The organism is Bradyrhizobium sp. SZCCHNR1015, from assembly GCF_032489875.1.
Lineage (GTDB): Bacteria > Pseudomonadota > Alphaproteobacteria > Rhizobiales > Xanthobacteraceae > Bradyrhizobium.
This window is the reverse complement of the sequence record NZ_JAUEYW010000016.1, coordinates 1-115,343: the sequence shown is the minus strand read 5'-3', so window position 1 is coordinate 115,343 and position 115,343 is coordinate 1. Positions and strand designations below refer to the sequence as shown.

Here is a 115,343-nt window from a genome sequence, read left to right as displayed (position 1 = left end):
GACCGGCCTGGAGGAGACGATCTATCTCGGCAATCTCGAGGCCAAGCGCGACTGGGGCCATGCGCGCGATTATGTCGAGGGCATGCACCGTATCCTGCAGGCCGATACGCCTGACGATTTCGTGCTGGCGACCGGCGAGACCCATTCGGTGCGCGAGCTGGTCGAGCTCGCCTTCGCCGAGGTCGATCGCCGCATCGAATGGCGCGGCGAGGGGGTCGAGGAGACCGGGATCGACGCGAGATCCGGCAAGGCGGTGGTGCGGATCGACCCGACCTATTTCCGCCCGACCGAGGTCGACCTCCTGATCGGCGATTGCAGCAAGGCGCGCGACAAGCTCGGATGGAAACCAAGGACGAGCTTCGCCCAACTGGTCAAGGAGATGGTCGCCAGCGATCTGTGCGCCGCACGGCGGGAGGCGAGCAGTGGCCACGCCATTTGATCTCCGCGGCAAGCGTGCCTTCGTCGCCGGCCATCGCGGCATGGTCGGCAGCGCGCTGGTGCGGCGGTTGGCGAGCGAAGGCGTCGAACTGCTGACGGTGCCGCGCAGCGAGGTCGATCTGCGCGACCAGGCGGCGGTGTTCTCATGGTTTGCGCGCGCCCGGCCGCAGGCCGTTTTCCTCGCCGCGGCGAAGGTCGGCGGCATCGTCGCCAACAACACGCTGCGTGCCGAGTTCATCTACGAGAACATCGCCATCGCCACCAACGTCATCCACGCCGCGCATGTGAACGGTGCCGAGAAGCTGATGTTTCTCGGGTCCTCCTGCATCTATCCCAAGCTCGCCCCCCAGCCGTTGCGCGAGGATTCGATGCTGACCGGGCCGCTGGAGCCGACCAACGAGCCCTACGCGATCGCCAAGATCGCCGGCATCAAGATGGTCGAGGCCTATCGCAGCCAGTATGGCGCCGATTTCATCAACGTGATGCCGACCAATCTCTATGGCCCCGGCGACAACTACCATCCCGAGTACAGCCACGTCGTTGCGGCGCTGATCCGCCGCTTCCATGAGGCGAGGCTCGCCGATGCGCCGGAGGTGGTGGTCTGGGGCACGGGAACGCCGCGGCGCGAATTCCTCTATGTCGACGACATGGCGGATGCCTGCGTGTACCTGATGAAGACCTATTCGGAGGCGGGGCTGGTCAACATCGGCACCGGCGAGGACATCACGATTGCCGATTTCGCCCGTGTGGTCGCGGCGACGGCCGGCTATCGGGGACGGATCAGCTTCGACACCTCGCGCCCCGACGGCACGCCGCGCAAGCTGCTCGACATCTCGCGGCTGGCAAAGCTCGGCTGGCGCGCGACGACGTCGCTGAAGGAAGGCATCGCGCGCGCGTATCAAGCGTTTCTGCAGGAGACGGGGCAGGCCGCCCCCTAACCCTCCGCTGTCGTCCCGGCGAACGCCGGGACCCATACCGCGGACGCTATCTGGGAACGGGGCTGGTAGTTGCCTGCCTCATCGCGATCGGTGGCTATAGGTCCGGGGTCAAGCCCGGGACGACACTGTTAGTAACGCGCCGCTGGCGGCACTTTCACACCCAGCGCCTTGGCCATCGCCGAGATCAGCGGCTTCATGAAATAGGCCTCGCCCGCCGGTGTGATCGACGGCGTCAGCCCATGCGCAGCCAGCTCCTCCGTCACCACAGGCCCGACGGAGGCGATCTGCGTGCGTGCCAGTCCCTCACGCAGGCGTGCCTCGACGCCGTGCGCCCTGGCGACGTCGAACAGCCGCCGCGGCTGGCCCGAACTCGTCAGCGCGATCGCGTCAACCTTGCCGGCGATCATCTCGTCGATCGCGGTGAGGATGTTCGCGTCCGCCGCCTTGGCATCATAGACATAGGGCAGCACCGGATCGACCTCGGCGCCGCCAGCCTTGATCGCGCCGATCAGCGCCGAATGATCCTTGTCGGGATAGAGCTGCAGGCCGAGCCGATGGCCCGTGAGGTCGTAGCCTGCCAGCAGTTCGGCCACGCCTTCCGAGGTCGGCTTCTCCGTGGTGACCTGCGCTTCCAGGCCCAGCTCGCGCAAGGCGCGCCCCGGCTTGGGACCGCGGGTGAACTTCCGGGCCTTGCCAATCGCGGCGATGAACTCGGCCTCGACGCCGATCCGGCGCGCCACCGTCATCAACCGCCTGAGGCCCTCGCCGGTCATCAGCACGAGATCGTCGAACGGCCGTTCGTTACAGCGGCGAATCCAGGCCTCGATCGGCGCCGGGTCCGGCGCATCCTCGATCGTGAACATCGGACATTGCAGCACGTCGGCGCCCTGCTCGGCGAGCAGCCGGGAGAACTGCGCCTCCTCGCGGGTTTCGAGGATCAGGATGCGGTTGCCGGTCAGCCTGTCAGCCATGACGATGCTCGAAGTTTGAGAGTTGATATTTTGTTCATCCTGCCCATGGGCCGAGCGTTGGCGCAAGCGCGCGGAGGGTGATAGAGCAGGGCCCGAACGGGCGCCAAGCCTGCCGCATCATTCACCCTTCGTCCTCCGCCCGGTAACGTCACGCCATGTCCGACCACCAATATGTCCTGACCCTGTCCTGCCCGGATCGTCCCGGGATCGTCTCGGCCGTCTCCACCTTCCTCGCCCATAACGGCCAGAACATTCTCGACGCCCAGCAGTTCGGCGACTTCGAGACGGGTCATTTCTTCATGCGCGTGGTGTTCACGGCGGCCGACCTCGCGGTCAACCTGCCGGCGCTGCAGACCGGATTCGCCGCGATTGCCGAACGCTTTGCGATGGACTGGCAGATGCGCGACCGCGCCGGGCAGCGCCGGGTGATGCTGCTGGTGTCGAAGTTCGACCATTGCCTCGTCGACATCCTCTATCGCTGGCGCACCCGCGACCTCGCGATGATTCCGACCGCGATCGTCTCCAACCATCCGCGCGAGACCTATGCCGGGCTCGATTTCGGCGACATTCCGTTCCACCACATGCCCGTCACCAAGGACACCAAGCGCGACCAGGAGCAGGCCATCCTGAAGCTGGTCGATGAGACCAGGACCGATCTCGTCGTGCTGGCGCGCTACATGCAGATCCTGTCGGACGAGATGTCAGCGAGCCTGTCGGGCCGCTGCATCAACATCCACCATTCGTTCCTGCCGGGCTTCAAGGGCGCGAAACCCTACCACCAGGCCTATGAGCGCGGCGTCAAGCTGATCGGCGCTACCGCCCATTACGTCACCCGCGATCTCGACGAGGGCCCGATCATCGACCAGGACGTCGAGCGAATCAGCCATCGCGACACCCCCGACGATCTCGTGCGCAAGGGCCGCGACATCGAGCGGCGCGTGCTGGCGCGGGCGATCCGCTATCACCTCGAGGACCGCGTCATCCTCAACGGCCGCAAGACCGTCGTCTTCATGGATTGATGTCGCCGCCGTCAGCGGCCGGGGGCGGTCGCCTGCGCGTTGGCGTTGGACTGCGTCTGCTTGTCGCGTTCGGCGGCCGGCAACTGCCGCTGCCGCTCGCGCTCCTGCATGAACCGGTCGTATTCGGGGGTGCCCGGCCGGGGTGGCGCGTCGGCCGGCAGGCCGCCGGCCCATTGCGGCATCAGATCGCCCATCCCCGCGCCGACCTTCTCATTGATCGACGAGCAGCCGGCGAGGATCGGCCCGGCCGCGGCCAGAAGCATCATCGCGGCCGGAAAGAGCCTGGTCCGGTGGGGGCGTCTGGCCGGCATTGACGGGGGACCTTTCGTGCTGCGGGCGACCCGCGGCCCGGACCCTAACGACTTGCCATCAATTGGTAAAATTTGGCCGTTCGATGGTTTGGGTATTAATATACCGATCACGGATCGGTGGTCCGTTGCGGAAACCTACCGTTCACGAAGCCTCCCATGATCGCCATTGACAACGGGGTCCCAAGTCCGCAGCGATGCGCCCGCGATATCGTGAACGAGATCGCACGGTTAAGACAACAATGGCCGGGGGCTGCGGTCCTGATCCGACCAGGGAGGTAGTTTCAATGTTCGTGCGAAACAAGACACTGACGCTCGCCGCCAGTGCGGCGCTCGCCGCGGCTGCGCTCGCGTCCGGTGCGGCGCGGGCCGAAGACGTGTTCAAGATCGGCCTGATCGTGCCGATGACCGGCGGCCAGGCGTCGACCGGCAAGCAGATCGACAATGCCATCAAGCTCTACATGCAGCAGAACGGCGACACCGTCGCCGGCAAGAAGATCCAGGTCATCCTCAAGGACGACGCGGCGCTGCCGGACAACACCAAGCGTCTGGCGCAGGAGCTGATCGTCAACGACAAGGTCAACGTCATCGCCGGTTTCGGCGTGACACCGGCGGCCTTCGCCGCCGCGCCGCTTGCCACCCAGGGCAAGATCCCGGAAGTCGTAATGGCGGCCGGCACCTCCATCATCACCGAGAAGTCGCCCTACATCGTCCGCACCAGCTTCACGCTGCCGCAGTCCTCGACGATCATCGGCGACTGGGCGGTCAAGAACGGCATCAAGAAGGTCGCCACGCTGACCTCGGACTACGCGCCGGGCAACGACGCGCTGGCCTCGTTCAAGGAGCATTTCACCGCCGGCGGCGGCGAGATCGTCGAGGAAATCAAGGTTCCGCTGGCAAACCCCGACTTCGCTCCGTTCCTGCAGCGCATGAAGGACGCCAAGCCGGATGCCATGTTCGTGTTCGTGCCGGCCGGCCAGGGCGGCAACTTCATGAAACAATATGCCGAGCGCGGCCTCGACAAGAGCGGCATCAAGGTGATCGGACCGGGTGACGTCACCGACGACGACCTGCTCAACGACATGGGCGACGCCGTGCTCGGCGCCGTCACCGCGCACATCTATTCGGCGGCGCATCCGTCGGCGAAGAACAAGGAGTTCGTCGCGGCCTACAAGAAGGCGTTCAACAGCCGTCCGGGCTTCATGGCGGTCGGCGGTTACGACGGCATCCATCTGATCTACGAGGCGCTGAAGAAGACCGGTGGCAAGACCGACGGCGATTCCCTGCTTGCTGCGATGAAGGGCATGGCCTGGGAGAGCCCACGCGGTCCCATCTCGATCGATCCGGAGACGCGCGACATCGTTCAGAACGTCTACATCCGCAAGGTCGAGAAGGTCGACGGCGAGCTCTACAACGTCGAGTTCCAGACCTTCGAGGCCGTCAAGGATCCGGGCAAGGCCAAGAAGTGACGCGATAGGCGTCATCTCGAGCGCGCACGAACGGTGCGCTCCCTCCCCCGCGTGCGGGGGAGGGCTGGGGTGGGGGTACCCCACGGCACACGCGTCGTGTGGAGAGATGTCCCCCACCGGGATCACATCGTTCAGATGCGATCCGACCTCCCCCCGGAGGCGGGGGAGGCGCAGACCGAGCAAGCATTGAATGCATGCCCTTCGGATGAAGGGATGACTGGGGACTGAAACTAGACTCCATGACCGCCATCCTCACCAACCTCTTCGACGGCGTCGCCTACGGCATGCTGCTGTTCGTGCTGGCCTGCGGGCTCGCCGTGACGCTCGGCCTGATGAACTTCGTCAACCTCGCCCATGGCGCCTTCGCCATGGCCGGCGGCTACGTCTGCGCCGTGCTCGTCAACCGGATGGGGTGGCCGTTCTTCGCGGCGCTGCCGCTGGCCTTCGTCGCGAGCGCCATGATCGGCGCGCTGCTGGAGCGGACGCTCTATCAGCATCTCTATGCGCGCAGCCATCTCGACCAGGTGCTGTTCTCGATCGGGCTCGTCTTCATGACGGTGGCCGCGGTCGACTACATCATGGGCTCCTCGCGAATCTTCATCAATCTGCCCGACGTGCTGCAGGGCCAGTTCGACGTCTTCGGCGTTGGCATCGGCCGCTATCGGCTGATGATCATCGTCATCTGCGGGCTGCTCACGGTGGGGCTGCAGCTGGTGCTCTCCAAGACGCGGTTCGGCAGCCGGCTGCGTGCCGCCGTCGATGATCCGCGCGCGGCGAGCGGCCTCGGCATCAACGTGCCGCAGGTGTTCGCCTTCACCTTCGCGTTCGGCTGCGGGCTCGCCGGCCTGGGCGGCGCGCTCAGCGCCGAGATTCTCGGCCTCGATCCGTACTTCCCGCTGAAATTCATGATCTACTTCCTGATCGTGGTCACCGTGGGCGGCTCGTCCTCGATCACCGGCCCGTTCCTCGCCTCGCTGCTGCTCGGCATCGGCGACGTCGCCGGCAAATACTACGTGCCGAAGCTCGGCCCCTTCGTCATCTACACCATCATGATCGTGATCCTGATCTGGCGTCCGAACGGCCTGTTCGGCCGCACGGCGACGCGGTGAGGATCGCATGACCACGAACGCACAAACCGAGGTCGGATTTCACGCCAGGCAGCACGGCCGCTGGCACTGGAGCGAGTTCGCCTTCTGGATCGTCGTGCTGGCGGTCGGACTGGCGTTTCCCTCGCGCTACCTGATCATGACCGAGATCCTGCGGCTGGCGCTGTTCGCGCTGTCGCTCGACCTGATCCTCGGCTATGCCGGCATCGTCTCGCTCGGCCACGCCGCCTTCTTCGGCGTCGGCGCCTATTGCGCGGGCCTGCTCTCGGTGCACGGCATCATCAACGAGCCGGTGCTGGCGCTGATCGTGGCCGGCCTCACCGCCACCGTGCTTGGCTTCGCCACCAGCTTCCTGGTCATCCGCGGCGTCGACCTGACGCGGCTGATGGTGACGCTCGGCATCGCGCTGTTGATGGAGGCGCTGGCGGAGCGCTTCTCCAACATCACCGGCGGCACCGACGGTCTCCAGGGCATCGACATCCAGCCGATCTTCGGCGTGTTCGCCTTCGACATGTTCGGCAAGACCGGGTTCTTCTATGCGCTCGCGGTGCTGTTCGTGCTGTTCCTGCTGGCGCGGACGATCGTGCATTCCCCCTTCGGTCTGTCGCTGCGCGCGATCAAGAACAATCCGTTGCGCGCCGCCGCCGTCGGCATTCCCGTCAACAAGCGCCTGATCGCGATCTACACCGTCGGCGCGTTCTACGCCGGCATTGCCGGGGCGCTGTTCACCCAGACCACGGCGCTGGCCTCGCTCGACGTGTTCTCGTTCGAGCGCTCCGCCGACCTCGTGCTGATGCTGGTCATCGGCGGATCCGGCTATCTCTATGGCGGGCTGATCGGCGCCGCCGTGTTCCGGATGCTGCAGGAGCTGTTCCAGTGGATCACGCCGCAATACTGGATGTTCTGGATCGGCCTCGTGCTCGTTGTCATCGTTCTGGTCGGCCGCCATCGCATCCACGCCTATGCGCTGTGGCTGCCCAATCTCATCCTTCGGCAGATCGCCGGCCGCAAGGCCGCGGTGGCCCTCACCGATAACGAGGCGCCATGACCTACGCATTGGAAACCCGCGGCCTCGACAAGCATTTCGGCGGCCTCCATGTCACCCGCAATCTGTCGCTGCAGATCGCGCCGGGCGCGCGCCATGCGCTGATCGGTCCGAACGGCGCCGGCAAGACCACGGTCATCAATCAGCTCACTGGCGTGCTGGAGCCGAGCGCGGGGCGCATCCTGCTCGAAGGCCAGGACATCACCGACCTGCCCGTGCACAAGCGCGTGCTGCGCGGCCTGTCGCGCACCTTCCAGATCAACCAGCTCTATCCGGACCTCACGCCGCTGGAGACGATCGGGCTCGCGGTCTCCGAGCGACTCGGCGGCGGCGGCAACTGGTGGCGGCGCATGGGCACGCGCGACGACATCAATGCCGAGATCGCCGAGACCTTGGAACGCTTCCGGCTACTCGACGTGATGAACGATCGCACCTCGACCTTGCCCTATGGCAAGCAGCGCCTGCTGGAGATCGCGGTCGCGATCGCCGCGCGCCCGCGCGTTCTGCTCCTCGACGAGCCCGCCGCCGGCGTGCCCGAGGGCGAGCGCAAGGATATTCTCGCCGCCGTCGCGGCGCTGCCGCGCGACGTGACGGTGCTCTTGATCGAGCACGACATGGATCTCGTCTTCTCCTTCGCCGACCGCATCTCGGTTCTCGTCTCCGGCGCGCTGCTGGTCGAGGGCGCGCCCGACGAGGTCGCGCGCGATCCGCAGGTCAAGGCCGTCTATCTCGGCGAGGCCGCGTGATGACCGATCTGCTGACAATCGAGAACCTGCGCGCCGGCTACGGCCAGGCGGTCGTGCTGCCGGACATGTCGCTGAAGCTGCCCGAGGGGCAGGTGCTGGCGCTGCTTGGCCGCAACGGCACCGGCAAGACCACGCTGATCAACTCCATCGTCGGAGTCACCCGCCGCTTCTCCGGCAAGCTCGCGTTGGCCGGCACCGACATCACGGCTCTTCGCGCCGACCAGCGCGCCCGCGCCGGCATCGGCTGGGTGCCGCAGGAGCGCAACATCTTCCGCTCGCTCACGGTGGAGGAGAACATGACCGCGGTGGCGCAGCCCGGACCCTGGACGGTCGAGCGCGTCTACCAGATGTTTCCGCGGCTCAAGGAGCGGCGCAACAATTTCGGCAACCAGCTTTCCGGCGGCGAGCAGCAGATGCTGGCGATCGGCCGCGCGCTGACGCTCAATCCCAAGGTGCTGCTGCTGGATGAGCCGACCGAAGGCCTCGCGCCGATCATCGTCGAGGAGCTGCTGGCTGCGATCGGCACCATCAGCCGCGCCGGCGGGCTGTGCTCCATCATCGTCGAGCAGCACGCGCAGAAGCTGCTGGCGCTGGCCGACCGTGTCGTGATCCTGGAGCGCGGCACCATCGTGCACGATGCGCCGTCGAGCGCCTTGAAGGCCGATCCGGCGCCCCTGGAGCGGCATCTCGGCGTCGCGAGCGCCGCCGCGCACTGACCTGATCGATAGGCTTGAACGCGACGAGCCGAAGCGTCATCATTGGTTGCGGGGACAGCGTGGCTCGCGCAATCGACCGAGGGCGCTTTGCCTGGAGACGGATTTGATGGGGTCACCTCAAGATTGCCCATCGAACGCGGTCGGAATTGGCCAGACCACCGCACCTGGCATGGATCGCGCCATGCCTCTCCACGATCTCTCTTCGACAGAATTGTATACCGACCGGATACGGGGTAGGGGATGGACCCAGTCCATCACGCTTTGCCCAGGTGACCAGCCAGGACAGATCGCGGCCGGTCCAACAACCCTATCCAACGAATCGACGCCTTCCAAGGAGTGAGCACATGCAACGCACCAAGCCCCCATTCCGCGCCGACGAAGTCGGCAGCCTCTTGCGGCCGCAGAAGATCAAGGAAGCCCGCGCCAAGCTCGAGAAGGGCGAGATCTCCGCTGACGATCTGCGCAAGATCGAGGACATGGAGATCGAGAAGGTCGTGCACCGCCAGGCTTCGACCGGCCTGAAGCTTGCGACCGACGGCGAGTTTCGCCGCTCCTGGTGGCATTTCGACTTCCTGGCGAAGCTGACCGGCTGCGAGCTGTTTCATCCGGACGCCGGCATCCAGTTCACCGGGGTGCAGACCCGTCATGACGCCGTGCGCGTTATCGGCAAGCTGGACTTCCCTGCCGACCATCCGATGCTCGATCATTTCCGTTTCCTCAAGAAGCACGCCGACACCGCGCATGTGACGGCGAAGATGACGATCCCGTCGCCGGCCGTGCTGCACTTCCGAGGCGGCCGCAAATCGATCTCCAAGGACGTCTATCCCGATCTCGACGCCTTCTACGAGGATCTTGGCAAGACCTACCGCAAGGCCGTGAAGGCGTTCTACGACGCCGGCTGCCGCTATCTGCAGTTCGACGACACCGTGTGGGCCTATCTGTGCTCGCAGGACGAGCTGAAGAAGGCGCGCGAGCGCGGCGACAATCCCGACGGCCTGCAGCAGATCTATTCGCGCATCATCAACTACGCGATCGCCGAGCGTCCCGCCGACATGACCATCACCACCCATGTCTGCCGCGGCAATTTCCGCTCGACCTGGATCTCCTCGGGCGGCTACGAGCCGGTTGCGGAGACCATGCTCGCCAACACCAACTACGACGGCTATTTCCTGGAATATGACAGCGAGCGTGCCGGCGGCTTCGAGCCCCTGCGCTTCCTGCCCAAGGGCAACAAGGTCGTCGTCGTCGGTCTCGTCACCTCGAAGGTCGGCGAGCTCGAGAAGAAGGACGACATCAAGCGCCGCCTGGAAGAGGCCTCGAAGTTCGCCCCGCTCGACCAGCTCGCGCTGTCGCCTCAATGCGGCTTCGCCTCCACCGAGGAAGGCAACATCCTGAGCGAGGAAGAGCAGTGGGCCAAGCTGCGCCTTTGCGTCGAGCTCGCCGAGGAGATCTGGGGCAAGTAATCAGCTGCCTGAGGCAGCGCGCCTGGCGATCAGGCGATGATCAATGACGTGGAAGCGGGGCCGGAGCAATCCGCCCCGCTTCGTTTTTGCGCAGCAGCGCGCGGCGGATCAGTCGCTGGGCGGGGGCCTCGAAGCCGGCATAAGTGAGATATGCCGCCGTCAGGGTCAGTCCCATGAAGCCGATCCAGAACAGCTGGCTGCCGTACGGGATCGGTTGGCCCCAGGACGCGAATGCCAGCGCGATCATGAGCTGGATCGGGAAGTGCAGCAGGTAGCACGAATAGGTCATGTTGCCCGCGGCCTGCAGCAGATCTTCGACACGCTTGGGCAGTGTCAGCGGGGTTGTGCAGACGAACAACAGGAGCGGTGTGTAGACGAGCAGGAGCGCTGCCGCGCGCTCGGCGAGCGCGATGCCTGACACCCGCAGCGCCAAGGGAATGCCGACGACGGCGCAGGCGGCGAGCGCCTCCAGTTTTGGCCGGTACGGGGCATCGGCAACGCTCTGCCGTGCCATCGCGGCGAGGCCACCAGCATAGAAGAACACGAAACACTTGCCGACCAGCGTCCCGCTCGCGATCCCGGCCAGGATCATCGCCAGGTTCAACAGCGGCGATGCGGTGACGAAACGCAGCGCCAGGAAGAACGCGGCATAGACCAGCACCTCGATCGAGACCGACCAGATCGGGCCGTTGAAGCTGACCCCGGTCGGCGGCAGCCAGTCGCTCGCCATGAAAAGCTGGGCGACGAAATGAGCGAGATCGTTGCTCTGGTAGACGAAGAAGAAGCCGTGCTGCGCGACATAGAGGGCCTGCAGCCCCGCGACCAGCAGCAGCGTTGCGAGATGCAGCGGATAGAGCCGCGACAGCCGGTTGACGAAGAAGGTCCAGCCGTCGACCGCGCCATCCGGGATGAGCGCGCTGTACTTCCAGAAGAAGATGAACCCGGAGATGCACCAGAAGATCACCACGCCGTATTCGCCGAGCTCGTAGAACGGGAACAGCACGCGGTAGAATGGCAATTCGCTTCGGACGAGATCGACCGGCGCGTCGGCGACGTAGGCGAAGTGCGGATAGTGCCACAACAGCACCGAGATCGTGGCGATGAAACGCAGCAGCTCGAGCCCGAGCAGCTTGTGAGTCCCAGACGATGTCGATGTGTGAGGCAGGGCCATGCGGTGATCGTTAACCGTCTCGACGGGATGTGCGCCCAATCCTAGCCGGCGCGAAGTGAAGGAATGTTTTCGCAGCCTGCGGATCAGCGGCAGGCGAGCTCGGTTCCTTGCAGGATCGCCTGGTCCCAGGACCGATAGCCCGTGGCATTCAGATGGATGCCTTCGAGCGTGAACGGCGATTCCATCGGCGGCAGGGGCAGGAAGGTCGCGCCGGTGCGCCTTGCGAGGTCCGGCAGCACGGCGCGATAGCCGGTGATGCTCGCCGTGGCGGCCTTCTCCATGGCCGGCGTGAATGGCCCGCGCGCCTCGACGGAGGGAAACTCGGCGATGAAGATGCGCGTGGTGAGCTTTGACAGCTCGCGCAGCAGGGCCTCGTAGCGCGCAGCGAAGACCTCGCTGGAGTCGGGCTTGGCGGCCAGCGCGTCGTTCACGCCGAGCGAGACGATGATCGCGAACGGCCGTTTCGGCCCGAGTGCGGGCTTCAGCCAGCCGGCGAGATCGCTGCGCGTCCCGGCGCCGGCGAGACCGGCGTTGACGACCGGATGCCCGCAGGCGTTGGCCGGCAGCGTCGCCGCCTCGACGATGCTGTCACCGAGCACGATGATCGGGTCATCGGGGCGAGCCAGCAGATTGTAGTGGACGACGAGCTGGCGGACCATGCGGTGGTCGCTGCCGGACGGTGTCGCCGAGCGGCGTGCCAGCACGAACGTCGCGGCTGCCGCGGTGATCACCGCAAACAGCACGAATCCCAGCCGCGCCTGCGTTTTCGCTGCCATATGGACGATCGATGCCCTGATGTGACCCGACCGTAGGATGAATTCGCAAACGGAGCTCTAATTCGTCCGCGTCCAGGTCGAGGAACGGCAGATGACGCCGCCGAAGGCGCAGCCGGCCGTGGTCAGCGTGCCGCCGGACAGGGTCATCTTGGCATCGTAGGTCTTGCCGTCGTCGGGATTGCTGTAGCTGCCGGCCCAGGCGTTGGGTCCGGTCGGCTTCATGCCGGAGAACAGCCGCTGGCCGACCTTGGCGGGGGTAACCGTGCCTTCCTTGATCCAGACCAGCGTGCCGCAGATGGCGCCGCCGCAGGGCGCGAATCTGACCTTGGAGGCGCCGCTTTCGCGCAGCCAGACGCCGCTGACATCGTCGGCGAGCGCCGGGCCTGCCGCCAGCACGAGCGACACACCTAGTCCGACAACGAAACGACCGATCATGCGAGCCTCCCTCATCCTTCGAGACGAACTTGTTGCTAGCGGATCGTGTCGGCGATGCGGCGGGCCGACGGCGACACGCTTGGTCTCCATTGTTCAGAAAGGATATCAGGATTCGGGCGTGCCGCACCTGTCTCGCGGGCTGTGATGGTCGGGCTGTGGCAGTGCCTGCCCAGCCGCAGGTTTATCTCGCCGCCAGATAGACTTCGCCAAGCAGCGAGGAATTCGACCACGGCACCTGCCGGTTCTTGGTGCCGGCCACGACCTCGGCGCGTACGCGCGTCAGCATCTGCTGCACCTCGAGCCCGGGCGTGCCGATGTGGCGCGACAGCGCCGCCGAGAACGGGCTGTTGTCGCCGTCGCCGTCGAGCGCGACCTTGCCCGGCGCGGTCGCGAACGCGATCAGCGTGCCGGCCTCGGACGTCGCGCCAGCACCGAGCGACGATGGTGCGGCCAGCCCGGTGGCGCTGAGACCCCGGCCGGGTCCGGCGCTTGCCGTCTCCGGCGGCGCGAACGGATTGTTGCGGCAGGCATCGAGGATCAGGATGTTGGTGCGGACCTGGTCGTCGAGCCCGGCCAGGATCTGGTCCATGTCGACCATTGCCGTGACCACATCGCTGCCCGCGGACGGTGCGATGTCGGTGGGCAGGAGATAGTTGCGGCCGTCGATCTGCACGCCGTGGCCGGCATAGAACACGACGGCCACCTGCGCCCGCGTCGCCTCGCGCAGGAAGTCGCGCGTCTTGGCCTGCATCGCCGCGCGGTCGAGATCGATGCCCTCAGTCACCGTGAAGCCGATGTCGCGCAGGCTCCTGGCGATTGCTCGCGCATCGCGCGGCGGATTGGGCAGTGGCTGCACGTGAGCGTAGGCCCCGTTACCGATGACCAGCGCCATGCGCTGCCCCGTCGGCGCCGCTGCGGCCGAGGAGGGGGCCGTGGATTCCGGCCGCGGCTGGGGGCGCACCACCGCCTCCGACAGCAGCGACAGACGCACCCTGGCGGTGGCCTGGTTGGCCTTGCTGCCGGCATCGGATGCGGTCGGCGTCAGCGCCGCGGCGTAATCCGCCTTGGCCGCGTCGAACTCGCCCTTGGCCTCATAGGCCAGCGCACGATGCACATGGGCAGCGATGACGACGCTGCCCGGCGGCGTCATCACGTTGGCCGGCGGATTCTGCGCGAGCCGGACCGCCTCCGAAGCGTCGGCGACGGCGCGGTCGAGATGGCCCTTGGCGCGCCAGATCACACTGCGGTTGATCAGCGGCGAGGCCAGCGCCGGATCGAGCCGGATCGCCTCGTTGATGTCGCCAAGCGCGCCGTCGAGGTCGCCGGTCGCTTCCTTGGAGATGCCGCGATTCTGCCAGGACAGCGCGGATTTCGGCATCAGCCTGATCGCCTGGTCGTAGTCGGCGATCGCCTTGGCGTAGTCGCCGGTGCCGCGATAGGCGTTGCCGCGGTTGTGGAAGAGCGTGCCGCTCGGCGCGCCGCTCTTGATGGCGTCGTTGAAGTCGGCGATCGCGATCTCGTACTCGCCTTTGTCGTAGTAGGCCGAGCCGCGCAGATTGTAGATCGCCTGCGCCGGTGCCAGCCGCAGCGCCTCGGTGGCATCGGCGATCACGTGGGTGTAGTCGCCCTTCTTGTTCCAGCCGACCGCGCGCCAGAAATAGATCGTCGCCAGCTGGCTGCCGGAAAACACCTTCAGCGCGATGATCTTGTTGCAGGCGGCGATCATCTGGTCCGCAGGCGTCGTCTCGGTGGTGCAGATCAGGCCGAGCTGGGACTTCGACTGGGCGAGGCCGGGAGACGTCCAGAGGGCAGCCAGCAGCGGTATCAGCAGCAGGAGGGAGCGGCGCATCGGCACGGACCGTGGGGACGAGAGGCAGGAACCTATCCGGTTTGTTGCGTCCGGAAGGGTCCGGGTTCAGGCTCTTTCCAATGGTGGGCAGATGGTGCTAGGACGTTGGGCCAAGGGCGCGCTGCCCACTTACATTTCCCACCCGTCGGACCGAATGAAGAACGACCAGCTGCTCGCCCAGATCACGGAGTTCTGCCGCCAGTCGGACATGGCGGAATCGACGTTCGGCCGCCGGGCCGTGAACGACGGCAAGCTCGTGCAGCGGCTGCGCGAGGGCAAGCGCATCACCATCGATACGCTGGACCGCATCCAGGCCTATATCGCGGCTTCCACCGGCACGCTGCCGCCGCCGCGGCTCGACGTCGTGCCGGAGAAGCGCGATCCCAAGAGCAATTTCCGCTTCTTCGAGAACCGCCAGAAATACCTGCTGTTCGTGCACACCTGCAGCGAGAAGCGGGTGGTGGCCGAGCGTGTCGGCCTCGAGCTCGCCAGCATCCATCCGCGGCCGCCGGCGCTGCGGCTGTTCGACGCCGGCGTCGGCGACGGCACCGTGCTGTCGAAGGTGCTGCGCACCATGCACGGCCGTTTTCCGCACATTCCGTTCTACGTCGCCGGCAAGGAGCTGAGCCTCGAGGACGTCCGGCTGACACTGGAGAAGGTGCCGGACCGGCTGTTCGAGCATCCGGCCAGCGTGTTCGTGTTCACCAACATGAATTATGCCGAGGCGCCCTGGCTGACGCCGGCGTCGCCTTCGGTCGCGGCGTCGATGGTCTGGCACGAGGTCGTGCTGCAGGGCGATTCGTCCGGGGATTTCGAGGCCCAGATCACCGCGCTGAAGCCGTTTCTGGAGCAGAACTGGCGCGCCAACGTCTCGCAGCGCACCGGCATGCCGGTCTATGAACGGCCGATCGCGCTGGTGCTGTACCGCGAGGACCACCGCTTCCTGCTCGACGGCATCATCCCGCGGGCCGGACGGGTCGAGGCCAATTTCGACCTGATCATCGCCTCCCAGCCCTACCGTGCCCGGTCCTCGGTCAATTTTCGCGCCAAGCGCATCATCGCACCGCTGGCGCGTGCCTTAAAGCCGGGCGGTCGGCTGATCGGAATCCACTCCCACGGCCAGGATCCCGGCCTGGACATCATCCAGGCGGTCTGGCCCGGAGAAAATCCTTTCTCGGTCAGCCGCCATGAGCTATTGCGCGCCGTGAAATACGAGCTGGGCTCCAGTGGGCGAGACTTAAATTTTAACGCCTATGCGGACAATCGCTCGATTTTCAGGTATGAGATGGAGGCTCTGCCCAACGAGGTCACCGGTGCGATCGGAACCTCGACGGCCTTTGCAGCCTGGAACGCGGCGGTGTATGTCGCGCAGATCGAGGAAGACCGCCTGACCGAGGTGGCCCACTCGTCTCGTGCGCTCGACGCCGCCAGAGAGGTTCTGCGAAAGCACAACGGGCTGTGGTTCTACGACGAGTCCTACGTCATCTCGCGGCGTCGCGACTGACATCCTGGGATCAGGACAGTTGGGATCAAGAGACTTGGGATCGAGAGACTTGGGATCAATACAAATGACCGCCGTGGGCGGCAAAGAAGGGGTTGCTTGATGCGCGCGTCTTATCTGTTCACCTCGGAGTCGGTGTCCGAGGGCCATCCGGACAAGGTCTGCGACCGTATTTCCGACGAGATCGTCGACCTGTTCTACCGTGAAGGGCCGAAGGCCGGCATCGACCCCTGGCAGATCCGCGCCGCCTGCGAGACGCTCGCCACCACCAACAAGGTCGTGATCGCCGGCGAGACCCGCGGCCCGGCCTCGGTCACCAACGAGCACATCGAGCACGTCGTGCGCGAAGCCATCAAGGACATCGGCTACGAGCAGGAAGGTTTTCACTGGAAGACCTGCGATATCGAGATCCTGCTGCATCCGCAGTCGGCCGACATCGCCCAGGGCGTCGACGCGCTGCAGCCCGGCGAAGTCAAGGAAGAGGGCGCCGGCGACCAGGGCATCATGTTCGGCTACGCCTGCAACGAAACGCCCGATCTGATGCCGGCGCCGATCTTCTACGCCCACAAGATCCTGCGCCTGATCTCCGAAGCCCGCCACTCCGGCGTCGAGAAGGTGCTCGGCCCGGACTCCAAGAGCCAGGTCACCGTGCGCTATGAGAACGGCAAGCCGGTCGGCGTGCGCGAGATCGTCGTCTCGCATCAGCATCTGGTCGAGGACATGACCTCGGCGCAGGTGCGCGAGCGCGTCGAGCCCTACGTCCGCGAGGCGCTGCCGAAGGACTGGATCACCAAGGACACGATCTGGCACATCAACCCGACCGGCAAGTTCTTCATCGGCGGCCCCGATGGCGACACCGGCCTGACCGGCCGCAAGATCATCGTCGACACCTATGGCGGCGCGGCTCCGCATGGCGGCGGCGCGTTCTCCGGCAAGGATCCGACCAAGGTCGACCGCTCGGCGGCCTATGCTGCGCGCTATCTCGCCAAGAACATCGTCGCCGCTGGTCTGGCTGATCGCTGCACCTTGCAGCTCGCCTACGCGATCGGCGTGGCGCGGCCGCTGTCGATCTACATCGACACCCACGGCACGGGTAAGGTTTCCGAGGACAAGCTGGAGAAGGCGGCGGCCGAGGTCATGAACCTCACCCCGCGCGGCATCCGCTCGCATCTCGACCTCAACCGCCCGATCTACGCGCGCACCGCGGCCTACGGTCATTTCGGCCGCACGCCGGACAACGAGGGCGGCTTCTCCTGGGAGAAGACCGACCTCGCCGAGGCGTTCAAGCGCGCGGTGTAAGCATTGCCGGCGCTTGCCGCCTGAATGTTCGAGGCGTCATGGCCGGGCTTGTCCCGCCTGCGCGGCCGAAGCCGCTTCGGCGAGGCGGAGGCCCGGCCATCCACGTCTTGAGTTGAGGTGACTGATACGACTGACGACGTGGATGCCCGGCACGAGGCCGGGCATGACGAACCATTGCTGTTCGATTTGCTGAATGTCGCGTTCGCGCGAAGACAGAGGATGATCTCATGACCGCCTTCAACGACTACATCGTCAAGGACATTTCGCTCGCCGAGTTCGGCCGCAAGGAGATCTCGCTCGCTGAGACCGAGATGCCCGGCCTGATGGCGACGCGCGAGGAGTATGGCCCGAAGCAGCCGCTGAAGGGCGCGCGCATCGCAGGCTCGCTGCACATGACCATCCAGACCGCGGTCCTGATCGAGACGCTGAAGGCGCTCGGCGCCGACATCCGCTGGGTCTCCTGCAACATCTATTCGACCCAGGACCACGCGGCCGCCGCGATCGCCGCCGCCGGCATTCCGGTGTTCGCCGTCAAGGGCGAGACGCTGGTCGACTACTGGGACTACACCGCAAAACTGTTCGACTGGCATGGCGGCGGCCATCCCAACATGATCCTCGATGACGGCGGCGACGCCACCATGTACGTCCATCTCGGCCTGCGCGCCGAGAACGGCGATGCGGCGTTCCTCGACAAGCCGGCCTCCGAGGAAGAGGAGGTGTTCTTCGCGCTTCTGAAGAAGCAGCTCAAGGAGAAGCCGAAGGGCTACTTCGCCGAGATCGCCAAGTCGATCAAGGGCGTCTCGGAGGAGACCACCACGGGCGTGCACCGCCTGTACGACATGCAGAAGGCCGGCACGCTGCTGTGGCCCGCGATCAACGTCAACGACAGCGTCACCAAGTCGAAGTTCGACAACCTCTATGGCTGCCGCGAGTCGCTGGTCGACGGCATCCGCCGCGGCACCGACGTGATGATGTCGGGCAAGGTCGCGATGGTCGCGGGCTTCGGCGACGTCGGCAAGGGCTCGGCCGCCTCGCTGCGCCAGGCCGGCTGCCGCGTCATGGTCTCCGAGATCGACCCGATCTGCGCTCTGCAGGCGGCGATGGAGGGCTATGAGGTCGTCACGATGGAGGACGCCGCGCCGCGCGCCGACATCTTCGTGACCGCCACCGGCAACAAGGACATCATCACCATCGAGCACATGCGCGCGATGAAGGATCGCGCCATCGTCTGCAACATCGGCCATTTCGACAACGAGATCCAGGTCGCCTCGCTGAAGAACCTGAAGTGGACCAACATCAAGCCGCAGGTCGACGAGATCACCTTCCCCGACGGCAAGCGCATGATCCTGCTGTCCGAAGGCCGCCTCGTGAACCTCGGCAATGCGATGGGCCACCCGTCCTTCGTGATGTCGGCGTCCTTCACCAACCAGACCCTGGCGCAGATCGAGCTTTACGCCAACAACAAGGACGGCAAGTACAAGAAGGAAGTCTACGTGCTGCCGAAGTCGCTGGACGAGAAGGTGGCGATGCTGCATCTCGCCAAGATCGGCGTGACCCTTACCAAGCTGCGTCCCGACCAAGCTTCCTATATCGGCGTCAAGCCGGAAGGCCCGTTCAAGTCGGACCACTACCGCTACTGAGTTCCGGCGCGACGCGCGGCGAGACGACGAAGGCCGGGGCATTGCCCCGGCCTTTTGCCTGAGTCATTGACGGTGCGGCAGTGGGGCGCCGTCATTGCGAGCGAAGCGAAGCAATCCAGAGTCGTGGGCGGGACTCTGGATTGTTTCGCTCCTCGCAATGACGGAGGTAGTGGCGCGCTCTACGACGTCGATGACAGGCTACCACCTGCAGCGAACGAAACGATCACCCCGTCCGCCGCGACGACAGCGCCGACGCCCGCACCGCCTTCGCCCGCTTGGCCGCATGATGCTCCGGTCGCGCGGCGATCCGCTTGCGCTTCTTCGTCTCCGTCGCCGCCACCTTCACGGCCGGACCGCGATGCTTGGCGTATTCCTCGCCGTCGACCGGGCCGACATGCGGCGGGTCGCGGTCGAGATAGGGCCGGCCGATGCCGAACGTCTTGCCGTTGGCGTCGACCCATTTCCACAGAGCCTCGGTCGCGACCCAGCGCTGCGCGCGCGTCGCGCCGTTGACGCTGACGATGTCAGCCGCGAGGCCATGGCCGTAGCCGCCGCGCAGGCTGCCGCCGTGATAGGAGCGATTGCTGGCCGCCTTCAGCCCGCTCGCGATCTCCTGGCGATAGTCGTCGCGGAATCCGCTGGTGATGCCCGGCGCGAGACCCGCGGCCTCGGCGGCGTGCAGGGTGTGAAACAGCTTCAGCTTGAAGCCGCGGTCCATGCCGCCGATCACATACTCCATCATGCTGCGGCCGACGCGGTCGGCCGCCTTCGGATCCTTCCAGGTGAAGTCATTGTCGACGAGCTTGGTGAACGCGCGCGTCACCTTCACCATGCGGCCCTTGCGCTTGACCGTGACGACGCGGCGCTCGGTCTCCCGGATCTTGTCGAGCTTCGGGGCGCGCTCATACAGCGCGAACAGATAGCGGTCGATGCAGGCATCGATGTCGGGGCACTCGTCGAGTATCTCGATGCGGTCGGCGCTGGCGACGGTGGGCCGGGGCGGTTCGGTTGCCGCGTTGGGAGCGGCCTGTTCGTCCGCCGGCAGGACGGCCGATGGGGTGATCGACGCGGTCGTCAGCGCAGGCTCGGCTGCGGTCGGCTGCGGCGACGTCGCGATCGGCTCCGCGACGATGGGCGGCGTCGCCGCCTCGATCTCGGCGGCAGCCGCGGGCCAAGCCGCCGCACAAGCTGCCAGGACAACGGACCGACACAACGCACGCGTCAGAAGCTGCTGCGAGCTCATCATCCGGTCTCCCCAAAATCCGAGCCCCTGCTGGTGAGGGGCGGTCAGGTATCCGATACCTGCGATTGTTCGGCGCTTGGCGGCGAGGTGCAATAACACGACGCCCGTGGCGAGCGGCTTTTGCGGGAACTGTGACATCAGCGCAACGGTGCGCGATTGTGAGTTCCGTGTGTCGCTTATGAGTCGACTCTTGCGCTGGACTGCTTCCCACGCTGCATCGTTCGCCGCAGCAGCTTGCGTCCGGTCAGCATGGCGCATGCGAGATTCTCGTGCTGCAGGCGGCTCACCAGCACGACGCCGGCGACATGCAGCACCACCAGCGGGATCAGCAGATAGGACGTCACCTCGTGGGTGTCCTCGACCCACCAGACGCCGAAGAACCGTACGGTCACCTGCATCGCGCCGGTCACCGCGGAGACGATCAGCAGAAGCAGCAATGCGAGCTGCATCGCCGTGCCGGCGGGATTCAGCCCGAGATAGCGCCCGGTCCTGCCGCGCCGCAGATTCCACAGGTAGGCCGGCGTCGCGCGCAGCCGGGCACGGAGACTGCGGAAGCGCGAATGGCGGGTGCCGATGATGCCCCAGATCAGGCGAAAGGCGAGCAAACCCAGGATCGCGTAGCCCGCAATCCGGTGCAGCCCGTCATGGACGTTCGGCGTCATCCAGGCGATGAGCACCAGCACGGCGAGCATCCAATGCCACAGCCGCAGCGGCAGGTCCCAGACCTGCACGGTGTCGGCGATGTCCTGGCGTTTCAGGCTGGCTCTGGGGGCTTTGCCGTGCATGGCTCTCACGTCACGTCGTCCAGCATGCTGGACGACGCTTGCGCCAACTACTTGGCGATCGTGTGCTTCAGGCTGAGATCCTCGGGGCTGTAGAACAGCTCATACAGCTTGCCGCCCTTGACGCCGTAGACCTCGTAGCAGGAGCCCTCGACCTTCGAGCGGCGCACCTCGTAGCCCGCTTCCTTCGCCTTGGCTTCCGCCTCGGCCGTCGGCTTCCACTGGGCCTTGTCGAGCTTGGTGCAGTCCTTGTAGCCGTCGGCCAGAGCCGGCGAGATGGCGAAGCCGGCGAGTGCGGCACCGAGCACGGCGGCGATGGTCAGTCTCATCAATCCCTCCAATGAGCAAATTCAAATACGATGCATCGTGGGATCAGTGGAGACGGCAACCGCCCCGATGTGTCAACGGAGCGGCGGCTGGAATCGCTCTTAGAGCTTTTCCAAGTTCGTGAGGGCCGCCATTTCGGCCGAGAATCGCAGATGGCGCGATGCGCGACGTTACGTCTCGCTCGTGCAGCTGGTCGCGACGCTGTCGTCGTCTGGCGCCCGCTCTCGCCCTGTCCCGCTTGCGGGACAGGGCAGTGCTGCGAATACCGGCGTCAGAATTCCAGGTTCGCCCCCAGATAGAACGAGCGTCCGGGACCGGGAACGGCGGTGCCCCACATCGTCGCGGTGCCCGATACGCCGCCGCCGGTGGCAGCGACGGTCCCGGCCTCCTTGTTGAACGACATCGATGCGCCCTCGCCAACATAGGCGCCGCCGAGCGGCAGGTAGTAGAGCTTGTTGAACAGGTTCTCGACGCCGAAGCTGATGCGCAACCTCTGCCAGGTGTAGTTGCTGCGCAGGTTGACCAGGCTGTAGCCCGGGGTCTTCAGCTCGTTGCGCGCGACGGAGACGTCGGACTTGCGGCCCACCATCACCAGCTCGAGGCCGCTGTCCCAGCCGTCGAGCCGGTGCGTGAGCGTCAGCTTGCCGTTGATCGGCATGATGTTGTAGAGGCCGCTTCCGGTGTCGAGGTTCCTGCCGTTGGTATAGCTCAGGACTCCCTTCAGGCCGAAATCGCCGACCGGCGTGCTGCCCAGCGGTACCTTGCCGGACAGATCGAAGCCGTACAGCCGTGCCTGCTGGTTCATGTACTTCATGATCACGAACTGGTTAGCGACGGCAGGCACGGCAGCGGTGTTGGTGGCGGCCTTCCACTGCACTGCGTCGATGTAGTCGCGCACATGGGTGTAGTAGGGGGTGAGCCGGAGCTCGGCCTCATGGTCGGCGCTGTGCCACGCGCCGGTGAAGCTCACGGTATGTGCGACCTCGGGTCTCAGATCGGGGTTTCCGAGATAGCCGTTGCCGTCGCCGACGAAGTTGTTCATCTCCAGCGCCATGGTGTTGCGCGACCAGGAATAGCGTTCGTACAGATTTGGCGACCGGGTCTTTTGCATCGCGCCGAACTCGAAGGTGAGATTGACGCTCGGCGTGTTCCGGAACAGCGCCGTCAGGTCGATATTGTTGTCCTTTCGCGAGCGATCCATGGCGTTGAACGCCGCGCGGGAGCCGACCGAGCTCGTCTCGTACATGCCGGACATGAACCCCGATGTCAGCGGCGTGGTGCTGGTGTTGTAGCCGACGACCGGCCCGGTATCGGTCTCGACGCGCTCGAACCGGACGCCCAGCAGCGACAGCCAGGACGGGCTCCACTCCGCCTCCCACTCGCTGAACACGCCGGCCCGGTCGCGCTTGCCGCCGTTGATGTTCCAGAACGTCAGCGGCGCCATGCCGCCGATGCAGTTGCCGACGCCGCAATCGGGGGCCGGCGGCCACCAGTCGTCGAGACGGTATGTCTGCAGATCGACGCCGACGCGGACCACGTCGCGGGGCGACATCGTGATGTCGGCCTTGGAGGTCAGGCCGTTGGTTTTGGTGCGCGTATACATCGGCATGCCGTTGACCGGATAGCTTGCTCCCGTCGTGTTCGGCGGCTTCAGCGTGCCATACGAGAACAGCCGATCACTGCCGAAGTTCATGTAGTGATCGACGGACTGATGGTAGAGGCGGGTGTCCAGATCGCCCCAGTCGAACCGGCCAAGATGGTGCAGGTTGACGCTGTAGGCATCGTTGCCCAGCATGTCCATGCGCTGGTTCGGGTAGAGCTGATAGGGGACCTCCTGCACCCCCGCCTTCAGCTCGATGAGCTGGCCGTCCTTGCTCCAGGCGACGCCCATCAGATGATTCCTGGTCTCGTAGGCGGATGAGCCAACCTGATCGAGGGGGAGCACCGGCGTGATCGAGCTCCTCAGGGTGAAGTTCTTGAAGTTGCCGCCGGCCGTATAGTTGTCTGCCTTGACCGCAGCGCCGCTGTAGCTGACGCTGTAGTTCTCGGTGGCCATGGTGGCCGACAGGTTGACGCCGCGCACGTTGCCGTTGCTGCGGTAGAACGTGCCGATGCTGCCTTTGGTCAGCAGGCTCTGCCCCGGCGCCGCGAACAGGGCCGCCGGCGAGTTGACCGCGACGGTGCCGCCGATCGAGTCGCCGCCGACGCTCACGGGCGTGATGCCCGCCCAGACCTTGGCCGCGGCGACCTGGGCCGGATCGATGTAGGACAGCGCCGGGTTCATGTGATTGGGACACGAGGCGATGGTGTCCATGCCATCGACCTTGATGCGCAGGCGGTCGTCGGCGAGGCCATGGATCGCTGGCAGGCTCGAGACTCCGCCGGCCGAATAGAGGCTGACGCCGGGCACATCGGCAAACAGCGCAGCCGTGTCGCTCGTGGTGGCCCGCTTCGCCAGGATGTCACCCGGCGCAACCGAAGTGGCGCCGGGAGGCGTGGCGACGCCGTCGGATGAGGCCGCCTGCGGCGGTGGCGCAACTGCCGGATTGATCGTCGCCGCATGTGCGCCCCTGCGGCGGACTGCCGTTCGGGCGGCCGTTCGGGGCTGCGGGACAGTGACCGTCACCTGCGGCAACGTGGTGCCGGAGCGAGCCTGCGATGGGTCCTGTGCGAGCACGGGGCTCGAAACGGCGAATGCCAGCAGCGTCGGCGATGTCAGCACGGTGGTTGAGCGGAGCAACGCCCGCCGGACGGGTGTCGAACAATGGTCCATGATGGGATCTCGGAACAGGGATGGAAGAGGCGCCTGGCGGCGAGCGCGCCGTGGCCTCGTGAACATGTCGCGACGAGGCGGCTGCGGGCACGCTGCGGCGGCCGCCGGACGGCAGCCTACAGCGCGCGCCGACGAGACCGGCCGCATCGTGACGGGATGAGATGTCTGGAGTGTCGGCCTAGACGGCCGCCGGTGGTCCGCGAGCGACCGGCAGTTCGAGCGCAGGCCGGGGTGCCGCAACGAGGTCGGTCCGCTCGATCAGGATCGCCACGACCATCTGCATCGGCCGCGCCACGGCGGGGACGTGCGGGACGGTGACGCCGCGCCCGAGCGCACAGAACGGACAGCTCGCGCATTGCTTGGCCGCAGTGCCGATGTCGTCCGACGTCGGACCGTCGGTGGAGCTCTGACAGATGATGGCGACGGCGTCGGGAGCCGCAACCGCAGCGCTCATCGCGGAGAGCGCCAGCGCGGACTGGAAGATCAGGGCCCATGCCGCAAACCAGACGAGAGCGCCGCCGAGCCGCGACAGCGCTGCGCGCCGCCGCGCTGAGCGCATGCGCGCCTCACGTCGTCCTGATGCGATGCCTTGTCGTTGACGCCCCTGACGAGCCACCGGCTGACGCTCCCACCCCTTGGAATGAACTACAGGAGCGAACGTCGCATTGGCAATGGAGTATCTGCGCCGTCGTCGACTCCCGTCACGGTGGATCAATTCGGCAACATTGAAGTGGCTTCAACTCAGTCGTGAACCGCAGCGCGCGTGACATGCAGGCGGTTGCGTCCTGCGAGTCAAACTCAATCGCGGCGCGGTTTCGAGCAACCGATGAGGCCCGGCCTGGACGCCGTCGCGAATAACTGTCAAATATATCCTCATGACCTTCCGCATTCACGTCGCAGGCGCTGCACTGAGCAGCCGAATTACCGACCCGGCCTGATCCGTCGGGCCGGGCGCTTTGCCTGTGAGAACTGCCTGTGAATGCTCTTGGCGCCCGAAGCGGCGCCGTATGCGAGGGTCCTGCATGTCTTCCCATCCTGCCACGCTGCACCTCGTGTGCGGCAAGATCGCTGCCGGAAAATCGACGCTCACCGCCGCGCTGGGCCAGCGCCCAGGCACCATCGTGATCGCCGAGGACGACTGGCTGGCGCGGCTCTATCCCGGCGAGCAGAGCACCCTGGCCGACTACGTGCGCAATTCGTCACGGCTGCGCAGCGTGATGGGGCCGCATGTCGTCGCGCTGCTGCGGGCCGGCGTTTCCGTCGTGCTCGACTTCCCCGCCAACACGCCGGCGAGCCGCGCCTGGATGCGCGGTCTGTTCGAGGCGGCCGGCGCGCCGCACCAGCTGCACCATCTCGACGTGCCCGACGAGGTCTGCAAGGCGCGGCTGCGCGCCCGCAACGCAGAAGGCCGCCACGCCTTCACGGTGACCGACGAGGAGTTCGACCTGTTCACGAGCTACTTCGTGGCGCCGACGGCGGACGAAGGGTTCAACGTGATCGTCCAGCCCATGGAAACCCAAGGCAGTTGCGTAGCCCGATGAGCGCAGCGACATGCGGGTTCGCCAGGACAGCGCGTGAGAGCCCGGATGTTGCTTCACTCATCCGCTCTACGCGCTGCCCACCCCGATCCTGAAGCGCCGATTCTGCCGGCCTTTGTTATCAACCTTGAGAATACGAATCCGCCGTGCCTGTGCCGTCGAGACCAGATGCGTGCCGCCGCAGGCCTGGCGGTCGAGGCCGTCGATGTCGACGATGCGGATCAGGCCGTCGGCCTGGCGCGGCGGTGCGACCGATTTGGCACGGAACAGTCCCGCGGTCGCCTGCGCGTCGTCATAGGGCATGTCGAAAGCACGCACCGGACGATCGTCCGAGATCGCGGCATTCACCGCGTCTTCCACCGCACGGAGCTGCTCCGGCGCCACCTTGGGCAGGTCGAAGTCGACGCTGAATTCGTCGGTCTCGGTCATGCGGACGCCGGTCAGCAGCGCGCCGTCGAACTGGGTGTAGACGGCGCTGTTGACGAGATGCGCCACCGTGTGCTGCTCGCTCATGCGCTGCCGGAACGCCGGATCGACCTGCAGCTCGATCACCCCGTCGGGGATGGCGTCGTCCCCGATCAGGTGCCAGATGCCGGCAGCGGTCGGCTCGAAGCCCACGACGTCGCGAACGATGCCATTCCACGCGATCGTGCCACGGTCCGGCAATTGGCCGCCGCCACCGGGATAGAATGGCGAGCGCGCCAGGAGCACCGCGCCCGGCCGTGCGTCGAGCGCCGTGATGTCGAGCTCCAGCACGTCGGGATGATCGACGGCGAAAGGGCGAGGCAGGAAGTCGGTCATGCGAGGCCGTTCACGGTCGGAGCCCGGATGAGCGCAGCGACATCCGGGTTCATCGAGATTGCGCGTGAGACCCCGCATGTCGCTGCGCTCATGCGGGCTACGATCCTTTCCTAGACATACGCAGCGTCGCTCGTCCGCGCAACTTGGACGGCAGGCGACGCCTCACCGGCACGCCGCCACCGTGAACCACGCCATGCGGAAGGCGCCGTCGTGCAGGCGAAGGCATACGGTGTCGCCCGGCTGCAGCCGCTCATACAGCGCCTGCGCGACATGCGCATTGGCTGCCGTCGCAAACGGCCCCCACGGCTCCAGCGTCACCTGGTAGGTCGCAAGCCGGCTATGGCCGAGATGCTTTGACAGCACGCGGCTGCGCAGCAGCGCCGGCGCCGAGCGGTCGAGCGCGGTGTTGAACTGGCCGAGCGCTCCGAACGCATAGGCGGCAACGAAGACGGCAGCGAGCAGCAGCCGCCAGCCGCGCCGGCGGAGCTGGGTTTCGAACCGCGCGGCGACGATGAGGAAAATGGTCGCGACCGCGGCCGCGAAGGCCGTCAGCGGCAGCCAGCTGACGAGATTGACGTCCGACAGCGTGCGCGCGGCGAGCGTGCCGGCCGCCACGATGCAACCGGTGCCGAGATTGGCGCCGTAGCCGGAGCCGAGGCCGATGCGGAACCGCCCGGGAAAGCGCAAGGTGAGGACGAGCGCCAGCAGCGGAATGACGGTGACGACCGCGATCAGCTGGCCGGCCGGAAAGCTCGGGAAGAGCGACCAGGCTGCGAGCCCGATTGCGAACAGCGAGAAGCCCAGGGCGATGCGCTGTGACGGCGCGCCACTGCCGCCGGGGCCGTCATTGTCGCCGGGCCTGTCGTCGCGCGGGTGGGGAGCGTTCATCGCCAGATCCGTATCGAGGGTGTTTCCCGCTGATAGCGGAGGAGGGTTGACCGACGACGAATGCGCCGGCGATTTGACAGCGACGGGCCGGGTTGCGACTGTCCGCAGCCAGAGCAAGAAAGCTGCACCAGGAAACGCCAGGAACACCGTATGTCAACAGAGCATGTCGACGTGCTGATCGTCGGCGCCGGGCTGTCCGGCATCGCCGCCGCCTATCATCTGCAGCACAAGTGCCCGGGCAAGCGCTTCGCGATCCTGGAGGGGCGGGGCGCGATCGGCGGCACATGGGACCTGTTCCGCTATCCCGGCATCCGCTCCGACAGCGACATGTACACGCTTGGCTATTCGTTCAAGCCGTGGACAGATCCGAAGGCGATCGCCGACGGGCCGCAGATCCTGAAATATGTCCAGGACACCGCGACCGAGAACGGCATCGACCGCCACATCCGGTTCAACCATCGGGTCCGGCGTGCGTCGTGGTCGAGCGCGGACGCATGCTGGACCGTCGAGGCCGAGCGCCGGACGGAGCAGGGCACGGTCGAGACCGTGCGGATGACCTCAGGCTTTCTGTTCATGTGCTCCGGCTACTACCGCTACGAAAAGGGCTACCTGCCGGACTTCAAGGGCATGGCCGATTTCAAGGGCCGCATCGTGCATCCGCAGGCCTGGCCTGAGGACCTCGACTATGCCGGCAAGCGCGTCGTCGTGATCGGCTCCGGCGCGACCGCGGTCACATTGGTGCCGGCGATGGCCAAGTCCGCCGCGCATGTGACGATGCTGCAGCGCTCGCCGACCTATGTGGTGTCGCGCCCCGCGCAGGACGCGCTCGCCAACAAGCTCCGCCGGCATCTGCCCGCTGCTCTCGCCTATCACCTGATCCGCTGGCGCAACGTGCTGTTCGGGATGTATTTCTTCCAGCTCAGCCGGCGCAAGCCGCAGCGGGTCAAGCAGCTGATCCTGGGCGGGGTGCGCGCCGCGCTGGGTCCCGATTACGACGTCGCCACCCATTTCACGCCGCGCTACAACCCGTGGGACCAGCGGTTGTGCCTGGTGCCGGACGGCGACCTGTTCAAGACCATTCGCGAGCAGCGTGCCTCGGTCGTGACGGCCGGGATCGAGACCTTCACCGAGCGCGGCCTGCGCCTCACCGACGGCCGCGAGATCGAGGCCGATGTCGTGGTCACCGCGACCGGCCTGGTGCTGCAGGTGCTCGGCGGCCTCGAGGTCGTCGTGGACGGCCGCACCGTCGATTTCGCCAAGACGCTCAACTACAAGGGCATGATGTATTCCGACGTGCCGAACCTGGCGGCGACGCTCGGCTACACCAACGCGTCGTGGACGCTGAAATGCGACCTCACCTGCGAATATGTCTGCCGGCTCCTCAACTACATGGACCGGCACGGCTACCGCCAATGCGTGCCGCACAATGACGACGCCACCGTCACGCCGCTGCCGTCGCTGAGCTTCAGCTCCGGCTATGTGCAGCGCTCGGTCGCCGAGCTGCCGAAACAAGGCTCGAAGCGGCCGTGGCGGCTGTACCAGAACTACGCCCTCGATATCGTCTCCCTGCGCTTCGGCAAGGTCGACGATGGCGTGATGCGGTATTCGTGAGGGCAGGGCGCTCCGTCGGATCGTCGGCGCGATCTCGGGCCTCATGGTTCGACACGGCGCTTCGCGCCTCCTCACCATGAGGGGAAACATCTCGCCACCGCAGAGGATTTCGCCACGCACTCGATCCTCATCCTGAGGAGCCCGCCGCAGGCGGGCGTCTCGAAGGATGGCCGCAACGACGGTGTCAGCGTCAGTTCTTATCGGGCGCGACCGTGCGCATGATGGGGTGGAGCAGGAGCAACCTTCACCGCTCCTCCGCCGCCCCCTCCCGCAGCGGCGCGCGGCTGAGGTCGTTGGCGGCGGCGATCGCCTTGCGCATCAGGCGCACCAGCTCGTTCGCCTCGGCCGCGCTGAGGCCGCGCACCATCAGCCGCTGCGCGGCCTCGACCGCCGGCGTGATCGCCTCCAGCGTCCTTTTCCCCTCATCGGTGATCAACAGCTCCCGTGACCGGCGGTCGCGCGCGCTCGCTCGGCGGACAACGAGGCCTTTCTGTGCGAGCCGGTCGATCACGCCGGTGATCGTGGTGCGGTCATAGGCGATCAGGCCAGCGAGCGTGATCTGGTCGATCGCCGGGTTGGCCGCGATCGCCGCCAGCGCCGCATATTGCACCGGCGTCAGGTCGAAGCCGGCCGCTTCCACCTCCGCCAGAAACACCGCCACGGCGATCTGCTGAAACCGGCGCGCCAGGTGCCCCGGCATGTCCCGCATCTCGGTCAATTCGAATCTCCTGTCACCAGCTTGACAAGCATACTGATGATCAGCATACTGATCAATAAGGAACAGCGAGGGAGGGTGGTCACGTGCAGTTTCATCTCAATGGCTTCCAGCCGGGCGATCCCGAAATCTTCGACACGGCCGAACGTGTCGCGAGCGCCGGCGCGAGCAGCCCGCTGCCGGCCGAGGCCGACGTCCTCATCGTCGGCTGCGGCCCGGCGGGCCTCAATCTCGCCGCCCAGCTCTCTGCCTTCCCCGACATCAAGACCTGCATCGTCGAGCAGAAGCCCGGCCGGCTGCTGCTCGGCCAGGCCGACGGCATCGCCTGCCGCACCATGGAGATGTTCCAGGCCTATGGCTTCGCCGAGAAAGTGCTGAGGGAAGCGTGCTGGATCAACGAGACCACGTTCTGGAAGCCCGATGACGCCGACCGCGCGCATATTGCGCGCAGCGGCCGCGTGCAGGACGTGGAGGATGGCCTGTCGGAGATGCCGCATGTCGTGCTCAACCAGGCTCGCGTGCACGACTTTTTCCTGGACGTGATGCGCCGTTCGGCCGCGAAGCTCGAGCCGCACTACGCCCGGCGACTGCGGGACCTTCATATCGATCCGTCCGCAGGCAATGACGCACACGGCGTGACCGTCAGCTTCGACCGCATCGATCCGGAGCATGAAGGCCAGGTCGAGACCATCAAGGCGCGCTACGTGGTCGGCTGTGACGGTGCACGCAGCATCGTGCGCAAGGCGATCGGCCGCGAGCTGCACGGCGATTCCGCCAATCACGCCTGGGGCGTGATGGACGTGCTCGCCGTCACCGATTTTCCCGACATCCGCTTCAAGTCGCTGATCCAGTCCGCCAAGGACGGCAGCCTGCTGGTGATCCCGCGCGAGGGCGGCTATCTCGTCCGGCTGTATGTCGAGCTTGCCAAGCTTGAGGTCGGCGAGCGCGTGGCGGGCCGCAACATCACCGTCGACGAAGTGATCGCCAAGGCGCAGCGCATTCTCGCGCCATATACGCTTCAAGTGAAGGAGGTCGCGTGGTGGTCGGTCTATGAGATTGGCCAGCGCATCACCGACAAGTTCGACGACGTGCCGGAGGCGGAGGTCGCAACGCGGCTGCCGCGCGTGTTCATCGCCGGCGACGCCTGCCACACCCACAGCCCGAAGGCGGGGCAGGGCATGAACGTCTCGATGCAGGACACGTTCAATCTCGGCTGGAAGCTCGCCGCCGTGCTGGGCAAGCGCTGCGCGCCGGAGCTCCTGCACAGCTATTCGGCCGAGCGGCGGGCCATCGCCCAGGAGCTGATCGATTTCGATCGCGAATGGGCAGGAATTCTCGCTTCCGCCGCCAAGCAGGGCGGCGCCGATGCGGCCAAGACGCAGGACTATTTCGTGCGCCACGGCCGCTACACGGCGGGCACCGCCACGCACTATCGGCCCTCCGTTCTCACCGGCGACGACACCTTCCAGCCGCTCGCCACAGGCTTCGTCATCGGCAAGCGCTTTCACTCGGCGCCGGTCATCCGGCTCGGCGACGCCAAGCCGGTGCAGCTCGGCCACGTCGTCCAGGCCGACGGCCGCTTCCGCATCTTCGCCTTCGCGGCGGCAGAGGATCCGGCCGCGCCGGGGTCCGCGATCCGCCGCCTGTGCACATTCCTCAGCGAGGATTCCGCCTCACCCCTGCGCCGCCACACCCCGGCGGGCGCCGACATCGACTCCGTGATCGATCTGCGCGCGGTGTTCCAGCAGGGGCATCGCGAGCTCGCGCTCGAACGAATGCCGGAGCTGCTGCTGCCGCGCAAGGGGCGCTACGGCCTCATCGACTACGAGAAGATGTTCTGTGCCGATCTGAAGAGCGGCCAGGACATCTTTGCGATGCGCGGCATCGATCGCGCGGCGGGCTGCATCGTGATCGTGCGGCCCGATCAGTATGTCGCCGACGTCCTGCCACTCGACGACGTCAGGAGGCTGTCGGCGTATTTCGATCGTGTGCTGCTGCCGGTCCGCTGAGGGATGCAGAGGGTAAACGAAATCCAAATCCGGCCCCTGGATTTCAGGGCTTGGCGCTAGTCAGATCCCAAGGTTTCCTCGCTACAAACGAGGTCTCCGGAATGGACGATCGAGTGGGTGAGACGTCGAAATGTTGATGTTGGCGAACCGTCGCAAGAGTGAACGTCGGCTGTGCAGGAGGATCGCGAAGATTCACTACGGCAACGGCAGCCTGCCGCGCGACTGCACGGTCACGGATATTTCCGACGGCGGCGTCAAGGTGATCGCCGAATTCGTCGAGATTCCCCCGCAGTTCACCATCGTCTTCGCGCCCGACCACCAGCGCAAGTGCCGGCTGGCCTGGCGCATCGGCTGCGAGTTCGGCGCCGAATTCATCGATTGAGGCGGGCCGGCCGCGCCCGCTTAACGGGACCTTAGGGTTAATCTGCCAGCGTGCAGATCATCTGGTCCCGAAGTAGTTCAGTTGCATGCGTACGCGGCCCCTCCGCTCTCTCCCTCTGCTCCGGCCGGCCGCGTTCGCGCTGTCGTTCACGGCCGTCCTGCTCGGTCTCGGCGCCTGCCAGACCACCGATCTCAGCGAGGTCACGGGGGCACTGGGCGGCAATCCCGAAAAGAGCCGCGCTGCCGCCGCCGACCCGCGCGCCGAGATCGACCAGCTTCGCGAGCGCTTCCGCGCCAGTCCCGACGATCCCGAGGTGGCGCTGCGCTATGGCAGCGCCCTGCGCGCCACCGGCCAGCGCTCGCAGGCCGTCGCCGTGCTGGAGCAGGCGAGCATCGCAAGCCCCGGCAACAGGACGCTGCTTGCGGCCTATGGCCGTGCGCTCGCCGACAACGGCAATTTCCAGCAGGCGTTCGACGTGCTCAGCCGCGCGCATTCGCCCGAGGATCCCGACTGGCGCATCCTGTCGGCGCAGGGCGCCACGCTCGACCAGATGGGGCGCAACGAGGAGGCCCGGCAATACTACATGACGGCGCTGAAGATCGCCCCTGACGACCCGTCCGTGCTGTCCAATCTCGGTCTCTCCTACGCGCTCACGAACGAGCTGCCGAAGGCCGAGGAGCAGTTGCGCAAGGCGAGCGCGCATCCCGATGCCAGCCCGCGGGTCAGGACCAACCTCGCCGTCATCGTCGGGCTGGAGGGCCGGATGAGCGAGGCCGAGAGCATCGCGCGATCAGGACTGCCGCCGGAGCAGGCCAGCGCCAGCGTCGCCTATGTCAAGCGCATCCTGGAGCGCCGCAAGATCGCGCAGCGCGAGCTGTCGCCGCGCCGTGACCGTCCGGTGGCCGGCGAGCCCGACAAGGCGCTGGCGCGGGCGCTCAGCCGATCCGACGACTGAAGCGCTATTTCGCGCCGAGCAGCTTTGCGATCGGCGCCAGCAGCGAGCTGCGCTGCGGCTTGTGGTCGATCCGCCCCGTCAGCCGGTTGGCGATGTCCTGGAACAGTTTTGGCGTGCGGCTCAGCGCCGCGATCTCCGCGATCATCTGGCCGTTGTTGGCGGCGGTGCCGAACAGCTTGCAGTCGAACGGGATGATCGCGACCGGCTCGGCCTCGACGGTCTTGGCGAAGCGCTTCAGGTCGATCTCCGGCCGCTTGGGCATGCCGACCTGGTTCAGGCAGTACAGCGGCGGCCGGTCGTTGGGACGCGAGGCCTTGAGCACGCCGAGCAGGTTCTTGGCGTTGCGCAGGTTCGCCAGATCGGGCTCGGCGACCACGAGGATGTCGTCGGCATTGATCAGCGCGTGCCGCGTCCAGGCCGACCATTGGTGCGGCACGTCGAGCACGATGCATTGCTGGGTCATGCGCAGGGTGTCGAAGATGGCGTCGAACGCGTCGGCGCCGAAATCATAGACGCGGTCGAGGGTCGCGGGCGCGGCGAGCAGGTTGAGATTTTCGGTGCATTTGGCGAGCAGGCGCTCCATCAGCGCCGTATCGGGCCTATCAGGCTGGAACACGGCGTTGGCGATGCCCTGCAGCGGATCCTGGTTGTAGTCCAGTCCCGCGGTGCCGAACGCCATGTCGAGATCGATGACGACGGAATCCAGCGTCAGGTCGCGCGCCATGCTCCAGGCGACGTTGTGGGCGACGGTGGAGGCGCCGACGCCGCCCTTGGCGCCGACCACGGCGATGATGCGGCCGGTGATCACGGCCTCCGAGGCCGAGAACAGGCTGCAGACCGAGCGGATGACGTCGATGGTCTCGACCGGGCCGATCACGTAGTCGTTGACGCCGCGCCGGACCAGCTCGCGATAGGCGACGCCGTCGGCCGGGCTGCCGATCAGCACCACGCGGGTGCCCGGATCGCAGACGCTGGCGAGATCGTCGAGGCCGCCGAGAATGTCGCCGCCGGGCCTGGTCTCGATCACGATGACGTTCGGCGTCGGCTGCGAATGATAGGTCTCGATGGCGCGCGCCATGCCGCCCGCCTTGATCGTGATGTGCGCCTTGCCGAGTCGGCGGTCCTGGCTGGCGGCGAGGATCGCGGACGAGGTCTGGTCGGTTTCGCAGAACGCCTGCACCGAGACGCGCGGCACCGGCGCGATGTGGTCGTCGAGCACGGGGCCGCTGGGGGCGGCCGGCTCGTCCTGGCTTTGACGGGACGCGTTGATCATTTGCCTGTATCGCTGAGCTTGGCCTTCTCGGACTCCGGATACGCCACCGCGGTCGACTCGCCCTTGCGGTACTTCTCGAACAAAGCGGAGCGGCGCGGCGTGTAGGCGGCCATCTCCGAGCGCGGCTGCTCGAGATCGGCCGGGTTGTCGATCATCGCGGCGAGGTTGCGCTGCGTGGCGCAGCCGAAATTCTGATAGTGCTGGTTGCTGCTGTAGCCGCGATTGTCGATGTTCGGCCCGAGATCGTCCGGCCACAGCCCGCAGGGGCCGGCGACGGCGGCGATCTTCGGATAGCTCAGCCGGATGACGGCGAGCTGCCGCGGATCGTCCGGCATGGTGTTGCGCAGGGTGATCGCGTGCCCGGGAACGCCGCCGGCGGTCAGCACGGCGCGGATCTCGCGATAGGCGTCGGCCGCGGCGCGCGCGTTCGACGTGCCCGTCGGCACTTCCGCCATGATTCCACCGGTGCCTTCGCGCAGCCACGAGCGCGCGAGCCCCGCGACGTCGACGCGCTGCTGGTAGGTCAGGCCGCCGCGTCCGCTGCCGACGAAGACGACGGTCGACTGCCGGCCTTCCTCGATCGCGATCGGATGGCGGATCCTGTAGTCGTCCGGGATCGTCGCGACGACCTCACCGGTGGTGGCGTTGCAGGCGCCGAGCGTGAGCGCCAGCCCCGCGATGGCGCCGATCCGGCGCAGCGTGCGTCCGCCGTCTCGTGTGGATGTTGCCGACATGATCGTTCCCCCGTGCCCCGTCGTCCCGCAACCTCAGTCGATGATGAAGCCGAAGCCGGCCGGCTGCCCCGTGGCCGCGTCGACCTTGGCGGCGATGCCGTACAGCCGGTTCATGCGGCCGAGCAGCGCCGACTCCGAGTCGGTGGCCGGCGCAAAGCCGTCGTCCGGACGCGACAGCTCCTTCTGGGCGACGGCGCGCACGACATAGGGCGTCACCATCACCATCAGCTCGGTCTCGTTGTTGACGTAGTCCTGGCTGCGGAACAGCTGGCCGAGCACCGGCAGCTGATTGAGCCCGGGCAGGCCGTTGATCGCCTGCTTGGTCTGGTTCTGGATCAGGCCGGCCATCGCCATCGATCCGCCCGAGGGGATCTCGACCGTGGTCTCGGCGCGGCGGGTGCGGATCGCGGGGATCGTCACCGACGAGGTCGAGGCCGAGGTCAGCGCGTAGGACACCGTGATCGCATTGTCGTTCGACAGCTCCGACACCTCCGTCATCACCCGCAGGCTGATGCGGCCTTCGCCGAGCACGACGGGCGTGAAGTTGAGCGAGATGCCGAACTTCTTGTAGGTGATCGACGTGCTGCAGACCCGCGTGGTCGGGTCGCAGGAATAGCCGCCGGGAATCGGGAATTCACCGCCCGCGATGAAGGTCGCGGATTCGCCGGAGATCGCGGTCAGGTTGGGCTCGGCCAGCGTCTTGACGACACCGGCCGTCTCCATCGCGCGCAGCGTCGCCGAGACCGACGACAAGCCGCCGCCGGTGGCGGACAGGCCGTTGGTCCCGACCAGCGACTTGCCATAGGCGGTGAACGGGTTGGTGTTGTTGAAGTTCACCACCGCGGTGCCGTAGTTCAGGCTGGCGCTCAGATCGATGCCGAGCTGCTTGACGATCTCGCGCCGGACCTCCGACACGTTGACCTTCAGCATCACCTGGTCGCGGCCGCGCACGACGATCGAGTTGACCACCTTGTCGGCGCCGCCGACCAGCCGTGCGGCGATTTCGCCGGCCTGCTGCGCCTCGACCGGGCTCGACACCGATCCTGTCAGGATCACGCCCTCGCCGACGCCGTCGATCTTCACGCCGGGAATGCTCTGGCTCAGCGCTTGGCGCACGCCGTTGAGGTCGCGCTTGATCGCGATGTCGTAGGCCGCGACCTGCTGTCCCTCGCCGTCGAAGAACACCACGTTGGTCTGGCCGACCGCCGCGCCGATGATGTAGGCGCGCCGGGCCGAACGGACGACGGCGTTGGCGACCTTGGGATCGGCGACCAGCACGTCCTTGACGTCCTGCGGGAAGTCGACGACGACGGACTTGCCGATGCCGAGCGAAAGAAAGCGCATCTTCGACGAGCCGACCGACACCACGGGTGTCTCCAGCCTGTCGTCAGCCGCCTTCACCGGCGTCAGCGCCGGATTGAGCGCAAGCCCGATCACGGCCGATGTCGATAGCGCGCGGACGACCCACGTCCCGAACGTTGCGCGTTGATGCCCACCCATCATCTTCCACGTCCTTTCGATCACTTCTGCGCCGTGAGCGAGCTCGTGATCCCATAGCGAATGATCTCGATGGCGCTGCCCCGTCGCGCCATCTGCTGCTGCTGTTGCTGTGCCTCGGTCTTGTTGCCGTCGGCTGCGTTCACGTCAGCGATGCTGCGCAGCGCCAGCGCCAGCGAGCCGGCTTGGCGCGCGCGCGCCAGGGTCTCGGCCTGCTCGGGCCTGAGCTCGAGCGTCACCGTCTTGCCGACGACGGTGTTCTGGCCTTCCTTCTCCTTCGGCGCCTGGTCGATCGCGAGCACGCGGACGTTGGAGAGAATGATCTCGGAGCTGACGAAGTCGGCGGCGCCGGGCTTGTCAGGATTCTTGTCGCGCTTCGACAGGATGACGTCGACGCGGTCGTTCGGCAGGATGAAGCCGCCGGCGCCGGTCTCGGGCGAGATCTCGGTGGAGATCGCGCGCATGCCCGCGGGCAGGATCGCCGCCATGAAGCCGGAGCCGTCCGCCTTCACCAGCTTCTGCTCGCGGATCGGCTCGCCGATCACGAAGGGCGAGCGGGCGATGGTGCCGACGAGCTGATTGGCCGCTTCGGGACGGTCGCCGCGCCGGATGAAGATGTTGCTCGCGGCCTCCGGCCATGTCTGCCAGATCAGGTCGCCGGGCTTGATCGCCTGTCCGAGTCCGATGTCGGTCTTGGCGACCAGCACCTCGACCGTCGGCAACTGCACGACCGGCGCCACCGGCGCCTGCCGCTGGCCGTCGGAATTGCTGACCAGATAGGCCGCAACGCCGCCCGCGCCGAGAGCGATGGTTAACACCACGATGCGTGCGGTCATCATACGCGTGACTACTCTCTTACTCATACACCGGGAGCAAACACGCTGACGACTGACAGCCGTTCTCCCTCACTAACGACTAAGCGCCAATGGTATAAGCAGACTTGAACGCGGCGGGCCGCGGCACCCGCATCAAGCAACGATTGCGCAAGTGGTGAACAGGTTGTTAGCGTGCAAATAGTGAAACGCCGCGAATGTGTTAGCTATTTGCGCACGGCGCGCCTGCACGCATCCGTCGGCTCGCGCGCGACAGAATGAGATCATGAGTTGCAGCCACGCCTCAGTGCGAATCTCGTTAAGCTGAATCGTTTGCTAACAACACGAGCGTAGGAACGTCGACCCCGCCGACGAGGTTGTGCCGTCGCGCGAGGCAGCGCGGATCGGCCGATCACGACTTGCCCCTGCGCCACGCGAAACATCCGCGCTGAACTCTCCATGGGGGCGACGATGCCGACACTGCATGCCATGCTGCACCGTAATCAGACGGGGTCGCATCTTCAGAAAGCCGAAACGGGTTGGACATACGATTCCGTTGAGCGGGATTTCCGTCTCGACATTCAGATTTCCTCAACAATTTGCGCGCACGGTCCGGGCACGGCGGTCATGCCCAATTCGATTTAGTACGACCTAAAATGCACGCAGAAATTGTAACCAGCGCATCGTGCCGCGGCGGGGGCCGCGCCGTCATCGTCGGGGATATCCTGGGTTGGAGGGGAGACGCGCAATGTCGGTTGCTCGATTCCTGAAGCAGCGCGCGGTCAGGATTCAGACGGTCGGGTCCTACACGCTGCCGAACTGGTATTCCCCTGAAGGACGGCTGCGATCCTTCGCCTGCCGCACCACGCGGGTGTCGCCGTTTCGCGCGCTGCTCGAGGTGCCCGTCGTCGGCAAGGTCGGCGATCGCCTGACCTCGTATTTCCGCGACTTCGGCAAGTTCGAAGGCGAGATCAGCGACACCGTGCATGGCGGCTTCCTGCTCGAGCTGGAGATGACGCGGGCCGAGCGCGCCAAGCTCGCCGAGAAGCTGGTCTGGCTGGAGAAGAAGCAGAAGGATCCGTCGATCCGCGATTCCCGCCGCGACGCGCGCTTCGTGCCGAACTCGCCGCATTCGGCGCTGACGCTCGCCGACGGCAGCATCATCCCGTGCTTCGTGATCGATGCCTCGATGTCGGGCGCCGCAGTCTCCGCGGAGATCCAGCCGGAGATCGGCACGCCGCTGGCGGTGGGCAGTTGCATCGGCCGCGTCATCCGGCATTTCCCCAGCGGCTTCGCCGTCCGCTTCGTCGATCAGTTGCCGGGCGCCAATGAACTGGAGCGGCGGGTCATCACGCCGCCGGTCCGCCCGATGCGGCGGAATCTCGTGGCCCACGGCGATGACCGCCTGATCGGGGCGCCCGAGGACTTCTTCATGGTGTGACGGCGGCGCTGCCGCGGCGCGCGACAGGCGCCGCTCCGGCCTGCGCGGTTTCGCGTATGGAGCGGCGGCGGGAATCGCGGCATGGGAACTGGCGGCCGTCCGCACGGTTAACGCGATGTTAATCGGCATCGTGACAGCCTGCGCGTGCCGGGTGCATTGCCAGGAGGACCAGTCCCATGGAGGCCCAGAAGACCGCGGTGGATGCCATCGTCGTCCTGACCGGCTGCGACCGCGATGCGGTGGCCGCCTTCATCCGCCGCATGTATCTGGCCGGCGTCCGGGACCCCAAGCGGCTGACCTTCAAGGGCCTTCAGGAGCTGACGCGGATCTAGCGCGATCGCCGGTCAGGGCCGGCGGCTGTTGCAATCCGGTCACGCCGCAGAACTTTCAACCCAGATTCCCGTTCACAACCGTCGTGCGAAGGGATGCGGCCGGCCGCGCTTGCGGCTAAATTGAGGCGCCTGGCCGGCATCAGAGCACCATCTTCGATCCTCGCCCAGAAGGCGACACGGTTCTGCGCAACACGCTCTGAGCGGCCGGATCATGGGTCCCGGACATGCTCAGACAGCTCCTCGCGCCACAGCTCATCGGCCTCTACATCCTGATCGGGGCCACCATCTACGTCCACTTCCGCGGCAAGCAGCGGCTGCGCTTCGCCCGCCAGCTCGGCGACCACTCCACCTACCTCGCGCCCTACAACGTGCTGATGTATGCCGGCTCGGCCGTGCCGAACACGCCCGTCATTCCAGTCGAGCAGTTTCCCGAGCTGCAGAAGCTGACCGACAACTGGCAGGAGATCCGCGAGGAGGCGGTGCGCCTGTTCGACGAGGGCTTCATCCGCGCTGCCGCGGCCAACAACGACTGGGGTTTCTATTCGTTCTTCAAGAGCGGCTGGAAGCGCTTCTATCTGAAATGGTACGACGACTTCCTGCCGTCGGCCCGCACGCTGTGCCCGAAGACCGTCGAGTTGCTGAACTCCATCCCCAATGTGCACGGCGCGATGTTCGCGATGCTGCCGCCCGGCGGCAAGCTCGGCGCCCACCGCGACCCCTTCGCCGGCTCACTGCGCTATCACTTAGGGCTGGTCACGCCGAACTCCGACAAGTGCCGCATCCTGGTCGACGGCGTGCCCTGCGTCTGGCGCGACGGCGAGGCCTTCATGTTCGACGAGACGTTCATCCACAGCGCCGAGAACGCCACCGACATCAACCGCATCATCCTGTTCTGCGACGTCGAGCGCCCGATGAAGCTCTCCTTCATGACCGCCCTCAACCGCTGGGTCAGCCATCACATCGTCAAGGCGTCGGCGACCCAGAACGTCGAGGGCGAGCACGTCGGCGTGCTGAACAAGGTGTTCGGGAAGCTGTATGAGTTTCACCTCGCGACGCGCAAGGTGAAGGCGTGGAACAGGACGGTGTATTATGCGGCGAAGTACACGCTGACGGTAGCGATCGTGGGCGCGATCGTGGTGTCGGCGTTTCGGTGAGGTAGGACAGAGTAGGGCGGATTAGCGGAGCGCAATCCGCCCTTGCTGCCCGCGGATGGACGGCGGTTGCGCCTATTGCTATTACTCTTGAGCTTGCCAGTTGTTATCTTGGTCTACCTTAATCGTGGCTAGCTCTAGATATCGTCTCTCTCCTAGCGAAGTTACCTGAAGGTTTCCATCTTTGCTTTCGCCTCCTACTTCCGGCGCTATGAATCCGTATGCATGCAACTGCGCTTGAATAGTCTGAAGATCGGTCGTGAATATGCGCGGTTCTTCACGTGTAGCTGGTATAAGTTTCTTTTCCTGAAGCGCCGAGCACAGTAGCGAAGAAACAATATCCTTTCTCGGAGTTACGAACTGGCGATATAATAGCAAGAAAAGAGTTTCCCAGCTAACTGTTACCGTAGCGCGTAGCTCTTTAAATTCCGAAAGGCGGCTGTTCCACTCCTTATAAGTGTAGTGGATTAGAAATGTACTTTTAAGGTCAGCTAAGCTGTCCTTCCCTTCAAACGGGGCTACCATCTTTGAGCGCAAGTCGTCATTCTCAAGGCGAAGGCGATTGATTTGGGCAAGTAAGTCTTCGCTCGCTGCCGCGTTTCCTCTCATCCAGCCAACTCCAGGATATTCGGACATGGCTTTATGTAAGGAGATTATCACTTTCGACCTGAGTTCTTCTCTGTTAGTCCAGAACTGAACGAGCCTTCCTGTTCCGATCTCTGATCTGAAGGCTTTCAGCTTTTCTCGGAGATTGCTATCCAAGTCGGTCTTGCCGGCCGGAATGTTCCCAAGATCATTGTGGATGAATGCTAGAACCGTTCTCTTCTGGCTTACGGCATAGCGATATTCTTTCTCGGTAAAACTAATGCCTGTTGTATCCAGAGAGCCGTAGCGGCCTGCGACTATCAGAACATAGTAGTCGCATTCGTCGATGATCTTTTTAATGTATTCAAATTGTTCCACGTCAGCGGCAGGAAACGCTTCCATTCCAGAGGGGATGTGCCCCATATCGAGAACTGATCGGAGCGCATCTTGGCGTTCGTCCACCAAGTCTTTGAATGTTGAAGAGATGAAGACTTGATATTTTTTCTGCACGATATTCGACCCGGAACGTCGTTAGTGAATCTGAATGTTATCATTTTGCCGATACAACAACTCGCGTCAATTTAAAGTTGTCTGTCCACGATTGGAAGCTGCATTTTTGGCAGGGGAGGGCCAGTGCAACGTCTTTAGAACGGTCCAATGGTTATTCCAGCGCCATCCGTCGGCCAAATCACCTTTTCTCTGCAATCTCTCGCAACTGATTCTGAAAAGACAAAATTGGCTTGACAATTTCGCTAAATCAGCATTACAGTCCCGTCCATCCCGTTGCACGGTAGGGGACGGTTCGCGGTCGTCACGGACGTTGGCAGCGGGGAGCGGTGGACGCGGGGCGGCGGCGTGCGATGAGCACGGACGAACGCTTTCCTCGCGGACGGTGAAGGCGTGTGGTTCTGACACTCCGACGCTAGTGTCAACGTTGCGACAAAGCTTCGCTTTGCGCAGCGGATGGTGGCCAGAAAGCCCGGTGCACCAGGAAGAGCGCGCTATAGCCTGTTAAAACCATCGCGCGGGGAGGGCCGGGTGTGTTCGGCCAGACCTGTGGTACCTGCCGCCTGCATTTTTTCGCAGGCGGGCCACGGGCGCGGCCAGCGCCCGGCCTTCCCTGCGCCCTCCATTCGGAGAGGGCGGGATTTCGGGCATAGTTCGGGCGCGGAATGCGTCGCGAGAACGCGGATGCTCATCTCTGACGCGGCCTTATGCCTGACTCAGCCCTGCATGCTGTTTGAGATTGTGGATCAGACGATACTGCTTGCGCGGTGCTCACCCTCCCCTGGAGGGGCCCTGGAGGGGGAGGGTCGATCGCGCGCGAAGCGGGCGAGCGGGGTGGGGTGATCTCTCCGCGGGGCCGGTGCGAGTGGAGAGATCACCCCACCCCGCCTCACGGGTCGCTTCGCTCTCCGTGCGGCGACCCTCCCCCTCCAGGGGAGGGTGATCCCGGTGCTTGGCTACGATCGGGCGTCAGAATGAAAGAAGCCGCGCGGGGCGCGGCTTTTTCGAAGTGTTGTGGACCGTGGGCGCGGGGCTTACTTCGCCGCCGGCCCGATCGACACCTTCAGCGTGCCGACGCCGTCGACGCCGCATTCGATCTTGTCGCCGGCGACCACCGCCGCGACCCCGGCGGGGGTGCCGGTCATGATGATGTCGCCGGCCGCCAGTTCGACCTGCTGGGAGAGCTTCCAGATGATCTCCGGCACGTTCCAGATCAGCTCGGAAAGGTCGCCGGTCTGGCGCTCGGTGCCGTTGACCGACAGCCAGATCTTGCCCTTCGACGGGTGGCCGATCTTGGACGCGGGCTGGATCGCGGAGCAGGGCGCGGAATGGTCGAACGACTTTCCGACCTCCCAGGGGCGCTGCATCTTGCGCGAGGCGAGCTGCAGGTCGCGGCGGGTGAGGTCGATGCCGACGGCGTAGCCGTAGACGTGGTCGAGCGCCTTGTCGGTCGGAATGTTCAGGCCGCCGCTCTTCAGCGCCACCACCAGCTCGACCTCGTGATGCATGTCCGTGGTCAGCGGCGGGTAGGGGATGACGGCGCCTTCGGGCGCCAGCATGTCGGCGTGCTTCGCAAAGAAGAACGGCGGGTCGCGCTCGTCATTGCCCATCTCGCGGATGTGCTCGAGATAGTTGCGGCCGACGCACCAGATGCGGCGGACCGGGAAGATGCCAGCTTCGCCGACGACAGAAAGAGAAGGCTGCGGGAAGGCCGGGATGACGGTGGAGCTCATGAAATGTCTCGATGCGGTGAAATGGTCGGTTCAGGAGGTCGCGGTCATGGGGATGACGTTCGGCCCCATGTCGCGCTGTTGCAGGCGGAAGAACGAAGCATAGCGGCCGCCACGGCGCAACAGATCGTCATGCCGGCCGCGCTCGACGATCTCGCCGGCCTCGACCACCAGGATGGCGTCGGCGTTCATGATGGTGTGCAGGCGGTGCGCGATGACGATGGTGGTGCGGTTCTGGCAGAGATGCTCGATCGCCTCCTGCACCTGCCGCTCGGATTCCGAATCCAGCGCCGCGGTGGCCTCGTCGAGCAGGATGATCGGCGCGTTGCGGATCAGCGCGCGGGCGACAGCGATGCGCTGGCGCTGGCCGCCGGACAGTTGCGTGCCGTGCTCGCCGACCGGCGTGTCGTAGCCGAGCGGGAAGCTCATGATGAAGTCGTGCGCGCAGGCCGCCTTCGCCGCCTCGATGATCTCGGCCTCGGTGGCGCCGGGCTTGCCGAAGGCGATGTTGGCGCGGATCGAGTCGCGGAACAGATAGACGTCCTGGCCGACATAGGCGGCCTGCTCGCGCAAGGAGCGGCGCGACACCTTGGAGATCGACTGGCCGTCGATCAGGATGTCGCCCGCGGTCGCCTCGTAGAACCGCAGCAGCAGCGCCAGCACCGTCGACTTGCCGCCGCCGGACGGGCCGACCAGCGCGGTGACCTTGCCGGGCTCGGCCACGAAGCTCATGCGCCGGAGCACCGGATCGTTGTCGCGATAGGCGAAGCTGACGTCGCGCAGCTCGATCTTGGCTTGCGACAGCTTCAGTGCCGGCTTGTCGTCGTCGGGCTGCTCGCTCGCGGGGCTGTCGACCACTTCGAGCAGCATGCGGGCGCCGACGAGCTGGCTGTTGAGGTCGATGTTGAGCCGCGCCAGCCGCTTCGCCGGCTCGGTCGCCATCAGGAAGGCGATCATGAACGAGAAGAACTGGCCCGGCGTGGCATTGAGCGCGACCACCGAGTAGCCGGCATACATCAGGCAGCCGGCGACCGCGAAGCCGCCGAGCATCTCCATCAGCGGATTGGAGCGGTTCGACACCCGTGCCATCTTGTTGGCGTTGCGCTCGACGACGGCAATGTTCTCGTCGATGCGCGCGCGCATCGTGTCTTCGAGCGTGAACGCCTTGACGGTGCGGATGCCCTGCAGCGATTCCTGCATCGTCTCGAGGATGTCGGCGGTGCCGGTGAACTGGTTGTACGCGAGCCCCTTGATGCGCTTGACCAGCTTGCGCAGCACCAGCATCGCCGGCGGCACCACGAGCAGGCCGAGCAGCGACATCCAGGGATCCTGCATGACCATCACGCCGATCATGGCGATCAGGGTCACGAGATCGCGCCCGATGGCGTTGATGAGCATGTTGAGGATGTCGGTGATCGACTTGGCCCCGGACGTGAGCCGGGCCAGGAACTCCGACGAATGGCGCTCGGAGAAGAAGCCGACGCTCTCGTTCATCAGCTTGGCGAACAGCTGCCGCTGATTGTTGGCGAGGATGGCGTTGGAGATCTTCGACAGGATGACGGCGTAGCCGTAGGTGGTCACGCCCTTGACGAACAGCAGCAGCACCGTGACGCCGGAGAGCACGACGATGCCCGGGATGCTCTTCTCGACATAGGCCTTGTTGATGACCTGGCCGAGAACGTAGGTCGCCGCGGCGCTCGCTCCGGCCGCCACCGCCATCAGCGCGAAGGCGGTGAGATAGCGCCGCCAGTAGACGATGCCCTGTTCCATCACCAGGCGGCGGATCAGGATCGCGGCGCCATAGGGATCGTCAGTGATCTTCTTCGGAAATTCGGCCATTCTGGTCCCTGGCCGCCGAGGCAAATCGCTGGGCGGCCAAGTGTGCTTGCCCGCTCGGGGCGGCTTTTTCAAGCCCCCCGGCCTCCGGCTAAGTGCTTGATTCTAGGCCGAGGCCCGCTGCAGCGCGCCGCTGTGGCGTTCCAGGAACAGTTTCTCCTCCCAGGCCAGCGCGTGGGCGGCGATCGTCTCCAGATCGTCATAGGTCGGGGTCCAGTCGAGCAGCGCCTTCAAACGGCTGGTGTCGGCGACCATGCTCATGATGTCGCCGGGGCGGCGGGGCGCGTATTGGACGGGAATGGCGCGGCCGGAGACGCGCCGGACGGCCTCGATGGTCTCGAGCACGGAATAGCCGCGGCCGTACCCACAATTCAGCGTGACCGAGCCGCCACCGGTGCGCAGATAGGCCAGCGCGGAGCGGTGCACCTGGGCGAGATCGCAGACATGGATGAAGTCGCGGATGCAGGTGCCGTCGGGGGTCGGATAGTCGGTGCCGAAGATGTCGATCTTGGCGCGCTGGCCGGTGGCGACCTCCATCGCGATCTTCATCAGATGCGTCGCGCCGACGGTCGCAAGCCCGCTGCGTCCGAACGGATCGGCGCCGGCGACGTTGAAGTAGCGCAGCACCACGTAGTTGAGGTCATGCGCCGACGCCACGTCGTGCAGGATGATCTCGGCCATCAGCTTCGAGGTGCCGTAGGGCGAGGTCGGCCGGGTCGGCGCGCTCTCGGGCACCGGAACCTCGTCCGGATTGCCGTAGACCGCGGCGGTCGAGGAGAACACGAAGCGGCTGACGCCGCGCGCGACTGCCGCATTCAACAGGCTGCGCGTGGTCATGGTGTTGTTGCGGTAGTAGAGCAGCGGATCGCGCACCGATTCCGGCACCACCACCGACCCCGCCAGATGGATGATGCTGTCGACGCCGTGCTGGCTGATGACGCCGTCCACGAGATTTTCGTCGCCGGCATCGCCGATGAACAGCGGCACGCCGTCGGGCACGAAGGCGGAGAAGCCGGTCGAGAGGTTGTCGATCACCACGACGCTTTCGCCGGCTTCCGCCAGCGCGAGCACCATGTGGCTGCCGATATAGCCGGCGCCGCCGGTCACGAGCACGGTCATTGTTTGACGCGATCCCTGTTTGTTTTGCCGCAGACTAACGCCCGCGAAATGAAGGACCTGTTGCGTGCATAGCGAACTGGCGGCGATGCTTAATGTTGCGTATAGGGAACCGCTGCAATTGGAGTGAGTAGTGCAAGCCGAGCCTGTTTCTGCCGCCGATCTCGACGTCATCGTGCCCAACCTGCACCGGCGCTATTCCGGCGTGACCGCGACCAACCGCATGGTGGCGCCCAAGCTCGCGAGGCTGGTGGGCGCGGCGTGGCTCGGCTCCTACGCGCCGGAGGGGATTGCGCGGATGCGCGCGCGCGATCTGTTCAGGCTGTGGGGCCGGCGGCGGCCGCTGATCTGGCACGCGCGCCGCAACGACGAGATGATCGTCGGCGTGTTGTTGCGGGCGCTCGGCTGGCCGTTGAAGCTGGTGTTCACCTCGGCCGCGCAGCGCCATCACAGCTGGATCACGCGCTGGCTGATCCGCTGCATGGACGCGATCATCGCCACCAGCGACATCTCGGCGTCCTATCTGAAGCGCGAGGCGACGGTGGTGACGCATGGCGTCGACACGGAGATCTACGCGCCGCCGGTGGATCGCGCCGCGGCCTTCGCCGAGAGCGGCCTGCCGGGCAGATATGCCATCGGCTGCTTCGGCCGCGTCCGCGCGCAGAAGGGCAGCGACGTGTTCGTCGCCGCGATGTGTCGGCTGCTGCCGCGTTTTCCGGATTTTTCCGCGGTGCTGGTCGGCGCCGTGACGCCCGAGCAGATGCCGTTCGCGAGCGAGCTGAAGAAACAGATCGCCGCCGCCGGCCTGGAGCAGCGCATCGTCATCACCGGCGAGCTCGACATCGCCGACGTCCAGCGCTGGTACCAGCGGTTGACGATCTATGCCTTCACCTCCCGCAACGAAGGTTTTGGCCTGACCTTGATCGAGGCGATGGCGGCAGGCGCAGCGCTCGTCGCAGCGCGCGCCGGCGCGGCGGAGATCGTGGTGGAGGAGGGCGTCACAGGCGTGCTGGTGCCGCCGGGGGATGTCGATGCGCTGGTCTCAGCGCTCGAACCGCTGATGCAGGATCCGGCGGCGGCACGTGTGATGGGCGAGAAGGCGCGAGCGCGCGTGGTGGAAAAATTCAGCCTCGAGGCCGAGGCCGACAAGATCGCCGCCGTCTATCGCGGACTGGTCTGAGCGATGATGTCGGCGACGAATGCATCGAGGTCGCCGCCGGCGAACAGGAAGCCGGGCAGGCCCGCGGCTTCCGCTGCCGCGATGTCGGAGGCACGGTCGCCGATCACGAAGCTGCCCTCGCGCCGGATCGGCCAATGCTGCATCAGGTCGAGGATCATGCCCGGCGCCGGCTTGCGCCAGGGATGGTCGCGCAGATATTGCTCGACGGAGCCTTCGGTATGGTAGGGGCAGTAGCGGATGTCGTCGATCACGGCCCCCTGCGCCGCGAGCTCGGCCCGCATCCAATCGTGCAGGCTGAGCACGTCGTCCTCCGAGAACAGCCCGCGCGCGACGCCGGACTGGTTGGTGAACAGGAAGACGTGATAGCCGGAGTCATTGAGTCGCCGGATCGCCTGCGCCACATTCGGCACCCAGCGGATGCGCTCGGGCGAGCCGATGTAGTTGTCGTCGTGATTGATCACGCCGTCGCGGTCGAGAAACGCCGCCGGCTTGAGCTGATCGGTCGTCATCTAGCCCTCGTCCTGCATCAGCGTCGCCTCGATCACCTCGCAGATGCCATGCGCGGTGGCGAGGTGGATCTGCTGGATCAGCGGTGTGTCGTCGCTCGGCGCGACCAGCAGCTCGTCGCACAATTCGCCCATCGCGAGGCCCTTGGCACCGGTGAAGCCGACGGTGCTCAGTCCGCGCTCGCGCGCCTTTCGCAGCGCGTTGAGGATGCTCGGCGACCGGCCGGAGGTCGAGATCGCCAGCAGCACGTCGCCGGGCGCGCCGAGCCCTTCGACCTGGCGGGCGAAGACGTGATCGAAGCCGTAGTCATTGCCGATCGCGGTCAGCGCCGAGGTGTCGGTGGTCAGTGCGATCGCCGCGTAGGCCCGCCGTTCCTGTTTGTAGCGGCCGACGATCTCGGCCGCGATGTGCTGGGCATCCGCCGCGCTGCCGCCGTTGCCGACGATCAGCAGCTTGTGGCCGCCGCGCAGCGCCGCGATGATCGTCGCGGCGATCCGCCCGGCGCAGGCGAGCATCGCGGCATCGTCGGCCGCGCGCTCCATGGCGGCGCGGGAGCGGGCGAGATGGCTGGCGATCGGGTCGGGGGCGCGGGTCACGGTGGCGGCTCGGGTTACGTCAGCGCCGGTGTATGGGGCGCGGTGCCGCTTCGCAAGCTAGGGCGCGACCGGGATCGCCGCGTCGGCAAGGACCCGCTGGGCGGTGGCGGCGACCTCGGTCGCCGGAATGTCGCGCATGCAGCGGTGGTCGTTCATCCTGCAGACTGGCCGGTGGCAGGGCTGGCATGGGAGCTGGGTCCTGGTCTGGACCGTCGCCGCGAGGCCGTTCAGCGGCGCCCAATGGTACGGGCTGGTCGGGCCGAAGATGCCCATCGTCGGCGTCCCCAGCGCCGCGGCGATGTGCATGAGCCCCGAATCATTGGAGATGGCGACGCCGGCCGCGGCCATGGCCAGGATGCCGTTGCGTAGGTCGGTTCCGGTCAGGTCCCGGACGGCAGGGCCGCCGGTGGCGACGATCTCGGCGGCCAGCGCCTTCTCGCCTGGGCCGCCGACCACCCAGACGTCGAGGCCGGCCTCGCGCAGCAGCCGGGCCGCCTCGCCGTAAAAAGGCCAGCGCTTGGCGGCACCCACCGACCCCGGGGCCAGTGCTACGGCCGGGCGGTTCCCCAGGCCATGGGCCTCGCGCCAGCGTGCGACGTCGTCCTGAGGCACCCGCAGCTGCGGTACGGGCCATTCCGGCGGCAGCGGCGCCCGGTCGGGCAGCGCCAGCGCGGCATTCTTGTCGATGAAGCGGGGGAGCGCTTTCTCGCCCCAGCGCCAGCGGTTGAGCAGGCCGAAGCGGACCTCGCCGACGAAGCCCACGCGCTCGGGGATGCCGGCGAGCGCGGGCGCCAGCGCCGATTTCCAGGTCCGCGGCATCACCAGGGCGGTCCGATAGTGGCGTTCGCGCAACATCGCAGCGAGCTGCCATTGCCGGCCGAGCGCCAACCGGCTGCGCGGCAGGTCCCAGACGATGCCGGAGCGGACGCCGGGCATGTAATCCACCAGCGGGGCGCAGAGCGAGGTCACCAGCAGGTCGACCGGCCGGTTCGGCCAGCGCTCCTTGAGCACCCGCACCACGGTATGGCCGCGCACGAAATCGCCGATCCACATATAGGGAATGATCAGGATCGGGCTGGTGTCCGCGGTGTCCACCTCCACCTTGGTCGAATTCGAATTCATTCTTTGTCTGCCTGGCTCAGGCGCGCTGGTAGCCGCTCGGCCGCCGCACGTAAAGTGGGCCGAGCGGGCCGTCACCAAAGCGCTTACACTTTGCCGTCGCATGCGCTACGCGAGGGCCGGGGTTTTCGGGATCAGGACGGGTTGCTGAATGTTGCTGGTGACCGGCGGCGCCGGGTTTATCGGATCGAATCTGGTTGCGGCGCTGAACGATGCGGGCCGCACCGATGTCGTCGTCTGCGACACGCTCGGCAGCGAGGGCAAGTGGCGCAACCTCGCCAAGCGGCAACTGGCGGACGTCGTGCCGCCATCCGATCTGGACGCCTGGCTGAAGGGTCGCAGGCTCGAGGCCGTCCTGCACATGGGCGCGATCTCCGCGACCACGGTGGTTGACGGCGACCTGGTGATGGAGCGCAACTTCCGCAGTTCGCTGCGGCTGCTCGATTGGTGTACGGCGAACACCACGCCGTTCATCTACGCCTCGTCGGCGGCGACCTATGGCGACGGCGCGCAGGGCTTCGTCGATGATCCGTCGCTCACCGCGCTGAGGACGCTGCGGCCGATGAATCTTTACGGCTGGAGCAAGCATCTGTTCGACATGGCGGTCGCAGCGCGCGCCGAGCGCGGCGAGCGGCTGCCGCCGCAATATGTTGGGCTGAAGTTCTTCAACGTCTTCGGTCCCAACGAGTACCACAAGGGATCGATGATGAGCGTGCTGACCCGCCGCTTCGACGACATCAAGGCCGGGCACACCTTGCAGCTGTTCAAGTCGCACCGCGAAGGCATCGCCGATGGCGACCAGCGCCGCGACTTCATCCATGTCGACGACGTCGTTCGCGTGATGTTGTGGCTGTTGGCTTCTCCCTCCGTGTCGGGCCTGTTCAACGTCGGCACGGGCCGGGCGCGCAGCTTCAAGGACATGATGCTCGCGGCCTATGCCACGCTCGGTGCGACGCCGCGGATCGAGTACATCGACATGCCCGAAGCGATTCGCGGCAGCTACCAGTACTTCACCCAGAGCAACGTCGACCGGCTGGTGGCCGCCGGCTACAACGGCGGCTTCACGTCGCTCGAGGATGCGGTCGCCGGTTATGTCCGAGATTATCTCGATTCCTCCGACCGCTTCCGCTAGACGATCTGGTTCCGACCATTGCACCGAGACTGCCGCTGATGTTCGACTTTGACGATCTCTCGCAAGCGATCGCCCGCCAGACGGTGCTGTGCATCGGCGACCTCATGCTGGACGAGTTCGTCTATGGCGAGGTGTCGCGCATATCCCCCGAGGCGCCTGCGCCGGTGATCGCGGTCCAGCGCAGCGAGATCAATATCGGCGGCGCCGGCAACGTCGCGCGCAACATCGCCGCGCTCGGTGCCCGCTGCATCTTCGTCGGCCTTGTCGGGCAGGATGCGGCTGGCGACCAGATCGAGGCCGAGCTCGCCAGGGAGGCTGGCATCGAGAGCGTGCTGGTGCGCGATCCTTCGCGCCCGACGACGCGCAAGGTGCGCTTCGTCTCCGAACATTTCTCCACCCACATGCTGCGCGCCGACTGGGAGCGCGCCGCACCGGCGTCCGGCGAGATCGAGCAGAAGCTGATCGAGGCCATCCTGCCGCTGATCGCGCGGGCCGACATCGTGCTGCTGTCCGACTACGCCAAGGGCGTGCTGACGGCGCGCGTGCTGCGCAACGTCATCGACGCGACGCGCAAGGCCGGCAAGCGCGTCATCGTCGATCCCAAGAGCGCCAATCTCGCGATCTATCGCGGCGCGAGCGTGCTGACGCCGAACCGCAAGGAGTTTTCGGAAGCGACCCGCAGCCGGGCCGAGACCGATCACGAGATCGCCGCGGCCGCGCAGGATGCGATCTATCTCGCCGACTGCGAGGCGATCCTGGTGACGCAGAGCGAGCGCGGCATGACGCTGGTCCCGCGCGAGGGCGATCCGATTCACGTGCCGGCCTATCCCGTGAAGGTGCGCGACGTCTCCGGCGCCGGCGACACGGTCGTCGCCGTGCTTGCCGCGACGCTCGCGGCGGGCGCCGCCTGGGAGGATTCGTTGCGGATGGCGAGCGCCGCGGCGGCTGTGGCCGTCAGCAAGCAGGGCACCGCCAGCGTGACGTCGGCCGAACTGCGCCGAAAGATCCTGCCGCATGCCTATCGCGCGGCCGAGGAGAAGATCATCGAGAGCGACGACGAACTCGCCGCCCGTGTCGAGGGATGGCGGGGAGAGGGCCTGCGCGTCGGCTTCACCAACGGCTGCTTCGACATTCTGCATCCCGGCCACGTCAAGGTGCTGACCGCGGCGCGCGCCGCCTGCGACCGTCTCGTGGTCGGTCTGAACAGCGATGCTTCCGTCAAGCGGCTGAAGGGCGAGAGCCGTCCCGTGCAGGACGAGCGCGCGCGCGCCGAGGTGCTGGCCGCGCTCGAGGCGGTGGATCTCGTCGCCATCTTCGCGGAGGACACGCCGCTCCGCCTGATCGAGCTGGTCCGGCCGAGCGTCCTGGTCAAGGGCGGCGACTACACGCGCGAGCAGGTGGTGGGGCACGAGGTCGTCGAGGCCTCCGGCGGCGAGGTGATCCTGATCGACATCCTGAAAGGGCACAGCACGACCGCACTCGTCGATCGCGCCCGGAGCGAGGCGCGATGACGACGCTGGCAGGTCATCCCGGCCCGGCGCTGCTGGCGCGCCGCTGGCGCGATCCGGCGGCGTGGCGGACGACGGTCGATGTCGTGGCGATTCTGCTGGCCGCCTCGCTGCCGTGGTCGACCTCGCTGGTGTCGATCCTGGGCGTCGTCATGCTGATCACGATGCTGCCGTTTCTCGACGTCGAACGTCTGCTGCAGGTCCTGAAGCGGCCGATCGCGCTGGCGCCGATCGCGCTGTTCCTGCTGGCGCTGGTCGGAACGCTGTGGTCGGACGTGGCGTGGGGCGCGCGGTTCTACGCGGTGGGACCCGCGGCGAAGCTCCTGGTGCTGCCGGCGCTGCTCTATCACTTCCAGCGGTCGGAGCGCGGGCTGTGGGTCTTCACCGCGTTTCTCGCCTCCTGCGTGCTGATGGTCGCGATGTCGACCGCGGTCGCGTTCAATCCGGCGCTTGCGCTCAAGGCCAACGCCGACCGCGGCATTTTCGTGAAGAACTACATCGACCAGGGCCAGGAGTTCTCGCTCTGCGCCGTGGCGCTGGCCTATCCGATCGCCCAATTGCTGCGCGCACGCCGCTTCGTGCCGGCGGGCCTGCTCACCGCGATCATGGTCGCGTTCCTCGCCAACATGATCTTCATCGTGGTGTCGCGCACCGCGCTGGTGACGATCCCGATCCTGCTTGCGGTGTTCGGGCTGATCCACTTGAAATGGCGCGCCAACCTGCTGATCGCGGCCGTTGCCCTTGCGCTGGGCCTCGCGGCATGGACCGTGTCCCCCCAATTGCGGGGCAAGGTGGCGACGTTCACGAGCCAATATCAGGACTACAGGAACGATCGCGCCGTGACGTCGATCGGCGAGCGGCTCGAGTTCTGGCGCAAGTCGTTGCGGTTCCTGGCCGACGCGCCGCTGATCGGACACGGCTCGGGCTCGACGCGTCACCTGTTCGAGCTGGCCGCGAGCGGGTCGCGCGACCTCTCCTCGAGCCAGGTCGTCGGCAACCCGCACAACCAGACGCTCTACGTCGCGGTCCAATGGGGCGCGCTGGGGATCGTGATTCTCTACGCGATGTGGGCGGCGCATCTTCTGCTGTTCCGCGGTGACGGGCTCGTGGCCTGGATCGGGCTGCTCGTGGTGGTGCAGAACATCTTCACCTCGCTGTTCAACTCCCACATCTTCGATTTCCACGAGGGGTGGATGTATGTCATCGGCGTCGGCGTGGCCGGCGGAATGGTGCTGCAATTGCGGACGTCTGCTGACACGGTGCAAGGGACGCTCGAACCATGACGCGTCCGTCTCAACTGACCTATCGGAATATGCTGATTGCCGCGCATGACCTCCTGGTCAGCGTCGTCGCGCTGTTCGCCGCGTTCTACATCCGCTTCGAGGGCGCCAGCACCTTCTGGGAGCGGGTGCCGCTGCTCTTTCAGATCCTGCCATATTTCATCGCCTTCAGCTTCGTCGTCTTCTACTTCTCGAACCTGCTGACGACGAAATGGCGGTTCATCTCGTTGCCGGACGCGCTGAACATCGTCCGCGTCGCGACGGTGCTGACGCTGGCGCTGCTGGTGCTCGACTACATCATCGTTGCGCCCAACGTCCGCGGCACGTTCTTCTTCGGCAAGCTCACGATCATTCTCTATTGGTTCCTTGAGATCTTTGCGCTGAGCGCGCTGCGGTTCGCCTATCGCTATTTCCGCTACACGCGGGTCCGGCGGCACGCGCGGTCGGAGGACGCGGCGCCCGCGCTCCTGATCGGCCGTGCGGCCGACGCCGAGGTCGTCCTGCGCGGCATCGAGAGCGGCGCGGTCAAGCGGATCTGGCCGATCGGCATTCTCTCGCCGTCGGCCGCCGACCGCGGCCAATTGATCCGCGGCGTGCCGGTGCTGGGTGGCATCGACGACGTCGAGGATGTCGCGGCCGACTTTGCCCGGCGGGACCGGCCGATCGCGCGCGCCCTGATGATGCCGACGGCGTTCGATCCGGACTGCCATCCGGAGACCTTCCTGATGCGGGCGCGCCGGTTGCGCTTGATCGTGAGCCGCCTGCCGTCGCTGGAGAGCGGCGATGCGCCACGGCTCGCGCCGGTCGCGGTCGAGGACCTCCTGCTGCGGCCGAGTGAGAAGATCGATTACGGCCGGCTGGAAGCGCTGGTGCGTGGCAAAGCCGTCGTGGTGACCGGCGGCGGAGGCTCGATCGGCGCCGAGATCTGCCAGCGCGTCGTGGCATTCGGCGCGGCGCGGCTGCTCATTCTGGAGAATTCCGAGCCGGCGCTCTACGCGATCACCGAGGCGCTCGCGGCCGATCCCGAGGCTGCCGTCGCCGTCGAGGGGCGCATCGCCGACATCCGCGATCGCGACCGGGTGTTCGCGCTGATCGGCGATTTCAAGCCGGATCTGGTCTTCCATGCCGCCGCCTTGAAGCACGTGCCGATCCTCGAGCGCGACTGGAGCGAGGGCGTCAAGACCAACATCTTCGGCTCGATCAACGTCGCCGATGCCGCGGTGGCCTCGGGCGCCGAGGCGATGGTGATGATCTCGACCGACAAGGCGATCGAGCCGGTGTCGATGCTCGGTCTCACCAAGCGTTTCGCCGAAATGTACTGCCAGGCGCTGGACCGCCAGCTCGCCGACCGGCCGGCGGGACGGCCGCCGATGCGGCTGATCTCGGTGCGGTTCGGCAACGTGCTGGCGTCGAACGGCTCGGTGGTGCCGAAGTTCAAGGCGCAGATCGAGGCGGGCGGCCCGGTGACCGTGACGCACCCGGACATGGTGCGCTACTTCATGACCATTCGCGAGGCCTGCGATCTGGTGATCACGGCAGCCTCGCATGCGCTGGCGCCGCAGCGTCCGGATGTCTCGGTCTACGTGCTCAACATGGGGCAGCCGGTCCGCATCGTCGAGCTCGCCGAGCGCATGATCCGCCTGTCCGGCCTGCAGCCGGGGTACGACGTCGAGATCGTGTTCACGGGCATCCGGCCGGGCGAGCGCCTGAACGAGATCCTGTTTGCGAGCGAGGAGCCGCCGGTCGAGATCGGCGTCGCCGGCATCATGGCCGCCAACCCGAACGAGCCGCCGATGCCGACGCTGAAGGCCTGGATCGCGGCGCTCGATCAGGCGATCGCGCGCAATGATCCGGTGACGATCAAATCGGTGCTGAAGGATGCGGTGCCGGAATTCGGCTCGAGCGCGGCCTGAGTCTTCAATGGCGCCGCCGCGAGAAGCGGCTCAGCACCCAGGTGACGGCGCCGAGCCCGAAGACGAGCAGGATGGCGTCGACCGTCATGGAACGCTGCGCGACCGAGATGGCTGCGAGGGTCGCAAGCACGACATTGAGGATGAACACCTCGCTGACGACGCGCGAGACGGTGAAGCCGTTATCGGTGGCCTGTTGATAGAAATGCGTGCGGTGCGCCGCCCAGAACGGCTCGCGCCGCGCCATCCGCCGCAACAGGGTGAAGGTGGCGTCGATCAGATAATACAGCGGCAGCAGCAGCGCCGCGGCGATGGAGCCCTGCCAGGCCAGATGGAGCAGGCCCCAGCCGAGCAGCAGCCCGATCGGCAGGCTGCCGACATCGCCGAGAAAGACCTTTGCGACGGGACGGTTGAAGGGCGCAAAGCCGAGCATGGCGCCACCCAGCGCCGCAGCGATGGCGGTCGCCGGCCAGGGCAGTTCACCGGAGATGCCGAACAGGACGAGCGTCGCCGTGATCGGCACCGCCTCAGCCACGGTCATCAAATCGAGCCCGTCCATGAAGTTGACGAGGTTGACGAACCACAGGCCCGCGATCAGCAGCAGCGTGCGCTCGACCGCCAGCGGGATCGGAAACAGCCTGAGATCGTCAGGCGCGGTGAATATGACGAGGCCAACGGCCAATCCCTGCAGGATCAAGCGCGGCAGCACCGGGATCGGCCTGATGTCGTCGACCAGGCCGACCAGCGCCAGCATCGGCACCGCGATGAACAGCATCAGCAGCGGTGCAAAGCCCATCGCGGAGGCAAAGGCGCCGCCGACCACGAGCGTTGCGCCGACCACGGCTATGCCGGCGCCCTGCGGCGTGGGGATCTTGTGCGACGAGCGCGCGTTGGGCCGCGCCAGTGCGTAGCGCTGCAGCACCGGGCGCAGCAGCACGATCAGCACACCGCACATCGCGGCCGCGAGCACGGCGATGGCGGCGAGGACTGCGGTGGGATGGGCGATCATCCGCGCGCGTCCGGCGCCGCGGTGAGGCGGTCATAGAGCGCCACCACCGAGCGGCCGATGATCCTGGCCGAGAGCTTGTCCTCGACCAGTTGACGGGCCGCCGTGCCGTAGCGCGCGCGCAACTCCGGCGATGTCGCCAGTTCCGCCATGGCCTGCGCCAGCGCGGCCGCGTCCTCGACTGGCACCGAGAGCCCGGTCTGGCCATGGATCGCGATCTCGCGGCAGCCCGGCGCATCGGTGGAGATCAGCGGCCGGCCACAGGCGGCAGCCTCCAGCAGGCTCACCGGAAGACCTTCGCGATGCGATGGCAGCACGGCGATGTGGCAGCGCCGCCAGAGCTCGGTGATGTCCTTGATCTGGCCGAGCAGGGTGATGCCGGGTTCGTTCCGCCAGGCCTCGACCTCCTCGGCCGAGACCGAGGCGGGATTGGCCGGATCGGGGGAGCCGGCGATCAGCAACTGGTCGCTGCGGCCCTGCTGGCGCAGCATGCGATGGGCAGTGACCAGGGCGCGCACGCCCTTGTCGGTGAGCAGCCGTCCTGCAAAACCGAAGGTGATCGGCCCGTCCGGTTCCGGCAGCGGCTGGAAGCGGTCGGTGTCGACGCCTGACCCCGGGATCAGCGTGATCTTGTCGCCGCGGACGCCCATGGCTTGAAGTGCTTCGCGATCGTCCGGATTCTGCACCAGCACGCAGCTCGGTGTCCGGTTCATGAGCCGCGGCAGCAGCCACAGCAGGCTCTGCTTGAGCAGGCGCGAGCGCCAGCTCGCCGAGGTGAAGACATAGCCGAGCCCGGTCATGGCGTTGACGACGGGCGTGGTGCGTCCGAGCGTGGCGAGCGAGCCGAGCACGCTCGATTGCAGCCCGGAATGATGCACCACGTCGGGCCTGATCGCAGCCTCGACGGCGCGGATCGCGCGGATCGTGGGCAGGGCTGATGACGGCGACAGCCCGCCGCGCCGGAACGGGATTGGATGCACCACGAAGCGCTCGGCGGTGATCGCGGCGGCGCCGGCGTTGACGTTGGTCGCGACATGCACCTCGTAGCCGGCCTCGCGCGCCGCGCGCGCCATCGGCAGGCGATGCATCAGGAAGGCGTAGTCCTCGTTGGCCACGTACAGCAGGCGGCGCGGCGAAGCGGAGCGGGGCAGGGACATCGAACTCACGGTCTTGGGCGGTCGAAGCGCCGTATAGGCCAAGAGCGGCCCTCGCGCGAGCCGTTATCTGTCCTGCGACGGGCGGAAAACCGCCCGCCGGTGCCGACGACGATGAGGGGCGGCCCTCGGAATGCCGCCCCGGTCTCAGACCAGATGAAAGCTCGACAGGTGGGACAGCAGCTCGGCCGCCGACACGTGCTGGATGGTGATGGTGTCGAGTGCCGCATCGGTGATGACGGCGTTGCCCGCCGCGTCGTCATGGATGGCGGCCTGCAGTGCGGACTGCTCCGCGAAGATGCTCTGGCTGAACACGATCTGGTCGGTGCCGGGATTGAAGTCAGAGACCGTCACCTGACCGAAATGCTCGGCGAACACGAAGGTGTCATGTCCCTGCAGCGACACCGATGAGGACGCCGCGCCGGAGATCGAGGTCCCGGAGATCAGCGTGCCGCCCTGGCCGTCGGCTGCGAAGTGAAAGCTGTCCTGCGACAATGGGCCGACGAAGTGCAGCGACGCGCTGTTGGACCCGTCGCTCAGCGACAGCAGCCCGCTGGTCTCGTCGAAATGCATCTGAAGCGACGTGAAGGCGATGCTCTTGAGATCGATCTGAGCGGCCGTGCCGCCGAATCCGATGAGATTGCCGCTGAAGGAAGGCGCGGCGAGGACAAGGTCGGCCGCGCTCGACGTCGTGGCCGCCTCTGCGCTCGCCGTCACCGAGCCGATGGTCGGGATCCCGATCGTGCCGTCGCCATTCAGGTCCTGATGGAAGCTGGTCTCGAGGGCTTCAAGGGACGACGAGCTGCCGGAAACGGCGCCGATCGCGTTGCCGGTATAGTTGCCGCTGCTATCGGTGTTCCAGACCGTGTAGAGGTCGGTGCCGGCCATCTTCCAGGCAACCTGATAGCCGCTGCCAGAGGCCTCCGCAGCGATCGCCGCCCAGCCGCTGAGCTGGCCGGCAACGACGACGTTGCCGCCGAACATCACCTGCGTTGCGGTCCCCCCCGACACCGGCGCCATCAGATAGGTCGTGCCCGACAGCGACAGGCTGGTCGACCCGAGCGCTTCGATCACGCTGCCGCTGGGTGTCACGCTTGGGGCGCCGATGGTGCCGTCGCCGTTCAGATCCTGGTGGAAGCTGGGCTCCAGCGCTTCCAGGGATGCGGAGCTTCCCGCAACCGCGCCGATCACGTTGCCGGTATAGTTGCCGCTGCTGTCCACGTTCCAGACGGTGTAGAGATCGGCGCCGGCCATCTTCCAGGCGATCTCATAGCCGCTGCCGGACGTCTCCGCGGCGATGGGCGCCCAGCCGTCGAACTGACCGACGGTCACGATGCTGCCGCCGAACATGATCTGCGGACCGGTGCCGCCGGCGACGGGATTGAGGAAATAGCTCGACCCGGCCAGCACCAGGCTGGTCGAACCCGCGGCCTCGATGACCGTGCTCGGAATGCCGATCGTGCCGTCGCCGTTCAGGTCCTGGTGGAAGTTCGGCTCCAGCGCCTCGAGCGCGCTGCTGGCCCCATTGACTGCGCCGATGGCGTTGCCCGTGTAGTTGCCGCTGCTGTCGACGTTCCAGACGGTGTAGAGATCGCTGCCCGCCATCTTCCAGGCGATCTGATAGCCGCTGCCGACGGCTTCGGCCGCGATCGGTGCCCATCCGCCGAGCTGCCCGGGGCTGACGGTGCTGCCGTTGAAGCTGACCTGCGGGCCCGTCCCGCCTGCGACCGGATTGAGGAAATAGCCGTTGCCGGATTGGACCAGGCTCGTGGCCCCCGCGGCCTCGATGACGGTGCTGACGACGCCGATCGTGCCGTCGCCGTTCAGGTCCTGATGGAACGACGTCTCAAATGTCTCGAAAGCGGACGAGCTTCCGGAGACGGCGCCGATCGCGTTGCCGGTGTAGTTGCCGCTGCTGTCGACGTTCCAGACGGTGTAGAGATCCTGCCCCTGAAACTTCCAGGCGACTTCGTAGCTGCCGCCTCCGTTGGCCTCGACGCCGATCGGCATCCAGTTGCTCAGCTGGTGAACGACGACGTTGGCGCCGTTGAACCGCAGCGCCACCGATGTGCTCGCACCGATGGTGTTGAGATCGTAGATGACACCGACCTGGGCGAGGCTGATCGATCCGAGCGCCTCGACGATGGTGTTGGCGAAATAGGGGGCCGATCCGACCGCGGGATTGATCTGGGCGAGACCCGCGCCGGCGACTGCCGGATTGGCCATCGGCACCGCGGTCTGCTGCAGGATCTCCGAGACGTCGGCGTAGCTCAGCGTCGAATTGGCCGTCAGGATCAAGGCCGCGATCGCGGCAACGCTCGGCGCGGCTGCGGAGGTGCCGTAGAAGTCGGTCATTCCCGTGACGGTCGTCGAGATGTTGTCGATGCCGGAGACCACGACCGGGCTGAGCTGGAGCGGCGTCGCAAGGCGCGTGCCGTCGTTGGCGAACAGGATCTCGGTCCCGGCGCCGGACGATGAAAAGCTTTCCGAGACCGGTGTTGCGCCAAAGGCCGGCGTGTTGGCGGCATTGACGGCTCCGACGGTGATCACCCCCGGCGTCATCGCGTGACCGAAGACCGTCCCGACATTGGCGCCGCTGATGGAGACCGGGAGGCCGTTGCCTGCCAAAATCTCCTTGATCGTGGAAGGAGGAGTAAATCCCGTGTTGGCGATCACGATCTGGTAGGTGCCCGAGACCGAGAAATGCAAACCAACCCACGGATTCAGCGAATTGTTCGCAACGTATCCGAGGAACTGTCCATTCTGAAACACGTCGACCGCGAGATGTGACGTGTCTTGACCCCAAGCCTGGTCCCATTGCACGAGCAGGTTCGCGCCCGCGGTCACGGTGATCGTCTGCGCGATGCTGCCGCCGAAGCTCAGTGCATTGCCATCGAAATACTTTCCGCCGATGCTGCCCGAGGTCGAGGTCCAGGACGTCTGATAGGCCGAGCTGCCGTTGTTGCCGGCCGACGTCACATAGGTCACGCCCATGGCCTGAACGGTCTGAATGGCCTGGGCGACAATGCCGTTCTGGAAGAATGGCTCGTCCGAATAGCTCACATCGTCGACGATGACCTTGCAGCCGGCATTGGCGAGCGCGATGATGCCGTCGGCAAAATCCTGCTCGCTCTGGAACGCGGTGTAGAAGGCGAGACTGGCGTCAGGCGCGATATCGTGGATGACCTGCATCATCGCACGGCCTTCGTCCGTCCCGCCCGATGGCATGTCCTTGAGGATCTGAATCTTGGAGGCCGAGGGCAAGGCTCCGCTGGCTTCGTCCGCTGCGGCGCCGCCGAGATTGTTGAAGCTGCTGGAGAGGACGCCGATCTTGATGCCGGCTCCCGTCACGCCCGTGGCGTTGCCGCCGAGCGCCTGAACGACCTGGGCGCTGGTCGCGCCTTGTGCACTGACCGCCGAGGCGATGGCTTCCGTCACTGCGTCCTGGAGCGATGGCGCCGGCTCGCCGCTCGGTCCGGCGTGCGCCGTCGCGGGCTTTCCGAGGCTGCCGAACGACCATGTCTGCAGCGATGCGCTGGCGCCTGACCACATCTCGACGCTGATCGACAGGACGACGCCGCTCGCGCTGGCACTCTGCCCGGCATGCGCCGGTTCGACGGAGCTGTCCGCAATCGGCGTGGCCGGATGGAGGGACGTCTCCTGGGTGACTTGCCAGGTCGAGCCGGCCACCACCGTCCGAGCCGTTGGCTCGGCCGCCCCCTGGGCCTGCGCGCTCACGTCGAAGAGTTGTGTGACCACCGTTGCCTCGGCGTCGCCATGCGCGAGGAGGCCGGGCGTCTCGCTCGGAGCATCAGCGCTTGGTGCCGGGGCTGCAGGATCGATCAGCTCGGCCGAGCCATGCTGGACCTGCGCGATGGCGGGGGCCGGCTTGGCTTCGTCTGCGGCGTCCGCAGCAGGCTGCTGCACATGCAACTCGTGACGTTGGCCAGCAGCAGGATCGAAAATGAGGGACTGGGCGGCTTCACGCCAGCGGTCAGGAATGTCTTCGGTACGGCCGGATTCGTAGAGCATGCATGCAACGATGGTGATCCTGTCCTCGAGGCCGACAGGCGGGATGGAATTGAAGCATCGGGCAGTGATGCCCCCCGATCTTGTATAAAATGGTACCGAAGAATGGCGGCTCCGGCCATACGTCATTGTTCGATCTGTTCGATCGAATTCAACTATTGATTGTGTCCGGGGAGGCGGCTATTGCCGCGGGCCCAAGTCAGCCTTCGCAGGGGCAACTCCGGACGGGGGCAGAGATCGGAGCGGGCACAGCAGGGATTTGCTCCCCGCGAGCCCGCCCCGAAGATTAAGGGCGCCGATCAGACCAGGTGGAAACTGGACAAATGGGTCAGCAGGTCCGCCGTCGTGACGTGCTGGACGGTGATGGTGTCGTGCGCGGCATCGGTGATGACGGCGTTGCCGGCCGCATCGTCGTGAATCGACGCCAACAGCGCCGCCTGATTCGCGAAAAGCTCGTGGCTGATGACGATCGTGTCGCTGCCCAGATGGAAGTCGGCGACGCTGACCTGGCCGAAATGCTCGGCGAAGACGAAGGTGTCGTGTCCTGCCAGGGAGACGGCTTGCGGAGCGGGGCCGCTCGCCGGACCCGCGGCCGCCGAGATCATCGTGCCGCCCTGGCCGTCATCGGTGAAACGGAAGCTGTCCTGCGACAGCGGTCCGAGGAAATGCAACGGGGTGCTGCTCGCGCCGTCGCTGAGCGACAGCAGCCCGCTGCTGTCGTCGAAATGCGCCTGCAGCGAATGAAAGGCGATGCTGCTGAGGTCGATCTGATCGCCGTTGCCGCCGAACCCGATCAGGGAGCCGCCGAAGCTGCCCGACACCGTCAGGACCACGTCCGGGCCACCGGCCAGCGTCAGGGCTTGCGTGCCCGCTGCGACGTGAGCGGGCACACCGATGGTGCCGTCGCCGTTCAGATCCTGATGAAAGCTTGTCTCCAGCGTCTCCAGCGCTGCCGAGCCGCCCGGAACGGCGCCGATTGCATTGCTGACGTAAGCACCGCTGCTGTCGGTATTCCAGACCGTGTAGAGGTCGACGCCAGCCATTTTCCAGGCGACCAGGTAGCCGCCGCCGGAGCTCTCCGCGCCGATCGGGTTCCAGCCGCCGAGCTGGCCCACGGTGACGACGCTGCCGCCGAACGCGATCTGCGGCCCGGTGCCGCCGCCGACCGGATTGAGGAAGTAGGTCGAACCGGATTGCACCAGGCTCGTCGATCCCAGCGCTTCGATCACGGCCGAGGGGATGCCGATCGTGCCGTCGCCGTTCAGATCCTGATGGAGGTTGGTCTCCAGCGCTTCCAGACCGCTGTTGGTGCCGTTGACGGCGCCGATCGCGTTGCTCGTATAGGCGCCGCTGCTGTCGGTATTCCAGACCGTGTAGAGGTCCGCGCCCGTCATCTTCCAGGCGATCTGATAGCCGCCACCGACGGTGTCCGCCGCAATCGGCATCCAGCCGCCGAGCTGACCGACGACGAGGACGGAGCCGCCGAACTTGACCTGGGGACCTGTGCCGCCGCCGACCGGGTTCAGGTAGTAGCTGGATCCGGACTGGACGAGGCTGGTCGATCCCAGGGCTTCGATGACCGTGGTCGGAATGCCGATCGTGCCGTCGCCGTTCAGGTCCTGGTGGAGGTTGGTCTCGAGCGCTTCGAGTCCGCTGTCCGTCCCGCTGACCGCGCCGATCGCGTTGCCCGTATAGGTGCCGCTGCCGTCGGTGTTCCAGACCGTGTAGAGATTGGCGCCGGCCATCTTCCAGGCGATCTGATAGCCGCTGCCGACGACGTCGGCCGCGATCGGAGTCCAGCCGCCGAGCTGGCCGACCACCAGGTTGGCGCCGCCGAACTTGACTTGCGGGCCCGTGCCGCCGCCTACGGGATTGAGGAAATAGCCGTTGCCGGCCTGGACGAGACTGGTCGATCCCACGGCCTCGATGACCGTTGTCGGGATGCCGATCATGCCGTCGCCGTTCAAGTCCTCGTGGAAGGACGTCTCGAACGCCTCGAATGCGGCCGTGCCTCCCGAGACGCCGCCGATGGCGTTGCCGGTGTAGTTGCCGCTGCTGTCGACGTTCCACACCGTGTAGAGGTCCGCGCCCGTCATCTTCCAGGCGACCTGATAGCCGCCGCCGTTGGCCTCGCCCGCGATCGGGGTCCAGCCGCCCAATTGTCCGGGCTGGACGACGCTGCCGCCGAACTTGATCTGCGGCCCCGTGCCGCCGCCGACCGGATTGAGGAAATAGCTTAGTCCGAGCTGGACCAGGCTGGTCGATCCCAGCGCCTCGATCGTCACCGGCGTTGCGGAAACGAGATGGAAGCCGAGCGCGTCCATCTGCTTGAGGTCCACCGCCGTCAGCGTCTGCAGCGTGCTGTAGGTGTAGAACTCGTTGAGCGGATCGTTGCCGCCCTGCACGCCGCTGTTCAGGAAGTCGCTGGGGTCCGAGGATTGGCCGTAATCGGCGAGCTTGGTATAGCCGCCATCGAGGGAGAAATAGGCGGTCCCCGCCGTCGCGCCGCCGGTCATCAGCCGCACGCCGGGGCTGGAGAAGCGGAACAGATCGAAGACGTCGGGCTGCGGTCCGTAGGGCACGCGGCCGAACGCGTGCGTCAGCTCGTGCAGCGCCACGCCGACCAGCAGGTTCGAATTGATATCGGTGGCGAAGGTCGCGCTGCCGTCGTCGGTGGTCGCATCGTTGGCGCCGAGCCCGCCCCACAGCTTGAGCTGCGAATTCCACACCGCGACGTAGGACTGTCCCTGGATGCTGGATCCCGCCGGCAGGGCATTGAAGGTGGTGTCGCCTGGGCTGGCATAGTTGATCAGGTTGGACCTGACGCTCGAATAGCCCATCCACTGGCCGCCGTCAGGACCGGCTGCCGCGCCGCCGCCGACGCCGCTATAGTCGATCTTGATGTTGACGGTGATGCGGTCCGAGATCATCGAGGTGAGGATCGCGGCGGCCTGCTGAATGCCGGCGCGAAAGCTCGCCGGTGCATTCATCGCCGCCGTGTCGAACAGCAGATTGATCGTCAGTCCGCCGGCGCTCACCGCGGTGACCGCGCCAATCCCGCCGAAGTCGCCCTGCGCAAGCTGCGCCTCGACCGCCTCGTCGGGCAGCTCCACGGGATTCGACGGCGGGGGTACCCCCGCGTCGTATGGAGGTGAAGTCGTGACCGACTGTAAGTTGGATGCTCCAGGCATTGCCTCAGTTCCGGCTCATCGCGTGAGGGCGCATGGCTCGACCGTATCGACACGCTGCCGAGTCGAATCGTGACCGTCCCAAGTTACAGGGCAACGATCTTGCTCGGAGGTTAATGGGCGTTCCGAAGCCCCGGAAAACGACCGGCGATGGCTGTCGCGGGCGTTCATCGAACCGAGGTTCGCTTACGCATTCAATCCAGCAGCTCGGGCAGGCGGTCCAGGAACGCAGGGACCGGTAGTGCAGCACCGAAATTATAGGGGTTGCCGCTGAGCGCGGCGCGATAGAGATCGAGCTGTGGCCCGCCCTCACGCAGGGGCCGGCCGATCCCGTCCAGGCAATCGAGCTTGTAGCGGACGGCTGCCGTGATGTCCTGCGCGGTATTCGGGTGAATTTCGAGCCCGTGGCGCGCCAGCACGGCGGTGTCGATCAGCAGTGCCTGCAGCGGCTGGCGATAGGTCTCGCGCAGCGAGAGGTAGCGCCGCGCGCGCCGGTCATAGACCGGGCGCACGGTGAAGTCGGTGCGCTCATGCCAGAACTGGCAGTCGTTGGAGATGCAGTTGACGAGCAGCATCGGCGTTCCCAGCGCCTGCACGGCCGTGGTCAGGCCCGACGTCGTGCCGACGAACAGGCGAGCGGCGGCGCAAAGATAGAGGTCCATCTCCGCCGATTTGATGTCGCTGTGGGCGTAGTCGAAGACGCCTGCCATGCCGCGCAGCGGCGTCATGCTGCGATCGCCGAGCCTGACCACGGCGCCGCCGCGTGCGGTGATCGCGGCGATGGCGTCGAGGTAGTCGCCGACATTGGCGGAGCGATGCTGGCGCGTGGTGCCGGGTCCGTCGCCGTGATAGCCGCCTTCGCGGATGTGCATCGCGACGAACCAGTCGGCGGTGACACCGGCGGCACGCAGCCTGGCCGTTCCGGTTTGCATCAGCTCCGACGGGACCTTCACGATCGGCAGCCGCTGCTGTTCGGCCCAGGCGACCTGCGCGCGCGACGCTGCGTGAGCCCACGGCTCGGCGATGCCGTCCTTGCCCCGGACGGCGATGAACTGGTCGCCGACCAGCCGCTGATAGGGCAGCAGATCGTCGACGAGAGCGGGGTCTTCGATGATCGTGACATGCTGATCGAACAGCCTGAGGAATGGCTGGTTGACAACCTTGCTTGCCGGGGCAAGCAGCACGTAGTTGGCGCGCGGCAGCATGCCGAGCGCGGCCATGCGCAAATGGCAGTCGATGAAGCCGACGTGGCCGATCAGCGTCACCCATTCGTAGCCGAGCAGCCGGACCGGCCGCGCGGGGTCGAAGATGCTGCTGGCGCCGGCAATGCGCGCGATCAGCGCGTCGGGAATCGACCATTTGGCCGCCAAGGAATCCTGGTGGTCGAGTGCGGCCTGATAGCTGCGGAACGTGTCCTCGTAGCGGCCCTGGTGATAGAAGTTCTCGCCGAGCTGGATCAAATTGTCGTAGATCAGGAGCTCGCCGGCATGCTCCAGCTCCCAGGTGCTCGGCGTATAGGTCGATGGATCGTAGCCGCCGGCATAGTTCTGGTGCGCCATCACCGAGCGGGGATCGCGCGCGACCGACGCCTTGAAGCACGCGGCGGCCTGGACGTGGTCGCCGGCCAGGGCATGGACGGCGCCGAGCTTGCGCAGCGCGTTGCCGTCGCCCGAGGCCGCGGCCGCCGTCAGGAAATGCGCCGCGATCGGAAGATTGCCGCGATACATGTGGGCGACGCCGACCGCGAAATTGATCGCGAAGCTGTCGATCGTCTCCGGCCGCGGCACCTCGCGCACGATCCGGTCATAGGCGCTGCACAGTGCCAGCGTCGTGAAATAGGCCTGCGCGCCCACACCGGCTCTCGCGCGCACATTGCTGCGGAAGATCAGGTTCAAGAGCCGCACCGCACGCAACGCACTCGGCTTGCGGCTTGCAGCGAGATGAACCTGCGCTGCCGCGGCCAGCGTGGTCGAGGTCGTCAGCGCCAGCAAACGGCCGAGCCGCGATCCCCTTGCCAATTGCCGGTCCATCAGCCGGAGCAGCGCCGAACCGGCCGGCGCGACGATCAGCCTGCTGTCGACGATGTTCGCCGCGCGGGTGGTCAGCGGCAGCAATTGCCGGCGTCGCGCGCTCAGGAACGCGTAGAGACGAAACGCGGATGCCGTCAGCCACGCCCGCGGCGACCAGCGGCCTCGCGGCGCCTGCGGCGACGGTTGCTCGGCCGGCACGGCGCGAGTCGGCGCAGGAACAGCCTTGGCGCCGAGGCGGCGACGGAGGGAGCCGAAGGGGGCGCGGGCCGTCATGCCGCGCGATAGCCGGAGGTGGCGGACAAGATCGCGCGCCGGGCGGCGGTCTGGGCAAGCAGGCGCGTCAGCGACATCGGCCGAGTCCGGAGCGTGATCCAGGCCAGCGCGGCCAGGCGGCCGACGGCCCCGAAGCTCAGCATCACCCGAAGCAGGTGCGTGTCGAGCGCGTTGCCATCCAGCAAGGCGGATACGCGCGCAGCCTTGGCCGACGGCATCGTTTCACCGCCGAGCACCATCCGCGCCGCGCCGAAGCGATTGCGCCGGGCGAATAGATCGCCATAGCCTTCGGGGAACAACTTGCTCTGCGCAATCAGCGCGCCGATGTCGGCGAGCTTGGCGTTGAGCGAAGCCGGATCGGTCGCCGTCGCCGTCGAATAGTTCTGGCCGTGGATGCGCCAGTAGCCGAGCGCCTCGGCGATGAAGCAGCAGCCATAGGTCAAGGCCAGCCGCCGGGCGAGAAAGGCATCGGAGAACGAGCCGAGCTTGACGTCGAATCCGCCGAGCGCCTGCAAGGCTGTCCGGCGATAGAGCGAGGTGGTGCCGGAAAAGTAGTTGTCGCCAAAGCGCAGCGCCTGGCGAAGGTCGGCCGGTGCAAGCATCGTCGATGCCAATGCGGGCAGCATGATCGGCCGCAGCATCCGTCTTGCGGACGGCCCCCGAGGGCCGATGATCTCGCAGCAGGCGAAGACCAGACCGGCTTCGGGGTGGCTGGCCGCCTGTGCCATCGCCTTTTCGAGATAGGTCGGATGCAGCGCGTCGTCGGCCCCGAGAAAGCCGATCCATTCGGTGTCCGTGATCGCCAGCGCCTCGTTCTGACCGCGCACGACGCCCTGGTTGGTCTCGTGGCGGATCAGCCGCCAGCTCGGCCGGTCCGCCACGAAGCGCGAAATGACCGCGATGCTGTCATCGGTCGAGCAGTCGTCGATGATGAGGACGCGGTCTGGGGCGCGGGTCTGGCTGGCGATGCTGCCGAGCGACTCGGGCAGGTAGCGGGCATGGTTGAAGTTCGGGACGACCAGCGTGACGGTCGGCAAGGTTGCTGGGCGGGTCGTCGTAGTCATGGCTCAGCGAACGTCATGGCACATCATCCCCGATGCCTGTCTCTCACGGCTTCGGGAGTTCCTTGACAACGTCGTCCAGGGCGCCGAAGGCCCGCACGCGGCCGCCATCAAGATAGAGCCCGAGATTGCAGGTGTCGCGCAGCAGGCCGTGATCATGCGAGGCGAGCACGACGATTCCCGAGCGGTTCGTGATCTCCTGCAGCCGGCCGTGGGTCTTCTTGCGGAACTGCGCGTCACCGACCGCGATCCACTCGTCCATCAGGATGATGTCGCCGTGAATCGAGGCGGCGATCGAGAATACCAGGCGCAGCAGCATGCCGGAGGAATAGGTCCGGATCGGCAGCTCCAGATAGTCGCCGAGCTCGGCGAATTCGGCGATCTCCGGCACGCGCTGCTCGATCTCCTCGGGCGAGAGCCCGAGGATGAGGCCGCGGGTGCGGATGTTCTCGTAGCCCGAAGCCTCTTCGTCCATGCCGAGACCGATGTCGAACATCGGAACGTTCCGCCCCACGGTCCGCAGCGAGCCGCTCGTCGGCTCGTAGATGCCGGCGAGCACGCGGATCAGCGTGGTCTTGCCGGCGCCGTTGTGGCCGACCAGGCCGAGCCGGTCGCCCTGCTTCAGGGTGAAGCTGATGTCATCGAGCGCCTGGACGAACTGGAACGAGCCGTCGCTCTTCGAGACCCGGCCGCCGACGCGTGAGGCCGCCTTGATCGCCAGATGCCGGAACGATCGTGCGTTCGGCGGTGCGACCGGAAATTCGATACCGATTTGCTTGGCTTCAATGAGAGTCATTCGAGGCGGATCCAGAGGTCTCCGGCCATGATGTCAGGCCCAATACACGACGCGCGACCGATAGCGCGTGTAGATATAGATCATGGCGGCGGTCAGGACCGCGACCGATCCAATGGCACCGGCCCAGGTCGCAAGGCCGGGAACGTCGCCCATCAGCGGACCACGCGTGACCGCCAGCAGATAGGCGATCGGATTGAGCGTGACGATCAACTCGCCGCCGCGAATGCTCGACGGCTCCCAAATGATCGGAGAGATGAAGAACAAGAGCTGCAGCACGGCCGCCATGACGGGCGGCACGTCGCGATAGCGCACGCAGATCATCGAGACGATCACCGAGGCGCTGACGACGAAGACGTAGACGATCATCAGGCCGAGGATGGCGAGCACCATTCCGAATCCAACCGACCATGGATAGACGAGCCAGATGAACGGGATCACCGCGATGTTGTGCAGGAAGATGATCAGGTTGCGCTGAACCATGCGCATGACATGGATCAGGATCGGCATGTCGACGGCCTTGATCATGCCGCCTGCATTGATCATCGTGTAGCAGGCTTCGCTGAGCGATGACGAGATGAAGCTCCAGATGGTCATGCTGACCATGAAGTGGGGCAGGTAGGTCTTCATGTCGGCGCCGAGGAAGCGGCCGGCCACCGTGCCCATGATCAGTGCGGTGATCGCATTGGTGGCCGTGATCCACCACGGGCCCAGCATGGTGCGGCGGTATTTCGATCGGATGTCACCGGCCGCGAGCGCACGCCAGGTGACGTGACGGGTGATGAACGGCGCGATGTCCTCGCGGCAGCGCGCCCAGGAGATGCGGCGCCGATCCGCAACCACGAACCGCTCGACCTGTCCATCGGTCAGGGTGGTCATCCTTCTACCTCGCGAGAGCCGTAAGTATTTGGCTTACCAGCCGAAAGCGGTTGGACGTCCGTCACGCCCGGGGGCCAATCGCCGGGGCTTGCTGGACCATGTTACGCGGGCACTGTCAACCGGTCAGCTTGAGGCCGCCGCCGCGGGCTCAGATCGCGACCGAGCCCGAGGCGTCGACGATCCGCGGCTCCGGCAGCGGCACCAGGAAGCGGCCGCCGGCGTCCAGGTAAGCCTGGTTGCGCTTCAGGATCGGCTCCGCATAGATCCAGGCGAGAATCACGACGATGTCGGGCTTGCGCGTCGCGAGCTCGCTGGACGGCAGCACAGGGATGTGGGCGCCCGGGCTGAAGCGGCCGTGCTTGAGCTGGTTGTCGTCGACGATGAACTTGATCCGGCTCTCCAGCTCGAAATGGTAGAGCAGGGTGGTGGTGGTGGTCGAGGCGCCGTAGGCCGCGACCAGCTTGCCCGCGGCGATGGCCTGGTCGAGCGTGGCGAGCACCCGGCGCTTGCAGTTTTCGATGGCGACGAACCAGTCGCGGTAGATCTGCGGCTTGGTCACCCCGCGCCGCTCCTCCTCGGCGATCAGTTTCGACAGCTCCGCCGAGCGCGGCCGCTTGCCGGTCGATTTCGGCTGCGCAAAAGCTCGGATCGAGCCGCCCTTGGTGCCGGTGCGTTCGACGTGGAACAGCGTCATGTCGTGCCGGTTCAGGAAGGTCTCGAGCGGGATCAGCGCGTGATGCGAGACGTGCTCATGGTAGATCGTGTCGAACACCATGTTGTCGATCATGTCGACGATGTAGGAGACCTCGAACACAAAGGCGCCGTCGTCGGCGAGCAGCAGACGGATGCCCTTCACGACGTCGGACATGTTGTCGATATGCGCGAACACGTTGTTGGCGCAGAACAGCTTGGCCTCGCCCTGTTCAGCCTTGATGCGGGCCGCCAGCGCGCTGGTGAAGAAATCCGGGATCGTCGGCACGCCTTCCTTGGTGGCGGTCGCCGCGATGTCGCGGGCTGGGTCGATGCCCTGCACGCGCATGCCCTCGTTCTTGAATGCCTTGAGCAGCGAGCCGTCGTTGCTGCCCATCTCGGCGACCAGACTGCCCTTGGGGATGCCGAGCGAGGACACCACCGATTGCGCATAGCGCTTGAAGTGCTCGACGAGGCCGAGCGAGACCGAGGTGCGATAGGTGTAGTCGCGAAACAGGATGTCGGGATCGACGACGTCGAGATTCTGCAGATGGCCGCAGTCGAGGCAGAGATAGCAGTCGAGCGGGTAGAGATCCTGCTTCTCGCTCAGCCGGTCGGCCGTCACGAATGCGTCGCCGATCGCCGAAGGCCTGATCGGCAGCACGTGATCGAGCGAGGTCGAGCCGCACAGGCGGCAATCGGTCTTGTGCTTGACGTGCTGCATGAGGTGTCGATCCTGGGTTGGCGATCCCGCAGGCGGGATGGTCGGCCGAAGAGGAATTTGCGGCGGGTTTTACAGGCCGGCGAAGCTCTTGGCGACCTCTTCTTGCCAGACTGTGGACACTCCGCCATCCAGGAACAGGCTCTGCCCGTTGATGAACGACGCGCGCGGGCTGCAGAGGAAGTCGAGGGCGTCGGCGCATTCCTCGGCCGTCCCGAGCCGGCCCAGCGGGACCAGCTTCCGGTAGGTCTCCATCAGCTTCTCGTTCTGTTCATAGAAGATGCGCGATTCGCGCTTCAGGTAGGTCAGCGGCATGATCGCGTTCACGCGGATGCCGCGCCGGCCGAGCGTTGCGGCGTAATGCCGGACCATCGCATTGAGGCCGCCCTTCACGGCATGGTAGCCGACCGGCTGCGAGGAGCCGACGAATTCGGCGTAGACCGAGCTGACCACGCCGATGGCGCGGTCGCCATCGCCAGCGAAATGGCCGGAAAAGCCCTCGATCAGGTCGCGCGAGGCGGTCAGGCCGACCTGGATCTCGCCGGCCCAGGGATCGCCCTGGCCGCGAAAGCGCTGGCTCAGGACGAGGTAGCGGACCGGGCCGGAGGCCTCGGCGATCTCGCGCCAGAGCCCGGCAAAGCTCTCGCTGCGCTCGAGATCGGCGGAAAAATGCTTCAGGCCGGGCTGATCGGGAAAATCGGCCGGGCGCTGCCGCGACACGACGCTGACGGCGCAGCCCCGCGCCAGGAAGCGTTCGACGACCACGCGGCCGAGGCCGCGGGTGCCGCCGACCACGACGGCATGGTCGGTCATGCCGCGACGCCCTGCCGTGCGGCGACACGCCGGACGAGATCAGCCTGGTAGGCTGCGGCCTTGGCGGTGTCGCTGTCCTCGGGCGCGAAGTCGGCGAACACGCTGGCGCCGGGGCGGAACGGGCCGTTGGTGATCTCGTGCACGATCAGGAGGTCGCTACGGATGATCAGGGTGTGGAAGAACGCGTTCGACATCCGGTAGTAGAACGGCCGCGCACCGCCCGGCGGCCCCAATTCGACGACACGCTCGATCTGGCCGTCGTCGTCGAACACCACGATATCGACCTCGCCCTCGATGATGTGGAAGGCCTCGCTCTTGCCCGGGTGCTTGTGCGGACGGATGTAGGAGCTGGAATCGATCGCGATGATCATTTCATGCAGGCTGTCATCGCCGTCCGGATGGGCGTTGATGCGGGCCCGCCGCTTCGGGCTGGCCTTCACCGCGGCTTTCAGGGTGTTGATCTCGGCAGCGCCCACCGATGAAATGGGGCCCTCGGCCAGGAAGACCTCGGGGGATTTCTGGACGAGCGTCATGCGTGATCCCTCATGATCGAATTGTCGAGCGCGGCGTAGATCGAGCGGAATTCCACGCCCCTGGCGGCGAGCGGCGCGAGCTTTTCACGCACCTTGCCCTCGATATGCGGCGCGATCGCAAACAGGCACAGCCTGATCCGTTCGTCATCCAGCAGCCGCTCGGAGCCTACCACAGGTGTACGGAAGCCGGGCGGCAAAAAGCCGGCCTTGTCGGCATCATCGTCGACGGCCACCGCGATCAGGTCGGCCAGGCCGAAGGCGTTGACGAACATGATGGCGTGATGGCCGATGCCGAACAGCGCGATCCGGTCGCGGTCGGGACCGGCCAGGGCCGTCAGCCTGCTGCGCAGTCGCGCGCGGGCGGGGGCGAAATTGTCACGATAGGCCTGGAACAGGCTGGAAGGTCCGCGGGGATCCACCGGAGGGGCGGGAATATCGGCCGGGGTGAGGACGGCGACCAGGGCATCTTCCAGGGCGCCCGGATAGCGAAGCAGGGTCAGAACGCGATAGCCGCTCACTTCAGCGAGACGCCGCAGCGTGTCCTCGACGAAATAGCAGCTGTGCTCCTCCCACAGGAAGCAGTAGTCGCGCGCCGCGAGGAACTTGCTGCTGTCGGGGACCTCGATCAGCAGCAGGCCATCGGGAGAAAGCAGAACCTTGAGCGCTTGCAGCGCCTGCACGGGCTCCGGCGTGTGCTCGAGGATGTAGCGGCACGATACAATATCGAACGTGCCAAGCTGCGCCGCTTCGGCGGCCAGCCGTTCGGCGTGGAGGCTGGCCTGCCAGGTTTCCAGATAAGGATAGCGCCCCGGAGCGCTGGCGACGCCAAGCGCGAGGGCGCTCGCGGTGAGCCCGCGGGCCTGCAACCTGCCCAGCAGAGGACCCTCGAACGGACCGGTGCCGAGGGCGGTGCCGGCCCGCGGCTTCAACGACAGCAGCTCTCCGACCAGGGCGTCGAGATGGCCTTCCGGCTCCCGGTAGCGGATCCATGGCACCTCGGGAACAAGCGCCTCGGCCGGTGGAAGCTCGCGGAGCTGGACGAGCTGACAAGTGTCGCACGCGACGACGTCGAGGGTTACCCGAAGCTGGACACGGGTCTCGCGCGCGAACCGGTTGCAGACCGGGAGCTCACCAAGCGGGAGCGCCTGCGTGGAGATCGGCTGACCGCACAATCGGCAGCCGGATAGTGGTCCGGTGGACATGGCTCGGCTGGATCGCTCGATAAATGGGCACGCTCGGGCTCGCCGCTGTGTCCAGCGCGCCGGCCGCTATGGATGTTGCCATCTGGAGGCAACCTCAATAGCAGTGTAATCGGGAACATGACAACGTAAAATGTTCGTCCGGCACGGACCCTGGAACTCGCGTCCATTGTGATGTTTCGCGCTGCTGTTGTTCTTTGAGCGCTCGCATCTCCCTGTCGGTTCAACGGGCGAATCAGTGTCAAGAACGTCAGCAGATTTTTGGTCTGCCGCAACGGGGATTGCGCGACTGGGCAGTCTTCCAGCGGAGATGCTACAGACGATGATCAGGGGCTTTGGCTGCTATTGTTCGGCCATATGAGATCTAACGTTGGTAAGAGGGGGCGCCTGCGTGAAGGATATGGTTCTCGTTTTAAGATCGATCTTGCGCACCGTCTGCGTGAGCACGGTCCTCTTCTGTGTTCTTCTTGCGGTCGGCGCAGGGTTCCTCAACGCCTTGCTTGCGGGATTTGTGGCTTTCGTATTCATCTCGCTGGGAATCGGCCGGCTCGCGCTCGAGCGGCTGGCTCTGTGGTCGACAATTCTGCTGATTGTCGACAGGGCAGGGCTGCTGCCGATCGCCGAGTGGGTTCATGGGATCATCATACTCATTGGTCGTGGGTTGGCTTGACAGCCCGATCGGCATGCGGCGTGTATTGCTGAAGCCAATTCGAGACAGGCGACAATCGGCATAGCCTTCTCCTGGTCTGCCGCAGGGCGGTCTGGATGTTCGAGAACGGGGGCTGGCCGTGAGCCGGAGATGGAGTTGGGGTAGCCGATGCAGCGCTTCAAGGAGCCGCTAGTTCTGCAGAGCCCTGTGCGCAGACGCGGACTCCTTGAGCTGTTCGACGCACTGGAGACTCTGCCGGCCGAAACGGCGCGTTGGAGAGAGCGGTCTCTGCTGGCGCCGCAGCGATGGGCGCGCATCCTGATTGTCGGCACTGCCAGGCTGCTGAGCCTGCTGCCGCCGCGGCTGGCGTTCCTGATCCTCGCATTCTTCGAGATCGGAGAACTTCGCGACCGCCGCCTGCTGCAAAGGGCCTATCAGGCCCACTGCGCGTCTCTGCTGGCGAAGGACCCTGACCTGCGGTTTTCGGGATTGCTCAGACGGAGCTTTCCGATGCTGTCAGCGGAACTGCTGCTTCGGATCGGGGCCGATTGGGAAGCCTATGATCTGGTCCTCCAGCATCAGCTCGCAGCCCGCTCGCCGGAACTGGCGCACATGATGGTTCGCGCGCTCTTCGAGCTCGGGGAGTTCGACAAGGCCTATCGGCTGGCCTCGCAGCTGGATCTGAGGGCAAGGTCGGAATCGGAGATACATCTCACCTTTCTCAAGAGCATGCTCGAGATCATGGTCGGCAACGAGGCCCGCGCGGTCGAATGCATGTCGGAGGCATGCCGTGGTATTCCCGACTACATGCGTCCTCACCAGAACATGGCGTCGCGGCCGGCGCGGAACTATCATCCCAACCCTCTTGATTTCGCCTGCGGCGCCGCGGGCAGGCTGTTCGATCTCTGCAACTTCACCGGCCAGCGCGTGACTCATGTCGGCTCTGGCGACATCGGCATCGGTCTGTTCACGAGAGCGCTCGCGGCGCAGTCGGAGCTGCTCGGCAGGGCGGCGCCGGCCATATCGGCGGAGGCCAGCCACCTGTTGCGCAGGTTGGGAATTCCCCTGGAGCAATTGCGGGTCCTTCCCGAGGAATGGACGACCCAGATTGGTCACCTCGGCATGCTGGACATCCTGTTCCGAATGCGCGACCTGGGGTGGTGGTCGGGAAGACCGCTGATCGTTGTCCGACCGAATTGCGTGGCCAACAAGGCGTTTCTTCGGCTGTTCGAAAGGTTCGCCGATATCGTCGTGATCGGCGAGACCGTCTCTCACGCGCTCGGCGAAGAGCTGCTGTCGCTGCAGCGCTGGTACGGCATGAACTTCAATGTGTTTCGGCTGCCGAACGGTGACGTCGTGCCGTGGCAGGAAGCCGGGGCGCTTGCCATGCTGCAGTGGGAGCGGGATGGCCGCGGGCATCCCTTGCGCGACCAGTATGACCGGATCTACGAGGCGGCGCCGAAGGTGCAGGACGACTATCGGCGGATGCGCGAATCCTGGGGCATGAAGCCGGACGACTGGTACGTGTGCCTGCACACCCGCGACGGTTCTCACTATTCCGAGGTCGACGGGACCGGCCAGACCCATCGCAATGCGCCGATCGAGACCTACCTCGATGCCATCCACGCGATCACCCGCAGGGGAGGCTGGGTGATCAAGCTCGGTGGCCCGAATTCACCCGGACTTCCACCGCTCGACCGTGCAATCGATTATGCGCAGAGCAAGTTCAGATCCGAACTGATGGATATCTGCCTCATCCGGAATGCCAGAGCCTTCATCGGCACGACGTCAGGGTTGACGAATGTCGCGATCAGCTTCGGCATTCCGTGCGCTCTCGTGAACTGCATCACCACGGATCCGCAATTGTGGAACAGCGCTGTCCGGTTTGCGCTGAAGCCGGTGCGTCTCGCCGACGGCAGGATGCTGACCCAGACGCAGCTCACCTCGTCCCCCTGGCGCTGGCGCCTGTTCGACGCCTGCGTTCTCAGCCGCAACGGAGCGCAGCCGTCGAACAACACGTCAGACGAAATTCTCGCGGTCGTCGAAGAGGTCGTCGATCTCGCTTGCGGACGTGCGGCCAACACCGCCTCGCAGCAACTCCTGTCGCTCTGGAGGGAGCAGCTTGTGCTGCCTCACTATTACGGCGGCGGCACGATCAGTGCCCACTATCTCGCGAAGTACGAAAGCGCATTCCTGGTGCCTGGAGCGGCCCCGGCGGCGAGGAGCCTTCCCGAGGTCGCTGTGGCGCGACAACGTTAGTCTGGCAGCGCGGCCCAACTGTTCGCGGCCTGCGTCGTCAGGTGCGCGCCTGGTCCGGGCGGCATCGCTTGATGCATCGCGCTGTCCTCACGGTTCTCTCAGCAGGTCTTGAGCGTATTTCTCGAGGAAATATTTGCTCGGCCGCGAACTGCCGAAGAAGCCCGGCACCTGGACGTGACGCTCCCATTTGCCGTCCACGCCGGGGGCGGGTCCTTTCCGCCGGGGATCGGAGATTTCGAGCACCTCGCGCACGGTTTCCAGGATTTCGTCCGAGCTGCTCTCGCTCACGACGAGTTTGGCACGCGCCATGGATTCATGGGTCGGGTAAGCCCAGCGATACTCCTCCGAGGTCCATTCGCTCAGCGAAAGCATCTGGCCGTCCGCCCTGTGCACCGGCTTGAGCGCAAAGCGGGTGTCCGTCGACCACAGCAGGCCGATCGAACTCAATGCATTTACCATCGCAGTCGGGATGCCGAAGCTGCTTGCCACATAGGCGAAGCCGGAGGTCGTGCCGATGAACATGCGCGCACGGCGCATCAAGTGAATGTCCATCTCCGGAAATGCATCGTCGCTGCGGGCGTAGTCCACCACGCGTTCCATTTGCGGGAACGGCGGCACTTTGCGACCGCCCATCCGGACAACCCATCCGCCGCATTCGGTGATGTGGCGGACCGCATCGAGATAGCTCGCGAGCGACGCGTTGCGGATGGATTCGCCGACGCCTTCGGTATCATTCCGGGTCTGGGCATCCCGCACGTGCAGGCAGACGAACCAGTCGCCGTCCGCCATCCCCCACCTGCGCCGGTAGTCCTGGTACGTCTGCTCGACGCGGTTGTCGGCAAGCAGGCGGCGGTCGTAGATGTCGCGCAGCGGAAAGCTTCGCTGCCGGCTTTCCCACTGCTTGAGCGCGAGTGAGCCCGCATCGTTCCAGTACACCGCACGTCCGTCCTCGAAGCGGAAGGCCTGGTGGGAGTCGCCAATGAACGGGGTGAGGCTGGCGAGTTCGTGCCAGACTCCGGCGGTGACGTTCTCGCCCAGGGTGAGCGTCGGACAGATCTCGGAGAACAGCGACAGGAACGGCTTGTTGGCGATCCGGTCCTTGTAGGCCAGCAGCACCGGCTGGCCCTGCCACCACCCCATTTCGCGCATCATCAGATGAACGTTGAGATGGCCGTTATGGCCGATCAACGCGCTCCAGTCCGGAGAGAGCAGCCTGACGTCCGACAGATCCGTGTCGAGCTTCTTGAGAAGGGCCTTGAGCTCGGCGCTGGGCGCGGGAAGATGACGGCGCAACCGCTTCTGTGTCTCCGTCAGCTTGGTGTAGACCTGCGGGACATGGAAGCCCTCGCCGCTGTGATATGTCGTCAGCAGGAGGTGGCGATAGGCGTAGAACAGGTTGATCTCCGACAGCACCTTGCGCTGCGGATGGTCGGCGGGGAAGCGCTCCCAGTATTGGCCGCGCTCCTCGCGTGCGACGAGGATATCGTCGTGCCGCGGGAGACCGAGCTGAGTGACGAGGGTCTCGATCAGCTCCTTGTCGCAGAAGAAGTCGGGAACGTAGCGGTCGAGCGGTGCTTCGAACAGCTCGGGTTCGCCATCCCTGCGCGCATCGTATTGCCGTCCTTCGAAGGACGTCTGCTCGAAGCGGAAGTTCCGGTGCTCCAGCATGATCTTGATCAGCTCGGCAAACCGGCGCAGGTCCTGCGGACGAAGCGCGGTCCAATTGATGGTGTGGGCCTGCGCCAGCAGCTCCATGAAGTAGCCGGACGTCAGCTTTTTCGTCAGCTTGCCGAGCGCCTCCATGAACTCGTCATCGACCCGCTCCCAGTCGATTTTGGGAAACAGCTCCAGAACGCGCTTCTCCTTCTCGCACATGAGAAGGAACAGGATCAGCTCGTTGCAGTACTGACCCGAGTGGCCGCGGGTCAGCACCCATTGCATCTCCTTTTCGATGTCGGGACCGCAGAAATAGCGAAATTGCCGGTCAAACTCGTTCCGATGTGCATAGCGGTGAAAGACGAGCGCCACCATGAAGGCCTGTTTGAAAGTCAACAGGGCGAAGATCAGGTCTTTCAACGATTCCGCCCGTTCCTGCCCGGCTGCATTCAGAAACCAGCCGATCGCCCTCGCGGCGCGGCCGGCGAGGTTCGACTTCAACGATTGTACCAGACTGCGTTGACGTGGCGCGGAATGCCCGGCTGGATTTGAGTGGACGGACTCGAAGAGCATTTCCAAGGCCCCATGACGATATCGAAGATTTCACCGGCGCAGCACTTCTGCGGCCCGACTGTCCGGCATTGAAACGGGCCTGCCAGCGTTCCAGACCAGACAGGGATTGCGCCCAGGCGTGGCAGGAGCATAGAGCGCGAGTCGGTCGGCCGCCAGTCCAAGCGTTCGCGGCCTGTCAGGGGAGGAGACTTGAACGGACCGCTGCCCTCAAGGATGGCAGGCAGCTCTCGGACGGGGCGTCCAGGCGGCTGTTGGGCTCGCGAGAGCGGGGCAGGGCTCCTGGGGTGTCGGCAAGTCCGGCGGCAGTGCTTCGCTCGATTGAACCAAGGCGTGCCGGCCTGTTCCGCCCGATTCGGGTTGATCGGGTCGGGCCTTCACAGTAATCGTTGCGGGCTGTTTCCGAGGTTGCGCCGGAGGTGCCGTTTGCCGCTCGACACCATTTCGACCGAGGGCGGGCCCGTCGGCAGCGCTCCGGTCCGCGACCTGACTCGCGCGGAACGTAAATTCGGCCGATATTATCCTCTGTTGCGCCTTCTCGCGCGGCTCCCGGGCCGGCATTTTCTGCGCAATCTGGCATTCACGGTGCTGCCCTTCAGGGCGAGATTTTTGCTGACGGTACAATTCCGCCATTTCTTCCAGCATCCGGGCCTGGACCGCCACTTCGTCTTTTTCTGCGGTCCTTTCGTGGGCAGGCACCTGCCCTGGATCTTCAACAGCTCCGTTTGGCAGCGCTACCCGAGCGAGGTTGCATTTTATCTTCTACTCGCGGGGCACCGGAAGGAAGCGCTCCCGCTGTTTCGCCGGTTGACGTGGGACGGGGAGCGCCCGATCGCCGAGCTCGCCTTGCAAGGAACGGGCGTCGTCGGTGACGGCTACTCGATGGATATGCTGACGCAGATCCATTTTCTTGACTGGCAGCATGTTGCCGAGGGGTCGCCGGCGATGCGGACCTTCGTCCGGATGATGTTGGAGCATCGCAACTTTCAATATGAGGAACGGGCTTTTCGCGGGCGTGTCGAGTTCGATCACGTTCCGAGGGACGTTTCGGCCGAGCAATTCATTCCTTATTTCTTCCGCGACCGCGAGGTGATCGTTCGCCTGATGCAGGAACTCGGTCTCGTCGATTCGACGGGCGTCCTTCGAAAGCTGGACGAGTCCGGGCAGTACTGGGAAAGCCTTCCAAGCTATCTGCCTGATCGCAGGGTCTGTCTGGACATCTACCTGTTCTATGCCTATCGCGAACTTCTGCTCAGGACTTACCACAACGGGGAAGGAGACAAGGTCCCTGTCGTGTACAGCCGCGGTCTGGACACGCAGCGTCGCCTTCGCCGTCAGCTTCCGAAGCCGTCCGCCGAGTTGAAGCGGGTGCTGGACGGGGTCGGCGTCGAGCTCGGCGATGTCAGATTGCTTTCACCCGATTGGAGCGCGCTGATCGGTCACAATGGTCATCTGAACGTGCACCTGATGATGCGGAGCATGGGCTGGTGGAAGGGACAGCCGGTCCTGCTCGCCTACAAGGATCGGATCGCCAACAAGCCGTTCCTGTCGCTGTTCTCGGACATCTGTCCGACGCTCACCCTGGGCGAGAACGTCAGCGCCGGCGTCTGGCACGAGCTTGCCAGCCTGACGCCTTTCCTCGGTGACTCGCATCAGGCCTTCCAGTTCGAGGACGGCCGGACGATGTATTGGAACGATGCCGGCGCGATGGCTCTCCAGCAGTGGGAGCGCGACGGCAGGGGTTTTCCGTTGCGCGACATCTATGACGCGCGCATTCAGGCGGACGACAGGACCGAGCTGCTGTACCAGTCGCTGCGCCGGAAATGGGGGCTTGCGCCCGGCGATTGGTTCGTCTGCCTGCACATGCGCGACGCCGAGGCGCGCGGCGAGACTCTCGGCACGGGCGAGTCGATCCGCAGTGCCACGATCGGCAACTATCTCGACACCGTTCGTTACGTCACCCAGCAGGGCGGCTGGGTGATCCGGATGGGCGGACGCAAGGCGCCGCCGCTGCCGGACATGCCGCGCGTGATCGACTACGCGCGAAGCGAGGATCAGGTGGCGGAGATGGACATCCACCTGATGCGCCGCGCGCGCATGTTCATCGGCACGACCTCGGGCTTTGCCTATGTCGCCACCAGCTTCGGCATCCCGACCGCCATGGTCAACGCCCTGAGCTCCGTCGGCCTGTTATGGTCGAAGGATACGCGCTTCTCGCTCAAGCCCGTTCATACGCGCGAGGGGCGCATGCTGTCGTTGAGCGACGTCACCTCCGAGACCTGGCGCTGGACGTTCCCGACCTATGAGACGGTCAAGGCTGCCGGCCTCACGGTCGGCGAGAGCTCCGCCGACGAGATCCTGGAGACCACCCGGGAGGTGCTGGATCTGTCGTCCGGGGCGCCCGTCATTCCCCCGGTCGACGATGCCTGGGAAAAATGTGTGAACATCCAGGGATTCTTCGGCAATTCACGGCCGTCCCGCTATTTCCTGGACAAATATGCGGCGTCCCTGCTCGATCGCTCCTGAAACGAAACGGTCCGATGAACTTCGCCCAACCGAACATGTCCCTGGAAGAAGCCCGCGCCACGCCGCTCGGCTACCGCGCCGACATCGACGGCCTGCGCGCCGTCGCCGTGCTGCCGGTTCTCTTCTACCACGCGTTTCCCGCGGCCGTCCCCGGCGGCTTCTACGGCGTCGACATCTTCTTCGTCATCTCCGGCTATCTGATCACCGGGATCATCCACAAGCAGATGCTGTCGAACAGGTTCAGCATCGCCGATTTCTATGCCCGCCGGATCCGCCGCATCTTTCCGGCGCTGATCACGGTGGTGCTGGTCACCTTCCTGATCGCCTGGTTCTTCCTGCCGCCGCGCGAGCTGAAATCGCTCGGCACCAACATCGCCGGCGGTGCGGTCTTCATCCAGAACTTCATCCTGCTCGGGCAGGTCGGCTATTTCGACCTCGCCGCCGACAAGAAGCCGCTGCTGCATCTGTGGTCGCTGGCGATCGAGGAGCAATACTACATCGTCTGGCCGCTGCTGCTGATGCTGATCGGCTCATGGCGGCGCAGGAGCCTCGCGATCACGGTCGCGCTGGCGGCGGCATCGTTCGTTGCCTGCCTCATCGTGCAGCCGCGCGCGCCGGAGTATGCGTTCTATCTGCCGGTGACACGGGCGTGGGAGCTCTTGGTCGGCTCGGGACTGGCGCTCTGGGTCAATGGGCGCAGTGCCGAGGCCGGTCCGCGGCCGCTGATCGATGTCCCGCTCGTCCGCGAGCTCGTCGCGCTGGCCGCGATGCTCGCGATCGTGTTCGCCTTCTGGCGCTACGGTCGGCTCACGCCGCATCCGGGCGTTCACACGTTGCTGCCGGTGCTGGGCGCGGCCGCCCTGATCGCGACCAGCGGCACGCTGGTGCATCGTTATGTGCTGTCGTCGACACCGGCCGTGTTCGTCGGCCTGATCAGCTATCCGCTCTATCTCTGGCACTACCCGCTGATGGCCTATGCGCGCATCCAGTTCATCGATGCGGTGCCGGTGTGGATCATGCTCGCGATCATCGTGGCCAGCATGGTGCTTGCCTGGGCCACCTACCGCTTCATCGAGCGGCCGATCCGTTTCGGCCGGCGTTTGGTGCCGCTCAAGGTCGGCGGACTCGTCGGCGGCATGGTCGCGCTCGGCATCGTCGGCGTGGTGGCCGACCGCACCAATGGCATGCCGGCGCGCATTCCCGCCGAGCTTCGCGGCTTCATGCTGGACGGGAGCGAGACTGCCCGCTTCTGGCGGTCCGACAAATGCCTGCTGAAGCCGGATCAGAGCGCGTCCGAATTCTCACCAGAATGCGCCGGCACCGGCCGCCATCCCCTCATCCTGGTCTGGGGCGACTCCTATGCGGCCTCGCTCTATCCGGGACTTGCTCATTTCGGCGCTGAGCGGGGATTCGAGGTCGCGGAATACACCGCCTCGGCCTGTCCGCCGCTGCTCGGTTTCGTCCATCCGGAACGGCGGTTCTGCAAGGGCGCGAACGACTTCGTCATCCAGAAGGTCGCCGAGCTGAAGCCGGATCTGGTCCTGTTCTATTCGACCTGGAGCTATGGTGCGGACGACCTGCGTAATGGGCTGGACAGAACGGTCGCGGCATTGAAGGAGCTCAATGTCCCGAGAATCGTCCTGCTCGGGCCGCCGGCGACCTGGCTTGGCGAAAGCCTGCCGGCGAACATCCTCGATTATTATTTCCGCACGCATTCGCTGCTGCCGGCGCGCACCAAATTCCGTTCCAACGACAATTGGACGCGGGCGCTCGATGAGTTCCTCCAGGCGCAGGCGCAGCGTGTCGGCATCCAGTACATCTCGGCACGCCGCATGATGTGCAACGACGACGGCTGTCTGGCCCGGATCGGCGCGGACGGATCGGACCTGACCGCGTATGACAGCGGCCATTTGACCTATCCCGGCTCCCTCTTCATTGCCAGACAGGCGCTTGAGGTGTTGCCTGGCTTCGACAAATAGTCGCGTCGTTCGCCCGTGGTCGCCATGGATCGTCGGACAGAGCAGACCGGTTGGGCCGGGCATGAGGCCGGGGACGGCGTCGGCCGGGCAGGGCGCCGCTATCTCGGCTGCCTGCTCGGACTGACGGCGGCGATGCTGGGTGGCCTCGGCGTCTGGCTCGCCGCGCAGGGAGGCGACCATTTCAGTGCGATCAGCAGGCCGGGTGATCGGTCATGGTACCGCAATTTCGGTGGCGACAGGGTCACCGAGATCCAGGACCAGGATCTGTTCTACCATGGCATCGGCCGGTCGATCGACAATGCCCGCCAGGCCGACGTCATCATCCTCGGCTCATCCCTGGTGTCGTTTGCGCTCGACGAGACCGTCATGCGCGAGCGCCTCGAGCAGCCCTACGGCCTGAAGTTCTACAACATGGCGTTCGTCGGCGTTGCCAGCGGCGAGTTCGCACGGCAGATCGCGCTGAAGTATCACCTCCATCCGCGCCTGTGGATCTTGAACGCCGACGATGGCGGCGGCGGCGGCAACTTCTTCCACCGCAATCTGACCCGCGCGTTCGGCGCCGACGTCCGTCCGATCCCGAGCACGAAGCTCAGCCGCTACGGCGCGACCTACGAGATCATCCGGCGCAATCTGCGCTGGCGGTTCGAGGACGCGACGCGGCATTTGCGCGAGGCACTCACCGGCCCGCGATCCGGACCGCTGCCGCGCTTCGACCGCGATGACCGCACCGGCGCCGCCGACATGAGCACGTTTCCGCGCTTTCTCGCCGACGGCAATCCGGGCGTGAAGATGACGCGCGATCCCGACTGTCACACCACGCCCGACGTGATCGCCAATGCGCGTGACTTCGTGCAGTCGCTCGGCGCGCCCGTGGTTCTGACCTTCGTTCCGAATTTTCACGGCTGCCTGACCCAGGTTCGTGAGATTGCGGATGCCATCGGCGTCGAGACGGCGACGCCGGCGCGGACCGACTATTCGAGCTGGGATGGCGGGGGTCATCTCGACGCCAGGGGCGCGGCCGATTTCACCCGCGACCTCGTTGGCGCTCTGGAAAGGACGCGAGCGTTTCAGGGAATGCGTGAGAATGGCGATCATCGAAAGCCTTGACCCTGCGGCCGCAGCGGATCGCCACGAGCGGCCGATCAGCCGGGCGCACGCGCTGCTCTATCGTCCCGACATCGACGGCCTGCGCGCGGTCGCCGTCATCGCCGTGCTCGTCTTTCACGCCTTCCCGCGGCTGCTGCCCGGCGGTTTCGCGGGCGTCGACGTGTTCTTCGTCATCTCGGGCTATCTGATCACGGGCATCATCGATCGGCAGTGCGCGGACAAGAGCTTCAGCTTCGTGACCTTCTACGCCCGTCGCATCCTCCGGATCTTCCCGGCTCTCATCACCGTCGTGCTGGCGACGTTCGCGATCGCCTGGTTCGTCTTCCCGGTCGCCGAGATGGAAGCGCTCGGATCCAACATCAAGGGCGCCGCCGCCTTCATCGAGAACTTCATGCTGCACGAGCGGATCGTGGGCTATTTCGATCCGGGCGCGGAGCGCCTCCCGCTGCTGCACCTGTGGTCGCTCGGCATCGAGGAGCAGTACTACATCGTCTGGCCCGCAATGTTCGTGCTGATCGCCCGATGGCCGTCGCGGAAGGCGGCCATCGTGGCCGCGCTCGGGCTCGGATCCCTCGCGGTCTGTCTGTCGACCCCCGCAAGGGAGGCGGCGTGGGCCTTCTATTCGCCGACCACGCGCGGCTGGGAGCTGCTGGCAGGCTCGCTCCTGGCGGTGTGGCTGCGCCGGCGGGCCGATCGTCCGATCGGTGCGGCGACCAGCAACATCCTCGCGGCTGTCGGCGTGGCGGGCCTCGCCGTCGCCTTCTTCGCGTTCGGCGCCACCTCGCCCTGGCCCGGCATTCGCACCACCATCCCCGTCCTGGCGACCATGGCCCTGATTGCGGCCGGCGACACGCCGGTTCAGCGGGTGTTGGCGTGGCCCGCGCTAGTGTTCGTCGGCCTGATCAGCTACCCGCTCTATCTCTGGCACTTCCCGCTGATCGCCTTCACCAAGCTGCAGTTCGGCGGAGCGGTTCCGGCGTGGATCCTGCTCGCGGTGCTCGGGCTGAGCACCGTGCTGGCCTTCCTCACCTATCGCTTCATCGAGCTGCCGATCAGGTTCGGAGCCGCGCCCGTCGCGTGGCGGGTGGGGCCGTTGCTGGCGGCGATGGCAGCCCTGGTCCCGATCGGTGTCGCGGCGACAAGCACGCGCGGCCTGCCGGTCCGGTTCGCGCCGGAGATCAGGGGCTTCATGCTCTCGGGCTCCGAGACCTCCTCGCACTGGCGCCGTGGCCGCTGCCTGCTGCTGCTGCAGCCGGCCTCCGCATTCGGCGCCGACTGCGCTGGGCAGGGGCGCCGGCCGCTGCTGCTGATCTGGGGCGATTCCTACGGCGCGGCGCTGTATCCGGGGATGCTGCATCTCTCGACAGAGCGCGGCTATGACGTCGCGCAATATACGGCCTCCGCCTGTCCGCCGCTGATCGGCTATACCTTGGAGGCCCGCCCGTTCTGCAAGAGCATCAACGACGACGTCGTGCTGCGGATCGGCCGTCTCCGGCCCGACGTCGTCATCCTCGACGCGACCTGGGGCCACGCCGAGTCCGTGCTGCGCGAGGATCTGCCGCGCACGGTCGCGCAGCTCAGGGCCAACGGCATTGCGAAGATCGTGCTGATGGGACCGCCGCCGAGCTGGCAGGGCGTCGGCCTGTCGCACAACGTGCTCGACTACTACCGGCAGACCGGAACCGTGTTGCCGGAGCGGACGCTGTTCCGCTCCAATGACGAATGGACGCGCGGCCGCGACGCGCTGTTCCGCGAGCTGACGCGTCAGCTCGATATCGAATTCATCTCCGTCCGCGACGTGTTCTGCAACGACGAAGGCTGTCTCAGCCGCATCGGCCCCGGCGGCTCGCAACTGACGGCTTTCGATCCCGGGCACCTCACGGTGCCCGCCTCGATCTTCTTGGCGCGCCACGCCATCGACGACCTCCTGGGGCCTGCCCGGCAGCCGCCGCGGTAAGCAGGATCAAACCGGATCGGCCGGGATGCCGCGATAGGCGTGGATGATGAAGCGGGTGCCGCCGACCGAATAGTCGCCGCCGTTGGACGCCTCGATCGCGAACATCTCGACCAGCTCCTTCCAGGCCTGCCGTTCGCCCGTGGTCGGAATGGCGCGATTGGCATTCCAGTCGTCGAAGCAGATGACGGCGCCGGTCGAGATCATGCCGCGCTCGAACAGCGGGACGAGCGCATCCATGGTCGACTGGTAGAGGTCGCCGTCGAAATGGATCATCGCGAACCGCGTCTCGGGCGGCAGCGTCTTCACGGTGTCGGCGAACCAGCCTTCGTAGAGTTGAAAGCGGTGCGGCGGAATGATCTTGCCGATCAGCGCGCTCAGCTGTGGCGCGGCCAGCACCTTGCAGCCGCCCTTGGCCCACGCGCCGGAGATGACGTGCGGCGCGCCCTGGTCGACCGGCGAGGTGATCTCGGGAAGGCCCTCGAAGCTGTCGAACAGGCGCAGGATGCGGAACGGGTTTTCCCCGGACGCGCTCTTGCCGAGCGGCTGGCGCTGCAGGTCGAACACCATCGAGGTGGCGATCGCGCGGGCGCTGAAGCCGCCCATCGTGCCGAACTCGGCGATGTCGCCGTTCACATGGGCGCTGTTGATATACTGGACGCACAGCGTGAGCGTCTTGGCGATCTCCTGTGCCGGCAGGATCAGCACGTCGGCATAGCTGTAATAGGCGCCGGGCGAGGGAAGCTGCCGCGCGCTGTATTTCTCCAGCGCGATGTCCTGGATGATGCGTCCGTCATCGACCGCGTCGACGGACGGGGCTGCGATCGCCACGGCCGGAAGCCTGTCCTGCACGCTGGCGCTGCTGCTGCCGTTTCCATGGGGCCAGGGCAGCGGCGGCTGGAACAGGATCGCTCGTTTGACCGAGCGCATCCAGTACAGCACGTCCGGCGGCAGCGAGGTGGCGAGCGCATTCTTCAACGGTTGCAGCATTCAAATCTCCAACGCGGCGCTGTTCGATGACCGCAAAACGACCTTGAGGGATGGCGCAGACATGGCGCTGCGCCGAAGAGAAGAGAGGTGTTCGCCTGGCAACGCCAGGCAGGCGGCGTCATGCCGGGACGGGATTGCGCGCTCGGTGACGGCGGCGTCTCCGCATGCATCGGCCGCAACGGGATGAACATCCGAAATCTCCGAGCGATCCCGCGCATGGCCATCCAGAGGTCGACATCGGCGGTGAGCGCGCCGTCGCGCGCAAGCCCACCTGCTGCCTCCTGGCTTAGCCGTCCTCCATCCCTGGTGCAAGCGGGCGGCCATGCGTCAATAGAGGTTGGCAGCGCGGCGTCCGTCGGCCAGCGCGTCGTGGACGTCCGCGGGCCGCTCCTTCGGCGGCTTGACGAAGAACGGGTCCGCCGGCCAGTGGTTCATGCCGGCGACCATGATCGTCATCTCCTCGTCGGGCATGCGCGGCATGAAGACCAGATCGATCGCGGAGCGCGTCTTGTGCGACGGCGGGCTGCCGCGATGCATGAGGCGGGTTGCATCGAACACCAGCAGATCGCCGGTCTTGCCCAGAACCGTGTGCTCCCGGTAATTGGCGTCGCGATACTGGAACGGACCGGTCTGCTCGTCGACATCGCAGAGATAGAGCACGCCGCGAATGACGCCGGCGGGACAGTGGTCGCTGTGCCATTCCTGGGGGCCGACGCCCTCGGTCACATGCGGCTTCGAGCGCACCAGCCGGACGTTGGCGACCTTGGCAGGACAGCCGAGCACGCCGCGGAAGAACGAGTCGAAATCGCCGCCGCTGAACAGCTGATGCAGATAGTCGACGAGGGCGGCCGACGGCATCCCGGTCTGCAGATCCTGCGTGTAGGAAGCGACACTGTTGCCGGCCCAGTCCCACGCCGAGTGGCGATTGCTGACGTCGCGGTCGAAGCTCTCGGTTTCCCGGAACATGGCCGCCTTTTCCGGATTCGTGCCGATCACCGTGACGCCGTTCTGCTGGAAGGCGACGATCTTGTCGGCGAGCTGGCTCGGCGTCTTGTGCGGATCGAACTTCGGTGCATGGGCCGTGCACAGCGGTGGAGCGCTGTTCGCGGCCGGCACGAGCGTCAGCCGGCGCGGCTGCGCCGTGCCGTTCTTGTCTGCGGGGGCTGCGTCAGGACTGAGGTGCCCGTTCAGGCGGTCGAACGTGTCGGCCCGGACCAGGCGGTAGCCGAGAGCGCTGAGCGCCTGGTTGACGCCGCCCTTGAGCCGCTGCTTGGCAGTGCTGATCATCGGTCCCAAGGCCATGCTGTCCTCATGCTGCGTTCGGCTTGGTGGGCTGGAACGGATCCAGCCCGCACGCCATTCGATAATACAGTTCGTAACGCGGATGATTGGCCACGAGGCCGCGGCTGTCGATCGCGTGATCGATCAGCGACTCCAGCAGGAGGCGGGCGCCCTTGGGCGGCAGATGCACCCCGTCGAAATCGAACTCCGGACGCAACAGATCGCCGTCCGTCAGGTCTGACCAGCGGTCGACCATGAACAGGTTCACCGAGCGCACCTTCTGCGCCAGCTTCCAGTTGAACGCCTGGACCAGCTTGGTGCGCACCGACACCGGGCAATCGTAGCTCTGCAGCTCGCGGATGCGCGCCTCCTGCCGGGTTGGAGGAACCACGCTCTGGACGTAGACGCGCTTGAAGCCGGCCTTGGCCAGTTGATCGAGCCCGGCGACGAACGGTCCGAGCCGCGCCTCGATCGCTTCGTCGATGAGATCCCAAGGCACCAGCGGCTTGTCGAGCAGCGGCAGCGTGGTGGCGAACGGCGGAACGAAGTCGTAGGTGTCCTTGAGCAGTTGCAGGAGCGGACCGCGAACGTCGATCTCGCCGACGGTGATCATGATCAGCGGCGGCCGCACGGCCTGGCCGACCGCCTTGGCAATGGCGAAGTCGGTCTCGTCCATCGACAGGTGCGTCGCGCGGCCGTTGCGCACGAGGCCTTCGTATTCGAGGAAGGCGATGAAGTCGGGATGAAACTCGCCGGTGGCCGGATCGTAGAACTCCCGCGCCGTGGCGCCGGGGATGTACTTGGTGCGGGCCATCACCCAGGCACCGGTCCATCGTTCCCGGAACACCATGTTCCGGTACGGCAGCGAATGGCTGTCGCCGACGATATAGACCGGCAGAACCGTCTCGAGCTCGGTGTCCACGCTGATACGTCCCCTTACATCACAGCCTCGGCTGCCGCTCGTCCTCAGTTGCTCCGGCGCGCGGCCAGTGCGCGGTAGAACTCGTCCTCGTCGCAGATGATTTGCGGCGCCGCGGCCGGAGCAGTCGGCCGCCTCGCTGTGCCGTCGCCGGCGGATCGCACCTCTGAGCCGGCGTCCTCTGCGGTGAACTGCGCGAAGAACAGCTTCATCGCGCGCGCGACGCCGTCGGCCGTGACCGAGCGCGCATCGTCGGCGAAATACCTCCCCGCGTTCTTCGGATTGGTGATGATCTCGTAGGACGCGTAGTAATGCACGTTGTCGTAGCGCCGGACCATCTCCTCCGCGGCGACGCGCAGCACGCTCTTGGAATAGGTCGTGGCCTGCAACACGTGGCGCGGCTCCATGGTGGCCGCGAGCGGGACCGGCGAAACCGTCAGGATGATCTGCAGGCGCGGATTGGCGGCCGACATCAGGTTGATCGCCTCGGCAAGATAGCCGGTGGTCTCGATGACAGAGAGATTGTGGAACGCGTATTTGGTGTCGTCGAAGTCGCCGGCGCTGCCGCAGCCCGGACAGGTCGGATACACCGTGCCGTCCAGCTTCGAGACCCAGCACTCGGTGAGGCCGAGCGTGAAGATGAAGACGTCGGTGGTTTCGATGAGCTTCCGGACCGCCTGCAAGTGCCGCTTCAGATCGGCCTCGGCTTCGACCATCGAGACGTAGCCGCGCGGCGTGATGCGGGGGCGCAGCAGATCGAACACCCAGCCGTCGCTGTCGGTCCAGAACTGATCGGCTGGCCGGAAAGCGCCGAAGGCGCGCTGCACCAGCTGCAGCAGTTGCAGGGTGCTGTAGATGTTGCCGTAGCGGGCGGAGAACAGGCCGTAGCCGAAGCGCTCCTCCTGCTCGGGCGTCAGATGCGGTGGCGCCGGCTCAGTGACGTAGTAGTTGTAGCCGCGCTCCTTCAGGGCACGAGAGATGTGCTGCGCGAAACAGCTGCCAGCCGAGGCGACGCGCTGATCCGGACCAAAGCGGAGCCGCGCGGTCAGATGCGGATCGAGATCGGATGGGCTGCGCTCGGCGACGGCCTGGCGCCAGAAGCTGCTCGCGGGCAGCGTGGTGTAGGGACAATTCATGCACTCACCCTCTGACCGCATGGGGCCGCGACGCAACGAAAGCGAAGCGCATGCTGCTCAAGCCCTCGGCTTCATTCCGAGATAGGAATGAATGATGAACTTGGTGCCCTGGATCGAGTAGTCGCCGGAATGGCTGGCGACGATCTTGAAGCGGCTGACGAGGTCCGCCCAGGCCTTGCGCTCGCCGGCCTCGGGATCGGCCTCGTTGCAGTTCCAGTCATCGAAGCAGAGCACGGCGCCCTTCGAGATCAAGCCGCGTTCGAAGCACGGCACCAGCGCGTCCATGGTCGACGAATACAGGTCGCCGTCGAAATGGATCAGCGCGAAGCGCGTGTCGTCCGGGAGCAGCTTCACCGTATCGGCGAACCAGCCCTCGTAGATCTCGACCCGGCTCGGCGGAATGATCGCCTCGACCATGGTCCGCAGATCCGCGGCGCTGAGAATCCGGCAGCCGCCCTTCGACCAGGTGCCCGATTTCACGTGCTGCGACTCGAGATCGACCTGCGCCGTGATCTCCGGCAGGCCCTCGAAGCTGTCGAACAGGCGCAGCTTGCGCAGCGGCTGGTTCGGCTGATAGCGCGGGTCGAACACCATCGCGTTCGCCAGGGTGCGCGCGGTGAAGCCGCCCATGGTGCCGAATTCGGCGATGTCGCCTTTGACGTCGGCGCTGTTGATGTACATCGTGCTCAAGGTCAGCGTCCGCGCGATCTCCTTGGCGGGCAGGATCAGGACGTCGTCGACGTCGAAGAACAAATACGGCGCGCTGATCTTGTGGGCGTCGAGCCGCTCCAGGGCTTCGGTCTGCCGCGTCCGCGGCTCCGACGGTGCTTCGACGACCGGCGCGGGGGCCGGTTGAGGCGCCGGTTCGGGCTGCGGCTCCGCAGCGGCCTGCGGCCGTTCGGGGGGCGGCTGCCCCATCAGCGCGCGCTTGATCGATCGCAGCTTGAACAGCGTCTGGGGGGGCAGGCCTTCGGCAATCGCCACCTTCAATGACTTCGTCATGACAGCCCCGTTCCCCGCCGCTCGCGATGTTCGCCGCCAATTTATAAATACATTTTGCAAAGATCGCAAAAGCGGCATGCGGGCTCTGCACTCGTTTTGCGTGGGTGTCGGCCGGCGAGGCGGCGCTGGTGGCCGAACTGGTCCTGCGTGCGCGTACACGACGAATTGGCCCGCATCTTCAGGTGCATCACCCCTGTCCAGTCCCGCCAGGAAAAATATTCTTCTTTCGTTTTATCGGAAAATATGGTTCTCTCTCGTCATCCCGCCTCATGCAGAGGGACGTACGCGTCGTCACGATACGTGGAGGTGGGCTGCGATGGACGTGAGGGCTGCGCCAGACGAGCGCTGGCCGGCGCGGACGGCGAAGTCGTGTGGTCCTGGCCTCTCGACGCTGAGGTCTGCGCAACGTGCCTTAAGGCGCGTTGTCGCAAATGGGGGCAAGAAAGCCGATCCCCAGGGAGAGCACGAAGGACACCGTTAAAACCAGTCGCGCGGGGAAGGCCGGGATGTCCCAGCCGAACCTGTGGTACCTGCCGCCTGCATTTTCTTTCGCAGGCGGGCCATGGGGGCGGCAGGCTCCCGGCCTTCCTCGCGCCCTCTCGTGTCGAAAGGGCGACGATCAGATCACAGCTCGGGCGCCGATGCGTCGCGAGAGCGCCTGTCGACGCTCTCAGCTCACACTCATTCGAAGAAGATGAATTCGTGGTCGCCGGTGTAGCCGGAGCGCTTGAATTCGAAGGCCCATTCCTCAGGAGTGTGGAAGATGCGGCAGGTGAGCTGCCAGTACATCAGGTTCACCTTCTCGCGCTCGTTGCGGTAGCCCTCGACGCAGAGATATTTGGCGCCGCGGCTGACGCGCTCCATCTCGCGCAAGGCGGCATCGAGATCGTAGTTGTAGAGGTTGTGCAGCGTGTTGATCGAGATGACGAGATCGAAATACTTGTCGGGGTAGGGCAGCTTGGCGGCGGAGCCGACCTGGCAGAACGGCTTCACGCTCTCCATCGTGTGCTCGACGCCGTAGGACGAGATGTCGATGCCGGCGACCTCGAGGTCCGGAATGGCCTCGCGGAAATCGTGCAGGATGAAGCCCTTGCCGGAGCCGACGTCGAGCACGCGCATGCCCGGCTTGATGCCGTACGTCTCGATCATGGCGTCGGCGACCTTGCGCCAGCGGCCGTCATATTTGTAGCCGCCATAGCCGGTCTCGCGGCTGCCGTCCCAGTAGTCGTAGTCGAACTTGATCGCCATCTCCGCGACATCGGCCTTGTCGCGCTGGGTGACGCGCGCGAGATAGTCGCGCTTGGTCGATTTGTGGACGAGACTGACGAACTCGCGATAGGCCATGAATATCTCCGGGCGTGTGAGTGTCGGTTAATCGGATGTGGCGCCGATCAGGCTGAGCTGTGCCTCGGCCTTGGCGAGCTGCGCAGCGCAGCGCTGCGCCCAGGCGCCGGTGTCGGCGAAGGCGCGACGCGTGGCGCCGAGCGGCAAGAAGTCGTTCAGGATGATGCAGGTCCATTTGACCTGGTAGGCGTCGATCAGCAACCGGCAGCGCGCCACGCTGGCCGCGTCGAGCCCGAGGCCGTCCGTCAGCCGGTCGATGAAATGCTCGTGCACCGGCAGCGGCACCGGCACTTCAGGCTGGCAGAAGAAATCGGAGACCAGCTTGGCCGGGTCGTCGCGGCCGGCATATTCGAAGTCGAGGAAGGTGAGCTTGTCCTGGTCGTCGATCAGCGCGTTGTGGAAGCCGAAATCGGATGGCGACAGGCAGACCTGATCGGCGGGGATGGCGGCCTCGAAGGCGAGCCCTTCGGCCGCCGCTCCGCGCAGAATGGTTGCCTTCACCTCGGTCCAGGCCGGCTGCAGCCGCGCCGCCACGAATGCCCGGGCGTCGGCGACATGCGGCACCTCGGCATCGAGCGTGGCCAGTCGCGCCACCCGGCGCTCGACGGTGGCGAGGTGCTCGGCGAGGGAGAAGCAGGCTTCCGATCCTGGCGCCAGCGCGGGGCGGGGCGGGGCGTTCACCGCGAGCACGAAGTCGATCGCGGCATCGACATGGGCGGGCGCGAGCTCTGCCGCGGTCAGCTTGCGCCCTGCGACGAAGCTGTAGAGGCCCGCCTGCTCGGCGCGGTCGCAGGCCAAGGGCTCCGGCACGACGCGGACGCCGTGGGACCAGGCATGGCTGATGAAGCTCCACTCGGCGCCCAGCCGGTCGCGGGTGTCGCGGGCGTCGGTGAAGTAGCGCTTGAGGACCAGCGGGCCGTTTGCGGTGTCGACGCGAAAGACCTGGTTGTTGCGGCCGCCGGCGAGCCGGGTCAGCGCCGTCGGGCTCGCTCTGCCGGCCTGCGCGGTGAGGCGCTGCGCCAGCGCCAGCAGGGCGGCATCACGATCCGCGCCGGCGTCAGTGGGGGTCACGGACGACATCCGCCGCGATCTCGGCCCAGGAGACTCGGCGCTCGTACGGCACGGCCTTGGCCGCGAACTGGTTCTCCGGATCGAACAGCACCTTGCGCATGCCCTCGGGGAAGCCGGTCATGGCCAGGATCTCCGGCAGGTCGTCGACGAACAGCTCGCAGGCCAGCGCATGGGCCCGGGCGACCTTCTCGTCCTTGGTCAGCTCGAAGAACACCCGGTCAGGCGCGATCTGTCCGGGCGCTTCGCCCATCAGGCCGCGATCGGTCAGGAAGCCGCGCGCGGCGGCATGCATGTCGTGCTTGGGCCCGAGAATGGGGTGCTTCGTCTTATGACTGACGATGAACAGGTCATGGCCGGCGGCGCGGGCCGCCGTGACAAACGCGGCGAAGCCGGGGTAGGGCGACACCAGGTCCATGCGGGCGCCGTAGACATAGCCCTGCAGCTCGGTGAAGTCGTCCTTGCGCCCGCTGCCGTTGAGATGGTCGCGGACGCTGTTCTTGTCGCGGCCGAGATCGGCCGGGATCAGGCCGCGCTCGAGGGCCGCCGCATGAAACACGCCGTCATAGCAGGCGATCGTGTTGTCGAAGTCGATCCCGATCCGCATGGCTTGGACTTAAATGACCTGGACTTAACGCAAGGACATGTCGATCAGCGGACGGCCGACCTTGCCGGCGGCGAGATCGGCCAGCGCCTGGTCGGCCTGGGCGAGGCTGTAGGGCTTCGACAAGAGGTCCCGCACCGGGAAGCGGCCGGAGCTCAGCAGGCGCCCATAGCGTCCGTAATCGCGATCGGGCACGCTGTCGCCACCCCAGGTGCCGAGCAGGCTCTTACCCTGGTTGAACACGCCCGGATTCAGCGTCAGCGCCGCGCCATGCTTGGCATTGCCGATCACGACCGCGCGGCCGCCCTGCTGGCGGGTGGCGTTGACGGCCTGATCCATGACGCCCGGAATGCCGGAGGATTCGACCGCGAGATCAACGCCCTGCGGCACGATCTTCTTGATCTCGGCCAGCACGTCGGAAGCCGCGTCGATCACATGCGTGGCGCCGTAGATCTGGGCGAGCGCGCGGCGGGTCGGGTTGGGGTCGATGCCGATCACCGGCATCGCTCCGGCGAGGGCGGCGGCCATCAGCGCGTTCAGGCCGATGCCGCCGGTGCCGAACACGGCGACCGCATCGCCCGGCTGCACCTTCAGCACGTTGTAGACCGCGCCCATGCCGGTCGGCGCGGCGCAGCCGAGCAGCACCGCGACATCCATCGGCAGGTCCGGCGGCAGCAGGGTCAGGCGGTTCTCGCTCACGACCGAGTGGCGTTGGAAGGTGGTGACGCCGCCGGCGTTGACCTTCTTGCCGTCCCAGTCATAGACGGCGCCGCCGGCCTCGATGCCGCTGCCCTTGATCCAGGACAGCACGACCTTGTCGCCGACCTTGACCTTGGTGACGGCGCTGCCGGCCTCGATCACGGTGCCGGTGCCCTCATGGCCGAGGCAATGCGGCACCCATTTGTCCTCGCCCTTGTCGCCGCGCCACTCCATCACCTGCGTGCCGCAGGCGCCGGAATAGGCGATCTCGACCAGCACCTGGCCCGGCTTGAGGGCGGGGGTCTCGATCTCGGCCAGCACGAGCGGTTGGCCGGTCTGGACCAGCAGGGCAGCTTGGGTCTTCATGTGATGTCTCAGCTCAAGGCGTGGATGATTTTGTCCGCGATCTGGTGGCCGGTCAGGCCGAGCACCTCGCGGGCATATTCCTGTTCACCGGATTTCTTGAAGAACGCATCCGGCGTCCCGAAGCGCAGGAACTTCTTCGCCTGCGTCTCGCTGTCGACGAGCCACTCAGAGACGGCGGCGCCGAAGCCGCCGATCAGCGAATGCTCCTCGATGGTCGCGACCAGCTTGAAGCGGCTGAAGGCCTGCTTGAGCTTGTCCTCATCCAGCGGCTTCACGGTGTGGAAGCTGACGACCTCGGCGGAGATGCCCTTCTCCTTCAACTTGTGTGCGGCTTCAACGGCTTCCGGAAGCATGTTGCCGGTCGAGAGCAGGCAGACATCGCTGCCTTCCTCGATCGTGATCGCCTTGCCGATCTTGAAGTCAGCGATGGGGCCCTTGTGAACGACCGGCTCACCCTTCTTGCCCATGCGGATGTAGACCGGGCGGTCCTGCTGCATCGCCGCGCGCAAGGCGCCGCGCACCTCGAAGGCATCGCCCGGGCAGATCACGACCATGTTCGGGATCGAGCGCAGGAACGAGATGTCCTCGCAGGCATGGTGGGTCGGACCGAGGCCGGAATAGGCGAGGCCGGCGCCGACCGCGACGATCGTCACCGGAGCCTCGTGATAGCAGACGTCCGTGCGGATCTGCTCCAGGCAGCGCGTCGTCACGAACGGGGTGATGGTGTAGGCGACCGGGCGCAGGCCGTTCATCGCCATGCCGGCGGCGACGCCCATCATGTTGGCCTCGGCCACGCCGCAGTTGAAGAAGCGGCTCGGATGCTTGTCCTTGAACTTGTCGAACAGGCGGTTGCCGATGTCGCCCGACAGCATGACGACGCGGCTGTCCTCGTTGCCGAGCTTGGTCAGTTCGTCCGCGAACGCGTTTCTCATGACAGGCCGAGCTCCTTGAACGACTTGACGACTTCCTCAGCGGTGGGGGCGCGGTAATGCCAGTTGTTGTCGTCCTCCATGAACGACACGCCCTTGCCCTTCACGGTGTGGGCGATCAGCGCCACCGGCTTGCCCGAGCCGTTCGGGATGTTCTGCATGGCTTCCGCCAGCGCGCCGACGTCATGGCCGTCGATCTCGTGCGCGTCCCAGCCGAACGCGGCCCATTTGTCGCGCAGCGGCGCCAGCATCAGCGTCTCGTTGGAGCGCGCGGTCGCCTGCCACTTGTTGTAGTCGACGACGACGCAGACGTTCTCCAGCTTCTGGGCGGCGGCGAACATCGCGGCCTCCCACACCGAGCCCTCGTTGTTCTCGCCGTCGGAGAGCAGGGCGAACACGCGGTAGGTCTCACCCTTGATGCGGCCGGCCAGCGCCATGCCGCAGCCGAGCGGCAGGCCGTGGCCGAGCGAGCCGGTGGCGGCCTCGACGCCGGGCAGCAGGTTCGCCGGCGGATGCTCGGCGAGCCGGCCGCCGTCCTGACAATAGGTGTCCAGTTCCTCGATCGGGAAGTAGCCCTTCATGGCGAGCGTCGCGAACAGCGCCGCGGCGGCGTGGCCCTTCGACAGGATAAAGCGATCGCGCAGCGGATCGGTCGGGTTCTTGGGGTCGATGTTCAGGACGTGCCAATAGGCCGCCGTCATCGCATCGGCGCAGGACAACGACGAGGCGAGATGCGCGGCCTGCGCCTTGTGCGACATCTCGATGATCTTGCCGCGCAGCTTCGCCGCCTGCGCCTTCAGGGCGGCCACGTCGGGCTTGGCCGCGGTGTTCCGGACTGCCACGTTCATCGTGCTCTCCAGTCGCGCCTCCCGGGGAGACGCAGGGCGCGCTTCCCTAGGGAAGCGCTGGGTCGATCAGGGTTTATGCTCATACTTGGTCGGCAGCTTGGCCATGACATCCTCGAAGCGTCGCGCCCAGGCGATGACGTCGTCGATGCCCTGCTCCAGCGAGTAGGTGTCGCGCCAGCCGAGCTCGGTGCGCAGCTTGAAGCTGTCGAGCGTGTAGGCGGTATCCTTGCCGGGCCGCTCGGGGCCGATCTCGACGCAGTCCTCGAAGTTCTTGCCAAGCCGGGCGAGGATCATCTCGACCAGCGTGCGGATCGACACCAGCTCGTAGCCGGAGATGTGATAGGTCTCGCCAAGCTTGCCGCTGCGGCCGATCTTGACCGTCGCGTCCGACACGTCGGTCATGTGGATGAAGACGCGGACCGACTTTCCGCCGCCGTCGAGCCGCAGCTTCTGCCCGGTCATCGCGGCGACGATGGTGCGCGGCACGATGCGGTAGAGCTGCTGGCCCGGGCCGTAGACATTGGCCGCGCGGGTGAAGACCACGGGGAACTGGTAGTTGGCGAAATAGGTCCGCAGGCTCATGTCGCCGGCGGCGCGCGACACCGCATAGGGCGTCGACGGGTTGAACGGCGCGTCCTCTCGCACCCAGCCCTCGGTCGAGCCATAGACCTCCGGCGTCGTGACATGAACGTAGCGATCGAGGCCGTCATAGTTGCGCAGGATGTCGTGCAGGCGGACGGCGGAGACGACGTTGGTCATCATCCAGTGGTCCGGGTACAGCCAGCTCTCGCCGACCATGCTCTGCGCCGCGAAGTTCACGACATGGGTCGGCCGCTCGGCCACCAGCAGCGCCTTCAGCGCATCGAGATCGTGGTTGAGGTCGACGCGCTTGAACCGCACGTTGCCTGGGCGCTTCTGCCATTTGTAGGGCAGGAACGCATCATGCGGCTCGTCCGAGCGGCTGGTCGCGATCACGTCGTGACCGGCGGCAGCCAGGAAGTCGACGAAGGTTGCGCCCGAAAAGGAGTTCGAGCCGAGGATCAGGTACTTTTCGTTCGCAGCCATCGTCCTTGCCCGTCAGACCTCGCGCGTCGTGATGATGTCGCCGCGCTGGGCGTACAGCCACTGCATGATCATGTGGCCGATCACCATCTGCGCGTCCTCGGCGATCTGCATGTCGTCGACCGCGAAATGGATCGGCACGTCGGCCAGCGCCTTGGCCTTGCCGCCGGTGAAGCCGAGTACGGCATAGCTGGTCATGCCGAGCTTCTTGCCCTCTTCGAGCGCCTTCAGGATGTTCGGCGAGTTGCCGGAGCCGGAGAAGGTGATCAGCACGTCGCCCTTGCGTGCGAGCACCGCGAGCTGCAGCGAGAACACCTGGTCATAGCCTTCGTCGTTGGCGAGGCAGGTGATCACCGACGGGTTCGACGACAGCGAGTGCACGCGCAGGCCGGAGCCGGGCGTCTTCGACAGCGCGTAGAGGAAGTCGTTGGCGAGATGGTTGGCGTTGCCGCCGCTGCCGCCATTGCCGCAGAAGAACACCTGGCGGCCGGTCTGCCAGCAGTCGCGCAGATCGTAGGCGAGCTTCTCGACGGGGGACCAGTCGAAATCCTTCAGCACGGTGCTGAAGCGGCTGGTGTAGTCGGCGAACAGGCTGCCGGGGGTCTTGAAGGCCAGGACGTTCATTTCACGACCTCCTTCTCCATCCATTTCAGATTGTACCAGCGGTCCTCGTTCTTGAGCTGGCCTTGCGAGTACATGCCGATGATTTCCTTGATCGCGTCCTCCACCGTCTTCTTCGGGCGGAAGCCGGTCGCCAGCAGGCGATCGGAGTTGACGCGATAGCTGCGCGGATCGTTCGAGGGCGTCACGATGACCTCGGCCGGCACGTGCTTGGTGACCAGATTGGCGATGTCGAGGATCGAGATGTTCTCGAAGCCGGCATTGTAGACACCGGTGTGCTCAGGATGATCGAGCAGGAACAGATAAAGATCGGTGATGTCGTCGATATGAATGTTCGGGCGGGTCTGGTCGCCGCCGAACACCGTGATGCGGCCGTTCATCAGCGCCTGCATCGTCAGCATGTTGACGGAAACGTCGAGCCGCTGGCGCGGGGAGTAGCCGCACACGGTGGCGGGACGCACGATCTGCACCACCATGTCGTCCTTGTAGGACAGCACGATGCGCTCGCCGCACATCTTGGTCTTGTTGTACTCCGAGATCGGCAGCAGCTCGAGATCCTCGGTGACCTGCTCCTCTTCCTTGACGCCGTAGACGCTGCCGGAGGACGCGTAGATGAAGCGCTTGATGCCGTGGCGGTAGGCGCGATCGGCGAGCTGCATCGTGGCGAGGCAGGAGATCTCCCAGGTCAGCTTGGGATCGAGATCACCGCAGGGATCATTGGCGACGCTGGAGAGATGAATGATGGCATCGACGCCGGTGAGGTCGATGGCGTCGGGATTGCGCACGTCGCCCTGGACGACGGTGAGATCCGGATGCGGATCGAGGAAGTTGCCGAACCACATGATGTCGAATGCGACGACCTTGTGGCCGGCCTTCAGGAGCTTCGGCACGAGCACGCTGCCCTTGTAGCCGCACGCTCCGGTCACGAATATCTTCATCTGAGCAATCCCCGTGGCTCGCCTGTCGTGTCGCCGGCTGGCGCGTCGCGCGCACCTTTATACAAATTGGCGGGGGAAGGCGACCAGCCCAGCAGCGAAAATCGCCCGTCAAGCGTCCCCGCCACGGCGCGGTTCGTGATTAAACTCCAAATGGGCCCGGCGCAAGCTTTCCGGGTTACCGATATCCCGATGATAACCGCTGGTTTCCACGCACAAAATGCGTCCCAAATAGTTGGGGATGATTTCGGTGGAGAGATCGACGATCGGCTTTCCCAGCGCGGCGATGTCGGCGATGACGGCGGGATCGAAGACGTAGACCGCGCCATTGGCGAGGTTCCCAGGCGGATTTTTGACCTTCTCGTGGAAGGCGATCACCCTGTGCTGAGCATCCAGCTCGAGAATCCCGCACGAGCTCGGATCGTCGGTCCGGAACGCGAGCATCGTCATGATGCAGCCGTCAGGGCGGTTGCGATGGGCGGCGAGCAGCCCTGCGACGTCGAAATCGGTCAGATTGTCGGCGTGGGCCACGAGGAACGGCTGGTCGCCGAACCAGGTGCGGTTCGCAAGCACGGTGCCGCCGGTCCCGAGCAGTTCATCTTCGTGAACGAGATCGATCCGGTCGCGCCAGCGCGACTGCGCCACGTGCGCGCGGACCTGCTCGGCGAGCCAGTGCGTGTTCAGCAACGCCCGCTCGATGCCGCCTTCGAAGACGAGGTCGAGCCAATAGTCCAGCAGGGGTCGGTCGTGCACACGCACCAGGCATTTCGGCGTCGTATTGGTCAGCGGGCGCAGCCGGCTTCCGATCCCCGCCGCGAGCAGGAGGGCACGCATGTCGACATCCTACTCCTGGCTGAATCCGGTCTCGTCGATTTCCCGCACCAGCTCCGCCGTCGTCAACGGCAGGTTGCCGACGCGGGAAACCTGGAGCGCGGCCGCCAGCGATCCGAGATAGGAGGCCTGCCAGATATCGGCGCCCGCGCGCAGGCCCATCGAGCAGGCCATGAAGAAGCTGTCGCCGGCGCCGGAGACGTCCTTCGGCGACGGATTGAACGCCGGCAGGCGGTCGGAGGTGAAGATGCCCTCGGCCATCGTATTGATCAGCGCGCCCTCAGCGCCGAGCGTGATCACGAGGTTCTTGGTGCGGGCCCGTTCGACCAGGCGCTCGCTGATGACGGCGAGACCGGAAATGAAGTCGTTCAGCGCGACGCGGGCCTCGCGCTCGGTCGGCGTCAGCAGGGTCATGCCCTTGAAGCGCGAGACGTCGCCGGTCTGCGAGGACACCTGGCTGTCGGCCGCCATCATCACGCCCTGGGCGCGGGCGCGATCGGCGATCGCGTCGACCAGATCCTGCGGCAGGCAGCCGTAGTTGAAGCAGGAGAACAGCAGCAGATCGCAGGTCTTCAAGGCGCGCTCGACCGAGGTCAGCATCTGCCGCTGCAGGTCGGCGTCGGAAGCGTGCTGGCGCAGATGGTTGACGCGCAACAGCGTCTTGTTGAGCGCGCGAAAACGCTGCTTGCGCGTGGTCGGCCGGCTCTGGTCGGTGAAGGCGTTGAAGTTCACGCCATGCTGTTCCAGCGTGTTGCGGGCGAACCGCGCCGCTTCATCGTCGCCGACAAGGGTGAAGAACTTCACGTCTGCGCCGAGGCCATGCGCATGGGCCGCAACCGCGCCAGCGCCGCCGACGAAGGTACGGGTCATCAGCGGCGTCACGACGATGGTCGGATCTTCCTGGGACATGCCGACCGCATCGCAAGTGACATATTCGTCGACGATCAGGTCGCCGATAACGGCGACTCGCATGCCGGAGAGCTTGCGGAGCAGGTCCTTCAGATTCCCGATCTCGAAGCCGTGGCGCCTTGGAAATTCCTGCGGCTTGCGGACCGTGGAGATGTCGATGTTGGCGTCGCGTTCCAGCAGCGACAGCGACGCAAAGCGCAATTCACCGGACGAGAAGATCAGCCGTCCGCCATAGGCGTCCACGGGCTCCTGCTCTGGATTGGCGCGATCCTCGAACTCCTTGCCCTTGACGACAACGGTCGGCTTCAGATGCGCGATGAAGTCGGACGCCGACGTTTCCAAGCGCACGACATGGTGCACAAAGGCGATGGAACGCACATTTTCGAGGCGCATGTCCTGCGCCAGGGTCACGCCTGGCGTCGAATCGGGATTGACGCCCACGACCAGCACGTCGGCCTGCTCGGCGGCGAACTTCAAAAGCCGTAAATGTCCGGGGTGCACGACGTTGAAATTGCCGGACACGAACGCAATCGTCTGCCCGGAGTCACAGGAGGCGCGAACCGTCTGACAGGCCAGATCCATCTCACTCATATCGATCACCTGATCCAAGGAATTCGCCTCCGGCTCGATCGGGCTGAGGTCGGACAATCGGCCACCGTGTCATTCGCCGGCCGAGCGACTCCGATGCAAAGCGTCGCTGTCGCCCGGCACATCTGCACCGCGAATCCCGTTCCGATCTGCATCTTTCATGCTCGACATTGATTTCGTTGCGAAAAAAACAAGCGCGGTCCCGCGATCGGAGCGATGGAGGGGCCGGCGGCCGATCATTTCCGGTGGTCTCTTTATCAGGTGTGCGCAGCAGCACAAACAGTCCTGTTAGCTTACGGTTGTGTGGTCGCGTCGGAACGCGGCTTCCGGAGAGCTCATCGTCCTTTCACGGCGATGCTCAGCGCCTGTGCTGGCGAATCAGGCGGAGGATGGATCCGAGGACGCTCCGACGAGAGACGGGCAGCGGCGCGCTGGTGGGCGGGCTCCGCGGAAAAGCCTCGGAGACGCAAGTCTCTCGCAGCATGCCTCAGTGATAGAGATCGAACTGTTCGCCCTGTCCCTTTTCGAGATCGGCAGCCAAGGCGCTGCGGTCGATCCGCGGAAACAGCTTGCTGAACTCGGGCCGGTTCAGCAGGGCGAGGTAGGTCTTGAGCATGCCCCTTTCCGAGGGATGCGCAGGATCGAAGAAGTTGCCGGAATCGCGCGATATCTCGGTGCGGCTCATATCGAAGAACTGGATCCCAAGCTGCGCAAATCTTTCGGCGGTCTGTGGACTCCTGATCTCGCGCCAGAGTCCGGAATAGGGCCAATAGGCCTCATCGGTGTCGAGAAAGGCGCCAGCGCTTTCCAGGAACGGATATTGGATCGCAACCACCGAGAACCCGCGCTCGCGGGAAAGCCTGGACAGTCGCTCGATCTCGCCAAATTCGCGTTCGCTGAGATGAGGGGCGCCCGGAAACGAGGAGGTGACGTATTGAGCGCCGCGCGCCAAGGTTTCGGCCGCTGCATTTCGATAGGGCGGTGCGACCATGACGGAACCATCCTTGCGGAATCCGAACTTGCCGCGGATTGCCTCCGTGCCGACGAGCCTGTTGTTGTCAACGGGATCGAGTTGCGGCGTCATCATGGCCGAGCGGATCGCATCGAGATCTCCGTGATTCCGCATGACGAAGTCCGCGACGTCGTGCAGCTTCCGCCGATGCGAGTCGATGCCTTGGGCGAAGTCCATCGTGCGCTCTTTCCGCCAGACGTCAGCGAGGAAATCGCCAAACAGGAAGTAGTCCAGCGCCACGATGACCACGCGCGGCTTCGCCACCGTGGTCGCGCGATCGACGAAGTCCACGACGTGCGTCAGAGGCCAGGCTGTCAGGCACGCATTGTAAGCGACATAGGGACGGAACATCTGCTCGCGCGCCTGACCGCAGCGCGAGCTTCCCACCAGCAGAACCTCGGGTTGGACCTGTTTGATTCGTTCGAGCTTGTAGGGAGCGTAGTCCTTGAAGGTGCCGAGCCAGACCATCCGTTCGGTGCGCGATTGCTCGGCTGCGAGCACCGAGAGCGGAACGGTCGCGCCCAATCGCCAGCCGACCCATTCGAATACAGCCAGCAGCGGCAGGAAGACGATGGCGAACAGTGCCACTACGATCGCAAGATACCGCGCCAAAGTTCGAGCCCGCCTTGGTGATTGTGCTTCGGGAGTTAGCGAGTTTGGCTCGCAATCCGCGCCGTGCTGGAAGTTGATTGCGCCAGAATCAGGCTAATGGCTGGGCGTGACCGCTGCAAGCGGATGATGCGCCGCCGGCACGCCGCCCGCCCGGACAGCCTCGGCGAGACCATATCCGCCTTCAGAGTGCCGAATATCGGTGGGGAGGGCCCGAGGCCCGTCGCTTGCCATCTCCTGCGCGTTCAGAATTGGAAGTAGAGGAACTGGGAGGTGTCTCCGGCAATGATGTTCATCAGAACCGCCGCCACGAGCGCAATCGAAGTTCCGATGGCCCACGGCAGGGACGGCCGCCACTTCAGGTTCAGAATGCTCCAGGGACGAGGGTTGTGGTAGGTTTCCAGCCCGACTTTCCAGCGCTCGAACATCGTGTTCACGTTGGGCAGCGTGAAACAGGCGACATAGCCTGCCAGGATCGCGATCATGAGGCGCGGATCGACGAGGTTCGTTGCCGTGATCTTCTCCGGGTTGGACAGGGCGAGCATTCCCTTGATGAGCCTGACCGCGGCATTCGGATTGTCGGCCCGGAAGAAAACCCATGCCAGAACCACGACGAACTGTGTCAACAATAGCGCCGCCACCGCATACCAGGCGGTCGCCGACAGGTGGGTGAGGCCCGGTCGCTGCGCGACGAATTTGCTCCAGCGATGATTGACGATCAGAAACAGCCCGTGCAGCGCTCCCCAGATGATGAAGGTGAAGCCTGCTCCGTGCCAGAGACCGCCGAGCAGCATGGTGGCGAAGAGGTTGGCGTTTCTCCGATGCTCGCCGTAGCGATTGCCGCCGAGCGGGATGTAGAGATAGTCGCGCAGGAAGCGCGACAGTGAGATATGCCAACGGCGCCAGAATTCGACGATGCTCAGCGACTTGTAGGGGGAATCGAAGTTGAAAGGCAGCCGGATCCCGAACATGATCGAAATGCCGATCGCCATGTCGGAGTAGCCCGAGAAATCGAAATAGATCTGCAGCGAGTAGGCGAGCGCGCCGCCCCAGGCGTCCATCAGGTGAAGGTGGCTCGAATTGGCGGCCTGGAACACGGGATTCGCGATCAGGCCGAACCCGTCCGCGATGAACGACTTCTTGAAAAGTCCAATGGTCAGAATCGTGAGGCCGACCGCGACCTTCTCGATGGAAATCCGTCGGCTCTCCTCCGAGCCGAATTGCGGCATCATCTCGCGGTGATGCAGGATCGGACCCGCGACCAGATGCGGGAAATACGTGACGAACAGGCCGTATTTCACAAAGCTTCGTTCATCGGAATACCCGCCATAGACGTCGGCGAGGTAGGCGATCTGAGTGAAGGTGAAGAACGAAATGCCGAGCGGGAGAACGATCGCGAGCGAGGGGTGCTTCGACGCGGTGATCGCATTGAGGATCTGGATGCCGAAATTCGTATATTTGTAGAACGCGAGCGCGGCCAGGTTGAGCGTGACGGCAGCTGAAAACAGGCCGGTGCGGAGCTTGCCGGTCTGTCCGGCAATCAGCAGACCCATCGTATAATTGAAGACGATGGAGATTATGATGATCGGGACGAAGTGAATGTCCCAATAGCTGTAGAAGGTGAGCGACGCCGCGCCGAGCCAGCTGAGGCGCACGACGGGAGCGGCGAAAAAGCGAGCCAGCAGAAAATAGCCGACCAGGGTCACCGGCAGGAACAGGAACAGAAACTCAAACTGCGTGAAGAGCATAACAAGTTTCTTGATGTTGCTGCATATTGCGCTGCTTTATCAATGATTGAGGGCGCTGCCAAGTTGGGCGCACCTCTCGCGATGCGAATTTCGGGGGATGTCGCTCCCTGACGACAGCGACGTGGGACCAGCCTCTCGACTGGGGCGGACACTTTTCGATCAATGATTCTTCTGCTATGGCAGCTCAACTCGACCAACGACGCCAATCCAATGATGCCATGATGGGGTTTCGCGCAATCACTCTAGCCGATGACCGCCGCGGCCAAGAAACCCCTCGATGGACCATGCCGATGACATCTCGATAGGTCTGCGCTCTCGCGCGCAAAGCAAGCTGGGGAGGAGTGGAAAGCCCTCTGTTCCACCGGCTGACGTCGTGTCTAGACTCTCGTTGTCGGAGCCGAAGCAGCTGCCACGACACCCACCGAGACAACCTATCGAGCGGGAATTGCGTCATGTCGACAGTCGGCCGGTCTGCACCGGAAAAGTCAGCTGAACCGGGCGGATTCGGGCGCTATCTCATCGCAGTCGGAATTGTCGGCGTGGCGGCCGCGCTCGCGTTTTCGCTCGGTCTGTCGCTCTTTTCGTCGGACGTGTGGACGTTGCGTGATGGGCTGCTGCAGATTCCACGGGAAGGCGACACCAACTGGTATCGTGATTTCGGCGGCCGCAGCATTCCGCAGATCCAGGACCAGGATATCTTCTACAGCAATCTGGGAGGATCGGTCGAAGCCGCAAAGCAGGCCGATCTCGTCTTTCTCGGCCCGTCCTTCGTCAGCTATGCGGTAGACCGGCAGACGCTCGCGCAATCACCGGTGCTCGGTCGATTGGGGATCTACAACATGGCCTTCGTGGGCATTCGCGGCGGGGAGTTCTCGCGGCTCGTGATCCAGCGCTGGAAAATCCGTCCGCGTTTGTGGGTCATCAATGCCGACGATCAGTTCGTGCACTTTTTCAGCAACGATCTCAGCGTCACTCTTGGTCCGCAGAAGCAGCCCATCGCCGCCGTCCAGCGCAACCGAATGCGGGGGTACCTGACGGTGATCGGCCGCAATCTGCATTGGCGCATCGAGGACCTCGTTGCGGCCTATCAGAATGGCCATTTTTCGCCCACCGGCCTCTATCGCAACATCACGGACGGCGACATGGGGTTGGATGCCAATCCGGGCTATGTCGCCGCGGGCAACAAGCCGATGCTATCGGCCCGTGATCCGGACTGTCATACGACCCCCGCGATTGTCGACTATGCGAAGAGATTTCTCCACGAGGTGGGCGGAGAGGTCGTGCTCACACTGGTCCCGCACAGCCAGTCCTGCGTCCAGCAGGCGGCAGAGCTGGCGAAGGAATTGAACATCGAACTGATCGCGCCGCCATTCGATGGCCTGACGACGATCGACGGCGGCGGCCATTTGGACAGGCGCGGCGCGCAAGTCTTTACGAGCTATCTCGCTCGCGAGATCGTTAAGACGGCGGCTTTCAAACGGGCATTTCCAGTCGGAACTGGCGACGGCAAATGATGCCGATGTTGCTGAATTCCAGCCAAGGAGCCGCCGGCTCCACGCGGGTTCGTCCGACACGCTTCGTCCGAGCCATCGAGGACCCTCGCTCAAGGTGGGGCTCCCCGAGACTAATCGCCACCGGGGCTTAGAATTCTGAATTCTCATTTCGTCCAGTTTTGCTTGCGTTCATCCCCATGTTCGGCTTGGAAAATTCCCGGCACCTCTGTTATAGCTGCGATCCAATCGGCTCAATCCTTGGTTGGCATTTGCGGCGGCGATGTCTGCACGGGGAATTCTCGCATTGGACCCGGCGAGCGTACTGTCCTCATCCCGAGACGTGATCCTTGGCGCGCAGGCGACTTGAACGGCCGGTCGTCCAGGCTCCGCCTTGATCCGAACGCGCGGAATCCGGGATTTCAAGGTTGTGTGGAACTTGGTCGTATGAAACTGCAAAAGCAAAGGCCGATGCGCGGCGGCCGCCGACGGATTGTCTACCAGGTCTTCGTCATAGTCGGAGCGACCCTCAACCTGCTGCCGCGACGCGCGGTGTTCCTTGGTCTGGTCATCGCTTTCGCCGCGAGACTTCCACTCCGGCGGCGCCTGGCTCAGGCGTATTTTCCCTATGTGACGTCGCATCTTGCAGCTCGGCCGGAGTTTCGTTTTTCGACGGCTCTCAGCCGATATTTCCCCGGCCCTTCGATTCAAGCCCTGAGCAGCATCGGCGCCTATCGCGAGGCGGTCGGGACTGTCGGCCGCGAAACCTTGGCGTTCGATGATGCGGAGACCAGATACGCGCTGGTTCGATCCTTGTTCGAGCTGGGCGAGTTTTCGGAAGCGCGCGATGCCGCGGCGGGAGCGAAGCCCGAACAGCTCGAAGCGATGGTCGATCTCGCCTTCTACAAGGCCATGGTCGACGTGATCGGAGGGGATGACGCGGCGGCGCTCGACGCGATGTTCTGGGCGTGTCGGAGCAGCCTGCATTTTCTCCGTCCCCACCAGAACATCGCGGCTCGGAATTCACCGTATTATGTCCCGAACAGCCTCGACTTCCTCTGCGGCGCTCGAGGCCGGCTGTTCGACCTGTGCAACTTCACGGGCCAGCGTGTGATGCATGTCGGTCGCGGCGAGATTGCAATTCGGTTGTACGAGCGCGCTTTGGATGCGCAGCAGGAACTGCGGGCATCGCCGCCACCGCTTTCTGATGAGTTGAAGCGTCTGCTCGACCGGCTCGGCGTCACCTTCGATACGTTGCGGCTCGTTCCTGAGGAATGGGCGACGCAGATCGGCCATCTGGGCATGCTCGACATTCTGTTTCGGATGCGAGCGCTGGGCTGGTGGTCAGGCGAAGCCGTGATCGTCGTCCGTCCCGATAGCATCGCCAACGCGGTCTTCTTCAAGCTGTTTGAAAGTTTCGGCAAGGTCGTGGTGATCGGCGAAACGGTATCGGAGCGACTGGGTGAGGAACTGCTGTCCTTGCAGCGATGGTGCGGGTTGAACTTCAACGCCTTCAGGCTGCCGGATGGGCGGGTCGTTCCCTGGCAAGATGCGGGTGCGATCGCCATCGAGCAATGGGAGCGCGAAGGAAGAGGGCATCCGTTGCGTGATGCCTACGATCGGAGCGAGGCGGCAGCGGCAACGGCTCGCTTCGACGCGTTCCGTTCCAGGTACGGCATGAAGCCCGACGACTGGTATGTGTGCCTGCACACCCGGGACGCAGCGCATTATTTCGAGTTCATGGGCACAGGGCAGACCCACCGCAATGCGCCGATCGAGACGTCTCTGGACGCCATTCGTCTGGTCACCTCCCGTGGCGGATGGGTCGTCAAGCTTGGCGGTCCGAACTCGCCGCGGCTTCCTCCGATGGCGCGCACGATCGACTACGCACTGAGCGAATTCAGATCGGAGCTGATGGACATCCACCTGATCCGCCATGCCCATGCCTTCATCGGGACGACGTCCGGGTTGACGAATGTCGCCGTCAGTTTCGGAATTCCCTGTGCGATCGTGAATGCGATCACGACCGACGCCCAGCTTTGGAACAGCGACGTCCGTTTTGCCCTCAAGCCCGTCAGACTGGCAGACGGCGCCGCGCTGACGCAGCACCAACTGACAACGTCGCCCTGGCGCTGGCGCGTGTTCGACGCGGCCGTGCTGGGCCGGAGCGGTGCGCATCCGGAGACCAACTCGGCGGACGACATCCGCCACACCGCGGACGAGGTCCTGGCCATCGCCGACGGTCGGTTGGCCGAATTCGAAGCTGGTCACGATGGCGCGCGGCTGCTGTCGCGCTGGAGGCGTGCGCTCGGGCTGCCCTATTACTACGGCACCAGCCGTCCAAGCCTCGGTTTCCTGGCCCATCATGAGACGGAGTTGCTGCACGACACCGGTGAGGGGCACTGAGCCATGCAAATGGGGGACGAAGCGGCGGAGATGGCCCGATGTGCGGCATAGCCGGCCTGTTTCGCCCCGGCGGGGCCGACGAGGCCCAACTGGCCGGGATCGTCGAACGGATGACGGCGGCGTTGGCGCATCGCGGCCCCGATGCGTCCGGCACTTGGATCAGTGCTGCGAGGGGACTTGCCTTCGGACATCGCCGTCTGGCGATCCTCGATCTCTCCGAGGCCGGGGCGCAGCCGATGCACAGTGCCTGCGGACGCTACACCGTCACCTTCAACGGCGAGATCTACAACCATCTCGATGTCCGTGCCGAGCTGGAGGCCGACGGCGCCGCACCGAATTGGCGTGGTCATTCCGACACCGAAACGCTGCTCGCCGCGATCAGCCGATGGGGCGTCGAGCCGGCGCTTCAGCGCCTGATCGGCATGTTCGTCTTCGGGTTGTGGGACGCCGAGACCCGGCAGTTGATCCTGGCGCGCGACCGCTTCGGCGAGAAGCCGCTGTTCTACGGCTGGAGCGGCGCCGATCTGGTGTTCGGCTCCGAGCTCAAGGCGCTGGCGGCGCATCCCTCCTGGGCGCCGTCGCTCGACCGCGCGGCGCTCACCGCGTTCATGCGCTATTCCTACGTGCCTGCGCCCGCCACGATCTGGACCGGCATCCGCAAGCTGCCCCCGGCGTCATTCGTGAGCTTCTCGGCGGATGCGGCTCCCGACAGTTGGCCAGTGCCGCGACCCTATTGGTCGTTGCGCGATCGCGTGGTCGCCGCCCAGGGCGACCGCATTGCCGACGAGCGCGAGGCCGTCGATCGGCTGGAGCAGTTGCTGGCGGTCGCCGTGAAGCGGCAGTGCCTGTCGGACGTGCCGCTCGGCGCGTTCCTCTCCGGTGGCGTCGATTCATCGACCATCGTGGCCTTGATGCAGGCAGGCGCAAGCCAGCCGGTCCGCACCTTCAGCATCGGCTTTGCCGAGGGCGGCTACAACGAGGCCGAGGACGCCCGCAGGGTCGCCCGGCATCTCGGCACTGATCATACCGAGCTGTATGTCGATGCGCGGACCGCAATGGACGTGGTGCCGAAGCTGCCGCGGATCTATGACGAGCCGTTCGCCGACTCCTCGCAGATCCCGACGCATCTGGTCGCGCAGCTCGCGCGCCGACACGTGACCGTCGCGCTGTCAGGTGACGCGGGCGACGAGCTGTTCGGCGGCTACAACAGGCATGTCTGGGGCGGCACGCTGCAGGCGCGCCTGAGTCGCCTGCCGACGCCGCTGCGGCGCGCGATCGGTGCCGTCCTCGGCGCGATTGCTCCGGAGCCGGCCGATACGGTCCTCAGGGCGCTGCAGCCGCTATTGCCGGCTCGACTGAAGGTTCGGCATGCCGGTGATCAGGTCGCCAAGCTCGGCCGCGTCATTGCCGCCGACGGCTTTGATGGCCTCTACCGGACGCTGTGCTCGATCGATCAGGATCCCGCCGGCACGGTGCTGGGCGGCATCGAGCAGGAGAGTTGGGCAGGGAGCGAGACGCGGCAGCTTGCGGCGCAGCTCGATCCGCTCGATCGCATGACCCTGGCGGATTCCCTCAGCTATCTCAGCGACGACATCCTGCAGAAGGTCGATCGCGCGGCGATGGCCGTGGCGCTGGAGACGCGCGTTCCGTTCCTCGACAAGGACGTCGTCGAGTTCTCGGCCAGGGTGCCCGCCGGCATGAAGGTGCGGGACGGCCGTGGCAAATGGCTGGTGCGACAGGTGCTGTATCGCCACGTCCCGGCGGAGATGATCGATCGGCCGAAGACGGGCTTCAGCATTCCGCTCGACGGGTGGCTGCGTGGGCCGTTGAGATCCTGGGCATCGGACCTGCTGTCGCCGGAGCGGCTGAGGCGGCAGGGTCTGTTCGATCCGGTGCGGGTGACGCGCATGTTCGACGAGCACGTCAGCCGCCGCCATAATCATTCCTATTGGCTGTGGAACGTGCTGATGGCGCAGGCCTGGCACGACGAATGGGCGCGCGCCGCGTAGGTCAGTCTTCGACCGTAGCGGGAACCGCGAGGCGGCCGGCGCCCTTTTCGGCGCTGAGGATCCACACCAGCCCACCCATGCCGCCGACGATGAAGTAGACCGCGCCGAACAGGATCGAGACGACGGTGCCGTCGGCAGGCGCCAGGCCGGCATAGCCGAACGCGACCATCATCGTCGCCTCGCGCACGCCCCAGCCTGCGATCGAGATCGGCAGCATCGTGATCAGCATGATCGGCGGGGTCAGAAGGAACAGTTGTTCGAACGCGGCGGGCGCCGCGATGGAGCGCACGGCGCACCAGGCGATGACGACCGCCAGCACATGGATCGACAGCGACAGCACGGCGATCTTCGCAGCGGTGCCTGGGCCGAAGATCACCTTGTTCGCGATCACCGAGCAGGCATAGACGTGCCGCGTCGGCCACCACGCCTTCATCCATTTGGCCGGCAGATAGCCGATGGTGAGGAAGCCGACGCCGGCGGCCAGCGCCGCCGCGTCGACCAGCACCAGGGCCAGCCGCCCGTGCTCGTCGGCGATCATGCCATAGCTCCACGGCAGGCTCGCGACGATGATCAGTGCCAGCGCAATGAAGCCGACGGCGCGGTCGGTCAGGATCGAGTAGCTGGCTGCGCGCCAGCCGGCGCCGGTGCGCCCGATCAGCCACAGACGCACGGCGTCGCCGCCGATCGAGGACGGCAGGGTCTGATTGAAGAAGGCGCCGATCATGTTGTAGCGGAACGCCTGCATGTCCGTCAGCGGCGCGCCGCACAGCGCCGAGATCTCGCGCCACCGCAGGGCACCGATGAAGATCTGCACCAGCGTGATGGCCACCGCCAGTCCGATCCAGCCGATGTTGATCTGGCTGAGCCGCTCACGGATCGCCGCAAAGTTGATCCCGCGCAGAGCGAGATACAGCAGAGCCAGCGACACCACGATCCGGAGGAGAAGAATCAAAAACGCACGCATGCCAGGCTGGCTTCGCTCTTGGTTGAAACGCTCCAAGCCGAGTGCGATACGCGCAACTCCCGTCCTGGCAAGGCCGGACCCCGGGTCGAGGGGGAGCCTTAGCCGCCCCTTGCGGTCCTGATGCCCCGGTGGCTAAACAGTCGCAGGGGTGGCGTCAATGGCCTCCGAAACGACCGGAATATCAATTTATGTCTCATGGCCGGAAGATTGCGGTGATAGGCCTTGGCTATGTCGGCCTGCCGGTCGCGGCTGCGTTCGCGCGGGCAGGCTGCCCGGCGATCGGGTTCGATATCGATGCGGTCCGGGTCGCGGAGCTGAAGGACGCAAGGGACCGGACCTGCGAGGTCGATGCGGCCGATCTGCGCCGGCCGGGCCTGCGCTTCACGAGCGAGCCGGATGATATCGCAACTGCCGATTTTTTCATCGTCACCGTTCCGACCCCGATCGACAATGCAAGGCGGCCCGATCTCGGCGCCATGCTGGCCGCGACGCGCACGGTGGGAGCCGTTCTGAAGCGCGGCGACATCGTGGTCTACGAGTCGACCGTCTATCCGGGCGCTGTCGAGGAAGACTGCGTCCCGCTGCTGGAGAGCAGCTCGGGGCTGAAGGCGGGGACGGATTTCAACGTCGGCTATTCGCCGGAGCGCATCAATCCCGGCGACAAGACGCATCGCTTCGAGACCATCACGAAGGTGGTCTCGGCGCAGAATCCGCAGACGCTCGCGATCGTCGCCGCCGTCTACGGCTCGGTCGTCACCGCCGGCATCCATCGCGCGCCCTCGATCAAGGTCGCCGAGGCGGCCAAGGTGATCGAGAACACCCAGCGCGACCTCAACATCGCGTTCATGAACGAGCTGTCGCTGATCTTCCAGGCACTGGAGATCGATACCGGTGACGTGCTCGCCGCCGCCGCCACCAAGTGGAACTTCCTGCCGTTCACGCCCGGCCTCGTCGGCGGTCACTGCATCGGCGTCGATCCCTACTACCTCACCTACCGCGCCGAGAAGGCGGGCTATCATCCCGAGGTCATTCTGGCGGGCCGCCGCATCAACGACGAGATGGGCCGGCGCATCGCGCGCGAATGCATCCGCGGCCTGCTGCGACGAAAGGGCCGGAGTGGCCTCGTCACCATTCTCGGCATGACGTTCAAGGAGAACGTGCCGGACATCCGCAATTCGCGTGTGATCGACATCATCAGCGAATTGCAGTCGTTTGGCGTCGAGGTGCAGGTCGCCGATCCACTGGCCGATGCTGCGGCCGTGCACGAGGAGTACGGCATCGGCCTGACGGCGATCGAGGCGCTGCGTCCGGCCGACGCGGTCGTGCTGGCCGTGTCGCACGATCGATATCTCGCCGGAGGCTGGCCTCTCGTACAGGGCCTGCTGCGCGAGGAGAGCGGTCTTGTGCTCGACGTGAAGATGAAGCTCGACCGCGCGAGCAAACCCGCCGCCATCGAACTGTGGCGACCCTGACGGAGCGACCATGGCTGATCATCCCATCCTCGTCACCGGCGCGGCCGGCTTCATCGGCTTTCACCTGACGCAGCGGCTGCTCGCCGACGGACGCCAGGTCATCGGCATCGACAACGTCAACGCCTACTACGATCCGAAGCTGAAGGAAGCGCGTCTCGACATTCTCAAGAGGCAGCCCGGCTTCACCTTCCAAAAGCTCGATCTCGTCGACCGCGCCGGCATCAAGGCGTTGTTCGCTCAGCATCGCTTTCCAGCCGTGGTGCATCTCGCCGCCCAGGCCGGCGTGCGCTACTCGCTGGAAAATCCGCACGCCTATGTCGACGCCAATCTCGAAGGCTTCATCAACGTCCTCGAAGGCTGCCGCCATCATGGCTGCGAGCATCTGCTGTTCGCATCGTCCTCCTCGGTCTATGGCGCCAACACCAAGCTGCCGTTCTCGGTCAGGGACAATGTCGATCATCCGATCAGCCTCTATGCGGCGAGCAAGAAGGCCAACGAGCTGATGGCGCATTCCTACAGCCATCTGTACCGGCTGCCGGCGACCGGTCTGCGCTTCTTCACGGTCTACGGTCCCTGGGGCCGGCCCGACATGGCCATGTTCATCTTCGCCAAGGCCATCCTCGCCGGACAGCCGGTCAAGCTGTTCAATCATGGCCGCATGCGGCGTGATTTTACCTATGTCGACGACATCGTGCAGGCCATCGTCCGCCTGCTCGGCCGGCCGCCACAGGGAAACCCGGATTGGGACGGAAACAGGCCCGATCCGTCGAGCAGCCGGGCGCCATGGCGGATTTACAATATCGGCAACAATCATCCCGAACAGCTGATGGACGTGATAACGCTGCTGGAGAAGGAGTTCGGGCGGCCAGCCATCAGGGAGATGCTGCCGATGCAGCCCGGCGACGTCGAGGCGACCTACGCGGATGTCAGCGACCTCGAGCGCGACATCGGCTTCCGGCCGGCGACCTCGATCGCCGACGGCATTGGGCGTTTTGCAAAATGGTACCGCGCGTATCACGGGATTTGACGGATTGATTTCATGACCGGACGCATCATTCCTCTCATCATGTGCGGTGGCGCCGGAACCCGGCTGTGGCCGGCCTCGCGCGAGGTCAGGCCGAAGCAGTTCCTGCCGCTGTTCGGCGCCCGTTCCACCTTCCAGGATACGCTGCTGCGCGTCTCCGATGCCGATCTGTTCGAGCGGCCGATCATCATCACCAACCTGGCCTATCGCTTCATGGTGCTGGAGCAACTGGCCGAGATCGGCATCGA

94 protein-coding genes (1 of these 94 running past the window's edge) are annotated in these 115,343 nt (G+C 65.5%); 37 read left to right on the top strand and 57 right to left on the bottom strand.

Annotated elements, in window-relative coordinates; genetic code table 11:
- Window positions 1-439: the end of a GDP-mannose 4,6-dehydratase gene (gene gmd, locus QX128_RS26185; RefSeq protein WP_409997946.1), read on the top strand. The gene continues 617 nt to the left of window position 1, outside the view; only the last 439 of its 1,056 coding nucleotides appear in the window; its start codon lies off the left edge, out of view; its stop codon occupies window positions 437-439.
- Window positions 423-1,376 (top strand): GDP-L-fucose synthase, encoded by a 954-nt coding sequence (locus tag QX128_RS26180; RefSeq protein WP_316238920.1) that lies wholly within the window; start codon window positions 423-425, stop codon window positions 1,374-1,376. The genes gmd and QX128_RS26180 overlap by 17 nt, the downstream gene beginning before the upstream one ends.
- A gap of 128 nt (window positions 1,377-1,504) precedes the next feature.
- Here the strand turns inward: QX128_RS26180 and QX128_RS26175 are convergent, their stop codons facing one another.
- Window positions 1,505-2,347, bottom strand: a complete 843-nt coding sequence (locus QX128_RS26175; protein ID WP_316238919.1) for a uroporphyrinogen-III synthase — start codon at window positions 2,345-2,347, stop codon at window positions 1,505-1,507.
- 155 nt (window positions 2,348-2,502) lie between these two features.
- Between QX128_RS26175 and purU the strand changes: the two genes are divergently transcribed.
- Window positions 2,503-3,366, top strand: a complete 864-nt coding sequence (gene purU / locus QX128_RS26170; protein ID WP_316180092.1) for a formyltetrahydrofolate deformylase — start codon at window positions 2,503-2,505, stop codon at window positions 3,364-3,366.
- A gap of 11 nt (window positions 3,367-3,377) precedes the next feature.
- On the opposite strand, the gene QX128_RS26165 is transcribed toward purU, so the two are convergent.
- The gene (locus QX128_RS26165; protein ID WP_315803549.1) at window positions 3,378-3,677 is read right to left on the bottom strand and encodes a hypothetical protein; all 300 of its coding nucleotides are present in this window, start codon (window positions 3,675-3,677) and stop codon (window positions 3,378-3,380) included.
- A 284-nt stretch (window positions 3,678-3,961) separates the two neighbouring features.
- Here QX128_RS26165 and QX128_RS26160 point away from each other — a divergent pair, with 284 nt between their 5' ends.
- The 6 genes from QX128_RS26160 to QX128_RS26135 all read left to right on the top strand — a co-directional run bounded on the left by QX128_RS26160 (window position 3,962) and on the right by QX128_RS26135 (window position 10,219).
- Window positions 3,962-5,143 carry an ABC transporter substrate-binding protein gene (locus tag QX128_RS26160; RefSeq protein ID WP_315803548.1) on the top strand — a complete coding sequence of 394 codons (1,182 nt, stop codon included), beginning with the start codon at window positions 3,962-3,964 and terminating at the stop codon, window positions 5,141-5,143.
- Window positions 5,144-5,382: 239 nt separating this feature from the next.
- On the top strand, window positions 5,383-6,252 hold the full coding sequence (locus QX128_RS26155; RefSeq protein WP_315712905.1) for a branched-chain amino acid ABC transporter permease: 870 nt from the start codon (window positions 5,383-5,385) through the stop codon (window positions 6,250-6,252).
- A 7-nt stretch (window positions 6,253-6,259) separates the two neighbouring features.
- A complete protein-coding gene (locus QX128_RS26150) occupies window positions 6,260-7,297 on the top strand; it encodes a branched-chain amino acid ABC transporter permease (protein WP_316238918.1) in 1,038 nt (345 codons plus the stop codon).
- Window positions 7,294-8,040 (top strand): ABC transporter ATP-binding protein, encoded by a 747-nt coding sequence (locus tag QX128_RS26145; protein WP_315803546.1) that lies wholly within the window; start codon window positions 7,294-7,296, stop codon window positions 8,038-8,040. The genes QX128_RS26150 and QX128_RS26145 overlap by 4 nt, the downstream gene beginning before the upstream one ends.
- Complete coding sequence (locus QX128_RS26140; protein WP_315803545.1) at window positions 8,040-8,756, top strand: ABC transporter ATP-binding protein; 717 nt, start codon at window positions 8,040-8,042, stop codon at window positions 8,754-8,756. The genes QX128_RS26145 and QX128_RS26140 overlap by 1 nt, the downstream gene beginning before the upstream one ends.
- A 344-nt stretch (window positions 8,757-9,100) precedes the next feature.
- On the top strand, window positions 9,101-10,219 hold the full coding sequence (locus QX128_RS26135; protein WP_316238917.1) for a cobalamin-independent methionine synthase II family protein: 1,119 nt from the start codon (window positions 9,101-9,103) through the stop codon (window positions 10,217-10,219).
- Window positions 10,220-10,259: 40 nt separating this feature from the next.
- On the opposite strand, the gene QX128_RS26130 is transcribed toward QX128_RS26135, so the two are convergent.
- From QX128_RS26130 to QX128_RS26115, 4 genes are all read right to left on the bottom strand, one after another.
- On the bottom strand, window positions 10,260-11,390 hold the full coding sequence (locus QX128_RS26130; RefSeq protein WP_316238916.1) for an acyltransferase: 1,131 nt from the start codon (window positions 11,388-11,390) through the stop codon (window positions 10,260-10,262).
- A gap of 83 nt (window positions 11,391-11,473) precedes the next feature.
- Window positions 11,474-12,166, bottom strand: a complete 693-nt coding sequence (locus QX128_RS26125) for an SGNH/GDSL hydrolase family protein (protein WP_316238915.1) — start codon at window positions 12,164-12,166, stop codon at window positions 11,474-11,476.
- Between the two features lie 57 nt (window positions 12,167-12,223).
- Complete coding sequence (locus QX128_RS26120) at window positions 12,224-12,601, bottom strand: DUF2147 domain-containing protein (RefSeq protein ID WP_316238914.1); 378 nt, start codon at window positions 12,599-12,601, stop codon at window positions 12,224-12,226.
- A gap of 181 nt (window positions 12,602-12,782) precedes the next feature.
- A complete protein-coding gene (locus QX128_RS26115; protein ID WP_316238913.1) occupies window positions 12,783-14,450 on the bottom strand; it encodes a caspase family protein in 1,668 nt (555 codons plus the stop codon).
- 154 nt (window positions 14,451-14,604) lie between these two features.
- On the opposite strand from QX128_RS26115, the gene QX128_RS26110 reads away from it, so the two are divergent.
- From QX128_RS26110 to ahcY, 3 genes are all read left to right on the top strand, one after another.
- On the top strand, window positions 14,605-15,954 hold the full coding sequence (locus QX128_RS26110; RefSeq protein ID WP_315803539.1) for a hypothetical protein: 1,350 nt from the start codon (window positions 14,605-14,607) through the stop codon (window positions 15,952-15,954).
- Between the two features lie 99 nt (window positions 15,955-16,053).
- On the top strand, window positions 16,054-17,250 hold the full coding sequence (gene metK, locus QX128_RS26105; protein ID WP_315803538.1) for a methionine adenosyltransferase: 1,197 nt from the start codon (window positions 16,054-16,056) through the stop codon (window positions 17,248-17,250).
- Window positions 17,251-17,477: 227 nt separating this feature from the next.
- On the top strand, window positions 17,478-18,890 hold the full coding sequence (ahcY, locus tag QX128_RS26100) for an adenosylhomocysteinase (protein ID WP_315803537.1): 1,413 nt from the start codon (window positions 17,478-17,480) through the stop codon (window positions 18,888-18,890).
- Window positions 18,891-19,113: 223 nt separating this feature from the next.
- Here ahcY and QX128_RS26095 read toward each other — a convergent pair whose 3' ends face one another.
- From QX128_RS26095 to QX128_RS26075, 5 genes are all read right to left on the bottom strand, one after another.
- Entirely contained in the window at window positions 19,114-20,136 is a 1,023-nt protein-coding gene (locus QX128_RS26095; RefSeq protein ID WP_316238912.1) for a hypothetical protein, read from the bottom strand.
- 173 nt (window positions 20,137-20,309) lie between these two features.
- Window positions 20,310-20,918 carry a cytochrome b/b6 domain-containing protein gene (locus QX128_RS26090; RefSeq protein WP_316238911.1) on the bottom strand — a complete coding sequence of 203 codons (609 nt, stop codon included), beginning with the start codon at window positions 20,916-20,918 and terminating at the stop codon, window positions 20,310-20,312.
- A gap of 47 nt (window positions 20,919-20,965) precedes the next feature.
- Window positions 20,966-21,244 carry a PepSY domain-containing protein gene (locus QX128_RS26085; protein WP_316180108.1) on the bottom strand — a complete coding sequence of 93 codons (279 nt, stop codon included), beginning with the start codon at window positions 21,242-21,244 and terminating at the stop codon, window positions 20,966-20,968.
- A 269-nt stretch (window positions 21,245-21,513) separates the two neighbouring features.
- Window positions 21,514-24,015, bottom strand: coding sequence for a TonB-dependent receptor (locus QX128_RS26080; protein ID WP_316238910.1), 2,502 nt, complete (start codon window positions 24,013-24,015; stop codon window positions 21,514-21,516).
- Between the two features lie 178 nt (window positions 24,016-24,193).
- Window positions 24,194-24,574, bottom strand: coding sequence for a hypothetical protein (locus QX128_RS26075; RefSeq protein WP_316216897.1), 381 nt, complete (start codon window positions 24,572-24,574; stop codon window positions 24,194-24,196).
- Between the two features lie 463 nt (window positions 24,575-25,037).
- On the opposite strand from QX128_RS26075, the gene QX128_RS26070 reads away from it, so the two are divergent.
- Window positions 25,038-25,556: an ATP-binding protein gene (locus QX128_RS26070; protein WP_316238909.1), complete on the top strand. Its 519-nt coding sequence runs from the start codon at window positions 25,038-25,040 to the stop codon at window positions 25,554-25,556.
- Window positions 25,557-25,622: 66 nt separating this feature from the next.
- Here the strand turns inward: QX128_RS26070 and QX128_RS26065 are convergent, their stop codons facing one another.
- On the bottom strand, window positions 25,623-26,354 hold the full coding sequence (locus QX128_RS26065) for an alanyl-tRNA editing protein (RefSeq protein ID WP_316238908.1): 732 nt from the start codon (window positions 26,352-26,354) through the stop codon (window positions 25,623-25,625).
- Window positions 26,355-26,516: 162 nt separating this feature from the next.
- Window positions 26,517-27,242, bottom strand: a complete 726-nt coding sequence (locus QX128_RS26060; RefSeq protein ID WP_316238907.1) for a hypothetical protein — start codon at window positions 27,240-27,242, stop codon at window positions 26,517-26,519.
- A gap of 150 nt (window positions 27,243-27,392) precedes the next feature.
- Here QX128_RS26060 and QX128_RS26055 point away from each other — a divergent pair, with 150 nt between their 5' ends.
- On the top strand, window positions 27,393-28,853 hold the full coding sequence (locus tag QX128_RS26055) for an NAD(P)/FAD-dependent oxidoreductase (protein ID WP_316216893.1): 1,461 nt from the start codon (window positions 27,393-27,395) through the stop codon (window positions 28,851-28,853).
- 244 nt (window positions 28,854-29,097) lie between these two features.
- Here QX128_RS26055 and QX128_RS26050 read toward each other — a convergent pair whose 3' ends face one another.
- Window positions 29,098-29,553, bottom strand: coding sequence for a MarR family winged helix-turn-helix transcriptional regulator (locus tag QX128_RS26050; RefSeq protein WP_315803789.1), 456 nt, complete (start codon window positions 29,551-29,553; stop codon window positions 29,098-29,100).
- 101 nt (window positions 29,554-29,654) lie between these two features.
- On the opposite strand from QX128_RS26050, the gene QX128_RS26045 reads away from it, so the two are divergent.
- From QX128_RS26045 to QX128_RS26035, 3 genes are all read left to right on the top strand, one after another.
- Complete coding sequence (locus tag QX128_RS26045; RefSeq protein ID WP_315803528.1) at window positions 29,655-31,577, top strand: FAD-binding monooxygenase; 1,923 nt, start codon at window positions 29,655-29,657, stop codon at window positions 31,575-31,577.
- A gap of 136 nt (window positions 31,578-31,713) precedes the next feature.
- Complete coding sequence (locus tag QX128_RS26040) at window positions 31,714-31,959, top strand: PilZ domain-containing protein (protein ID WP_315712872.1); 246 nt, start codon at window positions 31,714-31,716, stop codon at window positions 31,957-31,959.
- Between the two features lie 85 nt (window positions 31,960-32,044).
- Window positions 32,045-32,914 carry a tetratricopeptide repeat protein gene (locus tag QX128_RS26035; protein ID WP_315803527.1) on the top strand — a complete coding sequence of 290 codons (870 nt, stop codon included), beginning with the start codon at window positions 32,045-32,047 and terminating at the stop codon, window positions 32,912-32,914.
- A 4-nt stretch (window positions 32,915-32,918) separates the two neighbouring features.
- Here the strand turns inward: QX128_RS26035 and QX128_RS26030 are convergent, their stop codons facing one another.
- Genes QX128_RS26030 through cpaB form a run of 4 tightly spaced genes read right to left on the bottom strand, consistent with a single transcriptional unit; the run spans window position 32,919 to window position 37,257 of the window.
- Window positions 32,919-34,187, bottom strand: a complete 1,269-nt coding sequence (locus QX128_RS26030) for a CpaE family protein (protein ID WP_316238906.1) — start codon at window positions 34,185-34,187, stop codon at window positions 32,919-32,921.
- Entirely contained in the window at window positions 34,184-34,921 is a 738-nt protein-coding gene (locus QX128_RS26025; protein ID WP_316238905.1) for a CpaD family pilus assembly protein, read from the bottom strand. Before QX128_RS26025 ends, QX128_RS26030 begins: the two co-directional genes overlap by 4 nt.
- Window positions 34,922-34,954: 33 nt before the next feature.
- On the bottom strand, window positions 34,955-36,424 hold the full coding sequence (locus tag QX128_RS26020) for a type II and III secretion system protein family protein (RefSeq protein ID WP_315803524.1): 1,470 nt from the start codon (window positions 36,422-36,424) through the stop codon (window positions 34,955-34,957).
- 17 nt (window positions 36,425-36,441) lie between these two features.
- Entirely contained in the window at window positions 36,442-37,257 is an 816-nt protein-coding gene (cpaB, locus tag QX128_RS26015; protein ID WP_315712864.1) for a Flp pilus assembly protein CpaB, read from the bottom strand.
- Window positions 37,258-37,978: 721 nt separating this feature from the next.
- On the opposite strand from cpaB, the gene QX128_RS26010 reads away from it, so the two are divergent.
- From QX128_RS26010 to QX128_RS26000, 3 genes are all read left to right on the top strand, one after another.
- Entirely contained in the window at window positions 37,979-38,671 is a 693-nt protein-coding gene (locus QX128_RS26010) for a PilZ domain-containing protein (protein ID WP_315803523.1), read from the top strand.
- A 176-nt stretch (window positions 38,672-38,847) separates the two neighbouring features.
- Window positions 38,848-39,003 (top strand): hypothetical protein, encoded by a 156-nt coding sequence (locus QX128_RS26005; RefSeq protein WP_316216890.1) that lies wholly within the window; start codon window positions 38,848-38,850, stop codon window positions 39,001-39,003.
- A gap of 224 nt (window positions 39,004-39,227) precedes the next feature.
- Window positions 39,228-40,157: an aspartyl/asparaginyl beta-hydroxylase domain-containing protein gene (locus QX128_RS26000; protein ID WP_316238904.1), complete on the top strand. Its 930-nt coding sequence runs from the start codon at window positions 39,228-39,230 to the stop codon at window positions 40,155-40,157.
- 81 nt (window positions 40,158-40,238) lie between these two features.
- On the opposite strand, the gene QX128_RS25995 is transcribed toward QX128_RS26000, so the two are convergent.
- The 4 genes from QX128_RS25995 to galE all read right to left on the bottom strand — a co-directional run bounded on the left by QX128_RS25995 (window position 40,239) and on the right by galE (window position 45,931).
- Window positions 40,239-41,249 (bottom strand): DUF4062 domain-containing protein, encoded by a 1,011-nt coding sequence (locus QX128_RS25995; protein WP_316238903.1) that lies wholly within the window; start codon window positions 41,247-41,249, stop codon window positions 40,239-40,241.
- A gap of 1,031 nt (window positions 41,250-42,280) precedes the next feature.
- Window positions 42,281-42,979: a fumarylacetoacetate hydrolase family protein gene (locus QX128_RS25990; RefSeq protein WP_316238902.1), complete on the bottom strand. Its 699-nt coding sequence runs from the start codon at window positions 42,977-42,979 to the stop codon at window positions 42,281-42,283.
- Between the two features lie 30 nt (window positions 42,980-43,009).
- Window positions 43,010-44,815: an ABC transporter ATP-binding protein gene (locus tag QX128_RS25985; protein ID WP_316238901.1), complete on the bottom strand. Its 1,806-nt coding sequence runs from the start codon at window positions 44,813-44,815 to the stop codon at window positions 43,010-43,012.
- A 102-nt stretch (window positions 44,816-44,917) separates the two neighbouring features.
- Window positions 44,918-45,931, bottom strand: coding sequence for a UDP-glucose 4-epimerase GalE (galE, locus tag QX128_RS25980; RefSeq protein ID WP_316238900.1), 1,014 nt, complete (start codon window positions 45,929-45,931; stop codon window positions 44,918-44,920).
- 130 nt (window positions 45,932-46,061) lie between these two features.
- On the opposite strand from galE, the gene QX128_RS25975 reads away from it, so the two are divergent.
- Window positions 46,062-47,108, top strand: a complete 1,047-nt coding sequence (locus QX128_RS25975) for a glycosyltransferase family 4 protein (RefSeq protein WP_316238899.1) — start codon at window positions 46,062-46,064, stop codon at window positions 47,106-47,108.
- Here QX128_RS25975 and QX128_RS25970 read toward each other — a convergent pair.
- The 3 genes from QX128_RS25970 to waaF are packed head-to-tail and all read right to left on the bottom strand — an operon-like array spanning window position 47,090 to window position 49,333.
- The gene (locus tag QX128_RS25970) at window positions 47,090-47,617 is read right to left on the bottom strand and encodes an HAD family hydrolase (protein WP_316238898.1); all 528 of its coding nucleotides are present in this window, start codon (window positions 47,615-47,617) and stop codon (window positions 47,090-47,092) included. The genes QX128_RS25975 and QX128_RS25970 overlap by 19 nt on opposite strands.
- Window positions 47,618-48,211 carry a D-sedoheptulose 7-phosphate isomerase gene (locus QX128_RS25965; RefSeq protein WP_315803512.1) on the bottom strand — a complete coding sequence of 198 codons (594 nt, stop codon included), beginning with the start codon at window positions 48,209-48,211 and terminating at the stop codon, window positions 47,618-47,620.
- Between the two features lie 57 nt (window positions 48,212-48,268).
- The gene (gene waaF / locus QX128_RS25960; RefSeq protein ID WP_315803511.1) at window positions 48,269-49,333 is read right to left on the bottom strand and encodes a lipopolysaccharide heptosyltransferase II; all 1,065 of its coding nucleotides are present in this window, start codon (window positions 49,331-49,333) and stop codon (window positions 48,269-48,271) included.
- Between the two features lie 148 nt (window positions 49,334-49,481).
- Between waaF and rfaD the strand changes: the two genes are divergently transcribed.
- Genes rfaD through QX128_RS25940 form a run of 4 tightly spaced genes read left to right on the top strand, consistent with a single transcriptional unit; the run spans window position 49,482 to window position 55,163 of the window.
- Window positions 49,482-50,462, top strand: a complete 981-nt coding sequence (gene rfaD / locus QX128_RS25955; RefSeq protein ID WP_315803510.1) for an ADP-glyceromanno-heptose 6-epimerase — start codon at window positions 49,482-49,484, stop codon at window positions 50,460-50,462.
- A gap of 38 nt (window positions 50,463-50,500) precedes the next feature.
- A complete protein-coding gene (gene rfaE1 / locus QX128_RS25950; RefSeq protein WP_315803509.1) occupies window positions 50,501-51,973 on the top strand; it encodes a D-glycero-beta-D-manno-heptose-7-phosphate kinase in 1,473 nt (490 codons plus the stop codon).
- Window positions 51,970-53,253, top strand: a complete 1,284-nt coding sequence (locus tag QX128_RS25945; RefSeq protein WP_315803508.1) for an O-antigen ligase family protein — start codon at window positions 51,970-51,972, stop codon at window positions 53,251-53,253. Before rfaE1 ends, QX128_RS25945 begins: the two co-directional genes overlap by 4 nt.
- Entirely contained in the window at window positions 53,250-55,163 is a 1,914-nt protein-coding gene (locus tag QX128_RS25940) for a nucleoside-diphosphate sugar epimerase/dehydratase (protein WP_315803507.1), read from the top strand. Before QX128_RS25945 ends, QX128_RS25940 begins: the two co-directional genes overlap by 4 nt.
- 4 nt (window positions 55,164-55,167) lie before the next feature.
- On the opposite strand, the gene QX128_RS25935 is transcribed toward QX128_RS25940, so the two are convergent.
- From QX128_RS25935 to QX128_RS25880, 12 genes are all read right to left on the bottom strand, one after another.
- Complete coding sequence (locus tag QX128_RS25935; protein WP_316238897.1) at window positions 55,168-56,169, bottom strand: glycosyl transferase; 1,002 nt, start codon at window positions 56,167-56,169, stop codon at window positions 55,168-55,170.
- Window positions 56,166-57,323: a glycosyltransferase family 4 protein gene (locus tag QX128_RS25930; protein WP_316238896.1), complete on the bottom strand. Its 1,158-nt coding sequence runs from the start codon at window positions 57,321-57,323 to the stop codon at window positions 56,166-56,168. The genes QX128_RS25935 and QX128_RS25930 overlap by 4 nt, the downstream gene beginning before the upstream one ends.
- 144 nt (window positions 57,324-57,467) lie before the next feature.
- The gene (locus QX128_RS25925) at window positions 57,468-61,352 is read right to left on the bottom strand and encodes a S8 family serine peptidase (RefSeq protein WP_410053182.1); all 3,885 of its coding nucleotides are present in this window, start codon (window positions 61,350-61,352) and stop codon (window positions 57,468-57,470) included.
- A gap of 296 nt (window positions 61,353-61,648) precedes the next feature.
- The gene (locus QX128_RS25920) at window positions 61,649-64,462 is read right to left on the bottom strand and encodes an NF038122 family metalloprotease (protein WP_410053181.1); all 2,814 of its coding nucleotides are present in this window, start codon (window positions 64,460-64,462) and stop codon (window positions 61,649-61,651) included.
- A gap of 269 nt (window positions 64,463-64,731) precedes the next feature.
- Window positions 64,732-66,840: a TIGR04372 family glycosyltransferase gene (locus QX128_RS25915; protein WP_316238893.1), complete on the bottom strand. Its 2,109-nt coding sequence runs from the start codon at window positions 66,838-66,840 to the stop codon at window positions 64,732-64,734.
- Window positions 66,837-67,904, bottom strand: a complete 1,068-nt coding sequence (locus tag QX128_RS25910; protein ID WP_316238892.1) for a glycosyltransferase family A protein — start codon at window positions 67,902-67,904, stop codon at window positions 66,837-66,839. Before QX128_RS25910 ends, QX128_RS25915 begins: the two co-directional genes overlap by 4 nt.
- 43 nt (window positions 67,905-67,947) lie before the next feature.
- Window positions 67,948-68,697 carry an ABC transporter ATP-binding protein gene (locus tag QX128_RS25905; RefSeq protein WP_316238891.1) on the bottom strand — a complete coding sequence of 250 codons (750 nt, stop codon included), beginning with the start codon at window positions 68,695-68,697 and terminating at the stop codon, window positions 67,948-67,950.
- Window positions 68,698-68,730: 33 nt separating this feature from the next.
- Window positions 68,731-69,573, bottom strand: coding sequence for an ABC transporter permease (locus tag QX128_RS25900; RefSeq protein WP_315805278.1), 843 nt, complete (start codon window positions 69,571-69,573; stop codon window positions 68,731-68,733).
- A 148-nt stretch (window positions 69,574-69,721) separates the two neighbouring features.
- Complete coding sequence (locus QX128_RS25895; RefSeq protein ID WP_315805279.1) at window positions 69,722-70,987, bottom strand: class I SAM-dependent methyltransferase; 1,266 nt, start codon at window positions 70,985-70,987, stop codon at window positions 69,722-69,724.
- Window positions 70,988-71,056: 69 nt separating this feature from the next.
- Window positions 71,057-71,797: an SDR family oxidoreductase gene (locus tag QX128_RS25890; RefSeq protein ID WP_316183373.1), complete on the bottom strand. Its 741-nt coding sequence runs from the start codon at window positions 71,795-71,797 to the stop codon at window positions 71,057-71,059.
- The gene (locus tag QX128_RS25885) at window positions 71,794-72,330 is read right to left on the bottom strand and encodes a WbuC family cupin fold metalloprotein (RefSeq protein WP_315805281.1); all 537 of its coding nucleotides are present in this window, start codon (window positions 72,328-72,330) and stop codon (window positions 71,794-71,796) included. Before QX128_RS25885 ends, QX128_RS25890 begins: the two co-directional genes overlap by 4 nt.
- Window positions 72,327-73,532 carry a class I SAM-dependent methyltransferase gene (locus QX128_RS25880; RefSeq protein ID WP_315805282.1) on the bottom strand — a complete coding sequence of 402 codons (1,206 nt, stop codon included), beginning with the start codon at window positions 73,530-73,532 and terminating at the stop codon, window positions 72,327-72,329. The genes QX128_RS25885 and QX128_RS25880 overlap by 4 nt, the downstream gene beginning before the upstream one ends.
- A gap of 397 nt (window positions 73,533-73,929) precedes the next feature.
- On the opposite strand from QX128_RS25880, the gene QX128_RS25875 reads away from it, so the two are divergent.
- A complete protein-coding gene (locus tag QX128_RS25875; RefSeq protein WP_315805361.1) occupies window positions 73,930-74,199 on the top strand; it encodes a hypothetical protein in 270 nt (89 codons plus the stop codon).
- Window positions 74,200-74,919: 720 nt separating this feature from the next.
- Entirely contained in the window at window positions 74,920-76,437 is a 1,518-nt protein-coding gene (locus tag QX128_RS25870) for a TIGR04372 family glycosyltransferase (RefSeq protein WP_316238890.1), read from the top strand.
- Between the two features lie 87 nt (window positions 76,438-76,524).
- Here QX128_RS25870 and QX128_RS25865 read toward each other — a convergent pair whose 3' ends face one another.
- Window positions 76,525-78,594: a TIGR04372 family glycosyltransferase gene (locus tag QX128_RS25865; RefSeq protein WP_316183376.1), complete on the bottom strand. Its 2,070-nt coding sequence runs from the start codon at window positions 78,592-78,594 to the stop codon at window positions 76,525-76,527.
- A gap of 402 nt (window positions 78,595-78,996) precedes the next feature.
- On the opposite strand from QX128_RS25865, the gene QX128_RS25860 reads away from it, so the two are divergent.
- The 4 genes from QX128_RS25860 to QX128_RS25845 are packed head-to-tail and all read left to right on the top strand — an operon-like array spanning window position 78,997 to window position 86,232.
- Window positions 78,997-81,189, top strand: coding sequence for a TIGR04372 family glycosyltransferase (locus tag QX128_RS25860; protein WP_316238889.1), 2,193 nt, complete (start codon window positions 78,997-78,999; stop codon window positions 81,187-81,189).
- A 14-nt stretch (window positions 81,190-81,203) separates the two neighbouring features.
- A complete protein-coding gene (locus QX128_RS25855; protein WP_316238888.1) occupies window positions 81,204-83,168 on the top strand; it encodes an acyltransferase family protein in 1,965 nt (654 codons plus the stop codon).
- Window positions 83,169-83,192: 24 nt separating this feature from the next.
- Window positions 83,193-84,275 carry a hypothetical protein gene (locus QX128_RS25850; RefSeq protein ID WP_316238887.1) on the top strand — a complete coding sequence of 361 codons (1,083 nt, stop codon included), beginning with the start codon at window positions 83,193-83,195 and terminating at the stop codon, window positions 84,273-84,275.
- Entirely contained in the window at window positions 84,253-86,232 is a 1,980-nt protein-coding gene (locus tag QX128_RS25845) for an acyltransferase family protein (RefSeq protein WP_316238886.1), read from the top strand. The genes QX128_RS25850 and QX128_RS25845 overlap by 23 nt, the downstream gene beginning before the upstream one ends.
- Before the next feature lie 6 nt (window positions 86,233-86,238).
- Here QX128_RS25845 and QX128_RS25840 read toward each other — a convergent pair whose 3' ends face one another.
- The 18 genes from QX128_RS25840 to QX128_RS25755 form a co-directional block, all read right to left on the bottom strand.
- Entirely contained in the window at window positions 86,239-87,219 is a 981-nt protein-coding gene (locus tag QX128_RS25840; protein WP_316238885.1) for a TylF/MycF/NovP-related O-methyltransferase, read from the bottom strand.
- A gap of 327 nt (window positions 87,220-87,546) precedes the next feature.
- Window positions 87,547-88,521: a hypothetical protein gene (locus tag QX128_RS25835; RefSeq protein ID WP_315805290.1), complete on the bottom strand. Its 975-nt coding sequence runs from the start codon at window positions 88,519-88,521 to the stop codon at window positions 87,547-87,549.
- 7 nt (window positions 88,522-88,528) lie between these two features.
- Window positions 88,529-89,422, bottom strand: a complete 894-nt coding sequence (locus QX128_RS25830) for a hypothetical protein (RefSeq protein ID WP_315805291.1) — start codon at window positions 89,420-89,422, stop codon at window positions 88,529-88,531.
- A gap of 44 nt (window positions 89,423-89,466) precedes the next feature.
- On the bottom strand, window positions 89,467-90,555 hold the full coding sequence (locus tag QX128_RS25825) for a GSCFA domain-containing protein (RefSeq protein ID WP_316238884.1): 1,089 nt from the start codon (window positions 90,553-90,555) through the stop codon (window positions 89,467-89,469).
- Between the two features lie 57 nt (window positions 90,556-90,612).
- A complete protein-coding gene (locus tag QX128_RS25820; protein WP_316238883.1) occupies window positions 90,613-91,557 on the bottom strand; it encodes a TylF/MycF/NovP-related O-methyltransferase in 945 nt (314 codons plus the stop codon).
- A 681-nt stretch (window positions 91,558-92,238) separates the two neighbouring features.
- Window positions 92,239-92,901: a class I SAM-dependent methyltransferase gene (locus tag QX128_RS25815; RefSeq protein ID WP_012045559.1), complete on the bottom strand. Its 663-nt coding sequence runs from the start codon at window positions 92,899-92,901 to the stop codon at window positions 92,239-92,241.
- A gap of 27 nt (window positions 92,902-92,928) precedes the next feature.
- A complete protein-coding gene (locus tag QX128_RS25810; RefSeq protein WP_316183385.1) occupies window positions 92,929-93,972 on the bottom strand; it encodes an aminoglycoside phosphotransferase family protein in 1,044 nt (347 codons plus the stop codon).
- Entirely contained in the window at window positions 93,959-94,576 is a 618-nt protein-coding gene (locus tag QX128_RS25805; RefSeq protein ID WP_315805296.1) for a hypothetical protein, read from the bottom strand. Before QX128_RS25805 ends, QX128_RS25810 begins: the two co-directional genes overlap by 14 nt.
- A 24-nt stretch (window positions 94,577-94,600) precedes the next feature.
- The gene (locus QX128_RS25800; protein ID WP_316238881.1) at window positions 94,601-95,638 is read right to left on the bottom strand and encodes a zinc-binding dehydrogenase; all 1,038 of its coding nucleotides are present in this window, start codon (window positions 95,636-95,638) and stop codon (window positions 94,601-94,603) included.
- A gap of 8 nt (window positions 95,639-95,646) precedes the next feature.
- A complete protein-coding gene (locus tag QX128_RS25795; protein WP_316238880.1) occupies window positions 95,647-96,570 on the bottom strand; it encodes a transketolase family protein in 924 nt (307 codons plus the stop codon).
- Window positions 96,567-97,415, bottom strand: a complete 849-nt coding sequence (locus tag QX128_RS25790; protein WP_316183388.1) for a transketolase — start codon at window positions 97,413-97,415, stop codon at window positions 96,567-96,569. The genes QX128_RS25795 and QX128_RS25790 overlap by 4 nt, the downstream gene beginning before the upstream one ends.
- A gap of 66 nt (window positions 97,416-97,481) precedes the next feature.
- Window positions 97,482-98,480, bottom strand: coding sequence for an NAD-dependent epimerase/dehydratase family protein (locus QX128_RS25785; protein ID WP_316238879.1), 999 nt, complete (start codon window positions 98,478-98,480; stop codon window positions 97,482-97,484).
- 12 nt (window positions 98,481-98,492) lie between these two features.
- Complete coding sequence (locus QX128_RS25780; protein ID WP_316183390.1) at window positions 98,493-99,101, bottom strand: SIS domain-containing protein; 609 nt, start codon at window positions 99,099-99,101, stop codon at window positions 98,493-98,495.
- Window positions 99,098-100,036 (bottom strand): NAD-dependent epimerase/dehydratase family protein, encoded by a 939-nt coding sequence (locus QX128_RS25775; protein ID WP_257170486.1) that lies wholly within the window; start codon window positions 100,034-100,036, stop codon window positions 99,098-99,100. The genes QX128_RS25780 and QX128_RS25775 overlap by 4 nt, the downstream gene beginning before the upstream one ends.
- A gap of 108 nt (window positions 100,037-100,144) precedes the next feature.
- Window positions 100,145-100,867 carry a nucleotidyltransferase family protein gene (locus QX128_RS25770; RefSeq protein ID WP_316238878.1) on the bottom strand — a complete coding sequence of 241 codons (723 nt, stop codon included), beginning with the start codon at window positions 100,865-100,867 and terminating at the stop codon, window positions 100,145-100,147.
- Between the two features lie 9 nt (window positions 100,868-100,876).
- Window positions 100,877-102,364, bottom strand: coding sequence for a PfkB family carbohydrate kinase (locus QX128_RS25765; RefSeq protein ID WP_410053180.1), 1,488 nt, complete (start codon window positions 102,362-102,364; stop codon window positions 100,877-100,879).
- A 484-nt stretch (window positions 102,365-102,848) separates the two neighbouring features.
- The gene (locus QX128_RS25760; protein WP_316238877.1) at window positions 102,849-103,961 is read right to left on the bottom strand and encodes a hypothetical protein; all 1,113 of its coding nucleotides are present in this window, start codon (window positions 103,959-103,961) and stop codon (window positions 102,849-102,851) included.
- Window positions 103,962-104,227: 266 nt separating this feature from the next.
- Complete coding sequence (locus QX128_RS25755) at window positions 104,228-105,730, bottom strand: MBOAT family protein (RefSeq protein WP_316238876.1); 1,503 nt, start codon at window positions 105,728-105,730, stop codon at window positions 104,228-104,230.
- 452 nt (window positions 105,731-106,182) lie between these two features.
- Between QX128_RS25755 and QX128_RS25750 the strand changes: the two genes are divergently transcribed.
- The 3 genes from QX128_RS25750 (at window position 106,183) to asnB (ending at window position 111,635) form a co-directional block, all read left to right on the top strand.
- Entirely contained in the window at window positions 106,183-107,244 is a 1,062-nt protein-coding gene (locus QX128_RS25750) for a hypothetical protein (RefSeq protein WP_316238875.1), read from the top strand.
- A 423-nt stretch (window positions 107,245-107,667) separates the two neighbouring features.
- Entirely contained in the window at window positions 107,668-109,626 is a 1,959-nt protein-coding gene (locus QX128_RS25745; RefSeq protein ID WP_316238874.1) for a TIGR04372 family glycosyltransferase, read from the top strand.
- A 38-nt stretch (window positions 109,627-109,664) separates the two neighbouring features.
- Window positions 109,665-111,635, top strand: a complete 1,971-nt coding sequence (gene asnB, locus QX128_RS25740; protein ID WP_316238873.1) for an asparagine synthase (glutamine-hydrolyzing) — start codon at window positions 109,665-109,667, stop codon at window positions 111,633-111,635.
- A gap of 1 nt (window position 111,636) precedes the next feature.
- Here asnB and QX128_RS25735 read toward each other — a convergent pair whose 3' ends face one another.
- Window positions 111,637-112,599 (bottom strand): lysylphosphatidylglycerol synthase transmembrane domain-containing protein, encoded by a 963-nt coding sequence (locus tag QX128_RS25735; protein ID WP_315805308.1) that lies wholly within the window; start codon window positions 112,597-112,599, stop codon window positions 111,637-111,639.
- A gap of 188 nt (window positions 112,600-112,787) precedes the next feature.
- Here QX128_RS25735 and QX128_RS25730 point away from each other — a divergent pair, with 188 nt between their 5' ends.
- From QX128_RS25730 to QX128_RS25720, 3 genes are all read left to right on the top strand, one after another.
- On the top strand, window positions 112,788-114,071 hold the full coding sequence (locus QX128_RS25730) for a nucleotide sugar dehydrogenase (RefSeq protein WP_316238872.1): 1,284 nt from the start codon (window positions 112,788-112,790) through the stop codon (window positions 114,069-114,071).
- A 10-nt stretch (window positions 114,072-114,081) separates the two neighbouring features.
- Complete coding sequence (locus QX128_RS25725) at window positions 114,082-115,098, top strand: NAD-dependent epimerase (protein ID WP_316238871.1); 1,017 nt, start codon at window positions 114,082-114,084, stop codon at window positions 115,096-115,098.
- A 12-nt stretch (window positions 115,099-115,110) separates the two neighbouring features.
- Window positions 115,111-115,343, top strand: a 233-nt coding sequence (locus QX128_RS25720) for a sugar phosphate nucleotidyltransferase (protein WP_316238870.1), incomplete at its 3' end; no start/stop codon positions are given.

What these genes read in the sequence shown, in the direction of transcription:
- QX128_RS26175 (WP_316238919.1), bottom strand. Translation starts at nt 2,347, where the DNA reads ATGGCTGACAGGCTGACCGGCAACCGCATCCTGATCCTCGAAACCCGC.
- purU (WP_316180092.1), top strand. Translation starts at nt 2,503, where the DNA reads ATGTCCGACCACCAATATGTCCTGACCCTGTCCTGCCCGGATCGTCCC.
- QX128_RS26165 (WP_315803549.1), bottom strand. Translation starts at nt 3,677, where the DNA reads ATGCCGGCCAGACGCCCCCACCGGACCAGGCTCTTTCCGGCCGCGATG.
- QX128_RS26160 (WP_315803548.1), top strand. Translation starts at nt 3,962, where the DNA reads ATGTTCGTGCGAAACAAGACACTGACGCTCGCCGCCAGTGCGGCGCTC.
- QX128_RS26155 (WP_315712905.1), top strand. Translation starts at nt 5,383, where the DNA reads ATGACCGCCATCCTCACCAACCTCTTCGACGGCGTCGCCTACGGCATG.
- QX128_RS26150 (WP_316238918.1), top strand. Translation starts at nt 6,260, where the DNA reads ATGACCACGAACGCACAAACCGAGGTCGGATTTCACGCCAGGCAGCAC.
- QX128_RS26145 (WP_315803546.1), top strand. Translation starts at nt 7,294, where the DNA reads ATGACCTACGCATTGGAAACCCGCGGCCTCGACAAGCATTTCGGCGGC.
- QX128_RS26140 (WP_315803545.1), top strand. Translation starts at nt 8,040, where the DNA reads ATGACCGATCTGCTGACAATCGAGAACCTGCGCGCCGGCTACGGCCAG.
- QX128_RS26135 (WP_316238917.1), top strand. Translation starts at nt 9,101, where the DNA reads ATGCAACGCACCAAGCCCCCATTCCGCGCCGACGAAGTCGGCAGCCTC.
- QX128_RS26130 (WP_316238916.1), bottom strand. Translation starts at nt 11,390, where the DNA reads ATGGCCCTGCCTCACACATCGACATCGTCTGGGACTCACAAGCTGCTC.
- QX128_RS26125 (WP_316238915.1), bottom strand. Translation starts at nt 12,166, where the DNA reads ATGGCAGCGAAAACGCAGGCGCGGCTGGGATTCGTGCTGTTTGCGGTG.
- QX128_RS26120 (WP_316238914.1), bottom strand. Translation starts at nt 12,601, where the DNA reads ATGATCGGTCGTTTCGTTGTCGGACTAGGTGTGTCGCTCGTGCTGGCG.
- QX128_RS26115 (WP_316238913.1), bottom strand. Translation starts at nt 14,450, where the DNA reads ATGCGCCGCTCCCTCCTGCTGCTGATACCGCTGCTGGCTGCCCTCTGG.
- QX128_RS26110 (WP_315803539.1), top strand. Translation starts at nt 14,605, where the DNA reads ATGAAGAACGACCAGCTGCTCGCCCAGATCACGGAGTTCTGCCGCCAG.
- metK (WP_315803538.1), top strand. Translation starts at nt 16,054, where the DNA reads ATGCGCGCGTCTTATCTGTTCACCTCGGAGTCGGTGTCCGAGGGCCAT.
- ahcY (WP_315803537.1), top strand. Translation starts at nt 17,478, where the DNA reads ATGACCGCCTTCAACGACTACATCGTCAAGGACATTTCGCTCGCCGAG.
- QX128_RS26095 (WP_316238912.1), bottom strand. Translation starts at nt 20,136, where the DNA reads ATGATGAGCTCGCAGCAGCTTCTGACGCGTGCGTTGTGTCGGTCCGTT.
- QX128_RS26090 (WP_316238911.1), bottom strand. Translation starts at nt 20,918, where the DNA reads ATGCACGGCAAAGCCCCCAGAGCCAGCCTGAAACGCCAGGACATCGCC.
- QX128_RS26085 (WP_316180108.1), bottom strand. Translation starts at nt 21,244, where the DNA reads ATGAGACTGACCATCGCCGCCGTGCTCGGTGCCGCACTCGCCGGCTTC.
- QX128_RS26080 (WP_316238910.1), bottom strand. Translation starts at nt 24,015, where the DNA reads ATGGACCATTGTTCGACACCCGTCCGGCGGGCGTTGCTCCGCTCAACC.
- QX128_RS26075 (WP_316216897.1), bottom strand. Translation starts at nt 24,574, where the DNA reads ATGCGCTCAGCGCGGCGGCGCGCAGCGCTGTCGCGGCTCGGCGGCGCT.
- QX128_RS26070 (WP_316238909.1), top strand. Translation starts at nt 25,038, where the DNA reads ATGTCTTCCCATCCTGCCACGCTGCACCTCGTGTGCGGCAAGATCGCT.
- QX128_RS26065 (WP_316238908.1), bottom strand. Translation starts at nt 26,354, where the DNA reads ATGACCGACTTCCTGCCTCGCCCTTTCGCCGTCGATCATCCCGACGTG.
- QX128_RS26060 (WP_316238907.1), bottom strand. Translation starts at nt 27,242, where the DNA reads ATGAACGCTCCCCACCCGCGCGACGACAGGCCCGGCGACAATGACGGC.
- QX128_RS26055 (WP_316216893.1), top strand. Translation starts at nt 27,393, where the DNA reads ATGTCAACAGAGCATGTCGACGTGCTGATCGTCGGCGCCGGGCTGTCC.
- QX128_RS26050 (WP_315803789.1), bottom strand. Translation starts at nt 29,553, where the DNA reads ATGCCGGGGCACCTGGCGCGCCGGTTTCAGCAGATCGCCGTGGCGGTG.
- QX128_RS26040 (WP_315712872.1), top strand. Translation starts at nt 31,714, where the DNA reads ATGTTGGCGAACCGTCGCAAGAGTGAACGTCGGCTGTGCAGGAGGATC.
- QX128_RS26035 (WP_315803527.1), top strand. Translation starts at nt 32,045, where the DNA reads ATGCGTACGCGGCCCCTCCGCTCTCTCCCTCTGCTCCGGCCGGCCGCG.
- QX128_RS26030 (WP_316238906.1), bottom strand. Translation starts at nt 34,187, where the DNA reads ATGATCAACGCGTCCCGTCAAAGCCAGGACGAGCCGGCCGCCCCCAGC.
- QX128_RS26025 (WP_316238905.1), bottom strand. Translation starts at nt 34,921, where the DNA reads ATGTCGGCAACATCCACACGAGACGGCGGACGCACGCTGCGCCGGATC.
- QX128_RS26020 (WP_315803524.1), bottom strand. Translation starts at nt 36,424, where the DNA reads ATGATGGGTGGGCATCAACGCGCAACGTTCGGGACGTGGGTCGTCCGC.
- cpaB (WP_315712864.1), bottom strand. Translation starts at nt 37,257, where the DNA reads ATGATGACCGCACGCATCGTGGTGTTAACCATCGCTCTCGGCGCGGGC.
- QX128_RS26010 (WP_315803523.1), top strand. Translation starts at nt 37,979, where the DNA reads ATGTCGGTTGCTCGATTCCTGAAGCAGCGCGCGGTCAGGATTCAGACG.
- QX128_RS26005 (WP_316216890.1), top strand. Translation starts at nt 38,848, where the DNA reads ATGGAGGCCCAGAAGACCGCGGTGGATGCCATCGTCGTCCTGACCGGC.
- QX128_RS26000 (WP_316238904.1), top strand. Translation starts at nt 39,228, where the DNA reads ATGCTCAGACAGCTCCTCGCGCCACAGCTCATCGGCCTCTACATCCTG.
- QX128_RS25990 (WP_316238902.1), bottom strand. Translation starts at nt 42,979, where the DNA reads ATGAGCTCCACCGTCATCCCGGCCTTCCCGCAGCCTTCTCTTTCTGTC.
- QX128_RS25985 (WP_316238901.1), bottom strand. Translation starts at nt 44,815, where the DNA reads ATGGCCGAATTTCCGAAGAAGATCACTGACGATCCCTATGGCGCCGCG.
- galE (WP_316238900.1), bottom strand. Translation starts at nt 45,931, where the DNA reads ATGACCGTGCTCGTGACCGGCGGCGCCGGCTATATCGGCAGCCACATG.
- QX128_RS25970 (WP_316238898.1), bottom strand. Translation starts at nt 47,617, where the DNA reads ATGACGACCGATCAGCTCAAGCCGGCGGCGTTTCTCGACCGCGACGGC.
- waaF (WP_315803511.1), bottom strand. Translation starts at nt 49,333, where the DNA reads ATGAATTCGAATTCGACCAAGGTGGAGGTGGACACCGCGGACACCAGC.
- rfaD (WP_315803510.1), top strand. Translation starts at nt 49,482, where the DNA reads ATGTTGCTGGTGACCGGCGGCGCCGGGTTTATCGGATCGAATCTGGTT.
- rfaE1 (WP_315803509.1), top strand. Translation starts at nt 50,501, where the DNA reads ATGTTCGACTTTGACGATCTCTCGCAAGCGATCGCCCGCCAGACGGTG.
- QX128_RS25945 (WP_315803508.1), top strand. Translation starts at nt 51,970, where the DNA reads ATGACGACGCTGGCAGGTCATCCCGGCCCGGCGCTGCTGGCGCGCCGC.
- QX128_RS25940 (WP_315803507.1), top strand. Translation starts at nt 53,250, where the DNA reads ATGACGCGTCCGTCTCAACTGACCTATCGGAATATGCTGATTGCCGCG.
- QX128_RS25935 (WP_316238897.1), bottom strand. Translation starts at nt 56,169, where the DNA reads ATGATCGCCCATCCCACCGCAGTCCTCGCCGCCATCGCCGTGCTCGCG.
- QX128_RS25930 (WP_316238896.1), bottom strand. Translation starts at nt 57,323, where the DNA reads ATGTCCCTGCCCCGCTCCGCTTCGCCGCGCCGCCTGCTGTACGTGGCC.
- QX128_RS25925 (WP_410053182.1), bottom strand. Translation starts at nt 61,352, where the DNA reads ATGCTCTACGAATCCGGCCGTACCGAAGACATTCCTGACCGCTGGCGT.
- QX128_RS25915 (WP_316238893.1), bottom strand. Translation starts at nt 66,840, where the DNA reads ATGACGGCCCGCGCCCCCTTCGGCTCCCTCCGTCGCCGCCTCGGCGCC.
- QX128_RS25910 (WP_316238892.1), bottom strand. Translation starts at nt 67,904, where the DNA reads ATGACTACGACGACCCGCCCAGCAACCTTGCCGACCGTCACGCTGGTC.
- QX128_RS25905 (WP_316238891.1), bottom strand. Translation starts at nt 68,697, where the DNA reads ATGACTCTCATTGAAGCCAAGCAAATCGGTATCGAATTTCCGGTCGCA.
- QX128_RS25900 (WP_315805278.1), bottom strand. Translation starts at nt 69,573, where the DNA reads ATGACCACCCTGACCGATGGACAGGTCGAGCGGTTCGTGGTTGCGGAT.
- QX128_RS25895 (WP_315805279.1), bottom strand. Translation starts at nt 70,987, where the DNA reads ATGCAGCACGTCAAGCACAAGACCGATTGCCGCCTGTGCGGCTCGACC.
- QX128_RS25890 (WP_316183373.1), bottom strand. Translation starts at nt 71,797, where the DNA reads ATGACCGACCATGCCGTCGTGGTCGGCGGCACCCGCGGCCTCGGCCGC.
- QX128_RS25885 (WP_315805281.1), bottom strand. Translation starts at nt 72,330, where the DNA reads ATGACGCTCGTCCAGAAATCCCCCGAGGTCTTCCTGGCCGAGGGCCCC.
- QX128_RS25880 (WP_315805282.1), bottom strand. Translation starts at nt 73,532, where the DNA reads ATGTCCACCGGACCACTATCCGGCTGCCGATTGTGCGGTCAGCCGATC.
- QX128_RS25875 (WP_315805361.1), top strand. Translation starts at nt 73,930, where the DNA reads ATGGTTCTCGTTTTAAGATCGATCTTGCGCACCGTCTGCGTGAGCACG.
- QX128_RS25870 (WP_316238890.1), top strand. Translation starts at nt 74,920, where the DNA reads ATGGTCGGCAACGAGGCCCGCGCGGTCGAATGCATGTCGGAGGCATGC.
- QX128_RS25855 (WP_316238888.1), top strand. Translation starts at nt 81,204, where the DNA reads ATGAACTTCGCCCAACCGAACATGTCCCTGGAAGAAGCCCGCGCCACG.
- QX128_RS25850 (WP_316238887.1), top strand. Translation starts at nt 83,193, where the DNA reads ATGGATCGTCGGACAGAGCAGACCGGTTGGGCCGGGCATGAGGCCGGG.
- QX128_RS25845 (WP_316238886.1), top strand. Translation starts at nt 84,253, where the DNA reads ATGGCGATCATCGAAAGCCTTGACCCTGCGGCCGCAGCGGATCGCCAC.
- QX128_RS25840 (WP_316238885.1), bottom strand. Translation starts at nt 87,219, where the DNA reads ATGCTGCAACCGTTGAAGAATGCGCTCGCCACCTCGCTGCCGCCGGAC.
- QX128_RS25835 (WP_315805290.1), bottom strand. Translation starts at nt 88,521, where the DNA reads ATGGCCTTGGGACCGATGATCAGCACTGCCAAGCAGCGGCTCAAGGGC.
- QX128_RS25825 (WP_316238884.1), bottom strand. Translation starts at nt 90,555, where the DNA reads ATGAATTGTCCCTACACCACGCTGCCCGCGAGCAGCTTCTGGCGCCAG.
- QX128_RS25820 (WP_316238883.1), bottom strand. Translation starts at nt 91,557, where the DNA reads ATGACGAAGTCATTGAAGGTGGCGATTGCCGAAGGCCTGCCCCCCCAG.
- QX128_RS25815 (WP_012045559.1), bottom strand. Translation starts at nt 92,901, where the DNA reads ATGGCCTATCGCGAGTTCGTCAGTCTCGTCCACAAATCGACCAAGCGC.
- QX128_RS25805 (WP_315805296.1), bottom strand. Translation starts at nt 94,576, where the DNA reads ATGCGGATCGGGATCGACTTCGACAACACGATCGCCTGCTATGACGGC.
- QX128_RS25800 (WP_316238881.1), bottom strand. Translation starts at nt 95,638, where the DNA reads ATGAAGACCCAAGCTGCCCTGCTGGTCCAGACCGGCCAACCGCTCGTG.
- QX128_RS25795 (WP_316238880.1), bottom strand. Translation starts at nt 96,570, where the DNA reads ATGAGAAACGCGTTCGCGGACGAACTGACCAAGCTCGGCAACGAGGAC.
- QX128_RS25790 (WP_316183388.1), bottom strand. Translation starts at nt 97,415, where the DNA reads ATGAACGTGGCAGTCCGGAACACCGCGGCCAAGCCCGACGTGGCCGCC.
- QX128_RS25785 (WP_316238879.1), bottom strand. Translation starts at nt 98,480, where the DNA reads ATGGCTGCGAACGAAAAGTACCTGATCCTCGGCTCGAACTCCTTTTCG.
- QX128_RS25780 (WP_316183390.1), bottom strand. Translation starts at nt 99,101, where the DNA reads ATGAACGTCCTGGCCTTCAAGACCCCCGGCAGCCTGTTCGCCGACTAC.
- QX128_RS25775 (WP_257170486.1), bottom strand. Translation starts at nt 100,036, where the DNA reads ATGAAGATATTCGTGACCGGAGCGTGCGGCTACAAGGGCAGCGTGCTC.
- QX128_RS25770 (WP_316238878.1), bottom strand. Translation starts at nt 100,867, where the DNA reads ATGCGTGCCCTCCTGCTCGCGGCGGGGATCGGAAGCCGGCTGCGCCCG.
- QX128_RS25765 (WP_410053180.1), bottom strand. Translation starts at nt 102,364, where the DNA reads ATGAGTGAGATGGATCTGGCCTGTCAGACGGTTCGCGCCTCCTGTGAC.
- QX128_RS25755 (WP_316238876.1), bottom strand. Translation starts at nt 105,730, where the DNA reads ATGCTCTTCACGCAGTTTGAGTTTCTGTTCCTGTTCCTGCCGGTGACC.
- QX128_RS25750 (WP_316238875.1), top strand. Translation starts at nt 106,183, where the DNA reads ATGTCGACAGTCGGCCGGTCTGCACCGGAAAAGTCAGCTGAACCGGGC.
- QX128_RS25745 (WP_316238874.1), top strand. Translation starts at nt 107,668, where the DNA reads ATGAAACTGCAAAAGCAAAGGCCGATGCGCGGCGGCCGCCGACGGATT.
- asnB (WP_316238873.1), top strand. Translation starts at nt 109,665, where the DNA reads ATGTGCGGCATAGCCGGCCTGTTTCGCCCCGGCGGGGCCGACGAGGCC.
- QX128_RS25735 (WP_315805308.1), bottom strand. Translation starts at nt 112,599, where the DNA reads ATGCGTGCGTTTTTGATTCTTCTCCTCCGGATCGTGGTGTCGCTGGCT.
- QX128_RS25730 (WP_316238872.1), top strand. Translation starts at nt 112,788, where the DNA reads ATGTCTCATGGCCGGAAGATTGCGGTGATAGGCCTTGGCTATGTCGGC.
- QX128_RS25725 (WP_316238871.1), top strand. Translation starts at nt 114,082, where the DNA reads ATGGCTGATCATCCCATCCTCGTCACCGGCGCGGCCGGCTTCATCGGC.